Genomic DNA, 113,872 nt, shown 5'->3' with positions numbered 1-113,872 from the left:
GAAAGCTTCTTTATAGGTCTTCAGTTGTTCGGCTTCGAGGGCGGTGTACACCGTCAACTCGGTTTTCGCCGCGAAGGCGTTCAGGCTGAAAGCGGTGAGGACAGCAGCGGCCAGGGCCAGGGGCTTGAACATGATCTTTTCCTGTTTTTGAGTTGAGGGGCTTTCGGTTTTAGGAGCAGCGAATCAATGACCAGGCGCGGTCTGCCGCCAGGCCTGGGAACGACGCAACAAACCGCGCGAAGCCCAGGCCAGCAGCAGGGACACGCCCGCCGAGGTGAACAGAATCAGGGTCGACATCGCCGCTGCGCCGCCGACGTTGCCGGCGTCGTCCATGTTCAGCACCGCCACCGCCGCGAGGATGGTGTCGGGCCTGTAAAGGAAGATCGCTGCCGAGACGGTGGTCATGGCCGAGACGAACAGGTAGCGCACGATGTCCAGCAGCGCCGGCAGGCAGATCGGCACGGTGACGCGCAGGTAATGCCGATACAGCGGCGCCTTGAGCGACAGCGCGGCGGCTTCGAACTCGGCGTCGAGTTGGCGCAGTGCGGTGGTGGCGGTCATTTGCGCGGTGGTCAAATAGTGAGCAATGGTGCAAACCACCAGCAGGGTCATGGTCCCGTAGAGCACATGCAGCGGGTTGCCCGTGAGGTTGAAGAAGAAGACATAACCCAGGCCCAGCACCAGACCCGGCACCGCCATCGGTACGAAACTGAGCATGCGCAGTGTCAGATTCAGCCCTCGTTGGCCCTTGGTTTTTTCCATCAGGTAGGCGCCGGTGAAGATCAGCACGCTGCCGATCAACGCCGTGCATAAGGCCATCTTCACGCTGTTGCCATAGGCCAGCCAGCCACCGCCCGCGGTGTCGTTGAACTGGTAATGATTGAGCGACAGCGACAGGTTGTACGGCCAGAATTTCACCAGTGACGAATACACCGCCATGCCGAACACCAGCAGCAACACCGCGCAGATCAGCAGCACGATGGCCAGGTAGCAACCGTCCCGTAGTTTCGACGGCGCCGGTTGAAAGACCTGCGCCCGACCGCTCATGGAATCGCCGTGACGCCGACGCAACCAGGCATCGACACCGAAGCTGAACAGCGCCGGCAGCAGCAGGACCATGCCGATCAACGCGCCGCGACCGAATTGTTGCTGGCCAACCACGGCTTTGTAGGCTTCCAGCGCCAGCACCTGATAATCGCCACCGACCACCACGGGCACGCCGAAGTCGGTGATAGTCAACGTGAAGACGAGACAGAACGCGGCGAACACGGCCTGACGCGTCGCCGGCCAGGTAATGCTGCGGAAGGCTTTTGCCGGACTCGCGCCCATGCTGGAGGCGGCATCGAACAGTCGCGCATCCGCCAGGGACAGCGCCGACAGCAGAATCATCAGCGCGTGTGGGAAGGTGTAGATAACCTCACCCAGAACAATGCCCCAGAAGCCGTAGATATTGTCCGAAAGCAAACCGCGCAACATGCCCTGGTTGCCGAACAGATAAACCAGCGCAATGCCCGGCAACATCGACGGCGCCATCAGCGGCAACAGAGACATGCCGCGCCAGATACCTTTACCCGGAATCAATGTGCGTTGCAGCGCGTAGGCAAACAGGTAGGCCAGCGGTACGACAATCGCCGCCACGCTGAGGGAAACTTTCAGGCTATTGCCGAGCAACCAGTGGAAATTGGCACTGGTCAGCAATTCACGGGCGGCCACCAGACCGCCGCCCTGCCCGGCTTCCGAACTGAAACCGCGCCAGAAGATCGCCAGCAACGGCATCAGTACCGCGACGCCGAGCAACACCAGTAACAGGACCTTGCCGCCGACCACGAACACCCGGTCGCCGATCTCGGCACGGGAGGTCTGCCGAACCTGCTTGTGCGGGATCGGCAGCGCGAGGTTCGCGCTCATCAGGCAAACACCTGCAGGCTGCGCGGAGGCAAGGCGACCATGATCTGTTGCGCGCCAAGACGCGGCATGGCTTCCGGCGCCAGTTCCGCCAGCAATGCATGACCCGGCAGTTGATCGAGTTCGAAGCTCATGCGGCAGCGGTTGCCGAGAAAGGTGATTTCGCGAACCTTGGCCGGGAACAGGTTTTCTTCATGCACGGGCGGGTTGACGCTGATCGCTTCCGGGCGGCAAAACAGACGACCCGATGCGGCGTTGCCCGAATCGGCGGCCAGGCGCATGTTCATCCCGCCGACCTGGGCGTGGCTGTCGCTGCTGCGCTGGAAGGGCAGCCAGTTGCCCTGGCCGACGAACTCCGCCACAAACGGTGTGGCCGGGCGGTCGTAGATTTCCTGCGGCGTGGCGTATTGCTCGACCTTGCCGTTGTTCATCACGGCGATGCGGTCGGCCATCAGCATGGCTTCGTCCTGATTGTGGGTGACCATCAGGGTGGTGATGCCGAGGTTGCGCTGCAATTGGCGCAGTTCGGTGCACAGGTGCTCGCGGACCCGGGCGTCGAGGGCCGACATCGGTTCGTCCAGCAGCAGCAACGAAGGTGCCGGCGCCAATGCCCGAGCGAGTGCGACGCGCTGCTGTTGGCCGCCGGACAATTGGCCGGGGTACTTTTTCTCACTGCCGATCAGGCCGACCAGCTCCAGCATCTGACCGACACGTTTGCGCACTTCATCGCGACCACTGCCGGCGAGGCCGTAGGCGATGTTCGCTTCGACGGTGAGATTGGGGAACAGCGCGTAGGACTGAAACAGAATGCCGTAGTCCCGAGCCTGAGGCGCCAGGTGGGAAACGTCGCGATCGCCGAGGTACAACTCGCCGCTGTCCTGCTTCTCAAGACCGGCGATGCAGCGCAATAAAGTGGTTTTGCCGCAGCCCGACGGACCGAGCAGACACACCAACTCACCGGCCGCCACGTCGAGGGACACGTTATCCAGCGCGGTGAAGGCGCCGAAGCGTTTCTGCACGCCGCGCACTTTCATCGGCGCGCCGGGGTTGGTCAGGGCAGTTGCGATCGAGTGGTTCATGGACAGGCCTCATCAAGCAGATGAAGGCCATCCTAGGTTTGTAATGCGTCCGTCATGTGGCGGTGAGGCAAAAACGGCTGATAGTGGTATTCGGGGATTTTGGTTGGGGGGTTCAGGTTCTGTGTTGTTTGATCTGGCGACTTCGCGAGCAAGTCGAATCGTCGCACCGCCGCTCCCACATTTTGGAATGCGTTCCCCCTGTGGGAGCGGGCTTGCTCGCGAAGAGGCCGGCACAGTCACCGCAGGACTTAAGCCGGGGCCATTTCCTGCGCCAACCCCAGAAACGCCGCCGGCAGCCGTGCGCCTTTTCGCTCTTTGAGGCAGTACAAGTACTCGGGAATCTGCGGCGCATTCTCGATGGTCAGCACGCGCAGTTGCTGATCGTGCGGCACTTCCTGCCGGGCAATGATGCTGATGCCGATGTTGCGCAACACCGCCTCACGGATCGACTCACGGCTGCCAATCTCCAGCAGCGGCCCGAAACTCACCCCGGCGCTGGCCAGCAATTCCTCGGTCAGACGTCGAGTGGTCGACCCCGATTCGCGCATCAATAACGTATGCCCGGCCAACGCACTGAGCGGCACATGGTCGTGGACCGCCAGCGGATGATTGCGATGCACCGCCAGCACCAGCGGATCGCTGCCGAGCACCCGGCGAATCAGCCGTGCATCGTCGAGCAACTGCGACGACGCCGCGACATCCACCCGATAATCCTCCAGCGCTTCGAGTACCTGCTGGGAGTTGCCGATCTCCACTGACACTTCCACCTGCGGCAAGCGCTCGCGGAAGGTCTTCACCAGATCGAGGATGTAATACGGCGCAGTCGCGGCAATGCGCAACGTGCCTTGGACCTGACCGCTGTTACGCAGGAAAAACTCGATGTCGGCTTCCTGCTGCAACAGCACCTTGACCATCGGCAACAGCCGCGCACCTTCATCGCTGACGCTGAGGCGGCGGCCGCCACGGTAGAACAGTTCAACCGAGTACTGACTTTCCAGATTGCGAATCTGCGTGGTCACCGTGGGTTGGCTCAGGCCGAGCTTTTTCGCCGCCAGGGTAATGCTGCCCAGGCGAGCAACCATGTAAAACGCCTTCAGCTCGGCACTCAGCACACCCTTCCCCCATCGCTTATTTGCGCAACAGGCGCAAACCGTTAAACACCACCAACAGGCTCACGCCCATGTCGGCGAACACCGCCATCCACATGGTGGCGATCCCGGCGAAGGTTACCCCAAGAAAGATCGCTTTGATGACCAATGCCAAGGCAATGTTCTGTTTGAGGATGCTTGAGGTTTGCCGTGACAGCCGGATGAAGGTCGGGATCTTGCGCAGATCGTCGTCCATCAGGGCGACATCGGCGGTCTCGATGGCGGTATCGGTGCCCGCCGCCGCCATGGCAAAACCGATCTCGGCTCGCGCCAGCGCCGGAGCGTCGTTGATGCCGTCGCCGACCATGCCGACGTTATGGCCCCGCGCATAAAGGGCGTCGATGGCTTGCAGCTTGTCGGTCGGCAGCAGATCGCCCTTGGCCTCGTCGATGCCGACTTGCGCGGCAATCGCCTGAGCGGTGTGGACGTTGTCGCCGGTCAGCATCAGGGTTTTGATGCCCAGCTCGTGCAGTTGCTGGATCGCCTCGCGGCTGGACTCTTTCACGGTGTCGGCCACAGCGAACAGCGCCAATGGACCGGATTTGTCGAGCAGCAGCACCACGGACTTGCCCTGTTTCTCCAGCGCGAACAGCTTTTCCTCCAGCGCAGGCGAGCACAGGTTCAGTTCTTCCACTAAACGGTGATTACCCAAGTGGTAAACCTGACCGTTAATTTCGCCGCGCACTCCGCGACCGGCCAGTGCCTCAAAGTTATCCACAATCAGCGGTGCGAATTGTTTATCCACAGCCGCGTTGGCGATGGCCAAGGACACCGGGTGATCGGAGCGACCGGCCAGCGCCGCCGCAATCGCCGGGGCTGATGCGTCCGCGGTTGGATCAAGCGACAGGTAATCGGTCTGCACCGGTTTGCCGTGCGTGATGGTGCCGGTCTTGTCCAAGGCCAGGTAATCGAGCTTGTAACCGCCCTCCAGATAGACGCCGCCCTTCACCAGAATGCCTTTGCGCGCCGCCGCCGCAAGGCCGCTGACGATGGTCACCGGGGTGGAAATCACCAGCGCACATGGGCAGGCGACCACCAGCAACACCAGCGCTCGGTAGATCCAGTCGAACCATACGGCGCCCATGAACAGCGGCGGGATTACCGCAACGGCGAGCGCCAGGATGAACACCGCCGGGGTGTAGATTTTCGAGAAGCTGTCGACGAAACGCTGGGTCGGCGCCCGCGCGCCCTGGGCCTGTTCCACGGCGTGGATGATTCGCGCCAAGGTCGAGTTGTTGGCCGCCGCGGTTACCGAGTATTCCAGGGAGCCAGACTGGTTGATGGTGCCGGCGAAGACTTTATCGCCGATGGTCTTCTCCACCGGCAGGCTTTCACCGGTGATCGGCGCCTGATCGATGGTTGAACTGCCCGACACCACTTCACCGTCCAGACCGATCCGCTCGCCGGGACGTACCCGCACTCGTGCCCCCAACTCGATGGCTTTGACCGGCTGCAAGACCCAACTGCCGTCGGCCTGCTGCACCGTGGCCTGTTCCGGGGCCATCTGCATCAGGCCACTGATGGCATTGCGCGCCCGGTCCAAAGACTTGGCTTCGATCAACTCGGCCACGGTGAACAGGAACATCACCATCGCCGCTTCCGGCCATTGACCGATCAGGATCGCGCCGGTCACCGCGATGCTCATCAGCGCGTTGATGTTCAGGTTGAGGTTTTTAAGTGCGATCCAGCCTTTTTTATAGGTGCCGAGGCCGCCGCTGAGGATCGAGATCAGCGCGATGACCGCCACCACCCAGTTTGGCGCAGCGCTGGTGAAGTGGATAACTTCGGCGACCAACGCGCCAACACCCGACAGCGCCAAGGGCCACCAGGGCTTTTTCTCGGGCGCCGGTGCTGGCAGTTCAGCGCCCTGCTCCAGCGGCTCGGCCTGCATGCCGAGGGACTTGATCGCGTCGATGATCGGCGCAGTGCTCGGCAGGTCATGAGTGACACCCAACACGCGGTTGATCAGGTTGAATTCCAGTTGCTGCACGCCCACGAGTTTGCCGAGTTTGTTCTCGATCAGCGTCTGCTCGGTCGGGCAATCCATGGCGTCGATGCGGAAATTGCTCAGTCGCGCGCCGGCGGTTGTGGTTTCACTCAATTTGATCAGCGACGGTGCCACCACTTTGGCGGAACAGCAGGAATCCCCGTGGCCGCCATGCTCATGCTTCTGTACAGGCTGCAGCTTGTGGCTGTGATCGTGATCGTGATCGTGATCGTGATCGTGATCAGCCTCGGGTTTGTGCGTGTGAAGGGAATCGCTCATTGGGTCGCGTCCGGAAAGGTGCCTGTTGCCAAGTAAAGACCCTGTAGCCACTATAGGGTCAAGCATCCTTTTGGAGATTGTCGTCATGAAGATCGGAGAACTGGCCAAACTCACCGACTGCGCCGTGGAAACCATTCGCTACTACGAGCGCGAAAACCTGCTGCCGGAGCCGGCCCGCAGCGACGGCAACTACCGCGTCTACACCCAGGCCCACGCCGAGCGCCTGACGTTCATCCGCAACTGCCGAACCCTCGACATGACGCTGGAAGAAATCCGCAGCCTGCTGGCCCTGCGCGACAGTCCGCAGGATCAGTGTGAAAGCGTGAATGCGTTGATCGACGAACACATTCATCACGTGAAGGCGCGAATTGATGGGTTGATGGCATTGCAGACACAGCTGCTCGACCTGCGCCAACGTTGCAGCGAAGGGCCGGATATCGATCAGTGCGGGATTTTGCAGCGGTTGGAGGTCAGTGGCGGGGTTGTGGCGACGGAGGTTGAGCATTCCCATGTTGGCCGCAGTCACGGCCATTAAGCACACCACAAAACCCTGTAGGAGCCGAGCTTGCTCGCGATAGCGGTTAGTCAGACACATCAATGTTGAATGTGCTGCCGCCATCGCGAGCAAGCTCGGCTCCTACAGGGTCTGCGGTAGTTCTTTAGACCGCCATCGGCGCGGTCATTGGGGCGTGGTGCTCGTAGCCTTCCAGCGAAAAATCGCTCGGTTCGATCAACTCCAGCCACTCCGGCTGATAAACACCGGTCTTGGCAAACTCAGGTACACGGTCGCTGATCACCAGTTTCGGCATCGGGAACGGTTCGCGCTTGAGCTGTTCATTGAGCATGTCCAAATGGTTTTCATAAACGTGGGCATCACCAATGAAATAGGTGAACCAGCGCGGCGTGTAGCCGGTCAGGCGACCGATCAAGCTCAGCAGCGCGGCGCCTTCGGTGAGGTTGAACGGCGTGCCCAGGCCCAAATCATTGGAGCGGATGTACAGAGTCAAAGAAATCTCTTTGGTCTCCACATTCGGGTGGAACTGGTACAGCAAATGGCACGGCGGCAAGGCCATTTCATCAAGTTGGGCCACGTTCCAGCCGTGGAACAGGATGCGGCGGCTGCCTGGGTCTTTGATGATGGTGTCGACACACTGGCGGATCTGGTCGATCGCCTTGTACAGCACCACGTAAGCCTGGCCGTCTTCTTCGCCTTCGGCGATCTGGCGGTAGCCCTGATTCAGGGTCTGCTCGATGGCGGCCTGGTTGCTGACCGGGATCTGCTTGTATGCCGGCCATTTGCGCCATTGCACGCCGTAGATCTCGCCAAGGTCGTCTTCGCCCTGACGGAACGGATTGGCCAGCCACTGGGCGTTTTCGTTGGCGTTCTGATCCCAGACCTTGCAGCCCAGCGCACGGAACTCGGCGGCGTTGTTCACCCCGCGCAGAAAACCGCACATCTCGCCGATAGCCGATTTGAAGGCCATTTTGCGGGTGGTGATCGCCGGAAAACCTTCCTTCAGGTCATAACGCAGCATCGCGCCAGGGAAGCTGATGGTGTTCACGCCAGTGCGGTTGGCCTGTTTGGTGCCGTTCTTGATGACGTGGGCGACCAGTTCGAGATATTGCTTCATGAGTTACCTGTGTCCTTGAACCCGGGACCGTCGCCCCGGGGTTCGAATTTATACAGCCGCCGCTGGAGCCGCCGGTGCACGGTGATACGCCAGCCAGATCAGGTACAGACCGCCGACGATCATCGGTACGCACAGCACCTGACCCATGGTCAGCCAGTTCCAGGCCAGATAGCCCAGTTGCGCGTCCGGTACGCGGACGAATTCGACGATGAAACGGAAGATGCCATAGAACAGCGCGAACATCCCGGACACCGCCATGGTCGGCCGCGGCTTGCGCGAGAACAACCAGAGAATGGCGAACAGCGCCACGCCTTCGAGCGCGAACTGATAGAGCTGCGACGGGTGGCGCGCCAGTTGCGCCGGATCGGTCGGGAAGACCATCGCCCACGGCACATCGGTGGCCTTGCCCCACAACTCGGCGTTGATGAAGTTGCCGATACGTCCGGCGCCCAGACCGATCGGCACCATCGGTGCGACGAAGTCCATCAGCTGGAAGAACGACTTGCCGTTCTTTTTACCGAACCACAACGCGGCCAGCATCACACCGATGAACCCGCCGTGGAACGACATGCCGCCCTTCCACACTTCAAAGATCAACAACGGGTTGGCGATGTAAGCACTCAGATCGTAGAACAGCACATAGCCCAAGCGGCCGCCGACAATGACGCCCATCGACATCCAGAACACCATGTCGGAGAGTTTCTCTTTACTCCAGGTCGGGTCGAAGCGGTTCAACCGGCGCGACGCCAGCAGCCAGGCGCCGCCGATGCCGATCAGGTACATCAAGCCGTACCAGTGGATTTTCAGCGGACCGATGGCCAATGCCACCGGGTCGATCTGCGGGTAAGGCAGCATTGCGACTCCTCGTTAGAGTTGAAACCTTTAAAATTCCCGGGCGACGCTGTCACGCCAGGATTAAGCCAGGATTGCGCTGCGTCAGAGCAGGAAATTCAGGCCGACGCAGAACAGCAAAGCGGCGAACAGTCTTTTCAGCAACCTCGGCGACAGGCTGTGAGCCAGTCGTGCGCCGAGTCGGGCGAAGAACATGCTGGTCAGGGCAATCCCCAGCAGCGCCGGCAAATAAACAAAACCGAGACTATGGGCCGGCAACAATGGATCGTGCCAGCCCAGAATCATGAAAAATAATGCACTGGACAACGCAATCGGCAGGCCGCAGGCGGATGAAGTCGCCACGGCTTGCTGCATCGGTACGCTGCGCCAGGTCAGGAACGGCACCGTCAGCGAGCCGCCACCAATCCCGAAAATCGCCGAGGCCCAGCCAATCACACTGCCGGCCACGGTCAGACCGACTTTACCCGGTACTGTTCGACTGGCCTTGGGTTTGAAATCCAATGCCAGTTGCGCAGCGATGACCAGCGCAAAGACGCCAATGATTTTCTGCAGGTTGGGCCCGGAGATCGCTTCAGCCGTCAGCGCGCCGAAACCGGCGCCGATGAGAATACCGAGGGTCATCCAGGCAAAAATCGGCCAACGCACGGCACCGCGGCGGTGATGCTCGCGGATCGCATTGACCGAGGTAAATATGATTGTCGCCAGGGACGTGCCGACCGCCAGGTGCGTGAGGATCGACGGATCGAACCCTTGCAGCTTGAAACTGTAGACCAGCACCGGAACGATAATGATCCCGCCGCCGACCCCGAACAGCCCGGCCAGCACACCTGCACAGGCGCCGAGCGCCAGATAGAGCAGAAATTCCATGCGCATCCCCAAATGAGAGCGGCATGGTAACGGATGCATGGCCTCAAGCTCCACTGGATGGCGATGGATACCCACACGATGACTGAGTAGAGTGGGCAGAAAACACACAAGGACTGCCTTATGTGCCTGATTGTTTTCGCTTGGCGGCCGGGTCACGCCCAGCCGCTGATCGTGGCGGCCAACCGCGACGAATTCTATGCCCGGCCCAGCCTGCCGCTGGCGCAATGGCCCGAAGCACCGCACGTGCATGCTGGTCGCGACCTGGAAGCCGGAGGCACCTGGCTCGGTGTTGGCGCCCATGGACGCTTCGCCGCGCTGACCAATATCCGCGATCCGCATCAGCCGCCCGCGCGCAAATCGCGAGGTGAACTGGTCGCGCGATTCCTGGCCGGCGACATGTCGATAGATGACTACTTGACGGACGTTGTCGGACGTTCACTGGAATATGCCGGATTTAACCTGCTGGTCGGCAATGCCAACGAACTGTGGCACTTCAATGCCCGAGAGACTGAGGCGGTGATGCTGCCACCGGGGGTTTATGGGTTGTCGAACGCCGGGCTGGATACGCCGTGGCCGAAACTGCTCAAAGCGCGGGCAGCGCTGGAGGAAGTGCTGGACGATCCGCAACCCCAGGCTTTATTGGCGTTGCTGAATGATCCGCAGACGGCACCCTTTGCCGAACTGCCGGATACCGGAGTCGGGTTGGCCACCGAGACGTTGCTGTCGAGTGTGTTTATTGCCAGTCCGACTTATGGGACGCGAGCGAGTACGGCGTTGATTGTTCAGGCGGATGGGACGCGGTGGATGGTGGAGCGGAGTTTTGGGCCGTATGGCGGGCATTTAGGGGAAGTTGAGATCCGGGTTTAGCGCTGTCAGGACTGACGCCTTCGCGAGCAAGCCCGCTCCCACAGGGGATTTGCGTCGATCACAAATCCCCTGTGGGAGCGGGCTTGCTCGCGAAGGGTCCGTCAGCGTTTAGAGGGTCTTGGCCGAAGCCGGATTGATCATCCGCGCCAACCCTAGGTTCTTCAGCGCCAGTTGCAGCGAGCTGTGGATAACTTGCGGGTTGTCGATGGTCATCAATTCCGCGAGCAATTCCTTGGCCTTGCTCAGGTTGATCTGACGCAACATCCACTTCACTTTCGGCAAGTTGGTGGCGTTCATCGACAGGCTGTCGAAGCCCATCGCCATCAACAGCACTGCCGCCGCCGGGTCACCGGCCATCTCACCGCAGATACTCACTGGCTTGCCTTCGGCATGAGCGTCACGCACCACGCTCTGAAGGGCTTGCAGCACCGCTGGGTGCAGGTAGTCGTAGAGGTCGGCTACCCGCGGGTTGTTTCGGTCCACCGCCAACAGGTACTGGGTCAGGTCGTTGGAACCGACCGACAGGAAGTCCACTTGCCGCGCCAGTTCCTTGGTCTGATAAACCGCCGCCGGAATTTCGATCATCACGCCGATCGGCGGCATAGGCACGTCGCAGCCTTCGTCGCGGACTTCGCCCCAGGCCCGGTGAATCAGGTGCAGGGCTTCTTCCAGTTCGTGGGTGCCGGAGATCATCGGCAGCAGAATCCGCAGGTTGTTCAAGCCTTCGCTGGCCTTGAGCATGGCGCGGGTCTGCACCAGGAAGATTTCCGGGTGGTCGAGCGTGACGCGAATGCCGCGCCAGCCGAGGAACGGGTTGTCTTCCTTGATCGGGAAGTACGACAGCGACTTGTCGCCGCCGATGTCCAGGCTGCGCATGGTCACCGGTTGCGGGTGGAATGCAGCGAGTTGCTCGCGATAAATCGCCAGTTGCTCCTTTTCGCTTGGGAACCTCTGATTGATCATGAACGGCACTTCGGTGCGGTACAGACCGACGCCTTCAGCCCCACGCTTCTGCGCTCGCGCTACATCCGCCAGCAGGCCGGTGTTGACCCACAGCGGCATGCGGTGGCCATCGACGGTCACGCACGGCAAGTCCCGCAGTGCATCCAGCCCGAGGGCCAGTTGTTTCTCTTCCTCGACCACTTCGGCGAACTGCTTGCGCAGCACTTCGCTGGGGTTGGTGTAGACCTCGCCGTGGTAGCCGTCGACGATCATCTGGATGCCGTCGACCTTGGAATACGGCAAGTCGACCAGGCCCATCACCGTCGGGATACCCATGGCGCGCGCCAGGATCGCCACGTGGGAGTTGCCGGAACCGAGTACCGACACCAGACCGACCAGCTTGCCTTCCGGCACCTCGCCGAGCATTGCCGGCGTCAGTTCTTCGCTGATCAGAATGGTGTTGTCGGGGTAGACCAGGGTCTGTTGACGCTCTTCCTGCAAGTAAGCCAGCAAACGTCGACCGAGGTCTTTGACGTCCGAGGCGCGCTCACGCAGGTAGGCGTCGTCCATCAATTCGAAACGGTTGACGTGCTCGGCAACCACCTGACGCAACGCGCCCTGGGCCCACTGGCCAGTCTTGATCACGGTGGTGATTTCGCTGCCGAGCGAGGCATCGTCGAGCATCATCAGGTAAACATCGAACAGCGCGCGCTCTTCCGGGCGCAACTGGTTCGCCAGTTTGGCGGACAAGGCGCGCATGTCGGCGCGCACGCCTTCGATGGCAGTCTTGAACAGCGCGAGTTCGGCGGCGATGTCGGTGATGGTCTTGTCCGGCACCACGTCCAGATCGGCCGGCGGCAGCATGACCACCGCGGTACCGACCGCCGCACCCGGCGAACCCGGTACGCCGATGAACTTGGCTTCCTGGATGCCCTTGCCCTGACGGCCCAGCCCCCGAATCGAACCGGTGGCTTCGGCGTGGGCGATAACGCCGGCAAGCTGCGCGCTCATGGTCACGAGGAAGGCTTCTTCACCTTCGTCGAACTGGCGGCGTTCTTTTTGCTGAATGACCAACACGCCGACGACGCGGCGGTGGTGAATGATCGGCGCCCCGAGGAACGAGGCGTAGCGTTCTTCACCGGTCTCGGCGAAGTAACGGTAGCGCGGGTGATCCGCGGCGTTTTCGAGGTTCAGGGGTTCTTCACGCGTGCCGACCAGGCCAACCAGACCTTCGTTGGGTGCCATGCTGACTTTGCCGATCGAGCGCTTGTTCAAGCCCTCGGTGGCCATCAGCACGAAACGGTTGGTTTCAGGGTCAAGCAAGTAGACCGAGCAGACCTGGCTGCCCATGGCCTCTTTGACGCGCAACACAATAATCCCCAACGCCGCCTTGAGATCCTTGGCGGAGTTAACTTCCTGGACGATCTTGCGCAGCGTATTGAGCATGGCTCGGGGTCGAACTCCGTCGTCAGTCGCGCGATAAAAGGCGCGGGGCAAGCTCTTTGAGAGCGCGTCGATACACTTCGCGCTTGAATGTCACCACCTGGCCCAACGGATACCAATAGCTGACCCAGCGCCAGCCATCGAATTCCGGTTTACCGGTCAAATCCATCCGCACCCGCTGCTCGTTGGAGACCAGGCGCAGGAGAAACCATTTCTGTTTCTGGCCGATGCACAGCGGTTGGCTGTGCGTGCGGACCAGACGTTGCGGCAAACGATAGCGCAACCAGCCCCGGGTGCAGGCGAGAATTTCAACATCTTCGCGCTCAAGCCCCACTTCTTCGTTCAACTCGCGGTACAAGGCGTCTTCCGGCGTCTCCTGGGGGTTGATCCCGCCCTGTGGAAACTGCCAGGCATCTTGATTGATACGGCGAGCCCATAGCACCTGTCCGGCATCATTCGTGAGAATGATCCCGACATTGGGGCGGAAACCATCGGGGTCGATCACGGCAACAACCTCGCAAACGCATGTCGCCGCATTGTTCCACAAAGGTTGTGATAGCAGCAACGAGCCGGCCTACCTTATGTGCACTCTTGTGAAAAGTCCGTATTCTGAACGCCTTTCTACAGACTTTTCAGCGAGTAACTGCAATGCGGCTGGCTTTATTCGACTTGGACAACACGCTCTTGGGCGGTGACAGTGACCACGCCTGGGGCGATTACCTGTGCGAACGCGGCTTCCTCGACGCCGTCGCCTACAAGGCACGCAACGACGAGTTCTATCAGGATTACCTGGCCGGCAAACTGGATAACGATGCCTACCTGAACTTCTGCCTGGAAGTGCTCGGCCGCACCGAGATGGCCACGCTGGATCAATGGCATCTGGATTACATGCGCGATTGCATTGAGCCGATTGTGTTGCCCAAGGGTCTCGAACTGCTGGCCAAGCACCGCGAGGCGGGTGACAAGTTGGTGATCATCACCGCGACCAACCGTTTTGTTACCGGGCCGATTGCCCAGCGTCTGGGCGTCGAAACCCTGATCGCCACGGAATGTGAAATGGTTGATGGCCGCTACACCGGGCGCAGCACTGATGTCCCGTGCTTCCGGGAAGGCAAGGTCACAAGGCTGAGTCGTTGGCTGGAAGAGACCGGGCATTCGCTGGCAGACAGTTACTTCTACAGCGACTCGATGAATGATTTGGCGCTGCTTGAGCAGGTCACGAATCCGATCGCCGTCGACCCGGACCCGAATCTGCGCGCTGAAGCCGAGAAGCGTGGCTGGCCGGTAATTTCGTTGCGTGACTGATATCGCCTTCGCGAGCAAGCCCGCTCCCACAAGGTTCTGCTGTGTGACATAGATAGCATTTACAGCAGAGACCCCTGTGGGAGCGGGCTTGCCCGCGAAGGGGTCGACTCGGTCTGTAGCCTTAAACCGGCTTCGCGCCCATCAACCCCGCAATCGCGATAAAACAGACGAAGCTGAACAGTGCGATGGCGAAAGTGAGCTTGCCGCTGCCACTCGGAACAGTGCGCAGTTTGTTCAGCCGCACCAGCAACCAGAACCAGCCCAACGCCGCGACGGTGTAAAGCACACTGGAAGCCAACAACCAGATCTGCCCCAGCGGCCAGCCCACCAGATGCACCATCCACCAGCCGGTAAACGGCATGCTCAGCAGCGCCAGCCCCATCACCAGCCAGATGAACACTCGCGGCCGCTGCAATGTGCGCGCATGAGCCGTTGCGTCGCCGTTACGGCGCGTACGCCACACCCAGATCGCCAGACCCAGTGCGCTGACCAGCAGCAACACCGTCGCCACCATATGAGCGACTTTCAGGGCGGTTAACGTTTCCATTGTTCGATTTCCTTATAGCCTGGCCATCAGCGTAGCCGCTCAGCCGAGAAACAGCTGATAGGCCGGGTTGTCGCTTTCGTCCCAGTACGGGTAGCCGATTTCTTCCAGCGCTGCGGGCACCAGATGGCGTTCATCGTGAGGCACTTGCAGGCCCGCGACCACACGACCATCCGCTGCGCCATGGTTGCGGTAATGGAACATCGAGATGTTCCAGCGCCCACCGAGCTTGTTGAGGAAGTTGAACAGCGCGCCCGGACGCTCCGGGAATTCAAAGCGCAGAATCACTTCATCCACCACATGCGCCGCACGTCCGCCAACCATGTGACGGATGTGCAACTTGGCCAACTCGTTGTCGGTCAGGTCGAGCACCGGAAAACCCTGCTCCGTCAGGCTGGCAAGCAGCGCACTGCGCGGATCGTTTTCCGGGTGTGTCTGCACGCCGACAAAGATGTGCGCCTCGTTGCCGGTGTTGTAGCGGTAGTTAAATTCTGTGATCTGGCGCTTGCCGATGGCTTCGCAGAACGCCTTGAAGCTGCCCGGTTTCTCGGGAATCGTCACGGCAATGATAGCTTCGCGGCCCTCGCCCAGCTCAGCACGCTCGGCGACGTGGCGCAGGCGGTCGAAGTTGACGTTGGCGCCAGAGTCGATGGCCACGAAGGTATGCCCGGTGACGCCGCGTTGCTCGACGTACTTCTTGATCCCGGCCACGCCCAAGGCGCCGGCAGGTTCGGTGATCGAGCGGGTATCGTCGTAGATGTCCTTGATCGCCGCGCAGATTTCATCGGTACTGACGGTGATCACTTCATCGACATAGTCTTTGCAGATGTCGAACGTGTGCTGACCAATCTGCGCCACGGCGACGCCGTCGGCGAAGAGGCCCACGGTCGGCAGGATCACACGCTCGCCAGCGGCCATGGCGGCTTGCAGGCAGTTGGAGTCGTCCGGCTCGACGCCGATGATTTTGATTTCAGGCCGCAGGTACTTCACGTACGCCGCGATCCCGGCGATCAATCCGCCACCACCCACCGGGACGAAGATCGCGTCCAGACGGCCAGGGTGCTGGCGCAGGATCTCCATCGCCACCGTGCCCTGCCCGGCAATGGTGTGGGGATCGTCGTAAGGGTGGATGTAGACGTAGCCTTTTTCGTCGACCAGTTTCAGCGAGTAGGCCAGGGCTTCCGGGAACGAATCCCCGTGCAGCACCACTTTGCCGCCGCGTGAACGCACGCCTTCGACTTTGATTTCCGGGGTGGTCTTGGGCATCACGATGGTCGCTTTCACGCCCAACACTTTCGCCGCCAGGGCCAGGCCTTGGGCATGGTTGCCCGCGGAAGCAGTGACCACGCCACGAGCGCGCTCTTCATCGGAAAGCTGCGTGAGCTTGTTATAGGCGCCACGAATCTTGAACGAGAACACCGGCTGCAAGTCTTCGCGCTTGAGCCAAATACTGTTGCCCAGCCGCTCGGAGAGCTGGCGGGCAGTCTGCAATGGGGTTTCTACGGCAACGTCATAAACGCGCGAGGTGAGGATCTTTTTGACGTACTGTTCGAGCATCGGAAAGCATCACTGAGCGGGTTGGGCAGGGCCAAGGAGTCTAACCCGGCTTTCGGCTGGGCGACCACACGAATCAAGAGGTTTTAGCCTTCGCAGACACCGCAGATCCATTGTGGCGAGGGGATTTATCCCCGTTGGAGTGCGAAGCGCTCCCCAGCATTCCCCCAGATACACCGCACTCTCAGGTTTTACGACGGCTGCGCCGCCGAACGGGGATGAATCCCCTCGCCACAGGAGGTTTTAGCCCGGCATGGGGCTATAATGCCGGCCTTTCCGTTCTTCCCTTGCCCGCTTCGGAGCCCGCATGACCCAGGATCAACTCAAACAGGCAGTGGCTCAGGCCGCCGTCGACTTCATCCTCCCGAAACTCGACGACAAGAGCATCGTCGGGGTCGGCACCGGCTCCACCGCCAACTGCTTCATCGACGCACTGGCCAAGCACAAAGGCGCGTTCGACGGCGCGGTCGCCAGTTCCGAAGCCACCGCTGCCCGCCTCAAGGGCCACGGCATTCCGGTGTATGAGCTGAACACGGTCAGCGACCTGGAGTTCTACGTCGACGGCGCCGATGAAAGCGACGAGCACCTGAACCTGATCAAGGGCGGCGGCGCAGCCCTGACCCGCGAGAAGATTGTCGCGGCTGTGGCCAAGACCTTCATCTGCATCGCCGACGCCAGCAAACTGGTGCCAGTGCTCGGTGCGTTCCCGCTGCCGGTGGAAGTGATCCCGATGGCCCGCAGCCACGTGGCCCGCGAGCTGGTGAAGCTCGGCGGCGACCCGGTCTACCGCGAAGGCGTGCTGACCGACAACGGCAACATCATCCTCGACGTGTTCAACATGCAGATCACCAACCCGGTGGAGCTGGAGACGCAGATCAATGCGATCGTCGGCGTGGTCACCAACGGTTTGTTCGCGGCACGTCCGGCGGATTTGCTGCTGCTGGGTACCAGCGAAGGCGTGAAAACCCTGCGCGCCCAGTAAGCCAAACACAAAACCCTTTGTGGGAGCGGGCTTGCTCGCGAATGCGGTGTGTCAGTCAATAGAGATGTCGACTGACACACCGCATTCGCGAGCAAGCCCGCTCCCACATTGGTTTTGGGGTGTTGGTCAGGGTTGTGCTGGTTTTTTGAAGACGTAGAACAGGTTCGGCTCGCTCACCAGGTACATCGTACCGTCGTCATCCATGGCGATCCCTTCCGCTTGCGGCACCGTCTTCTGCAACCCCTGACGCCCTTTGCTCAATGACAGGGTACTCAGCGGCCGCCCGTCCACATCGAGTTCCAGAATCAGCCGCGACTCATCCGACAACGCCAACAGATGGCCGCTGCGCTCGTCGTATTGCAGGCTCGACAGGTCCGTCACGAACATCCCGGCATCGCGCTTGGGGTTGTTCACGACGTGCACCGCGTAGGATTTTTCCGGGTTGTAATGGGGAAAGCCCTGCACTTCGTAGATCAGCATCGGGTCGCGCTCCTTGGCGACAAACAACCGCTTGCCCACCGAGTCGTAAGCCAGGCCTTCGAAGCCCTTGTTGCCGCTCATGTGCACGCCAAGGGTCATCTGCTCGGCATCCGCTGCATCAAGGAACGTTGTGTCGTTCTCCAGATGAATCTTGATCAGCCGCTGCTGACGTTCGTCAGTGATCACGTACGTATCGGCGCTGATGAATTCCACGGCTTCCGGATCGCCAAACCCGATCAACGCAATGCGTCGAACAATTTGGCCGTCCAGCGACAGTTCGATCAGCTCTGAGTTTTTGTTGGTGACGGTGAACAGGCTTTTGCGCACCGGATCGAAGGTCAGCGCCGAAACATCGTTGTCCAGCCCAACAATGACTCGCGCCTCGACCGCTACCTGGTACTGATCCAGAGCGATGGACTGACCGTTCTCTGGCTGCCAAAGGGCGTGCAGGTTGAACCAGGCGCGCTCGAACAGGCGCAGGTTCTGGCCGACCGCAACCAGCGCGATCAACGCAATGACCGACAGGATCAGAATCAGGGGTTTGGGGCGGGCAAGTCGGCGCATTCGGGCAAGTTCGGAATCAGGACGGGCGGATGAAATACCACGGCAGTCTGAATTGAAGCTTAATGGCCAGTGGCCGCGGTCCCGCAGGTGTACCCCAACAGGCGACCGCGCGCCACCCTCACGGCGGGCTTATTTCTGCTTTTCGAAGCGGTAGAACAGGTTCGGCTCGCTCACCAGGTACAGCGTGCCCGCCTCGTCCATGGTCACGCCTTCAGCGCGAGGAATGGTCTTCTTCAAACCATTGAAGCCGCCCAGCAAGGTCATGAAGCTGACCTGCTCGCCCTTCTCGTCCAGCTCTAGCAACAAGTGGGAGTCGGCAGACAGCACCAGGGTGTGACCGGTGCGGCGGTCGATGGCCAGGGCCGAGAGGTTGCGGATGTCCAGTGCATCACTGGTAAGTTTTTGCTTGTCGCCGGTGAGTGTCTGGCCGTCGTTGCTTTTCCAGGAGAACAACGCCGGTGGACGCTCTTCACCCAGCAACATTTGCTGATTGCGCGAATCCCAGACAATGGCTTCGAACGCCTTGTTCTGGTCTTTCGAAGGGCCGAGGTCGTATTTCGCAAAGTTGGCGATGTTCAGCTCGCGAGTGTCGGCGTCAACCTTGACGATGGAGAGCATGTGGTCGCGCTCATCAACGATGGCCAGCAGACCGTTGCCCATCACGGTCACGCCTTCAGGATTGCTCCAGCCCACCAGCGGCATTTTGCGCAGCACGTCGCCCTGCAGTGTCAGCTCGACGAGGAACGGGTTCTTGCCCATGACCGAGAACAGGGTTTTGGTTTGAGGGTCGTACGCCAGGTCCGACGCTTCGTCCTTCTCCATGCCCGGCAGCACCTTGGCATCGATCACTGCCCGGTAATCCGGCAGCCAGATGCTCTGCTGACGTTCGGCGGGGCTTTCGAAACGCTCGCGCAACCAGAGCACGCCACGGTCATCCCAATGCATGGCAAACGCAACGCCATACGCGGCGGCGGCCACCAGCAAAAGCCAGGAATACCAACGCATGACAAAGCGCGAACGGCGGGCAGTTTTAAGCTTGGGCAGTGGTTGTTGGGTGACCATTGAGGGATGCGTTCCAGAAATTCAGGCTAAGGGTAATAGCACAATTGGGACCGGCCAAGACGCCGCAAGTCCCGGAATTATCCGGACGGAATGTGAAAAAAACGGGAAATGGCGGGATTGCCCTTCCATTGCCCATCACAGAAACCAAATGTGGGAGCGAGCCTGCTCGCGATGAGGCCAGCACATTCAACAATGATGTCGAATGACAGACCGCTATCGCGAGCAGGCTCGCTCCCACAGGGTTCAGCGGTGATCTGACTAGCGCACGCTGCTGGTGAAGCTGCTGGCGCCTGGCAATTCCAGCACCAGTTCGTCACCGACATTCAGCGGGCCGACGCCAACCGGCGTACCCGTCAGGATCACATCACCGGCCTGCAGCGAGAAGCAGCCGGCCATGTGCTGGATCATCGGCACGATCGGATTGAGCATCGCGCTGCTGTTGCCGTCCTGGCGCACTTCGCCGTTGATGGTCAGGCGGATGCCGATGTCGGTCAGATCAGCGAATGTGCTGCCGGACACGAATGGCGCAATCACCGCCGCACCGTCAAAGGACTTGGCGATTTCCCACGGCAGGCCCTTGGCTTTCAGCTCGGCCTGCTTGTCGCGCAGGGTCAGGTCCAGGGCCGGGGCGAAGCCGGAGATGGCATCGAGCACTTCTTCACGGCTCGGTTTGGTCGACAAAGGTTTGCCGATCAACACCGCGATTTCCGCTTCGTAATGCACCGAGCCACGTTCGGTCGGAATGCTGAAACCACCCTCCAGCGGCACGACGCAACTGCCCGGCTTAATGAACAGCAGCGGTTCTGTAGGCACCGGGTTGTCCAGTTCCTTGGCGTGTTCGGCGTAGTTACGGCCAATGCACACCACTTTCCCCAGTGGGAAGTGAATACGCGTACCGTCGACATACTGGTGCTGATAGCTCATTACCGACTCCTGTTTCGTGCTCTTAACGTTCGAAAATCAAACAGCGAAGATCTTGCCCGGGTTCATGATGCCGTTCGGATCGAACACCGCTTTGACCGCTTTCATGTACTCGATCTCGACCGGCGAGCGGCTGTAGGTCAAGTAATCACGCTTGGTCATGCCCACGCCGTGTTCGGCGGAAATCGAACCGTTGTACTTCTCGACGGTTTCGAACACCCACTTGTTGACGGTCGCGCACTTGGCGAAGAACTCATCCTTGCTCAGGTTTTCCGGCTTGAGGATGTTCAAGTGCAGGTTGCCGTCGCCGATGTGGCCGAACCAGACGATTTCGAAATCCGGGTAGTGTTCGCCGACGATCGCGTCGATTTCCTTCAGGAACGCCGGGACTTTCGACACAGTGACCGAAATGTCGTTCTTGTACGGCGTCCAGTGGGAAATGGTCTCGGAGATGTATTCGCGCAGCTTCCAGAGGTTCTGCAACTGGGTTTCGCTCTGGCTCATCACGCCGTCCAGCACCCAGCCCTGCTCAACGCAGTGCTCGAAGGTTTCCAGGGCGTGGTTGGCCACTTCTTCGGTGGTCGCTTCGAATTCCAGCAGCGCGTAGAACGGGCAATCTGTTTCGAAAGGCGCCGGTACGTCGCCCCGGCCCATGACCTTGGCCAACGCTTTATCGGAGAAGAATTCGAAGGCGGTCAGGTCGAGCTTGCTCTGGAACGCATGCAGCACCGGCATGATCGAGTCGAAATCGGCAGTGCCGAGGACCATGGCGGTGAGGTTTTTCGGTGCGCGGTCCAGACGCATGGTGGCTTCGACCACAAAACCGAGGGTGCCTTCAGCGCCGATGAACAGCTGGCGCAGGTCGTAACCGGTGGCGTTCTTGATCAGGTCTTTGTTCAGTTCCAGCAGATCGCCTTTGCCGGTGACCACTTTCATGCCGGCGACCCAGTTACGGGTCATGCCGTAGCGAATGACCTTGATCCCGCCGGCATTGGTGCCGATATTGCCGCCAATCTGGCTCGAACCTGCCGAAGCGAAATCCACCGGGTAGTACAGGCCTTTATCTTCGGCGACGTTCTGCAGGTGTTCGGTGACTACGCCCGGCTGGCAGACCGCGGTGCGGTCGGTCATGTTCACGTCGAGGATCTGGTTCATGTAGTCGAAGGACACAACGACTTCGCCATTGGCGGCCACGGCAGCGGCGGACAGCCCGGTGCGACCGCCCGACGGCACCAGCGCAACTTTGTGCTCATTGGCCCAACGGACAATGGCCTGGACCTGCTCGGTGGTCTTGGGGAACACGATGGCGGTCGGGGCCGGGGCGAAATGCTTGGTCCAATCCTTACCGTAAGCATTCAGGGAGTCGGCATCGGTCAGCACCTTGCCAGGCTCAACCAGGGTCTTCAGCTCTTCAATCAGGGCAGGATTGGTCATCGACAGAACTCTCGAACAATTCATGGTCATCCTGAGAACGCTTCACGTCGCAGGAATGAGTGTTTAGCGGGGTGCATATGCTAGCATACCGACCCCGCAGGATAGTGCCCAACGGCTATTCTGTGGCGACGGCTTTCCTGCCGTCCGGGTCAGCGTCTGCTGGCTATTTCCTGCCATTTTTCTCCGGGATACAGGTTTACGCAGATGAGCAAGACTTCTCTCGATAAGAGCAAGATCAAGTTCCTTCTTCTCGAAGGCGTCCACCAATCGGCTGTCGACGTCCTCAAGTCGGCGGGCTACACCAGCATCGAGTACCTCACAGGTTCTCTGCCGGAAGCCCAGCTGAAGGAAAAGATCGCTGATGCGCACTTCATCGGCATTCGCTCGCGCACTCAACTGACCGAAGAAATCTTCGATCACGCGAAGAAACTGGTCGCTGTCGGCTGTTTCTGCATCGGCACCAACCAGGTTGACCTTAATGCTGCCCGCGAACGCGGCATCGCAGTGTTCAACGCTCCGTACTCCAACACTCGCTCCGTTGCCGAGCTGGTGCTGGCCGAAGCGATCCTGTTGCTGCGCGGCATCCCAGAGAAGAACGCTTCCTGCCACCGTGGCGGCTGGATCAAGAGCGCGGCCAACTCCTTCGAGATCCGTGGCAAGAAGCTCGGCATCGTCGGTTATGGCTCGATCGGTACTCAACTGTCGGTTCTGGCGGAAGGCCTGGGCATGCAGGTGTACTTCTACGACACCGTGACCAAGCTGCCTTTGGGCAACGCCACTCAGGTCGGTAACCTGACCGAGCTGCTGGGCATGTCCGACATCGTCACCCTGCACGTTCCGGAAACCGCTGCGACCCAGTGGATGATCGGCGAGAAAGAAATCCGTGCGATCAAGAAGGGCGGCATCCTGATCAACGCGGCTCGCGGCACTGTAGTTGAACTGCAAGCGCTGGCGGACGCGATCAAGGACAAGCACCTGATCGGCGCTGCCATCGACGTCTTCCCGGTGGAGCCACGCTCCAACGAAGAAGAGTTCGAAAGCCCGCTGCGTGGCCTGGACAACGTGATCCTGACCCCGCACATCGGCGGTTCCACCGCTGAAGCGCAAGCCAACATCGGTCTGGAAGTGGCAGAAAAACTGGTCAAGTACAGCGACAACGGTACCTCGGTATCGTCGGTGAACTTCCCGGAAGTGGCCCTGCCGGCTCACCCTGGCAAGCACCGTCTGCTGCACATCCACGAGAACATTCCGGGTGTGATGAGCGAGATCAACAAGGTCTTCGCCGAAAACGGCATCAACATTTCCGGTCAGTTCCTGCAGACCAACGAGAAAGTCGGCTACGTCGTGATCGACGTCGACGCCGAGTACTCGGAAATGGCGCAAGAGAAGCTGCAGCACATCAACGGCACCATTCGTTGCCGCGTGTTGTTCTGATAGTGACTTGAGTGACAAAAAAAGGAGACCTTCGGGTCTCCTTTTTCATGGGCGCGACTAACGCTACTTAACGTTGACGGTGATTTTTTCCGACACGATCGGCGGATCGAACGGCATGTGGCCGCTATCGCCCAGTTCCAGCTGCAAGGTGTGCTTGCCCGGCGTCAGCTTGACTTCAGCCTGGGTCTGCGCCTTGCCGAAGTGCAAATGGTTGGCATCGTTGGGGATCGGCGCACCGGCGGCAGGCAGTTTGTCGACATCGATCAGCAGGTGGTGATGGCCGGTGTTCTTGGTGACATCGCCCGCTGGCGCCAGCGCAATGTTCTCGACAGCGAACTTGACGACGACGGTTTGCGGTACCGTGGCTCCGTCCGCAGGAGAAACGATGGACACTTCTGCACCTTTGGGAGCCGGTGTACCAGCCGTTGCCAGCATCGAAGCACCCATCAACAGGCCAGCCAATGCTGCTCGTGACATAAAGGTTTTCATTTTCTTCTCCAGTTTTTTCGTAAAATCCGCGTGGCCATGACAACTTCACGGCCATTCGTTGTCGAAGGCTCTCGACAACCATAGCAAAGCGAGCCTGAACAGAGCGTCGCGATAATGAATTCAAAGGAGTGACCATGCGTTTTCTGCCTGGCCTGATCTGTCTGCTACCCCTTCTGAGCCCTTTGGCTCATGCCGAACTGATTGACGATGTAAACGACCGAGGCGAATTGCGTATTGCCCTTGAGGCTAATACACCGCGCTTCAATTTCAAGGAAGACGGCCAACTCTCCGGCTTCGAAGTCGAGTTGGGGCAACTGCTGGCCAACGAACTGGATGTGCGGGCCGACTTCGTCGTTACCGATTCCGACGACCTGTTGACCGGTGTCGAAAGCGGTAAATACGACATTGCCATCAACCACATAGCAGTGACCCCGGACCTCAAGGATCGTTTCGATTTCAGCGAACCTTACATTCACACTGATGCGCAATTGATCGCGCAGAAGGAAGAGCCGCGTTCGATTCTGCTGGTGCAGTCGCTGACGGAAGAGAAGCCAAAGGTTGGCCCGGCAGTGAGCCTGGCGATTCCGTTTCAGAAAGGTAACCCGGCGTTTCATGCCAGCCTGGAAAACGCGCTGCAGCGGATCAAGGCGGATGGGCGATTGGAGGCACTGGAACAGAAGTGGTTGGGGGCGGATGCGAGTGTGGCGCCCAAACCCTGATTTCAGGGCTGACGAATAACTACTGTGGGAGCGGGCTTGCTCGCGAAAGCGGTGTGACAGTCATAGTTGATGTTGACTGACACACCGCTTTCGCGAGCAAGCCCGCTCCCACAATAGTTTTGTGTCGGTCGCTAGTCCTGCTCAGTCAATGCTGTCGCCGCTTCAACCAACTCCAGCTCACTGAAGACCTGCACACCATGGCGCTTGAGCAATGCGGCAGTCACGCCTTCGCCACTCACCTTCACCCCACTGAACGTCCCGTCATAGGTCAACAGATTCCCGCAAGACGGGCTGTTGGCCTTGAGCACGGCAATCCGGATGTCGTGCTTTTGCACCAGTTCCAGCGCCTGACAAGCCCCCGAGAGAAACTCGGCGCTGACGTCGTCGCCCTCGGTGGTGATCACTGAGGCGTGGCCATCCAGCACTTCACTACCCTGCCCGCCCGAAATCTCGGCCGCTGCCCTTGGCGTCGGCAACCCGCCGGCCACCTCCGGACACAACGGCACCACCCGACCTTCATCAAGCCACTGCTGAAGCTGATCGAACGGTCCACTGGCCCCGCCGTCATAACGTACGCGGTGCCCCAGCAGACATCGGCTAACCAGAATTTTTTGCATGATCAGAACGGCTCGTTGCCACGCCGCCGAAACCAGCCGGTCAACGACAGGCGATCGCGGTTCGCGGGCAGGACTTCGTGGGGCACTTCACCCGACAGGAACACCACCAGGCATCCGCCGGTGGGCACCACATCGTGTTCGACGCTTTCATCCAGGTACATGCGCAACTGGCCGCCGTATTCGGGTAGCCAGGCGTCATTGAGATAGACCACCGCCGACACCATGCGCCGGTCGTCGTCGCGGAAACGGTCGACATGCCTGAGGTAGAACGCGCCGGGCGGGTACAGCGCGAAATGGCTTTCGAAATCTTCCAGGCCCAGAAACAAACCGCGATTCATCGCCTCGCGCAGGCTGTCCATCAAATCCAGATAGCTGTCGCACACCAACGCCTGGCCGGGCTCGATCCATTGGATATGGTCGCCGCGAATCCCCTCGCGAATCCCGGATGTCGACCCGCGCCCTACGGCGGCCGGGGCCAATTCGCCCTCGGCAGCACGTTTACGGCACTCAGCCGCCAGTTCCCGGGTCAGACCCAGAGGAAGGAAAACATTCTGCTGCGACCAGCCATGTTCGGCCAGGTCGTCGACGATACGTAACAGCAGCGGGTGATCAGAGGGTATTCGCATGCCGCGCATAGTATTCCTGTGCCTGAAAATCCGACAGAGCCGCGCAGCGGGTTGATACGAATTCTCGACAAGGACGAATGCCACACGGAGAATAGTCGCCTGCTGACAGGAGTCCCTATGCGCCGTTTGCTTTTTTCACTGTTGATGTTCTGTGTATTGCCCGCTTGGGCAGACGGCCACGACCAGTTGTACAAGGTCGCCGGTTGGCCAGAACAACGCGCGCATTTCAACGACGCTCTCTCGGCGGCTCAGCAGCGGTACCAGAACAGCCTGCCGCCGGCAGTGTTCCAGGCGCTGGTGAATAACAGCAATCAGCGCTTTGCTCCCCAGGCCGTCGACCAACGCGCCGAAGCGCAATTGCGCAAGACCCTCGCCGATCCGAAACCTGCGCTGACATTCTTTCAGTCGCCCCTTGGCAAGAAAATCGTGGCCGCCGAATTGCTCGCGACACGTCGCGATCAGCTGGCAAAAAACGCCAAGGGTTTACCCAAGGTCCAGGCCAGCGACAGCCGCCTGCTGATCATCGGCCATCTGGCCCAGGCCTTGCCCGCTCGCGAAGCCGGCGCTGAAGTCAGCCTGGCGATTGCCGGCGTCGCGGCCGACAGCCTCAGTTCGATGATCCCCGGTCTGCTCGGCGGTGGTCAGGCGCAAGGCATGTTGAATGGTCAGCGTCAGCGCTTGATGGACCAGATCGGCAACGACCTGAACAACACGCTGTTGTATGTCTATCGCGACCTGTCGGATGAAGAACTGGAAGAGTTCGCGACCTTCGCCGAGTCCACCGAGGGCAAGGCTTATTACCAGGCAGCCCTGGCGGCGATTCGCGCGGGGTTGGCGGTGGGGCAGGACACTTCAAGTCTTCGCCAGTAATTTTTAGCGCCTGCAAGGGCCCCTTCGCGAGCAAGCCCGCTCCCACATGGGATCTGTGGCGTACACAAACCCCCTGTGGGAGCGGGCTTGCTCGCGAAGAGGCCAGCACAGACGCTAAAGATTCCGCCCCTTGATCCGCTTGGTCAAAAACCCGAAATACTCCCGCCGCAACGCCAGCGTCTCATTCGCCAGGTGATGCCGCGCCTCAGGCAACATCAGCACCTGCGGCCGATCGAACTTGCCCCGCAACACTTCAAGGTTATGCTCCCAATCCACGGTCATGTCCGCCTGCCCCTGCACAATCAGCGGTCGCCGCATGCTGTACGGTGCGGCTTCGATGTGCTTGATCCAGCGCGCCAACGCACCGACCCAGGCGGTCGGCAAACGGAGCGGCTGCAACGGGTCCGCTTGCAGGAAAGGCAGAAAATCCGGGTCGTTGGAGTTCTCGCTGAAGCGCCGGGCAATCGCTTTGACGAAAGGCTTGAGCAGGTAATAGCTGAGTTGCGACCAGCCCCAGGCCCGTGGCCTTACCAACGGCGACAGCAAGATGACCTGGCCCTGGGCCGGACTGCTGGCGCCCTGATTGAGCACATGATCGATCACGATCGCGCCGCCCGTGCTTTGCCCGCACAGGTGCCACGGCTGAGGCAGATCGAGGGATTGCGCCTCGGTGAACAACCCTTGCAGCGTGTCCTGATACTCGGTGAAATCCTTGATGCTGGCCCGTTCGCCGCTGGACAGTCCGTGCCCCGGCAGGTCGCAGGCAATCACCGCAAAATTCTGATCCAGCGCCCACTCGATCACATGCCGGTAGAGCCCGGTGTGATCGTAATAACCGTGGAACAAAAACAGCGTCGCCTTCGCCCGCTCGGGCCACCAGACCTGACTGACCACGTCATAACCATCGACCGCAAAACGCCCAAGGCCATTGCGCACGTTGCGCCCCGCAAAATCCAGCCCGTAGAAATGCTGGTAAGCCAGCGCTTCCTCCGACAGCGGCTGCCAGTCGGCCAGCGGCCGCAGGCTGGCACGCAGATGATCGGAGTCGAAAGTGGCAGACATGAGCAATTCCAGAACGCGAAACAGACTTTATGGGCCTGCGATATTCATCTGTTGGGGCAAGCATGGCAAGCTAGCGCACCTTCGAGGACTGAAATCCATGCGCTCGCCCTACCGCGCCACACTGCTTGCCAGCCTGCTCGCCCTCGTGTGTGCCGGTTTGCTGTGGGCTGCCTACGACTGGTTTGAGGGGCGCTACTTGCGAGCGTTCAGCGAGCACACCGCGGTGTTCTCCGGCGACCCGCTGCGCCTGCCCGACAACCTCGCCGGCCCCGGCGCCATCCGCCTCGTGCACTTCTGGGACCCGGCCTGCCCGTGCAACGTCGGTAACCAACAACACCTGAGCGAACTGGTTGAGCACTACGCACCGCAAGGCGTGGAGTTTTATGCGGTACAAAAACCTGGCAGCCACGGTCAGTTGCCAAGCACCTTAAGCCGCCTGAAAAGCATCGTCGTCCTGCCAGGTTCCGAACAGATCCCCGCGAGCCCGGCCGTGGCGATCTGGGATCGCAGCGGCAAACTGGCGTATTTCGGCCCGTACAGCGAAGGCCTGACCTGCAATTCGAGTAACAGCTTTATTGAGCCGATACTGCAAGCGTTGAGCGAAGGCCGCGCGGTGAATGCCACGCACACACTGGCCGTGGGTTGTTACTGCCCGTGGCCTGTCGACGCAGTGAAGCAAGGCTGACAGGAGACGCGAATCCCTCCTAAGTGCGATGGCCATGGCGGCAAGCCGTGTTAAACAGTGGCGCCAGGGAACTGCTGCCACGGATAACAACAAGGAATCACCATGAAACGTAGCCTGACCGTCCTCGCCCTGCTGATTGTTGCGCTCGCCGCAGGTGCAGGCGGGTACGTCTACAGCAAGCAACCGACACGCCAAGGCATGGTGGAACTGCAACACCTGCAAGGTTCGGTCACCGTGCGCTACGACGAACGCGGCATCCCGCACATCCGCGCCGAGAACGAAACCGACCTGTACCGCGCCCTCGGCTATGTGCACGCCCAGGATCGGCTGTTTCAGATGGAAGTCCTGCGCCGCCTCGCCCGCGGCGAGCTGGCCGAGGTACTGGGCCCAAAACTGCTCGACACCGACAAGCTGATGCGCAGCCTGCGCATTCGCGAACGCGCCGACACCTACCTGGCGAACATGGACAAACAGTCGCCGGCCTTTATCGCCATGCAAGCCTATCTGGATGGCATCAACCAGTATCAGGACGGTCATTCAAAACCTGCGGAGTTTGATGTACTGGGCATCCCCAAACGCCCCTTCACCGCCGTGGACACCATCAGCATCGCCGGTTACATGGCCTACAGTTTTGCCGCAGCGTTTCGCACCGAACCGTTGCTGACCTACGTGCGCGATCAGTTGGGCGCCAACTACCTGAACGTCTTCGATCTCGACTGGCAGCCCAAGGGCGTGCTGGCGAAACACCGCAGCGCTGCCATGCCACCCCTCGCCAGTACCGACTGGAAAGACCTCAACGCCCTCGCCCGTCTCAGCGAACAGGCACTGGCCGACAACGGCTTGCCGCAGTTCGAGGGCAGCAACGCCTGGGCCGTCTCTGGCAGTCGGACCAAAAGCGGCAAACCGCTGCTGGCCGGCGACCCGCATATCCGTTTTTCCGCGCCGTCGGTGTGGTATGAAGCGCAGCTCTCGGCGCCGGGTTTCGAGCTCTACGGCCACTATCAGGCATTGATGCCGTTCGCCTCCCTCGGGATGAACCGCGACTTCGGCTGGAGCATCACCATGTTCCAGAACGACGACCTCGATCTGATCGCCGAAAAGGTCAACCCGGACAACCCCAATCAGGTCTGGTATCGCGGCAAGTGGGTGGACATGCTGACCAGCGAACAGCAGATCGCGGTCAAGGGCCAGACGCCGGTGACACTGGTGCTGCGCCAGTCGCCCCACGGTCCGATCGTCAACGATGCGCTGGGCAGCGGCGTCGGTAAAACGCCGATCGCCATGTGGTGGGGTTTTCTCGAAAGCCAGAATCCGATCCTTGAGGGCTTCTACCAGCTCAACCGCGCCGACACCCTGGCCAAGGCGCGCAGTGCCTGCGCAAAGGTCCAGGCGCCGGGCCTGAACATCGTCTGGGCCAACGCCAAGGGCGACATCGGCTGGTGGGCAGCGGCGCAACTACCAAAACGTCCAGCGGGTGTGCGTCCGGGGTTCATCCTCGATGGCAGCACCGCCGACGCGGACAAGGAAGGTTTCTACCCGTTCAGCGCCAACCCACAGGAAGAGAACCCGACACGCGGTTACATCGTCTCGGCCAACTTCCAGCCGGTGTCGCCGACTGGCATGGAGATTCCCGGTTACTACAACCTGGCCGATCGAGGTCAGCAGCTCAATCGCCAGCTCAGCGACAAAACCATCAAGTGGGATCTGGACGCCAGCCAGAAGCTGCAACTGGGCACCACCACCGCTTACGGCCCGCGCTTGCTGGCGCCGTTGCTGCCCGTACTGCGTGAAGTGGTGAGCGATCCCGCCGAACTCAAACTGGTTGAGCAACTGGCCCAATGGCAAGGCGACTACCCGCTCGACTCCACTAGCGCCACGCTGTTCAACCAGTTCCTGTTCAACCTGGCTGACGCGACGATGCACGATGAGCTGGGCAATGACTTCTTCGAGACGTTGCTGTCGACCCGGGTGATTGATTCCGCACTGCCTCGCCTGGCCGCGGCAGCCGATTCACCGTGGTGGGACAACCGCAACACCCTCGGCAAGGAGACCCGCGCCGATACGGTCAAGGTTGCGTGGCAGGCGAGCATTGCTCATCTCAAGACCACCCTCGGCGGCGATTTCGCGCAATGGCAGTGGGGCAAGGCGCACACGCTGACCCATGGCCATCCGCTGGGGCAGCAAAAGCCGCTGGACCGGATCTTCAATGTCGGCCCGTTTGCGGCACCCGGCACCCATGAAGTACCGAACAACCTCTCAGCCAAAATCGGCCCGGCGCCTTGGCCAGTAACTTATGGTCCCTCGACGCGGCGTCTGATCGACTTCGCCGACCCGACCCACAGCCTGACCGTCAACCCGGTTGGCCAGAGTGGCGTACCGTTCGACAGCCACTATGACGATCAGGCTGAGGCGTATATCGAAGGGATTTACTACCAGGCGCATCTCAACGACGAAGAAGTCACGGCCAACACCCGCAGCACGTTGAAGCTGTTGCCGGCGCGGTCAGCTCAATAGATTTTCGGTGGCTGGGATGCCGCCTTCGCGAGCAAGCCCGCTCCCACATTGAACCGTGTCTGCCTGGGTAACTCGGTCAACTGTGGGAGCGGGCTTGCTCGCGAAGAGGCCCTGAAAGGCAACCACAATGTCAGCTCAAACCATCGCCGCAAAGTTCAGCCTGAACTGCTGCGGCGTCACGCCCAGCCTGCGGTTGAACACACTGCGCATGTGCTGGGCATCGCGAAATCCGCACTGATAAGCCACGGTCTTCAGCGGTGAGTGGGTGCTTTCAAGCAGCACCCGCGCCGCATCCACCCTGGCTCGCTCGACGAATTCCGCCGGGGTGACTTTCGCCTCTTTGGCAAACACCCGTGAAAAGTTGCGCGCACTCATGCTGGCGGCGTTGGCCAGGTCGGCAATCGCCAGGTCGCCCGTCAGATTGGCCAACACATAGAGCTGCACCAACGCCACCGCCGAAGTGGGTTCGGCGTGTGGCGTGAGGAATGGGCTGAACTGTGACTGCCCGCCGGAGCGCTGAGTGAACACCACCAGTCGCTTCGCCACACTCAATGCGACTTCCGGCCCGTGATCCCTGGCCAGCAAGTACAGCGACAGATCAATCCCGGCCGTGACACCCGCCGAGGTGTAGAGCTCGCCGTCCTCCACGTAAAGGCGATCTGCCTCGACCTGAGTCGACGGGCACAACTGCGCCAGCGCCGCGGCATCGCCCCAGTGGGTGGTGACCGTTCGCCCTTCCAGCAATCCAGCCCTGGCGAGCATGAACGCGCCGTTGCAGATCGAGCCAAAGCGTTGCGCCTGCGCGCAGGCATCGCGCAGCCAGGCATCGAATGCCGCACCAAAATCCATGAACGGCAACTGCGGCCCACCGGCCACCAGCAGCAAGTCATAGGCCTCCAGCGCTTCGCTGAAATGCCGATGGGCATTGAGTGACAAACCGTTGGAACACGCCATCATCCCGCGCTCGACACCGATCACCTCCAGTCGATAGTGATCGTGCGGTTCGAGGAAACGATTGGCTTCGCAAAACACATCCATGGGACCGGTGACGTCCAGGGACTGAACGCCGGCGAAGACCACGATGGCAACGGTTTTACTCATGGCAGGAATCGCTCTCAATGGATCAGGGCCAACACTAATCTGTGCCAAGTGCGTCTTTGTGGTGAGGGGATTTATCGAAACGTCGCACCGCCCCGCTGGGCTGCGCAGCGGCCCCAAAAAGTCTGGGAGCGCTGCGCACTCCAACGGGGCGGTGCGACGTTTCGCTAAATCCCCTCGCCACAAAAGCTTATTCCCCGAGACCAAACTTAGCCAATCCGTGCACAACAAGCGAGGTTGGCGCGATATGCATGCTCATTGGCCGGGATCGCAGCCATGGATCGATTGTCCGGTTTGGGGTGCGCGGACAGACTGACTCCATCAGCGCCGCCACGGCGTTCCCCGAGAGGACAGCACCATGAGCAGCACCATCGCCGGTATCGAAATCCCCGACAGCGCGTTGGCCAAAGCCACCACGGAATACATTCGCGACGTCGAATCAGACCTGCTGTATCACCACTCGCGCCGGGTGTTTCTGTTCGGTGCCTTGAGCGGCGAACGCAAGCAACTGACCTACAACCCCGAACTGCTGTACGTCGGCGCGATGTTCCATGACTTGGGTCTGGTGGAGGGTCATCGCACTGACGACGAGCGCTTCGAAGTCGATAGCGCCAACGCTGCCAAAGCATTCCTCAAGCCTTACGGTTTGTCCGACGATGATATCGAACAGGTCTGGTTGTCGATTGCCCTGCACACCACACCGGGCGTGCCGCAACACCTGCGACCTAATGTGGCGCTGGTCACCGCGGGCGTTGAAATGGATGTGTTGGGCATCGATTACGCAGCGTTCCCCAGCGCGCAACGCGAAGCCGTGGTGCATGCCCACCCGCGTGGCGAAGGGTTCAAGGAGTGCATCTTGTGTGCGTTTGCCAATGGCTTCAAACACAAGCCGGATACCACGTTTGGTACCGTGAACGCGGATGTGCTGGTGGATAGCGAGCCAGGCTTCAAACCGATGAACTTCGTCGAGATCATCCGCAATTCCCCTTGGGTGTCGTAAAACAACTGTGGGAGCGAGCCTGCTCGCGAAGACGGAGTGTCAGTCGACATCAATGTTGACTGACGCACCGCTTTCGCGAGCAGGCTCGCTCCCACATGGGATCTGGCGTGGCCACTTATTCGTGACCAGCCTTCAAGCCGCTTCCGGCGCCTGTGCGCGACGCACGTCCGGTTGTTTCCAGGAGTCGGCAGCGCCTTCTTCGATCGCCTGCTGGATCGCACGTTTGCGACTTTCTTCGGCACGACGGCTGAAGAACCAGACCAGGAACGTCATCAGCGATACCGCCAGCAAAATCAGACTGGCCACGGCGTTGATCTCGGGTTTCACGCCCAGACGCACCGCCGAGAACACTTCCATCGGCAGGGTCGTCGAACCCGGGCCCGATACGAAGCTCGCCAACACCAGGTCATCCAGGGACAAGGCGAACGACATCATGCCGCCGGCCCCCAACGATGGCGCGATCATCGGGATGGTGATCAGGAAGAACACCTTCCATGGCCGCGCGCCAAGGTCCATGGCCGCCTCTTCGATGGACAGGTCCAGCTCACGCAAGCGCGCCGAGACCACCACCGCCACATACGCCGCACAGAACGTGGTGTGGGCGATCCAGATGGTGATGATGCCGCGTTCCTGTGGCCAACCGATCATCTGCGCCATCGCCACGAACAGCAGCAACAGCGACAGACCGGTGATCACTTCAGGCATCACCAGCGGCGCGGTGACCAGGCCACCGAACAGCGTGCGACCCTTGAAGCGGGTGATACGGGTCAGCACAAACGCCGCCAGCGTCCCCAGCACCACCGCCGCCACCGCCGTGTAGCAGGCGATTTCCAGCGAGCGCACCACCGAGCCCATCAGTTGGGTGTTGTCCATCAGGCCGACGTACCACTTGATCGACCAGCCGCCCCACACCGTCACCAGTTTCGAGGCGTTGAACGAGTAGATCACCAGGATCAGCATCGGCGCGTAGATGAACAGCAAGCCCGCCACCAGCATGAAACTTGAGAAACGGAAGCGCTTCATTCTTTACCCTCCATTTCCTTGGCCTGACTGCGGTTGAACAGGATGATCGGCACAATCAGGATCGCCAGCATCACCACCGCCAGGGCAGACGCCACCGGCCAGTCACGGTTGTTGAAGAACTCTTGCCAGAGCACTTTACCGATCATCAGGGTTTCCGGACCGCCGAGCAGTTCCGGGATCACGAACTCGCCCACCACCGGGATGAACACCAGCATGCAGCCGGCGACGATGCCGTTCTTGGACAGTGGAATGGTTATCTTCCAGAAGCTGTTGAACGTGCTGGAACCCAGGTCAGAGGCAGCTTCCAGCAGGCTGTTGTCGTGCTTCACCAGGTTGGCGTAGAGCGGCAGGATCATGAACGGCAGGTACGAATAAACGACGCCGATGTACACCGCGAGGTTGGTATTGAGGATTTGCAGCGGTTCGTTGATCCAGCCCATGCTCATCAGGAAACCATTGAGCAGACCGTTGTTGCTGAGGATGCCCATCCACGCGTAAACGCGGATCAGGATCGCGGTCCAGGTCGGCATCATGATCAGCAGCACCAGCACCGTTTGCAGCTCTTTACGGGCACTGGCAATGGCGTAGGCCATCGGGTAGCCGATCAGCAAACAGAGGACGGTGCTGATCAGCGCCATCTTCAACGAGCCGAGGTAGGCGGCGATGTACAACTCGTCGCCGGCCAGCATCGCGTAGTTGCTCAGGTTAAGCAGCAACTGCACCTTTTGGTCGAGGTAGCTGTAGATCTCGGTGTACGGCGGAATGGCCACGTCGGCTTCGGCGAAGCTGATCTTCAGGACAATGAAGAACGGCAACATGAAGAACATGAACAGCCAAATGAACGGAACCCCGATGACCATCTGACGGCCACCGGGAATTATTCGATTGAGTCGGCGTTTGAATTTGCGCATGTTCATGAGCGAAGTACCACGCCGCTGTCGTCTTCCCAATACACGTAGACCTGGTCACCCCAGGTTGGACGCTGACCGCGGCGCTCGGCGTTGGCGACGAAAGACTGGACGATCTTGCCGCTCGGCAGTTCGACGTAGAACACCGAGTGGCCACCGAGGTAGGCGATGTCGTGCACCTTGCCGCTGGACCAGTTGTATTCGCAGGTCGGCATGGTCGGCGTCACCAGCAGTTTTTCCGGACGGATCGCGTAGGTCACGGATTTGTCCTGCACCGAGGTGCTGATGCCGTGGCCCACGTAAATCTGCCGGTCCAGGTCCTTGCAGGTAATGATTGCATGGCCTTCCGCGTCGTCGATCACTTCACCGTCGAAGATGTTGACGTTGCCGATGAACTCGCAGACCAGACGGCTGGTCGGGGTTTCATAGATGTCGATCGGACTGCCGATCTGGGCGATCCAGCCCAGGTGCATGATCGCGATGCGCTCGGCCATGGTCATGGCCTCTTCCTGGTCGTGGGTCACCATGACGCAGGTTACGCCGACCCGCTCGATGATCTCGACCAGCTCAAGTTGCATTTGCGAACGCAGCTTCTTGTCCAGAGCACCCATCGGTTCGTCGAGCAGCAACAGCTTCGGCCGCTTGGCCAGGGAACGCGCCAGGGCCACACGCTGACGCTGACCTCCGGACAACTGATGCGGCTTGCGCTTGGCGTATTGCGTCATCTGAACCAGCTTGAGCATGTCCGCGACACGGGCATCGACTTCAGCTGTGGGGATTTTGTCCTGTTTGAGGCCAAATGCGATGTTCTGCGCCACGGTCATGTGCGGGAACAAGGCGTAGGACTGGAACATCATGTTGATCGGCCGCTCGTAAGGCGGCATGTCGGTGATGTCTACGCCATCGAGGAAAATGCGCCCCTCCGTAGGCCTTTCGAAGCCTGCGAGCATGCGCAGCAACGTGGATTTGCCCGATCCCGAACCGCCGAGCAGGGCGAAAATCTCGCCTTTCTTGATTTCCAGGGACACATCGTCCACGGCAATCGTCTCGTCGAACTTCTTCGTGACCCGGTCGATTTTGACCAACACCTGTTTAGGTGATTGGTCGCCCTCGAGGGCTTTCTTATAGGCGCCGGAGGCAACTGCCATTTACGAAACTCCCAGAAAAAAAGAGTGCAGTTCGCTCAAGGTGAGCCAACCTTGGATAATTTGAGCCTTGCAGCTATTTACCCGACTTGACCTTGGTCCAGCTGCGGGTCATCAAACGTTGAATGTTTGGTGGTAACTCGATAGACACGTAGGTCTTGTCGAGGACGGCTTGCGGTGGATAAACCGACTCGTCAGTACGGATGGACTGTTCCATCAATTTGTCCGAGCCGGGGTTGGGGTTCGCATAGCCAACAGAATCGCTGACCTGTGCGATCACCTCGGGTTTCAACAAGTAATTGATGAAGGTGTGGGCTTCCTTGACGTTGGCCGCGTCCTTGGGGATCGCCAGCATGTCGAACCAGAGCGCGCCGCCCTCTTTGGGAATGGTGTAAGCGATGTTCATGCCTTTGCCGGCCTCAGTCGCCCGGGCCTTGGCTTGAAACATGTCACCGGAGAAGCCGATCGCGATGCAGATATCGCCGTTGGCAAGGTCCGCGATGTATTTGGACGAGTGGAAATAGGTCACGTAAGGCCGCACCGCCAGCAACTTGGCTTCAGCCTTTTTGTAATCTTCGGGGTTGGTGCTGTTGGCGTTCAGGCCCATGTAGTTGAGGACCGTGGGCATCATTTCATCGGCGGAGTCGAGGAACGCCACGCCACAGCTTTGCAGCTTCTTGATGTTTTCCGGTTCGAACACAGCGCTCCAGGAATCGATCTTGTCGACGCCCAATACCGCCTTGATCTTGTCGACGTTGTAACCAATGCCGTTGGTGCCCCAAAGGTACGGTACGGCGTATTGGTTACCCGGATCGTTTTGCTCCAGGCGCTTGAGCAGCACCGGGTCGAGATTGGCATAGTTGCTCAGCTTCGACTTGTCGAGCTTCTGGAAGGCGCCGGCCTTGATCTGCTTGCCAAGGAAGTGATTGGACGGCACGACCACGTCGTAACCGGTGCGCCCGGCCAGCAACTTGCCTTCCAGGGTTTCGTTAGAGTCGAAAACGTCATAAACCGGTTTGATGCCGGACTCTTTCTGGAAGTCGGCCAGGGTGGTCGAGCCGATGTAGTCGGACCAGTTATAAATATGCACGGTACTCGCGGCCTGGACGCTGACAGCCAGTGTCAGTCCGGCGCCGACCAGCACGGCATTGCGCAACAAAGAAAAAACAGGCACGTGGAGGTCCTCTAAAATTAGTTGGGCCCAAGTTGCCCCGTGCTACATGACAGCGATGGCTGCCTGGCAACAAAACCGGCGCGCAACTTACCCTCGAAAAACCGTTCCAGCAAAACTTTCTGTCATTTAATTACACCGGCTGCCGTCACCGCGCAGGTGACGACAGCAGGTGATTGCCTCAAACCGGCTTACTTACCGGATTTGATCTTGGTCCAACTGCGAGTCAGCAGGCGCTGGGTCGCGGCCGGCAAGTCGGCAATCGCGTACAGCTTGGCCTGCACTTCCGGCGACGGGTAGATGCCCGGGTCGCTGGTGATGTCTTTATCGACCAGTGCGGTGGCGGCCGCGTTACCGTTCGGGAAGCGCACGGCGTTGGTGATTGCAGCCATGACTTCCGGCTTCTGCAGGTAGGTCATGAACTTGTAGGCGCCTTCGACGTTTTCGGCATCTTTAGGGATGGCGACCATGTCGTAGAAGCTGCCCGCACCTTCTTTCGGAATGTTGTAGCTGACTTTCACCTTGTCACCGGCTTCAGCAGCACGGGACTTGGCCTGATAGACGTCACCCGAATAACCGACTGCGACGCAGATGTTGCCGTTGGCCAGGTCGGAGATGTACTTGGACGAGTGGAAGTAAGCGATCGAAGGACGGACTTTCAGCAGCAGCGCTTCAGCCTTGTCGATGTCTTCTTTCTTCTGGCTGTCGGTTGGCAGGCCCAGGTAGTGCAGCGCCGCCGGAATCATCTCGGTTGGCGAATCCAGCAGGCTGATACCGCAAGACTTCAGCTTGGCGGCGTTTTCAGGCTTGAAGATCAGGTCCCAGGAGTTGGTTGGAGCATCGGCACCCAATGCAGCCTTGACCTTCTCGGCGTTGAAGCCGATACCGATCGAACCCCACATGTAAGGGAAGGCGTGTTCGTTGCCCGGGTCGCTCACCGATACCGCTTTGAGCAGTTCAGGGTTCAGGTTCTTCCAGTTAGGCAGCTTGGACTTGTCCAGCTTCTGGTAAACGCCGGCCTTGATCTGCTTGGCCAGGAAGTTGTTCGACGGTACGACGATGTCGTAACCGGACTTGCCTGCCAGCAACTTGGCTTCCAGAGTTTCGTTGCTGTCAAAAACGTCGTACACCACCTTGATCCCGGACTCTTTTTCAAAGTTCGCGATGGTGTCCGGTGCAATATAGTCGGACCAGTTATAGACGTGCAGGACCTTGTCGTCCGCCTGCACCGCGCCCGCCATCATGCCCATCAGGGACATGGCAAGGAGAGTCTTGCCAGCAAACTTCTTTCCTAATGCCTTCATTCGTAATGCTCCAAATTTTTCTTTTTTGAACCACTTTGTTCAGCGGCCGAACCCGGACAACTGGAACCGCGACTAGTCTGGCAAGATCCGAGGCGGTCTTTCAAGGAAAGCCCGCCCTTCAAGACTGCTCTGAGCGAAAGTTTCATATGTCCGCTCAGAGCCTAGCACTTAGCCCTGCAACGCACTCAGGGTCAGGTCCAGACACTTGCGTGCCTTGGTCACCAACTCATCGATTTCAGCCGGTGTAATCACCAGTGGCGGAGCGATGATCATGGTGTCGCCGACGGCGCGCATGATCAGGCCGTTTTCGAAGCAGAACGTGCGGCAAATCATGCCGGCGCCCTTGCCTTCGTAACGCTTGCGAGTGGCTTTGTCCTTCACCAGCTCGATCGCCCCCAGCAGACCTACCCCACGCACTTCCCCCACCAACGGGTGATCGCTCAGTTCCCGTAGACGCTTTTGCAAATAGGGTGCCGTTTCTGCATGAACGCGCTCGATAATTTTTTCTTCGCGCAGGATGCGGATGTTTTCCAGTGCCACCGCAGCAGCCACCGGGTGTCCGGAATAGGTGAAACCGTGGTTGAAATCACCACCTTCGTTGAGCACCGCCACCACTTCATCGCGCACGATCAGGCCACCCATAGGGATATAGCCGGACGTCAGGCCTTTGGCGATGGTCATCATGTCGGGTTTGAGGTCGTAGAAATCGCTACCGAACCACTCACCGGTACGGCCGAAACCACAGATCACTTCGTCAGCCACGAACAGGATGTCGTACTTGGCGAGGATTTCCTTGATGCGCGGCCAGTAGGTGGCAGGCGGAATGATCACGCCGCCGGCACCCTGGATCGGCTCGGCAATAAAGGCACCGACGTTGTCCACGCCGACTTCCAGAATCTTCTCTTCCAGCTGATTGGCCGCCCAGATACCGAACTCTTCCGGTGTCATCTCGCCGCCTTCAGCGAACCAGTACGGCTGCGCGATGTGGACGATGCCAGGGATCGGCAAGTCGCCTTGTTCGTGCATGTACGTCATGCCACCCAGGCTCGCGCCGGCCACGGTGGAACCGTGATAGCCGTTTTTGCGGCTGATGATGACTTTCTTCTTCGGCTGGCCCTTGATCGCCCAGTAGTGGCGAACCATACGCAGCATGGTGTCGTTGCCTTCAGAACCGGAACCGGTGAAGAACACGTGGTTCATGCCTTGTGGCGCGATGTCGGAGATGGCCTTGGCCAGTTCCAGCACCGGCGGGTGAGCCGTCTGGAAGAACAGGTTGTAGTAAGGCAGTTCGCGCATTTGTTTGCTGGCGGCATCGGCCAGTTCATCGCGACCGTAGCCGATGGCTACGCACCACAGACCGGCCATGCCGTCGAGGATCTTGTTGCCTTCGCTGTCCCAGAGGTAAACGCCCTTGGCGTTGGTGATGATCCGCGGGCCTTTCTCTTTCAGCTGCTTGAAATCGCTGAACGGGGCCAGGTGGTGATCGTTGCTCAGGGTTTGCCATTCACGGGTTTGCGGGTTGTTGCTGGTCATGCGAATTCTCCTAAGATTTCAGTGAGAGCGCCGCCAACATCAGCGGCGCCCGGCGCATCAGACGGCGAAGAGCAGGAATTCCCGCTCCCACGAACTGATCACGCGCTTGAAGTTTTCATGCTCGGCCCGCTTGACCGCGACGTAGCCAGTGATGAATTTCTTGCCCAGGTATTTCTCGATAGTCGCGCTGTGTTCCATGCGTTCCAGCGCGTCTTCGATGGTCAGCGGCAGGCGCAGGTTGCGGCGTTCATAGCCACGGCCCACCACCGGCGCACTCGGGTTCAAGCCTTCGACCATGCCGATGTAACCGCAGAGCAGGCTCGCGGCAATCGCCAGGTACGGGTTGGCGTCGGCGCCCGGCAGGCGGTTTTCCACCCGACGGTTTTGCGGCCCGGCATCCGGAACCCGCAGGCCCACGGTACGGTTCTCTTCGCCCCACTCCACGTTCACCGGTGCCGAGGTGTCCGGCAAGAAGCGGCGGAACGAGTTGACGTTCGGCGCGAACAGCGGCAACAGCTCAGGGATCAGTTTCTGCAAACCACCGATGTGGTTCAGGAACAGCTGGCTCATGGTCCCGTCTTCATTGGAGAAGACGTTCTTGCCGGTCTCGATGTCGATGATGCTCTGGTGCAAGTGCATCGCGCTGCCCGGCTCGCCGGTCATGGGCTTGGCCATGAAGGTGGCTGCCACGTCGTGCTTGAGCGCGGCTTCGCGCATGGTGCGCTTGAACACCAGGATCTGGTCGGCCAGGGACAGGGCATCGCCGTGACGGAAGTTGATTTCCATCTGCGCCGTGCCGTCCTCGTGGATCAGCGTGTCGAGGTCCAGTTCCTGCAATTCGCACCAGTCGTAGACGTCTTCGAACAGTGGATCGAATTCGTTCGCCGCTTCAATCGAGAAGGACTGGCGACCGGTTTCCGGGCGACCGGAACGGCCAATCGGCGGTTGCAGCGGGAAGTCCGGGTCTTCGCAGCGCTTGGTCAGGTAAAACTCCATTTCTGGCGCCACGATCGGCTGCCAGCCCTTGTCGGAATAGAGTTTCAGCACCTTTTTGAGCACGTTGCGCGGCGACAGCTCGATCGGGTTGCCTTGCTTGTCGTAGGTGTCGTGGATCACCTGAGCGGTAGGCTCGATGGCCCAGGGCACAAGGAATACCGCGTTCTGGTCGGGGCGGCAGATCATGTCGATGTCGGCCGGGTCGAGCAGTTCGTAATAGATGTCGTCTTCGACATAGTCGCCGGTCACGGTCTGCAACAGAACGCTCTCGGGCAGGCGCATGCCTTTTTCGGCAATGAACTTGTTGGTCGGCGAAATCTTGCCCCGGGTGATCCCGGTCAAATCGGCGATCATGCATTCGACTTCTGTGATCTTGTGGTCTTTCAACCAATCGGTGAGCTGGTCGAGGTTGTTACTCATAAATGCCTCTTAGGCTGAGTTTCCTGACTCTAATAAGTCAGGCGTTGTTTGACGCATCGGCGTCGCGTTGTAATGCGTGCTTACGACAGGCATCGCCAAATGCCTGGAAGATCGCAAGGTAATCCGGGTTAGAGCTTACCTGCCATTCGGGATGCCATTGCACTCCCAAAGCAAAACCCTTGCCCTGCGGGACCGAGACCGCCTCAATCAACCCGTCAGGCGCCAAGGCTTCGACGCAAAGGCCCGGCGCCAGACGTTCAACGCCCTGACCATGAATCGAATTGACCTGTATCTCGCTCGCCAGGCCCAGACCTGCGAGCACACCACCCGGTTGAATGTGCACAGGGTGACTTGGCGCATACTGCCCTTCAAGCGGTAGGCTATCGTCTTCACGGTGATCCATGAATGGACCGGCTTCGTGGACTTTTTGATGCAGGCTGCCGCCGAACGCCACATTCATTTCCTGGAAGCCGCGGCAAATACCGAGCACGGGAATACCGGCCTCGACGGCGGCGCGGATCAACGGGAGGGTGGTGGCATCACGTGCAGAATCATGAGCAGTGCCCGGCGCGCTGGCTGGGCCGCTATAGTGAAACGGTTCTATATTGGAAGGAGAGCCTGTAAAGAGGATGCCATCCAGACCGTCCAGAATATCGGACGGTGCCAGCAAATCGGCCAGGGACGGAAGAATCACCGGCAGCCCCTTGGCCGCTGAGGCCACAGCGCGGACGTACTTGTCGCCACTGATGTGATAAGCATGCAGACCGATCTGCTTAGAGCAGGCGGTGACGCCGATTAACGGCAGGCGAGCCATGAAGCACCCCGGTATTATTGGTGTTATGGGTTTGAATCGAGCTTAGCCTTGTTCATTTTTTTACACAACACCCCCGTAAAAAATACAACACGGCCCGCTCCAGCCCGCAGGCGCTAAAGCGCTCAAAGGCATAAAAACGCCCCAAAGTGCCTCAAAAAAGCCCAATGGGTGCTTTTTTAGGGCAAAAAAGGCCTCGCTTGACTTCGGCATGCCGTTCGGGTTGACTGGAATCCGAAGAGATCAATGATTGATATTTTTAACAACAAAGGTGTTGCATCATGTCGGTACCCCCGCGTGCCGTTCAGCTTAACGAAGCGAACGCGTTCCTTAAGGAACATCCTGAGGTTCTGTACGTTGACCTTCTGATTGCGGATATGAATGGTGTGGTGCGCGGCAAGCGCATTGAACGCACCAGCCTCCACAAGGTTTACGAGAAAGGCATCAACCTGCCGGCCTCTCTATTTGCTCTGGATATCAATGGCTCGACGGTGGAAAGCACCGGCCTGGGCCTGGACATCGGCGATGCTGACCGAATCTGCTATCCAATCCCTGACACCCTGTGCAACGAGCCTTGGCAGAAGCGCCCTACCGCGCAACTGTTAATGACCATGCACGAACTTGAAGGTGAACCTTTCTTCGCGGATCCCCGTGAAGTTTTGCGTCAAGTTGTTGCCAAGTTCGACGAGATGGGTCTGACCATCTGCGCCGCGTTCGAACTGGAGTTCTACCTGATCGACCAGGAGAACGTGAACGGTCGCCCACAACCGCCTCGCTCGCCAATCTCCGGCAAGCGCCCGCATTCGACCCAGGTTTACCTGATCGACGACCTCGACGAATACGTCGACTGCCTCCAGGACATTCTGGAAGGTGCGAAAGAGCAAGGCATCCCTGCCGACGCGATCGTCAAGGAAAGTGCCCCGGCGCAGTTCGAAGTGAACCTGCACCACGTTGCCGACCCGATCAAGGCCTGCGACTACGCGGTCCTGCTAAAACGCCTGATCAAAAACATCGCCTACGACCATGAAATGGACACCACGTTCATGGCCAAGCCTTACCCGGGCCAGGCGGGCAACGGTCTGCATGTCCACATCTCGATTCTTGATAAAGACGGCAAAAACATTTTTGCCAGTGAGGATCCCGAGCAGAACGCCGCACTGCGTCACGCGATCGGCGGTGTGCTCGAGACCCTACCGGCGCAGATGGCTTTCCTCTGCCCGAACGTCAACTCCTACCGTCGTTTCGGCGCACAGTTCTACGTGCCGAACGCACCGTGCTGGGGTCTGGACAACCGTACTGTTGCGGTGCGTGTGCCGACCGGTTCCGCCGACGCGGTCCGTCTGGAACACCGCGTTGCCGGCGCCGATGCCAACCCGTACCTGCTGATGGCTTCGGTCCTGGCAGGCGTGCACCACGGCCTGACCAACAAGATCGAGCCGGGCGCACCCGTGGAAGGCAACTCCTACGAGCAGAACGAGCAAAGCCTGCCGAACAACCTGCGCGATGCATTGCGCGAGCTGGACGACAGCGAAGTCATGGCCAAGTACATCGACCCGAAATACATCGATATCTTCGTCGCGTGCAAAGAGAGCGAGCTGGAGGAGTTCGAACACTCCATCTCCGACCTCGAGTACAACTGGTACCTGCATACCGTGTAAGTGGTTGCAGTAAAAACAACGCCGCCGGCTTCACAGCCTGCGGCGTTTTTTTATGGCCCAACACTGACTTTGTGGCGAGGGGATTTAGCGAACGTCGCACCGCCCCGTTCGGCTGCGAAGCAGTCGCAAAACCTCTGTACGCGATACGCCTGACACACCGCAGCAGCAGGCTTTGGGGCCGCTTCGCGACCCAACGGGGATAAATCCCCTCACCACAGGGGATATGGAACATCTGCCCGCTCTGCGTACAATGCCCGCTGCCCCGCAGGAGACTTCAATGACGCGCACCGCCACCCTTCGCAAACCCCGCGCTCGCAGCCAGGCCCGGATCGACTCGATACTCGATGCGGCCCGCACGCTGCTGGCTGCCGAGGGCGTGGCCAGCCTGTCGATCTACAGCGTCGCCGAACGCGCGGAGATCCCGCCCTCCTCCGTCTACCACTTCTTTGCCAGCGTCCCGGCGCTGCTCGAAGCCCTGACGGCCGACGTCCATGCGGCGTTCCGTGCCTGCCTGCAAGCGCCCATCGACCACGAAGCCCTCAACGGCTGGCGCGATCTGTCGCGACTGGTGGAACAGCGCATGCTCGACATCTATGACGAAGACGCCGCCGCCCGCCAACTGATCCTTGCCCAGCACGGGCTGACCGAAGTCACTCAGGCTGACCGTCAGCACGACATCGAACTCGGCGACTTGATGCACAAACTCTTCGATCATCACTTCGAGCTGCCGAGACTGCCGACCGACGTTGATGTGTTTGCGTTGGCCATGGAGCTCGGCGACCGCGTCTATGCGCGCTCGGTGCAACAACACGGACAGATCACGCCGCGCATGGCTGAGGAAGGGATGCGGGTGTTCGACGCCTACCTAGGGCTATATTTGCCGCCGTATCTACCGAAGCGCACTCTTTCAGCCTGATTCTTTATTGACCGTGCAGGCCTCTTCGCGAGCAAGCCCGCTCCCACACTGGTCCCGTGAACACTGGAGATCAAATGTGGGAGCGGGCTTGCTCGCGAAGGCCGCACCGCCGATATCACTGACTCACACGCATAAAAAACCCCGAAGGGCTTAAACCGTTCGGGGTTGTTGTTTGCGCACGCGCTTACAACTTGGCGATCGACACCTCGGTGGATTTCACAAACGCGATCACTTCGCTGCCGACCACCAGTTCCAGCTCTTTCACCGAGCGAGTGGTGATCACCGAGGTGACGATGCCGGAAGCGGTCTGTACGTCGATTTCGGACAGCACGTCGCCGAGTACGATTTCCTTGATGGAGCCTTTGAACTGGTTGCGAACGTTGATGGCTTTGATCGTCATGAGGTTGATTCCTGTCGTTGGATAAGGCTTGAGTTATTGAGCCCAGCGCAATTGCGTGGGCAATGGTGAAACAGGTTCCGGTGCCGGCGGTTCGCCGGGCAACGCCAGTACGCGATTGAGGACTTCGGTTTCCAGCGCCGCCAGCCGATGGGAGCCACGAACCCGAGGGCGCGGCAGCTCAACGTGCAGGTCGAGGCCGACTTCGCCCTCTTCAATCAGGATCACCCGATCGGCAATCGCCACCGCTTCACTGACATCGTGGGTGACCAGCAACACGGTGAAACCGTGCTTCTGCCAGAGCCGCTCGATCAGTTGCTGCATTTCAATTCGGGTCAGTGCGTCCAGCGCGCCCAGCGGTTCGTCCAGCAACAGCAAACGCGGTTGGTGGATCAGCGCGCGAGCCAGGGCCACCCGTTGCTTTTGTCCGCCGGACAAGGCGGCCGGCCATTCATTGGCGCGATCCGCCAGGCCCACCGACTCCAACGCGTCCAGCGCTTGCGGACGCCAGTTGCCCTTGAGCCCGAGGCCGACGTTGTCGATGACCTTTTTCCACGGCAGCAAACGCGCTTCCTGGAACATCAATCGAGTGTCTTCCCGCGCCTTACTCAGCGGCGCGGAACCTGCGAGCAATTCACCGCCCGTGGGTTGGTCGAGACCGGCGAGCAAGCGCAGCAAGGTGCTTTTGCCGCAACCGCTACGACCGACCACGGCGACAAACTGACCGGCTGGGATGTGCAGATCGATCTCGCGCAAAACCTGGCGCGAACCAAACGTCTTCTGCAGTTTGCGCACTGCCAGCGGAATCCCGCGCAGCAGGTGTGGAGGTTGTTGAGCCGTCATGCCGCACCTCCTTTAACAACCTGATAGGCCGGGTGCCAGCGCAACCACACGCGTTCAAGTCCACGGGCCGCGAGGTCGGCGAGTTTGCCGAGCACGGCATACAAAAGAATCGCCAGTACCACCACGTCGGTCTGCAAGAACTCCCGGGCATTCATCGCCAGGTAGCCGATGCCGGAGCTGGCGGAAATGGTTTCCGCGACGATCAACGTCAGCCACATGAAGCCCAGTGCGAACCGCACGCCGACCAGAATCGAAGGCAGCGCCCCCGGCAGAATCACCTGACGGAACAGGCTGAAACCGGACAAGCCATAACTGCGGGACATTTCCACCAGCGCCGGATCAACGTTGCGGATGCCGTGATACGTGTTGAGGTAGATCGGGAACAACGTGCCCAACGCTACCAGGAAAATCTTCGCCGACTCATCGATGCCGAACCACAGGATCACCAGAGGAATCAGCGCCAGGTGCGGCACGTTGCGGATCATCTGCATCGAACTGTCGAGCAGGCGCTCCCCCCATTTCGACAAGCCAGTGATGAAGCCCAGGGTCAGACCGATGCTGCCGCCGATGGCAAAGCCCAGCGCTGCGCGCCAGCCGCTGATCGCCAGGTGCGTCCAGATTTCACCGCTGCGCACCAGGCTGACGCCGGCTTCGATGACCGCGATTGGCGCCGGCAGAATCCGCGTCGACAACCAGCCCGCCGACACCGACAACTGCCACACCGCCAGCAGCAACAACGGCAACGCCCAAGGCGCGAGGCTATGGATGATTTTCTTCATGGCGCGCCTCAGCTCTGCGACGCGGCTTTGGGGAGGATGTCATTGGCGACCATCTCACCAAACGGGCTGACGTAACCGGCGCTTTTCGGCAATTCCGGACGCTCGATATCGAGGTGCGGGAACAGCAATTCGGCGACGCGGTACGACTCTTCCAGGTGTGGATAACCGGAGAAGATGAACGTGTCGATGCCCAGATCCGCGTATTCCTTCACGCGAGCGGCCACGGTCGGACCGTCACCCACCAATGCTGTACCAGCACCGCCACGCACCAGGCCGACACCGGCCCACAGGTTGGGGCTGACTTCCAGGTTGTCACGGCTGCCGCCATGCAGCGCGGCCATGCGTTGCTGACCGACCGAGTCGAAGCGCGCCAGAGAAGTCTGGGCACGAGCGATGGTGTCGTCGTCCAGATGAGAGATCAGCCGATCCGCCGCTTGCCAGGCTTCGGCATTGGTTTCACGAACGATCACATGCAAACGAATGCCGAAGCGCACGGTGCGCCCGAGCTTCGCGGCTTTGGCGCGTACTTGTTCGATCTTCTCGGCAACCGCAGCCGGCGGCTCGCCCCAGGTCAAAACCATTTCGACCTGCTCTGCCGCGAGGTCTTGCGCCGCTTCCGAAGAACCGCCGAAGTACAGCGGCGGACGCGGTTGCTGGATCGGCGGATAGAGCAATTTGGCGCCCTTCACGCTGATGTGCTGACCGTCGTAATCGACGGTTTCGCCTTCCAGCACGCGGCGCCAGATACGGGTGAATTCCACCGAGGCTTGATAGCGCTCTTCGTGAGTCAGAAACAAACCGTCACCGGCCAATTCTTCCGGATCACCACCGGTTACCAGATTGAACAACGCACGGCCGCCGGACAGGCGATCCAGCGTCGCAGCCTGACGCGCGGCCACCGTCGGGGAAATGATCCCGGGGCGTAGCGCGACGAGGAATTTCAAACGCTGGGTTACCGGGATCAGCGACGCGGCCACCAGCCACGAATCTTCGCAAGAGCGCCCCGTAGGAATCAGCACCCCGCCGAAGCCCAGACGATCCGCCGCTTGCGCGACTTGTTGCAGATAACCGTGGTCGACGGCGCGAGCGCCTTCGGCGGTGCCAAGGTAATGGCCGTCGCCGTGGGTAGGCAGGAACCAGAAAATATTGAGGCTCATGGAGTGGTCTCCTTAGGGATTCGAATTACTGAGCGTTGGCAACGGCCGCCGGTGGCGTCCAGATCACGTCTTTGATGCTCAGCGGCTTTGGAATCAGCTTGAGCTGGTAGAAGCTGTCGGCGATTTTCTGTTGCGCGGCGACCACTTCAGGCGTGAGGAACAGCGCGCCGTAACCCTGGCGTTTCACCGAGGTCAGGGTGATGTCCGCCGGCAATCCGAGCAGTGGCGAGACTTGTTGGGTCACCTCGATGGGATTGGCCTTTGACCACTCACCGACCGCGCGCACTTCTTCCACCAGGGTCTTGATCACCTCAGGATTTTTCTGCGCATAGGGCTTGGTCGCGAGGTAGAACTGATGGTTGTCGACGATGCCTTGGCCATCACGCAGGGTGCGTGCCTGCAACTGTTGTTCGGCGGCGGCCTGGTACGGGTCCCAGATCACCCAGGCATCGACGCTGCCACGCTCGAACGCAGCGCGGGCGTCGGCCGGCGGCAGGAATACGGTCTGAATGTCGGTGTACTTGAGGCCGGCATCTTCCAGTGCGCGGACCAGCAGGTAGTGAACGTTGGAGCCTTTGTTCAGGACGACTTTCTTGCCCTTGAGGTCCTGCACCGATTTGATCGGCGAGTCTTTCGGCACCAGGATCGCTTCGCTGTGAGGCGCTGGCGGTTCGTAGGCGACATAGAGCAGATCGGCGCCGGCTGCTTGAGCGAACACCGGTGGAGTTTCACCCGTCACGCCGAAGTCGATGGAGCCGACGTTCAGGCCTTCAAGCAGTTGCGGGCCGCCGGGGAATTCAGTCCATTGCACGTCCACGCCTTGGGCGGCGAGGCGCTTTTCCAAAGTGCCTTTGGCTTTGAGCAGCACCAAAGTGCCGTATTTTTGATAGCCGATTCGTAACGTCTCGGCTTGTGCTTGAAAAATAACGCCGAAAGACACAGCCGCAGCAAACAGAGCGACCAGCCCACGACGCAAAATGACAGTGCGCATGGCGCTCTCCTTTTTGCAGTTGGGTTTTGGCTGCACCTGCTTGGCCGTTAGCGGCTGAGTAAGGTGAGTACTTCAAATTGGGGTAAGGCTTAAATGCTCCAGCGAGCACTCAACAAACGTTCATTCAACAGGTTCGGATCGATCGGCTTGGGCCGTCGGGCCATGGCGCTGAAAAACAGCTCCAGCGATTCATTCAGTCTTTCTTCCAGCTCCGGCGCCAACTGCGCCTGGACGCTGCCTTCGCCGTAAGCGATCTGGCTGTCTACGGCGAAAATCCCGTGGAGCATTTCCTGGGCTTTCAACGCCGACAGCACCGGTTTTAGCGCGTAATCCACCGCCAGCATGTGGGCGATGCTGCCGCCGGTGGCCATTGGCAAAACCACTTTGTGGGCCAGGGCGCGTTCGGGCAGCAGGTCCAGCACGGTTTTCAATGCGCCGGAGAACGATGCTTTGTAGACCGGCGTGGCGATCAGCAGGCCATCGGCGTTTTCAATCTGTTGCAGCAGGTCGATCACCTTCGGGCTGTCGAAGCGCGCATGCAGCAAGTCTTCAGCCGGGAAGTCCCGTACCTGGTAACTCACCACTTCCACACCTTGCCTCTGCAACCAGCGTTGGGAGCGCTCCAGCAGTACGCCGGAACGGGAGCGTTGGCTGGGACTGCCACCGAGTGAGACGACCAGCATTCAGAGGATTCCTTGAACGGTGTTGGCGATTCGCGGTTTGCGATCTCGCGTTGATGGAAGTGACCTTAACAGGTGATTGTTATATCCATAAATCATATTTATTCATTTAGTTATTCATTTTAGTTCTATATGAAATGGCTTTTTCCGGGCAAAAAAAGGCCGTGAAAACGGCCTGAAATCCCCTGCTTTGTGGATAGGTTCACTCTGAATTCTGCGGTGCCTGACCGGCCGTCTTCGCGAGCAAGCCCGCTCCCACAGTTGACCGCATTCCAATGTGGGAGCGGGCTTGCTCGCGAAGTCGGATTCGGCCACACCGCAATTGATGGTTTATCTGTTGGGCTGTGGCGTCAGACGCAGGTACGGCTTCACCGCGCGATAGCCCTTGGGAAAGCGTTTGTTGATTTCGTCTTCGTCCTTGAGCGACGGCACGATTACCACTTCATCACCGTCCTGCCAGTTGGCCGGGGTGGCCACTTTGTAGTTGTCGGTGAGTTGCAGCGAGTCGATCACCCGCAGAATTTCATGGAAGTTACGGCCGGTGCTCGCCGGGTAGGTGATGGTCAGCCGAACCTTTTTGTTCGGGTCGATCACGAACAGCGAACGCACGGTCAGGGTGTCGTTGGCGTTCGGGTGGATCAGGTCGTAGAGGTCCGAGACCTTGCGGTCGGCGTCGGCAAGGATCGGGAAGTTGACGAGGGTGTTCTGGGTTTCGTTGATGTCTTCGATCCACTTGTGGTGCGAGTCCACCGGGTCCACGGACAGGGCAATGGCTTTCACACCACGTTGGGCAAATTCGTCCTTGAGCCTGGCAGTGAAGCCCAACTCCGTGGTGCACACCGGGGTGAAGTCCGCCGGGTGGGAAAACAGCACGCCCCAGCTATCGCCCAGCCATTCGTGGAAACGGAGGGTGCCGGCGCTGGAATCCTGTTCAAAGTCGGGGGCAATGTCGCCCAGTCTGAGGCTCATGGTGCTGCTCCTGGTGAGTGCTTGTTGAGGCCAACTGTGCCTGCATTTTTTATTCATTAAAAAGAATAAATATCGATTTGTTTAGATCGTAAGTGAATATTAAAAATGTGTTCACTGGACCTCGGCAGCAGTCAGGACGACTATCGCCCACAAGGTTCGAGAAGGCCTTGAGTTGCTGCACAAAGAGGGAAATTTCGAGGAGGGTTTACGGGGGTGAGCCTGACTTGAAAACGCAAAAGCCCCGCCCGGCGAGATGCCGGGCGGGGCTTTTTTTTACTTCAGTTACGCGAGTGCTATTACAACAGCGGGATCGAGTAGCTGACGATCAGACGGTTTTCGTCCTGGTCGCGTTGGCCTGGGATGTCGTTGCGCCACATGGCGTTTTTCCACGTGAGGCCCAGGTTTTTCAGTGGGCCTTCCTGGACTACGTACGCCAGGGTCAGGTCGCGTTCCCACTCAGAGCGGCCGGTTGCGTTAACGCTAGTCTGAGCAGCACCCACTTTACCGGTGGTGTCGATGTTATCGCCACGCAGGTAAACGATGCCGGCAGTTGCGCCTGGCAGGCCAAGCTTGGCGAAGTCATACGAGTAGCGAGCTTGCCAGGTACGTTCGCCGGCGCGAGCGAACTTGGCAATCTGCGAGTCGGTAGTGAGGTAAGCCGACGAGCCGTCACCCTGATTCAACCAAGGGAAATCGCTGTTACCGTTGCTGACCTGGTAACCGCCACCGAAGGTGTGACCGGCAACGGAGTACAGGAACAGGCCGCTATACAGGTTGTTGTCGACTTTGCCTTTGGTGATGCCCGTACCGTAGTCACCCGTGGTGAAGTAGGCGGATTCATGGCCGTTGGCGCCATCGTCACGGCTGTTGAAGTAACGGAAGTCAGACTTCAGTACGCCCGGACCGATCGACCAGTTGTGAACCAGACCCAGGAAGTGCTGCTTGTAGAAATCTTCCAGGTTGCCGTAGTAGTACTGGGCTGTCAGGTCTTTGGTGATCTTGTAGTCGCCACCACCGTAGATGAACTTGTTGCTGTCACGGCCGGAAGCGGTGGGAGAGTTCGCACCAGCAATCGACAACTCTTCGTTGTTGCTGGAGTTACGACCCTTGGCGTGCTCGATCTGACCACCGACCAGTGTCAGGTCTTTGATTTCGTTCGAGGTGATCTGACCACCTTGAAAGGTTTGCGGCAGCAGACGGCCATCGTTGGTCACGATAACCGGCAGTTTTGGCTGCAGGGTGCCCAACTTCAGCTCAGTCTGGGAGATCTTGGCCTTGGCCGTCAGACCCAGGCTGGAGAAGTTATCAACCGCTTCACCGTTAGACTTGCTTGGGAAAACAGTGCCGCCGTAAGAAGTCGAAGTGGCGCCGTTAGTGCCGCCGCCCGAATCCAGACGCACACCCAGCAGGCCGATAGCATCGATACCGAAGCCGACGGTGCCTTGGGTGTAGCCGGAGATGAAGCGCAGGTCGAAGCCTTGACCCCATTCTTCGTTCTTGCTTTGAACGCCGTTGGCCTTGACCCTGGCGGTACCCGCGTCGGAATCACGGTTATCGGTGTTGATGTAGAAGTTACGCAGCCCCAGAGTGGCTTTGCTGTCTTCGATGAAACCGGCGGCGCCTGCCTGCTGCGCCAAAACCCCTACGGCCACAGCCAGGGCCAAGGTGGACTTGTTCATTTGTTTCGCTCCTATCGTTTCTAATTTTTAAGGTCCTGAGTCGAATGCCCTGGATCCTGAAATGCTCGGTGAGTGCCAGCCCGTGTGACTACGGCGATGGCCTGACCTCTGTGATTTTGGCCCGCATGATAAACACAAAAAGAATTATTTCATTACTTTTCATGCCATTCAGGAATATAGCTTCGTGCTATTACTCTGAGTCGGGACACAAGGTATCGGCTCATAAGCCACCCACTTTAGGCGTTCGGCATAAAAGCTAAAAAGAATAAAAAATTACTACTTAAGCTCTATTTAGAATATTAAAAAAAACACAAAAAAAACCTCGCCGGCGGGCGAGGCTTTTTTCTGACGGCTATTACAGGAAGCTGTAGGTGTAGTTGAAGATCAGACGGGTCTGGTCAACATCAGGGTTGTTGCTGACTTCACTGCCACGGTAGACGCCATTACGCAACGTCACGCCGAAACCTTTGAGGGAGCCCTGCTGGATGGTGTAGTCGATCCGCATGTCGCGTTCCCACTCGGACGCATCAGGGCCACTGCCGTTCGTTGCTTTGATGTTATCGCCGTGCAGGTAGGCGATCGAGGTTTTCAGGCCCGGTACACCCAACGCGGCGAAGTCATAGGAGTACTGACCGAAGGTGGTGTTTTCACCGGCACGGACGAAACCATTGATCATGGAATCGGTGAACAGGTAGAAGCTTGCGCCACCATTGCCTTCCGCATGGCCATTGCCATCAACCACGCTGCCCTGGTTCAGGTAGACGAAGCCGCCGTCATCGTTGACGCGCTGATGGCCCAGCAAGAAGGCATTGCCACCCAGGGTGTAGGTGAACATGGCGCTCCAGGTCTTGTTATCGACCTCGTTTTTGTTCTTGGCATAACCACCGTTGTTACTGAAGAAATAACCCGAATCGCCGTTCTTACCGTCGGAGCTGCTGTCAAAATAGCGCAGGTCTGTCTTGAAGGACTGGTTGGCGTTGATCGGGAAAACGTGAATCAAGCCAAAGAAGTCCTGTTTGTAGTAATCCTTCAAGTTCGAGTGGTAGTACTGCAAGGTAAGGTCCTTGGTGACCTTCCAGTCAGCACCGCCATAGCGGAACTGGTTGCTGTCATGAGTACCGCCAGCCACGGCCAGGCCGGTGGAGTTTGAAGACGCACGCCCTGCCGAGTGCTCCAACTGACCCGCGTTGAAGGTCACGTTGTCGATTTCCTTCGAGGTGAGGGTGCCACCGTCAAAGGTCTGTGGCAGCAGGCGGCTGTCGTTCGCTACCAAAATTGGCAAGTTAGGCTGCAGAGCGCCACCCAGATGGGCCTCGGTCTTCGAGAAGCGTGCCTTGACGTTAGCTGCTGCACGGCTCCATTCGTCCACAGCCGAACCATCGCTGTCGCTTGGGAAGAACGTGTTGTTGTTGGCTGGGTGGTGGCCTCTGCCGCCGTCCAGATGGATACCTACGAGGGCCTGGGCGTCGATACCGAAGCCGACAGTGCCTTGGGTAAAGCCGGACAGATAGTCAAATTTCAGGCCTTCAGCGGTCTCTTTCTGATCCGCTCCGCCGTCACGGTTATCGTTATTGAAATACATGGTGCGAGAGCTGACGGAAGCCTTGCTGTCTTCCAGGAAACCCGCGGCGCCTGCCTGCTGCGCCAAAACCCCTACGGCCACGGCCAGAGCCAAGGTGGACTTGTTCATTGTTTCGCTCCTATCGTTTCTAATTCTTGTATTCCTGGTCCGGGGTTAATTGCCTCGGATCCTAAGATGCACGATTAGCGCCAGACCGTGACTCACAAGTCAATCGTAACTTTGTGTGTCTACGACCATAGTCTAATCCCCAGTAAATTCGCTCCTTGCCGGGCAATGAACGCTTCATAAACCCAAAAAGAATCACCCAATTCTTTTTCATACCGTTTAGGAATTAAGCTCCGCACTAACTCTTGAGCCAGGACACGGGCACCGGCTCATAAGCTAATTCCTAAATGGTATTTGTTAGCCTTTTTTTAGATCGATTAGCTTTGATGCAATTCACGATCAATCCCTATCGATAAGGCAGCGCCATGACCACCAAACGCGCACTATCCGGCTCAATTGTTACAGTTTGTGTATCGCTAATAATATCCTTCAGCGCTCAAGCGGCAAACCTCACAATCGGTTATCAAACCGGCATCGACCCCAGCAAAGTCCCCCAGGCAGACGGACTGTACGAGAAAACCATAGGCCAGAAAATTGATTGGCGTCGTTTTAATAGCGGCCCGGAAGTGGTTACTGCCATTGCTTCTGGCGACGTGCAGATTGGCAACCTCGGCTCAAGTCCGCTGGCAGCCGCGGCTTCGCGCAATCTGCCAATCGTTGCGTTCATTGTTTCCGCCCAGATCAACGCTGCTGAAGCACTCGTGGTGCGCAACGGCAGCGGCATCGATAAACCGCAAGATCTGATCGGCAAGACCATCGCCACCCCCTTCGTATCAACCTCCCACTACAGTTTGCTGGGTGCGTTGAAGCACTGGGGCCTGGATGCCTCGAAAGTCAAAGTGGTTAATTTGCAACCGGCGGAAATCGCGGCGGCCTGGAAGCGTGGTGACATCGATGGGGCGTTTGTCTGGTCACCCGCCCTGGGGGAAATTCGCAAGACTGGCAAGACCTTGACCGACGCGGCACAGGTCGGCCAATGGGGTGCACCGACCTTCGAGGTCTGGGTCGCGCGCAAAGATTACGCCGAGAAGCACCCAGAGGTGGTGGCCAAATTCGCCAAGGTCACGCTGGACTCGTTCGCCGACTATGCCGCGCATAAGGACAGCTGGACTGCTGACTCGGTACCGGTGCAAAAAATCGCCAAACTGACCGGTGCCAATGCCGTCGATGTGCCGGAGTTGCTGGCCGGTTCCACGTTCCCGGATGCTAAAGCCCAACAGACCACCGCGCTGCTGGAAGGCGGCACGGCCAAGGCGATTGGCGAGACGGCGAAGTTCTTGAAGGAACAAGGAAAGGTCGAGACGGTGCTGCCGGATTATTCGCCGTATGTCAGTGCGAAGTTTGTGCAGGATTGATGATCGTTCCCACGCTCTGCGTGGGAATGCAGCCCGGGACGCTCCGCGTCCCATCTAGAGCCGAACGCGGAGCGTCCGTTGAGGCATTCCCACGCAGAGCGTGGGAACGATCAAGCGTGCGGTCAGAGGGCTTTTTCGAAGATCTTCGAATTACGCTGGTAGTTGTACAGCGACGCCCGCGCTGATGGCAGACGTTCAACGCTGCTCGGCACAAACCCACGCTCACGAAACCAGTGAGCGGTGCGGGTCGTCAATACGAACAAGGTTTTCAGCCCCTGCGCCCGGGCGCGGGTTTCGATGCGCTCCAGCAGCTCATCACCACGACCGCCATGGCGATACTCCGGGTTCACCGCCAGACACGCCAACTCCCCCGCATCCGAATCAGCAATCTGATACAGCGCCGCACACGCGATGATCATGCCTTCGCGTTCGACCACACTGAACTGCTCGATCTCACGCTCCAGCACCTCGCGGGAACGCCGCACCAGAATGCCCTGCTCTTCCAGCGGGCTAATCAAGTCCAGCAAACCACCGACGTCTTCGATGGCCGCTTCGCGCACCACCTCGAATTGCTCCTGGGCCACCAGCGTACCGCCGCCATCGCGGGTGAACAGTTCGGTAAGCAATGCGCCGTTTTCGACATAACTGACGATATGGCTGCGGGCGACACCGCCGCGGCAGGCCTCAGCGGCCGCATCCAGCAGCTCAGCCTGATAGTTGCTGCCCAGGCGCTGCAGATGCGCCGGCACTTGTTGCGGACGCAACTCACGAACCAGACGACCGTTTTCATCGATCAGCCCCAGGTCAGCACCGAACAACAGCAGCTTGTCCGCCCCCAGATCGATGGCCGCACGGGTGGCGACGTCTTCGCAGGCGAGGTTGAAAATCTCACCGGTAGGCGAGTAGCCCAGCGGCGACAACAGCACGATGGAACGCTCATCCAGCAGGCGATTGATGCCCTTGCGGTCGACCCGACGCACTTCGCCGGTGTGGTGATAGTCGACACCTTCCAGCACGCCAATCGGCCGCGCCGTCACCAGGTTGCCGCTGGCCACCCGCAGACGCGAGCCCTGCATCGGCGATGAAGCCATGTCCATCGACAGCCGCGCTTCGATGGCGATACGCAGCTGGCCGACCGCATCGATCACGCACTCCAGCGTTGCGGCATCGGTGATGCGCATGCCGTGGTGGTAATGCGGGGTCAGGCCGCGTGCAGCCAGGCGGGTTTCAATTTGCGGACGGGAACCGTGAACCAGCACCAGTCGCACGCCCAGGCTGTGCAACAGCACCAGGTCGTGGACGATATTGCCGAAGTTCGGGTGCTCCACGCCGTCGCCGGGCAGCATGACGACGAAGGTGCAATCGCGGTGGGCGTTGATGTAGGGCGAAGCGTGACGAAGCCAATTAACGTATTCGGGCATGAACCTGGGCCTGTAATAAATAGCAGCCAAAAAATGGGCGAAACAGAAAACGCACAGCGGGCTGATGGTTATCGTCGGAACAGGCTTGGCGACACGCGCGCTCTCCTCATGAATACGGGTTGGGACACCGGCAATTTACAAGGCTTGCCAGCCGTGACACAGCCCCTGTGGGAGTGAGCCTGCTCGCGATAGCGGAATGTCAGTCGATACTGAAGTGTCTGACACACCGCTATCGCGAGCAGGCTCACTCCCACAGGGATCTCGCTCAACCGACTGGCATTGGCGTTTTGGCCGGTGTCAGGCAGTAATGTTCAATCAGTTGACGTAATAGATGCACCGTAGGCTGCAAACGTGACATTTCGAGGTATTCCCCCGGTTGGTGCGCACAGGCGATGTCGCCAGGGCCAAGCACCAGTGTTTCGCAGCCAAGACGCTGAAGATAAGGCGCTTCGGTGCCGAACGCCACTGCTTCGGCACGATGGCCGGTGAGCTTTTCCGCAACCCGGACCAATTCTGCATCCTCGGCCTGCTCGAACGGCGGCACTTCGGGGAACAGCGGCGCGTAATCGATCTTCACCTGATGCCACTCGGCAATGGGCTTGAGCTTCTTCAGAATCTCCGCGCGCAGGGCATTGGGGTCCATGCCCGGCAACGGGCGCAGATCAAACTCCAGCGAACACTGGCCGCAAATACGGTTGGGGTTATCGCCGCCATGGATGCAGCCGAAATTCAGGGTCGGCGTCGGTACGCTGAACTGTGGATTACGGAACTCACGCTGCCACGCCAACCGCAAACCACGCAGTTCACCGATGGCATCGTGCATGGCTTCGAGGGCGCTGTGGCCCAGGCGCGGATCCGAGGAGTGGCCGCTCTGACCGAGGATGTCGATGCGCTCCATCATGATGCCTTTGTGCATGCGGATCGGCTTGAGCCCGGTCGGCTCGCCGATCACCGCCGCACGACCGAGCGGACGCCCGGCTTCGGCCAGGGCGCGAGCGCCGGACATCGAGCTTTCTTCATCGCAAGTGGCGAGGATCAACAGCGGTTGCTTGAACGGCTGATCGAGCAGCGGTATGACGGCTTCGATGGCCAGCGCGAAAAAGCCCTTCATGTCGCAACTGCCCAGCCCCACCCAGCGACCGTCGACTTCGGTCAGTTTCAGCGGATCGGTCTGCCACAGCGCGCCATCGAACGGCACCGTGTCACTGTGACCGGCCAGCACCAGGCCACCGGGGCCGGAACCGAAACTGGCCAGCAGATTGAATTTGCCGGGGCTGACCTGCTGAATGTCGCAGGTAAAACCCAGATCGCCGAGCCACGTCGCCAGCAAATCGATCACCGGACGGTTGGTTTGATCGAGGCTGGCCTGCGTACAGCTGACGGACGGTGCGGCGATCAGCGCAGCGAACTGATCTTTCATGGACGGCAAAGGCATCGCTGACTCCAACTCCCGAGTTGAACTCCATCATAGAACCATCCGGCGACAGGAATAAACCGTCGCGGCGCGTAGGTACGTTCACTCCTGTACACTGCACGACCTTGGCAGCCACACATTTCCCCCGGCTGCGCTCCCGATCCTGGATTTTCCGGCCATGCAGAAAGAAACCGAAATCAAACTCCGCGTCAGCCGAGAAACCCTCGCGGCCCTGCGCGAGCACCCGCTCCTGAAAAAACGCAACAAAAGTGGCTGGGAACGCCGTGAGTTAATGAATCAGTACTTCGACACGCCTGAGCGCGACCTGGCCCGCGCCAAGGTTGCCCTGCGCCTGCGCCGCGATGGCGAAGAAGTGATTCAGACCCTCAAGACCCGCGGCCAGAGCGTCGCCGGTTTGTCCGAGCGTAACGAATACGACTGGAACCTGCCCAAAGCCAAGCTCGACGTGAAGAAACTCGACGGCGAATGCTGGCCTGAAGAGCTGGCCGAGCTGGACAAGAAAACCCTGAAGCCGATTTTCACCACCGATTTCGTCCGCGAACGCGCGGAAATCGCCTGGGGCCGTGGCAAGACCAAAGTGGTGATCGAAGCCGCACTGGATCTGGGTCACGTGATCGTGGGCAAGCAGAAAGAAGAAATCTGCGAGCTGGAACTGGAACTGCGCGAAGGCGAGCCGGCCGCTCTGCTGGAACTGGCCGCCGAACTGGCCGCGACCCTGGCCCTGATGCCGTGTGACATCAGCAAAGCCGAGCGCGGTTATCGTTTGTACGACGCCAACAGCTATTCGTTGAGCCTGCCGGCGCCGCAGATCACCGCCGAAATGCCGCTGGACGACGCTTTCGCCGCGCTGAGCTGGCACTTGCTGAGCAGCAGCCAACGCCTGGCCGAGCAGTATCGCTTCAATGGCCACTGGCGCCTGTTGCTGGACTGGGTTGAAAACCTGGCTGAATTGCGCGCGTTGCTGAGCAGCCTGGGCCAAGCCGCACCGCGTCAGTCGACACACGATCTGCGCGTCGCGCTGGATGCCTTGCTGGAAGACTGGCGCCCGCTGGTACAGGCCGGTATCGACGACGAAGACGTGCGCAAAGCTGCGCCGGAGCAGTTCCTCGAAGAACTGCAAGATCCGCGCTGGGGCTTGTTCTCGCTGAACACTTCGCGCTGGTTGCTGGCCCGCACCTGGACCGCCGATCGCAACGTTCGTGGCAATCGCCAGGGCGCTGCGCAATTGGGCAGCTGGTTGCCGCGTCTGCTGGGTGAAGAAGCGACCTCCCTGCAACTGCAGCGTTACCAGCAACAGCCGGAAGACCTGGCCGAGCAACTGCCGCGCATCGAGCGCATCCAGGCTTGGCTGCACCACGCCCGCAGCGTGCTGGACATCCCGGAAATGGATCGCTTGTACGGTGAGCTGAAACAGCTTGCTCAATTGGCGAACGAGCCGATCACCGATGAATCGCTGGATGCGCGCAAGCAGCAGGCGATTGCGGTGTATCAGAATCGTGCCTGGAAAATGCTGCTGCGCATGTGATACCGCCTTCGCGAGCAAGCCCGCTCCCACATTTGACCGCGTCCATTCAGACAAGGCGGTCAAATGTGGGAGCGGGCTTGCTCGCGAAGAGGCCCGCAACTTCACCGCAAAACCTCAGACCGGCAAACTCGTCGTGGATTTGATCTCCGACAACGCCACGATCGAGTTCACCTCCTGGATCCCCGGCACCATCGACAGCTTCTCAAAGAAAAAGCGCTCATAAGCCTCGATGTCCGCCGTCACAATCCGCAGCAAGAAATCCACCGACCCCATCAGCACATAACACTCCAGCACTTCGGGAAAACCGCGAATCGCCTCGGTGAATTCGGTGAAGTTCGAACGCCCGTGAGCGTTGAGTTTGATTTCAGCGAAGATCTGCGTGTTAAGCCCGATTTTCTTCCGGTCAAGCAAGGTCACCTGCCCGCGAATGATCCCCTCCTCCTTCATCCGCTGAATCCGCCGCCAGCACGGCGACTGCGACAACCCCACCTGTTCCGCAATCTGCGCACTGGAAAGCGAAGCGTCCTCTTGCAGCAACGCGAGAATCTTGCGGTCGTAGCCATCCAGCTCGCTATGCATAAAAAAACCTTTGATTGATAACTTACCGAATCAAGCAATTCAAACAATCGCCAATAAGCCCAATCATAGATAAGAAATGCCCGGCACCGAATGTAAAAATTCCTCCAGTGATTTTGGAGATCGACCATGCAGCATCTAGAAGCCGTGAATACCCCGCACACCCGCGCCGATGTCTGGAACGTCAGCAACGCCCACTGCCGCGTTCACTATCAATTGCTGGCCGAGGCCGAACCGGACTTGCTGTGTCGGGCGCTCAACCTGTTCGCTTTGCAGTTTCTGACGCCACAACAGGTCAACGTGCAGCGGATGGACGATCTGTTGTCGATCGACATCGTGATAGACGGCCTGAGCTGGCACCGCGCCCAAGTGATCGCGGAAAAATTACGTAACCTGATCAGCGTCTGTTCGGTTGATCTGCAAGCGGTTGATTGCGCGTGGAATGAACCGGCTCAAGCGGCGGGCTGAAAAAACTCGACATGGCTTCGTCACGTAGTGGCCCAACGGTCTGCCGGTCCGCGACTATCCTTTGCGAACTGTTGTTCATGAGGAGCCCGCATGTCCGTTCAACTTGCCATTCAGGACCGCTGGCTGGATCTCAATGATTTGCTGCGTGAACTGGTCGCCCAAGGTTTTATCAGTCAGGATTCGGCCGAACACGCGCTCAATGCTCGACGCCGTCACGCAGCCAATGGCCAGACGCACCCGCTGGAATTCATCGCCAGCCAACTTCTGGACGACCTCAGCCGCCCCGGTAAACACCTCGACCTGGAAAGCCTGACGCTTTGGCTGTCGCAGCAGGCCGGCCAGCCTTATCTGCGTATCGATCCGCTGAAAATCAACGTGGCGGCGATTACCCCGCTGATGTCCTACGCCTTCGCCCAGCGCCACAAGATTCTTGCGGTGTCTATCGACCGCGACGCAGTGACCGTGGCCAGCGCCCAGCCCTACGTCACCGGTTGGGAAGCCGACCTGACCCATGTGCTGAAACTGCCGATCAAACGTGTCGTCGCCAACCCGGTCGACATCCAGCGCTTCAGCGTGGAGTTTTTCCGCCTGGCCAAATCGGTCACCGGCGCGACCAACGCCGATCAGCAAATGAACACCCTGGGCAATTTCGAGCAGTTGCTCAACCTCGGCGCCAGCGACCAGGAACCGGACGCCAACGATGCGCACATCGTCAATATCGTCGACTGGTTGTTCCAGTACGCGTTCCAGCAACGCGCCAGTGACATCCACATCGAACCCCGGCGCGAACAAGGCACGGTGCGCTTTCGCATCGACGGCGTGCTGCACAATGTCTATCAATTCCCGCCGCATGTGACCATGGCGATCGTCAGCCGCCTGAAAAGCCTCGGGCGGATGAACGTCGCGGAAAAACGCAAACCCCAGGACGGCCGGGTGAAAACCAAGACCCCGGACGGCGGCGAAGTCGAGTTGCGCCTGTCGACATTGCCTACCGCATTCGGCGAAAAAATGGTCATGCGGATCTTCGACCCGGAAGTACTGCTCAAGAACTTTGATCAGCTGGGCTTCTCCGCCGATGACTTGCGCCGCTGGCAGGACATGACGAGCCAGCCCAACGGCATCATCCTGGTCACCGGCCCGACCGGTTCCGGCAAGACCACCACGCTGTACACCACCCTGAAGAAACTGGCGACGCCGGAGGTCAACCTCTGCACCATCGAGGACCCGATCGAAATGGTCGAGCCGGCGTTCAACCAGATGCAGGTCCAACACAACATCGACCTGACCTTCGCCGCCGGTGTGCGCGCCCTGATGCGACAGGATCCGGACATCATCATGATCGGTGAGATCCGTGATCTGGAAACCGCTGAAATGGCGATCCAGGCTGCGCTCACGGGTCACTTGGTGCTGTCGACGCTGCACACCAACGACGCGCCGAGCGCAATCAGCCGCTTGCTGGAACTGGGCGTGCCGCATTACCTGATCAAAGCCACGGTGCTTGGCGTCATGGCCCAGCGCCTGGTCCGCACCTTGTGCCCGCATTGCAAGGCGCCGCTGACCCTGGGTGAAGAAGACTGGCAAACCCTGACCCGGCCCTGGCAGGCACCGTTGCCGAACAACGCACATCGCGCCATCGGTTGCCTTGAATGCCGCGATACCGGTTACCGCGGCCGGGCCGGGGTCTACGAAATCATGCAACTGACGGACGGCGTCAAAGCGCTGATCAACCCCGACACCGATTTGCTGGCGGTACGGCGGCAGGCCTTCAAGGAAGGCATGCGCAGTTTGAGATTGTCAGGCGCGCAAAAAGTGGCGGCGGGTTTGACGACGATTGAGGAGGTGCTGCGGGTAACACCGCAAAGCGAGCAAAAGTAGGCGCGGCCGTTACGGAACTCGATTGGGGGATTTGTAATCCAACGCCGCAGTTAACCCAGTGGAGTCACCCAATATGCGTCTCAAACTTGCTGTCGCTACCATCGCCTTGTTGTCCCTTCCTGTCGGTTCGGCGATGGCTGATAGCTTTTGGCGTAACGTCATCTCATCCGGTGCGACCACCGGTTCGACCTACCTGACCTTCAAGGATAACAAGCTGATCGTTGCCGCCCAGGACGATGCCGGCAGCTTCGTCGCCAGTGACGGCGGCATCCGCGGTCCATACCTGGAGGCCGCGATGCAGAAAGTCCGTGCCGACAACCCAGGCCTGCAGGCCACGGACATGGAACTGGCGAACGCGATCCTGGCGAAGAATGCCGTCGCTTCGAATTAAGATTTATTGCTGAACAAAAATGCCGCTCCCAATGAGCGGCATTTTTTTGAACTAGAGAAATTGCACAGCTATTTCCTACGATGGCTAACGCCAAAACTCTCACATACAGACGAGTTTTCACCGACCTACTGATGAAAGCTCTGATATGAGCGCCTGACGTGCGAACTCAAACTTTGTCGATTCGGATTACCCCCACAAGCGAATCGACTCACATGAAAAAACCAGTCTTGTCTTTACTTCTGCTGGCCGCCTACAGTCACGTTTCCCACGCGGAAGGTCTGTATGGCTCGATAAAAATCCAGAGTGTCCAGCAAGACCTTGCCGGCGCCCTGCTCACAAGTCCCAGGGTGAACAACCGTATCGTCAGTCCGGAACGCAACAAAGATGTGGGAGGCTCCGTTGCGCTCGGCTACGAGTTTATAGGGGGCTGGCGCCTGGAAAGCGAGTACACCATCAAGCAGGACTCGGAGTTCAAGAGTTACTGGGCGCCATTCAACGCCAACGTTAACAACATGCAGGTCTCATCCAAGCGCCTGATGTTCAATGCCTATAAGGACTTCCCCTTGACCCAAAGCCTATCGCTGTACGCCATGGCCGGCGCAGGCGTGGCCCATATCAATTCGGAAGGCTATCAGTCCAACCCTTCACGTCGATTTGCCAACAATGCCCAAAACAATTTCGCCTACGCCCTGGGTGTCGGTGCAGACCTCAAACTGACCCGGCAAATTACCGTCGGCACCGGCTACCGCTATGTTGATATGGGTCAGGTTGAAACCGGCTATAACACCTTCGCCAACCGCATCAATGCGCGGGACGAACAACTGAAGGGCAAACTTCGAGAGCAGAATCTTTTCGTTGAAGCGCGGATGTCGTTCTGACTCATGACTCAAAAAAATGCCGCTCTCCCTGAGCGGCATTTTTTTGCCCGAATACAAAACGGTGTCTCAGCGGTAATCGTCCACCGGCACGCAGGCACAGAACAGGTTTCTATCGCCGTAAACGTTATCCACCCGGTTCACCACCGGCCAGTACTTGTGCGCCTTGGTGTGAGCATCCGGCGTAACCGCCTGCGCGATGCTGTAGGACCGCTCCCAAACTCCGGTGATATCCGCCAGGGTATGCGGTGAACGTTTCAGCGGGTTGTCATCGGCCGGCCAGTTGCCGTTCTGCACCTCGGTGATTTCCGCGCGGATACTCAGCATCGCCCCGATAAACCGGTCCAGCTCCGCCTTCGATTCACTTTCGGTGGGTTCCACCATCAACGTTCCCGGCACCGGAAACGACATGGTCGGCGCATGGAAGCCGTAGTCCATCAGCCGCTTGGCGACGTCCTCCTCGCTGATCCCGGTCAGCGTCTTGAGTGGCCGCAGGTCAAGAATGCATTCGTGAGCCACCCGCTCGTTGCGCCCGGTGTAGAGCACCGGGAACGCCCCGGACAAGTGCTGCGCCAGGTAATTCGCGGCGAGGATCGCCACCTCACTGGCATCCGCCAATTGCGGCCCCATCATCGCGATGTACATCCAGCTGATCGGCAGGATGCTCGCGCTGCCCCAAGGCGCCGCGCTGACTGCGCCGTTCTGTGCCAGCGGTCCGTCGATCGGCACCACCGGATGGTTGGCCACGAACGGGGCCAGATGTGCGCGCACACCAATCGGCCCCATGCCCGGCCCGCCGCCACCATGGGGGATGCAGAAAGTCTTGTGCAGGTTCATGTGGGACACGTCGGCACCAATGTCCGCCGGGCGCGCCAGTCCGACCTGAGCGTTGAGGTTGGCGCCATCCATGTACACCTGGCCACCGTGACTGTGGATAACCTCACAGATTTCGCTGATGCCTTCCTCGTATACACCGTGGGTCGAAGGATACGTCGCCATCAGGCAGGCGAGTTTGTCTGCGGCCTCTGCGGCCTTGCCTTTGAGGTCATCCAGATCAACGTTGCCCGCCTCGTCGCATTCGACGATCACCACGCGCATGCCGGCCATCTGCGCCGAAGCCGGGTTGGTGCCATGGGCCGAGGACGGGATCAGGCAGATATCCCGCGCGCCCTCATGACGACTCTCGTGATATTTGCGGATGGCCAGCAACCCGGCGTACTCACCTTGGGCGCCCGAGTTGGGTTGCATGCAGATCGCGTCGAAACCGGTAATCGCGCAGAGCCAACGCTCCAGTTCTTCGATCATCAGCGAATAACCGACCGCCTGCTCTTTCGGCACGAACGGGTGCAGGTTGGCGAACTGCGGCCACGTGATCGGGATCATCTCGCTGGTGGCGTTGAGCTTCATGGTGCAGGAGCCCAGCGGGATCATCGATTGATTGAGCGCCAGGTCCTTGTTCTCCAGTTGCTTGAGGTAGCGCAGCATCTCGGTTTCGCTGTGATGGGCGCTGAACACCGGGTGACGCAGATAAGACGAGGTACGCAACAGACCTGCGGGAATGCCGGAAACAAGGGTTTCAGCGTCCAGTTCGTCGACGTTAAGCCCATGATCGGAACCGAGGAACACATCAAACAACTTCGCGACGGTGGATTCGTCAGAGGTTTCGTCGAGGCTCAACCCCAACCGCCCGCGCCCGAGAATGCGCAAATTGATCTGCGCGGCCTGGGCACTTTCGATGATTGCGGTCTGAGTACCACCGACTTCCAGCGTCAGGGTGTCGAAAAAGTGGGTGTTGAGGCGGGTGATGCCGTGGCGCTCCAGGCCAGCGGCGAGGATGCTGGTCAGCCGATGGACGCGTTGGGCAATGCGTTTGAGCCCTTCCGGACCGTGGTAGACCGCATAGAAACTGGCAATGTTGGCCAGCAGCACCTGCGCGGTGCAAATGTTCGAGTTAGCTTTCTCCCGGCGGATATGTTGCTCGCGGGTTTGCAGGGCCATGCGCAGGGCGACGTTGCCGCGAGCATCTTTCGATACGCCGATGATCCGCCCGGGAATCGCCCGTTTGTATTCATCGCGACTGGCAAAAAACGCCGCGTGAGGGCCGCCGTAACCCATGGGCACGCCGAAACGCTGGGATGAACCGAACACCACGTCGGCGCCCAACTCCCCCGGCGGCGTCAGCAACAGCAGACTCAGCAGATCGGTGGCGACACACGCCAAGGCTTGCTGCGCATGCAGATGATCGATCAAGGGACGAAGATCGCGGATCTCGCCGTGGGTGTCGGGGTATTGCAGGAGCGCGCCGAACACCTGGTGCTGTTTCAAGTTATCCACAGAGTCGATGATCAGCTCGAAGCCGAACCCTTGTGCTCGGGTCTGCACCACGGAAATGGTCTGCGGATGACAGTTTTCGTCGACGAAGAACAGATTGCTTCGGGACTTGGCGACACGCTTGGCCAGTGCCATGGCTTCCGCCGCCGCCGTGGCTTCGTCCAGCAGCGAGGCGTTGGCCAGTTCCAGGCCCGTGAGGTCGATGGTCAATTGCTGGAAGTTCAGCAGCGCTTCGAGCCGCCCTTGGGCGATCTCTGGTTGATAGGGTGTGTACGCGGTGTACCAACCGGGATTTTCCAGCACGTTGCGCACAATGACGGCCGGCGTGAGGGTGCCGTGGTAGCCCATGCCGATCAGGCTGGTCCAGACCTGGTTTTGCTCGGCGTAACCACGCAGTTTGGTCAGCGCGGCTTCTTCATCGAGGGCGGGTGGCAGGTCGAGCGGCCTGTTCAGGCGGATTCCTGGCGGCACCGTCTGCTCGATCAACTCGACCCGGCTGCCGAGGCCGAGGCTGTCGAGCATCGCCTGTTGCTCGGCGTCATCGGGCCCGAGGTGGCGGCGAAGGAAGGCATTAGGGTCGCGTAACTGGCTCAAGGACGGCAATTGGGACATGACGGGCTCTCTCTTGACTGGCGCTCAACGTCGATGCAACACGGTCAAACCAGCATAGCAGTCGATACCCGAGCGGATGGATTGGCGCCAACGATCATTGCGGATCAGAATGCTCGGCATCTGCCCAATGTCCGCTGATCAGGTGACTGTATTTATGAGCCAACTGCCTTTCCTGCCATTCTCCAAACCCACCATCGACGAAGCCACGATTGCCGCTGTGGGTGACGTATTACGCTCGGGCTGGATTACCAGCGGCCCCAAGGTTCAGGCCTTTGAACAACAACTCTCGGAGTATTTCGGTGGGCGCCCGGTGCGCACCTTCAATTCCGGCACCTGCACCATGGAGATCGCCTTGCGCATTGCCGGTATCGGGCCGGGCGATGAAGTGATCACCACGCCGATTTCCTGGGTGGCCACCGCCAACGTCATTCTGGAAGTCGGCGCTACGCCGGTGTTTGCCGACATTGACCCGATCACCCGCAACCTCGATCTGGATCAGCTGGAAGCGGCAATCACCCCGCGCACCAAAGCGATCATTCCTGTGTACCTCGCCGGTTTGCCGGTGGACATGAGCCGGTTGTATGCGATCGCCAAAAAACACGGATTGCGGATTGTCGAAGACGCCGCGCAAGCCTTGGGTTCGAGCTGGAACGGCCAGCGCATTGGCTCGACCGGCGATTTCGTGTCCTTCAGTTTCCAGGCAAACAAAAACGTCACCTCGTCAGAGGGCGGTTGCCTGGTATTGAACAATGACGAGGAAGTGCAACTGGCGCAAAAGTACCGTTTACAGGGCGTCACCCGTAGCGGCTTCGATGGTCTGGATGTCGATGTGCTGGGCGGCAAGTTCAACATGACCGACGTTGCAGCGGCCATCGGCCTTGGGCAATTTGCTCACATCGATGCAATCACAGCGCATCGCCGTGAACTGGCCAGGCACTATTTCGCTTGTTTCGGTGAGGATTTCGAAGCGTTGTATGGGGCTCAACTGCCCCCGGCGGATTTCGAGAACAGCAACTGGCATTTGTTTCAGCTGGTGCTGCCTGAGCGCAGGGATGGCCAACCGGCACGGGCTACTTTCATGGAGCAGATGCAGGCACTGGGGGTTGGTATCGGCTATCACTACCCGCCGATTCACCTGCTGAGTCTTTACCGCGAACGCGGGTTCAAGGAGGGCATGTTCCCGGTCGCCGAGCGGGTCGGTCGCCTGATCGTTTCACTGCCGATGTTCACCGCCATGACCAAAGCGGATGTTGAGCGTTCGGTGGCAGCGGTGAAGTCAGTGCTAAATCCATAGACCCTGTGGGAGCGAGCCTGCTCGCGAAGTGGGAGTGTCAGTTGGCATAACTGTTTGCTGACACACCGCTTTCGCGAGCAGGCTCGCTCCCACATAGATTTCGCAAGGCGACGATTATTCGCCGATGGCAGCCTTGTAGCCGGCGGCGTCCAGCAGCGTGTCCAGGTCAGCCGCGTTGCTTGGCTTGAGCTTGAAGATCCAGGCACCGTACGGGTCGGAGTTGAGCAGCTCAGGGTTGGCGCTCAGTTCTTCGTTGATCGCAATCACTTCACCGGCCACCGGGGAGTAGATGTCCGAAGCGGCTTTAACCGACTCCACCACACCGGACTGATCACCGGCAGCGAAGACTGTTCCGACTTCGGTCAGCTCAACGAACACCACGTCGCCCAAGGCTTCCTGAGCGTGATCGCTGATGCCCACGGTAACGCTGCCATCGGCTTCGAGACGGGCCCACTCGTGACTTTCGGCAAAACGCAGGTCGGCAGGAATATCGCTCATGTTCTGTGTCCTCAAGAGAATTGTCAGCGGTCGTTGCCCGCCAAAAAAGGTTAGATCAAGGTTTTGCCATGGCGTACGAAGGTCGGTTTGACCACTCGGACCGGGTACCACTTGCCACGGATTTCCACTTCTGCGCGGTCGGCTGTCGCCATCGGCACGCGCGCCAGTGCAATCGACTTGCTAAGCGTAGGAGAGAAACTACCACTGGTGATCTCCCCTTCGCCAACATTGGCGATGCGGACGACTTGATGAGCGCGCAAAACCCCACGCTCCTCAAGGACCAGACCGACCAGTTTGTGCTGCACGCCACCCGCCCGCTCGGCTTCAAGAGCGCTGCGCCCGATGAACTGGCGAGTGGCCGGTTCCCACGCAATGCTCCAGGCCATGTTGGAAGCCAGTGGTGAAACGTCTTGATGAATGTCCTGGCCGTAGAGGTTCATACCGGCTTCGACCCGCAGCGTATCGCGCGCCCCGAGGCCGATCGGTGAGATGCCCGCGCCCACCAGATCGTTGAAGAATCCTGGCGCTTGATTGGCTGGCAGAACGATTTCCAGGCCATCTTCGCCGGTGTAACCCGTGCGTGCGATAAACCAGTCACCGTCGGCCTGGCCTTCGAAGGGCTTGAGCATCTGAATCAGGTTGCCGCGGGACTGGGTCACCAGTTCGGAGATTTTGTGCCGGGCGTGGGGACCTTGAATGGCCAGCATCGCCAACTCGGAGCGCTCGTTGAGCTGCACCTTGAAACCCTCGAGGTGAGCCTGCATCCAGGCGAGGTCCTGATTGCGGGTGGAGGCGTTGACCACCAGCCGATAACCCTCCTCGAGACGGTAGACGATCATGTCGTCGACGATGCCGCCGCGCTCGTTGAGCATGGTGCTGTACAAGGCACGGCCAGGGCTGTGCAGACGTTCGACGTCATTGGCCAGCAAATGCTGGAGCCAGGCCTTGGCCTGAGGGCCGCTGACATCGATCACGGTCATGTGGGATACATCGAAAACCCCGCAATCGCGGCGCACCTGATGGTGTTCCTCGACCTGCGAGCCGTAATGCAAAGGCATATCCCAACCGCCAAAATCGACCATCTTCGCGCCGAGGGCGAGATGAAGGTCATACAGAGGCGTGCGCAGTCCCATGGGTTTCTCCTTCCGGGCGTGGCGAAGGTGCGGGCCGGTGCTGCACGGGGTGAAAGCCTTGAAATAGAAGGCTTTCAGCCGATTTCAGCTACCTGGTCCGTAGGACGGACCGCACCGAATGCCGCGCATTGTAGCCTCAAGGTGTAGGACTGACACCTAGGCGTTTCGATGCGCTGAACGTCGAATCAATCCGATGACCGGTAACAGCCCGACCAAAACCAGGGTCAGTGCCGGCAGCGAGGCCCTCGCCCACTCGCCTTCGCTGGTCATTTCGAAGATCCGTACCGCCAGCGTGTCCCAGCCAAACGGGCGCATCAGAAGGGTCGCGGGCATTTCCTTGAGCACATCGACGAACACCAGCAACGCGGCACTCAACGTTCCTGGCAGCAATAACGGCAGATACACTTTGAAAAACAGTCGTGGCCCACTGACGCCAAGGCTACGTGCCGCTTCGGGCAAAGATGGCCGTATTCGCGCCAGACTGCTTTCCAGCGGCCCATAAGCCACCGCGATGAAACGCACCAGATAGGCCAGCAACAACGCCGACAGGCTGCCCAGCAGCAATGGCTTGCCGGCGCCCCCCAGCCAACCCGACAACGGGATCACCAGTTCGCGGTCCAGGTAACTGAACGCCAGCATGATCGACACCGCCAGCACCGAGCCTGGCAAGGCGTAGCCGAGATTGGCCAGGCTGATGCCGGAGCGGATCGCGCGGGTCGGGGCCAGACGCCGGGCAAACGCCAGCACTAAAGCAACACTGACGGTAATCAGCGCCGCCATGCCGCCCAGGTACAACGTATGGACGATCAGCCCCGCGTAACGCTCATCCAGGTCAAAGCGCCCGCGCTGCCAGAACCACGCCACCAGTTGAAGCACTGGAATGACGAAAGCGCAGGCGAATACCAGACCGCACCAACTCATGGCCGCCAGCGCCTTGAAACCGCGCAGGTGATACAGCGCCTTGACCCGTGGTCGTTCGTTACTCGCCCGGTTGGCCCCGCGAGCACGGCGCTCGCCGTACAGCACGACCATCACCACCAGCAGCAACAGGCTGGCCAGTTGCGCGGCGGTGGAGAGGCTGAAAAATCCGTACCAGGTCTTGTAGATGGCGGTCGTGAACGTGTCGAAATTGAACACCGACACCGCACCGAAATCCGCCAGGGTTTCCATCAACGCCAGCGCCACGCCAGCGCCGATGGCCGGGCGCGCCATGGGCAGCGCGACTCGCCAGAACGCTTGCCACGGGGATTGCCCCAGGACTCGCGCCGCTTCCATCAAGCCTTTGCCCTGAGCCAGGAACGCGGTTCGCGCCAACAGGTAAACGTAGGGATAGAAGACCAGCACCAGCACCAGAATCACGCCGCCGGTGGAGCGCACGCGCGGCAACCTCAAGCCCGAGCCGAACCATTCGCGCAACAGGGTTTGCACGGGGCCGGCAAAATCCAACAGGCCGACGAAGACGAATGCCAGCACGTAGGCGGGAATGGCGAATGGCAGCATCAGCGCCCAGTCCAGCCAACGCCGACCGGGGAATTCGCAGAGGCTGGTGAGCCAGGCCAGGCTCACGCCCAAGAGTGTCACGCCGATACCGACGCCGAGTACCAGGGTCAGGGTATTGCCCAGCAGGCGCGGCATCTGGGTATCCCAGAGGTGGGACCAGATTTGATGATCGATGGTTTGCCATGACAACAGCAAAACGCTGAGGGGCAGCAGGACCAGCGCAGCGATGGCGAAGACCAGGGGGTACCAGCGGCGTTGGGCGGGGTGGGCCAAGGAGATTCTCTAGAAAATATTGGGCCGACTCTAACCTGAAGTCGGCTCCATTTTGTGGCGAGGGAGCTTGCTCCCGCTCGGGTGCGAAGCAGCCGCAGGAGGGTATCAGATCATCTCGATCCTGACCTGTCGACGCCAACGGGGCCGCTTCGCAGCCCAGCGGGAGCAAGCTCCCTCGCCACAGGTAGCCGCTCGCCACAATAACAGTGGACTCAGTTCCAGCCCGCCCGATCCATCATGCGAATCGCTTCCGCCTGACGCTTGCCGGCAATTTCCACCGGCAAGGTATCAGCCACAAACTTGCCCCAGCTCGCCACTTCTGCAGAAGGCTGAACCGCAGGGTTGGCCGGGAATTCCTGGTTCACGTCAGCAAAGATCTTCTGTGCTTCAGGTGTGGTCATCCACTCCACCAAGGCCTTGGCCGCTTCCGGGTGCGGAGCATGTTTGGTCAAGCCGATGCCCGACAGGTTCACGTGCACGCCACGGTCACCCTGGTTTGGCCAGAACAGCTTCACGGCCAGATCAGGCTTCTGCTTGTGCAGACGACCGTAGTAGTACGTGTTGACGATGCCGACGTCGCATTGACCCGCGTTGATGGCCTCCAGCACCGCGATGTCATCCGAGAACACATCGGTGGACAGGTTATTCACCCAGCCCTTGAGAATCTTCTCGGTTTTTTCGGCGCCATGGACTTCGATCATGGTGGCGGTCAGGGACTGGTTGTAGACCTTCTTCGCCGTGCGCAGGCACAGGCGGCCTTCCCAGTTCTTGTCGGCCAGACCTTCGTAGGTGGTCAACTCACCGGGTTTCACCCGATCGGTGGAGTAAGCGATGGTCCTCGCCCGCAGGCTCAGGCCAGTCCAGGCATGGGCGGATGAGCGGTATTGCAACGGGATGTTGGCGTCGATCACCTTGGACGTAAACGGTTGCAGGATGCCCATTTGCTCGGCTTGCCAGAGGTTACCGGCATCGACGGTCAGCAGCAGGTCCGCGGTGGCGTTCTCGCCCTCGGCCTTGATCCGCTGCATCAGCGGCGCTTCCTTGTCGGTGATGAACTTCACCTGCACGCCGGTTTTCGCGGTGTAGGCATCGAAGACCGGTTTGATCAGCTCGTCGATACGCGAGGAGTAAACCACCACCTCGTCAGCGGCCTGGGCAGCAGTGCTGCCAATCAGGGTCAGGGCGAGCGCGGTCAGTAGACGCTTCGGTGCCAACATGGGAGCGATCTCTCGATTGGAAAATTGAAGCCAAATGATATGGACTCACATTTAGCTTCTCAATCGAACTGTTTGTGGAGGAGTTACCAGATGTTGCACAGGCTGGAATATGTGGTGGATGTACCAGCCCTTTCGCGGGCAAGCCCGCTCCCACAGGGATCTCCAGTGTTCACACATAATGTTGTGATCACCCGAATCCTTGTGGGAGCGGGCTTGCCCGCGAAGGGGCCATCAGCCCCAACGAAAATCTCAGGCCTTGGCGAGTGCCGGCAGATCCCCGGTCAACCCCAGCGCCTCACGCACGAACAGGGCCTTGGCTTCGGGCATTTGGTCGACCATCTTCAACCCGGCATTGCGCAACCAGCGAATCGGCAACGGATCAGCCTGGAACAGGCGCTCGAAGCCTTCCATCGCCGCCATCAACGCCAGGTTGTGGGGCATGCGCCGACGTTCGTAACGGCTGAGCACTTTCACATCCGCCAGACGTTCGCCACGCGTGGCCGCTTGCAACAGCACTTCGGCCAGCACGGCGGCATCGAGAAAACCAAGGTTCACGCCCTGCCCGGCCAAGGGATGAATGGTGTGCGCCGCATCACCGATCAACGCCAAACCTTCAGCCACATAGCGCTTGGCATGACGCTGGCGCAGCGGTACGCACAGACGCGGGTCGGCGCTGAGCACCTTGCCGAGTCGACCTTCGAAGGCCCGCTCCAGCGCTTTGCAGAACCCCTCGTCATCCAGCGCCATCAGGTGTTCGGCTTCGCTCGGGGTGGTCGACCAGACGATCGAACACCAATCCTGCTGACCGTCACGCTCCAGCGGCAAAAACGCCAGCGGACCGTTGTCGGTGAAGCGCTGCCACGCGGTCAGTTGATGAGGTTTGGCGCTGCGCACGCTGGTGACAATCGCGTGGTGCAGGTAGTCCCACTCGCGCGTCGCCATGCCGGTCAGACGCCGAACGGCGGAATTGGCGCCATCCGCTGCGATCACCAAAGGTGCGCGCAAGGTGCGGCCATCGGCCAGGGTCAGCAGCCAGTCATCGCCGGAACGACGCATTTGCTCCAGGCGCGCGTTGGCCAACATGCCGAGATCGCAGTCGTGCAAGCGGTCGAGCAAGGCGTCCTGAACCACGCGGTTCTCGACGATATGCCCCAGCACGTCGGCATGCACACTGGCTGCCGAAAAATGGATTTGCCCGGTGCCGCTGCCGTCCCAGACCTGCATGTCGGTGTAGGGGCTGCTGCGCCGTTTGGCGATGCCGTCCCAGACGCCCAGACGATCAAGAATCCGCTGGCTGGCAATCGATAAGGCGCTCACTCGCGGCTCGAACGAAGCTTGAACATCGAAGGGTTTGACGCTCATGCGGCTGCCGTCCAGCAGCAGGACTTCCAGCCCGCTGTCCTGCAACGCCAGCGCCAGGGCGCTGCCGACCATTCCGGCCCCGACAATCAGCAGATCTGCGCGCATTTCCATGCTTTAAGCCTGTCTCGCTTGCGGCTTGAGCCGCCTATAAAGGGATTTAACCAAAGTGCCGGCGCCGAGGTTCGGCAGGTAGAAGCTGCCGAACGTGTTGGCCAGCCACTTAAGCATCGGGACGCGTACCCAAACCCATGGCCTGTCGCGCGAACCAGCGTTTGGCCGGCGGCAACAGGTCCAGCCCGAGCAGACCGATATTGCGGCCCAGGGAAACCAATGGTTGAGTACTGCCGAACAAACGGGTGACCTGATCGGAGAAACCCACGGTCAGGTTCTGGTCCAGACGCTGACGCTCGCGGTAGGCCTGCAAGGTCGCAAAGTCGCCGGGAGATGTTTCGCTGGCCAGCAATGCATCGGCCAGCGCTTGAGCATCACGTAAAGACAGATTGAAACCTTGCCCGGCAATCGGGTGCAGGCTGTGAGCAGCATTGCCGAGAATCGCCAGGTGCGGACGCACCTGCTCCTCGGCCTCGATCAATGTCAGCGGGTACAAATGCCGCGCGCCAACCTGCCTCAAAGTGCCGAGGCGATAACCGAACACGCCTTGCAACTCGCTGAGAAAGCTCTTTTCATCGAGGGCCGCCAGCCGTTGCGCGTCCATCCCCAATCGGGTCCAGACCAGTGCGCAGCGGTTTTCCGGCAACGGCAACAAGGCCATCGGCCCGTCATCGGTGAAACGCTCGAAGGCCATGCCGTTGTGCGCTTCACTCGGCGTGATGTTGGCGATCAACGCGCTCTGGTTATACGGGCGCTTTTTGATGCCGATCCCCAGTTGCTCGCGCAGGCCGGAACGGCCGCCATCAGCCAGCACCGCAAGCTCGCATTCCAGCGTGGTTTCGTCGTTGAGGGTCAGGCGATAGCCATCGATCAGCGGCTCCATGCGCGTGACTTCCGCCGGGCAACGCCAGCTGATCACGTCCTTGTCCAGCCCCTGCCAGAGGCATTGGCCGAGCCAGGCGTTTTCCACCACATAACCCAGCGCCGGAACGCCCTCTTCCATCGCCGACAATCGCGCGGTGGAGAAGCGTCCACGGTCGGAGACATGAATCTGTTTGATCGGCTCGGCGCGGCGGGAGATTTCCTGCCACACGCCCAGGCGTTGATAAATCTGCTTGGCACCGTAGGACAACGCCGAGGAACGGGCGTCATAGCTCGGTTGATAAGTATCGCCGGGGGCAAACGGCTCGATCAGCACGATCTTCCAGCCACGAGCCTTGGCCCCGGCCTGCAACGCCAACGCCAGGCTGGCGCCGACCAGACCACCACCGATGATTGCCAGATTGACTCGACTCATGCCGCTTGTGTCCGAGCGGCGGCCATCAAGGCCTCGATCTCGGCGACCGTTTTCGGCACGCCTTTGGTCAGGATTTCACAGCCGCTTTTGGTGACCACTACGTCGTCCTCGATGCGCACGCCAATGCCGCGCCATTTCTTCGCTACGTTCTGGTTGCCCGGGGCAATGTAGATGCCCGGTTCCACGGTCAGCGCCATGCCGACTTCCAATACACGCCATTCGCCGCCGACCTTGTATTCGCCAACGTCATGTACATCCATGCCCAGCCAGTGGCCGGCGCGGTGCATGTAGAACGCTTTATAGGCTTCGCTGGCGATCAACTCGTCGACGTCGCCCTGTAACAGGCCCAACTTCACCAGACCGGCGGTAATCACCCGAACTGTAGCTTCGTGAGCCTGATTCCAGTGTTTGTCCGGGGCGATTTCCGCAAACGCAGCTTCTTGCGACGCCAGCACCAACTCGTAGATTGCCTTCTGTTCCGCTGAATACTTGCCGTTGACCGGCCAGGTGCGGGTGATGTCGCTGGCGTAGCAGTCGATCTCGCAACCGGCATCGATCAGCACCAGATCGCCGTCCTTGAGCACCGCGTCATTCTGCTGGTAATGCAGGATGCAGCTGTTGCGCCCAGCGGCGACGATCGAACCGTAGGCCGGCATTTTCGCCCCGCCCTTGCGAAACTCGTAGTCGAGTTCGGCTTCGAGGCTGAACTCATGCAGCCCCACACGACTGGCCTGCATCGCGCGGATGTGTGCCTGTGCGGAAATCCGTGCGGCTTCGCGCATCACCTTCACTTCTGCCGCCGATTTATACAGGCGCATGTCGTGAAGCAGATGATCCAGGGCAACGAATTCGTTCGGCGGCTGGGCGCCGAGGTGCGCTTTAGAGCGGATCACGTTGATCCAGTCCATCAGGTGTCGGTCGAATTCCGGGTTGCTGCCCATGGCCGAATACACCCGGTCGCGGCCTTCGATCAGGCCCGGTAGGATGTCGTCGATGTCAGTGATGGGGAAGGCGTCGTCGGCGCCAAAGTCGCGGATCGCGCCTTCCTGCCCGGCGCGCAGGCCGTCCCACAACTCCCGTTCGGCATTGCGTTCACGGCAGAACAGTATGTATTCGCCATGCAGACGCCCCGGCATCAAAACGATGACAGCCTGAGGTTCGGGAAAACCGCTGAGGTACTGGAAGTCGCTGTCCTGACGGTAGACGTGCTCGACGTCGCGGTTGCGGATCGCAACGGCGGCGGCGGGCAGGATGGCGATGCTGTTGGGTTCCATCTGCGCCATCAGGGCCTTGCGGCGACGGCTGTATTCCGATTTCGGGATATGAATCATGGGCAGATGGCTTTCCCTTTCACGCGATTAATGCAACGACGGTTTGGCAGCAGCCGGCGCGTCCGGCTTTTTGTTTTCGGTGAACAGCAGCAGCGGCGCGACGCGCAGGTACTCCATCACTTCCATGTAATCGCTTTCGCCGTCGTCGGACTCTTCCAAGGCGTCTTGCACCTGCGAAATAGCCGCCAGGTCCTGAAGCACTTCGGTGGCCTCGGTGCTCAGCATGCTGCTGTCACGGCAGTTCAGGCCGAAACCGCTGAGGAAACCCTGGCACCATTGGCCCAGTGCGGCGGCACGGTCAGCCAGTGGCTCGTCATCGGTCGGCAGCAGCAGAACGACGGTCACGTCGTCGCCAGTGAGCTCGCCCTTGACCATCTCCTGCAAGCCGATCAAGGCGTTGCGGACATTATCCTGCGGCTCGCTTTCGAGCAGCTCGGCGGCATCGATCAGCCAGCCTTCGGCATCGAAACCGGCTCCGGCGCAACTGCGGCCGAGCAACAGGCCATGCAGTTCGGCAGGCGAGACGTTATGACCGCTGGAAGTCAGCAGTTTGGCGAAGGCTTGGTACGGGGAATTCTGAATGGGCATGGGCAGCTAGGCGCCAGACGGCGCTATGTCTAGAATGAAGGCCTGTATCCTACATCGACAGACTCGCCAAGACTATTAAAGGCTGTCCGCCAGCTACCACCCATCTGACACATTTTCAGTGGACACAATGGAAGACACCGACCTGCAAGCGCTGATGGCCAGACTCGAACTGCTAATTAGCCGCGTCGAGCAACTAAAGAGTCAAAACGGACTCCTATTAGCTCAGGAAAAGACCTGGCGCGAGGAACGCGCTCACCTCATTGAAAAGAACGAAATCGCCCGGCGTAAGGTCGAATCAATGATTTCGCGCCTCAAGGCCCTGGAGCAAGACTCATGAGTTCAAGCAATAGCGTTACCGTGCAGATCCTCGATAAAGAATATTCGATCATCTGCCCCCAGGAAGAGCGCAGCAACCTGGTGAGCGCCGCCCGTTACCTGGACGGCAAGATGCGCGAAATCCGCAGCAGCGGCAAAGTCATCGGCGCCGATCGCATCGCCGTGATGGCCGCCCTGAACATCACCCACGATCTCCTGCACAAGGAAGAACGCCCGGATGTACAGGCCAGCGGCTCGACCCGTGAGCAGGTTCGCGACCTGCTGGATCGCGTCGATCTGGTGCTCGCAACCGATCCGGACGTCACCAAGGGCTGAAACGCGAAACCGCTTGGGGTATACTCGCATCACTCCCTGGGGTGCTTGCCAGTTGACCACGTCCCTGAGCCGATTCGCACTACCCTGGAAGTTGCACGTTGGGCTGGTGTGCATGTCCGCTAGACGGAAAGCCTTAAAGCCTACTGCATCTTCCACCTTGAACTTTCGGGTTCAAGGGCTAAGTCAGCAGCGGTTCATCCGGGGAGCCTGATTCCAGTCCGATGCCGGTTTAAATACCGGCATCGGCTTTTTTACGGGTACGCTTTATGTACTTACCCTTCTGAAGCCCGAATCCATGACCGAACCTGCGCTGCTGCCCCGCCCGCAACTTCGACGCATGCTGCGCAAGGCCCGCCGCGCACTGACGCCCAGTCAGCAACGCCAGGCCGCTCGCGGGCTGTACAAGCAATTGGCCCAGCAACCGCTGTTTCGCCGCGCAAAACATATTTCCCTGTATCTGCCCACCGACGGTGAAATCGACCCGCGTGTTTTGCTGCGTGCCGCTCAACGCCGGGGCAAGGCGACTTATCTGCCGGTGCTCAGCGCCTGGCCACGAACCAAAATGGTGTTCCAGCGAATTCGCCCCGGCGAGAAGCTGAAACCCAACCGGTTTCGTATTCTCGAACCCATGCACAACCTCGCCCGGCAACGCAAAGTCTGGGCGCTGGATCTGGTGTTGCTGCCGCTGGTGGGGTTTGACGATGTCGGCGGACGTCTTGGGATGGGCGGTGGTTTCTACGACCGGAGCCTGGCGTACCTGGCGCGGCGCAAAAACTGGCGCAAGCCGACGCTATTGGGGCTGGCCCATGAATGTCAGAAGGTCGAACGATTGGCTCAAGCGAGCTGGGATGTGCCGTTACAGGGAACGGTGACAGACAAGGCGTGGTATTTCGCCGGCTAGACGCCACTGGAATCAGCGGCGTCCGAAGACAGTTTCAGCGTTTGAAGGCCGATGGCTGTTGTTGCTGCGCGATTTCGATCGGAGCGTCGGTCTTGTTGCTCCACAGGCTTTGGGCATAGCCAGTGGTCACGACGCCGAGGCCGAACAAAATAACCAAAATCCATAGTAAATCCGGTTTGCGTTTCATCGATTGCCCCCCAAAGGCACATCAACACGATGACAGCAGCGGTTTCCGTTGTAGGTGTAGGCCGTGCAGCAGCGTCAAGCTTAGAAGGCCGGCATTTTGCGACAACGTGAACCGACACGCAAACGCTGGCGTCAACCGACCGTCGGTTTGTCATAAAATTCCCCGACAACTTGCCCACCCACTTCGCAAGGAGCAAAAACCATGGCTTATTGGCTAATGAAATCCGAGCCCGACGAACTCTCGATCAAGGGCCTGGAGACGCTTGGCAAGGCGCGCTGGGACGGGGTTCGCAACTATCAGGCACGTAATTTTCTGCGGGCCATGGCGGTGGGCGACGAGTTTTTCTTCTATCACTCCAGCTGCCCCGAACCGGGGATCGCCGGGATCGGGAAGATCGTCGAAGCCGCGTATCCGGACCCGACAGCGCTGGAGCCGGAGAGCCCTTACTACGATCCCAAGGCCACGGCAGAGAAAAACGCCTGGAGCGCGATCGATGTGGCCCACGTCGAAACGTTCACGAAAGTCCTGAAACTCGATTACCTGAAACAACAAACAGCGCTGGCCGAGATGCCGCTGGTGCAGAAAGGCTCGCGACTGTCGGTGATGCCGGTGACGGCCGAGCAATGGGCGGCGGTGCTCGATTTACGTTAAATACAGCAGAACCACCCGGTCACCCTCTTTTCTGCGCCGAACAGGGTTAGGCTTGGCCCACAGTTGACTGGTATCAACGCGCCTCGGCGCTCGATCAACCAGACTAGGACGCAACAGCCGCAGGATGCCCGCATGTCTACGCACAGTCGCTCTTCGATTTTTTTCGCCAGCGCTTTAATGGTACTGCTGCTGGCCGCCGGTGGTTTTGGCTACTGGAAGTCGATGCATGACCGGTTGCCCGAAGGTTTGTATGTCGGCAACGGCCGTCTCGAAGCCACCGAAGTGCAGATCGCCAGCAAGACATCGGGGCGACTGGCAGAGGTGCTTGTCGATGAAGGCGACAAGGTCACCAAGGGCCAATTGCTGGCCCGCATGGACACCCGCACCCTTGAAGCCCAACGCAACCAGGCTGAAGCTGAAGTGTTGCGCGCCCGGGAAAACCTCAACGCAGCACAAGCCAACGTGCAATTGCGCCAGAGCGAGCAACTGCTGGCCCAGCAGGAACTCAAGCGCTCTCAGGAACTGTTCAAACACGGTTTCGTCAGTGGCCAGATTATCGATCAACAGCAGGCGCGCCTCGACACCGGCGTCGCTGCGGTCGCCGCGTCTCGGGCCCAGGTATCGGCCGTTGGCGCCGCGATTGGTGCGGCACAAGCCCAGGTCGCGATGTTGACCAGCGAAATCGACGACAGCAGTTTGCGAGCCCCTATCGACGGAGTGATCCAGCTGCGCATGGCCGAACCCGGCGAAGTGTTGGGTGCTGGCGGACGCGTATTACTGCTGATCGACCCGAACGATCAATACATGAACCTCTACCTCCCGGCCTCCGTGACTGGACGCCTGGCGGTGGGCGATGAAGCGCGGATTTTGCTCGATGCCCTGCCCGACCGCCCACTGCCGGCGAAAATCAGCTTTGTGGCAGCCAAGTCGCAATTCACCCCCAAAGAAGTCGAGACCCGCGATGAGCGGCAAAAACTGGTGTTCCGCGTCAAGTTACGCCTGACGGATCCCAGTGCCATGCCGCAGGCCAAACCCGGCATGCCCGGTGCCGGCTATGTACGCACCACTTCCGTTGGTTGGCCGGCCAATCTGCAATGACCGGCCAGGCGGTTCAAGCGACCGGCATCAATCATCGCTACGGCAAACAACAGGCGCTGAGTGACATCACGTTCAGCCTGCCCGCTGGAACCCGTTGCGGGTTGATCGGCCCCGATGGCGCCGGAAAATCGAGCCTGCTGGGGCTGATCGCCGGGGTGAAAACGCTGCAGCAAGGCCAGTTGGAGGTGCTCGGCGGCTCGATCCAGGATCGCCGCCATCGCAACACCCTCTACGCGCGCATCGCTTTCATGCCCCAAGGCCTGGGGGGCAACCTTTACCCCGAGTTGTCGATCAGCGAGAACATCCACTTTTTCTCCACCCTGTTCGGCCTGTCAAAAGCTGAATGCGATCAGCGCATGCACAATCTGTTACTGGCTACCGACCTGTTGCGCTTTGCCGACCGTCCGGCCGGCAAACTGTCCGGCGGCATGAAACAGAAGCTGGGCCTGTGTTGTGCATTGATCCATGAGCCGGATCTGCTGATCCTCGATGAACCGACAACCGGCGTCGATCCCCTGTCCCGTCGGCATTTCTGGGAACTGATTGACGATGTGCGGCGCCAGCGTCCACAACTGACACTGCTGGTTGCCACCGCGTATATGGAGGAGGCCGAGCAGTTCGAGCATTGCCTGATGCTCGATGGCGGCAAGCTGATTGCCACCGGGTTAAGCAAGGAATTACGGGCAGTCACAACCAGCGGCAAACTCGACGAAGCCTTCACCCACTATCAGGGTGACAGCAGCCACGACAATCAGCCTCTGATGATCCCGCCTCGAACCGGCACCACCACCGATATCGCTATCGAAGCCCACGATCTGACCCTGCGCTTCGGCGACTTCACTGCTGTAGACAAGGTCAGTTTTGCCATCGGGCGTGGCGAAATCTTTGGCTTCCTCGGTTCCAACGGCTGCGGCAAAACCACCACGATGAAAGTGCTCACTGGGCTGATACCCGCCAGTGAAGGCAGTGCCACGCTGCTGGGTAACCCGGTGAATGCCAAGGACCTGGCCACCCGCAAACGGGTCGGGTTCATGTCCCAGAGCTTTTCGCTGTATGGCGAACTCAGCGTGCGGCAGAACCTGGATTTGCACGCGCGCCTGTTCGATTTGCCCACCACCCAAAGCACACAACGCATCGATGAGCTGATCCAGCGCTTCAATCTGGGCAGCGTTAGCGATCAGCAGTCCGGGGCGCTGCCTTTGGGCTTGCGCCAACGCCTGTCCCTGGCGGTGGCGGTGTTGCATCGCCCGGAAGTATTGATCCTCGACGAACCGACTTCCGGCGTCGACCCGGCGGCGCGGGACGACTTTTGGCGACTGCTGATCGAGTTGTCCCGTGAACAAGGTGTGACCATCTTCCTCTCCACCCATTTCATGAACGAAGCCCAACGTTGCGATCGCATCTCGTTGATGCACGCCGGTAAGGTACTGGCTTGCGATACACCGCCAGCACTGCAACAACAGTTCAAGGGCGAAACACTGGAAGCTGCATTTGTCACTTGCCTGGAGCAAGCCCAGGACACCGCTGAACCGCCGAAACCTCCAGAGCCTGCGAATGCGCCCGTCATGCCGGCCATGCCCAAGAAAGATCGCGGCTTCAGTCTCGGCCGCCTGATGGCGGTGGCGAATCGTGAGGGCAAGGAACTGCTGCGCGACAAAGTGCGGATGGCCTTTGCCCTGCTCGGGGCAATTTTCATGATGGTGATCTTCGGCTACGGCATTTCCCTGGACGTAGAGAAACTCGCCTTCGCTGTCTACGATCAGGATCAGACGCCGCAGAGCCGCGCGTATCTGGAAGCCTTTCGCGGTTCTCGGTACTTCGACGAACAACCCTCTATCCGCGATGCCAAGGAACTGCATCGCCGCCTTCAGCGCTCTGAAATCAAACTGGCACTTGAGATTGCGCCGGGTTTTGGCCGGGACTTGTACGCCGGGCGTCAACCGGCCGTGGCTGCCTGGCTCGATGGTGGCATGCCGTTTCGCGCCGAGACCAGCCGCAACTACGTCGAGGCCGTGCACCTGGCCAATATTGAACAACTGGCCGAACAGAGCAGCCCCGCGCTGAACCGCCAAGCAGCCGCCCGACTGGAAACCCGCTTCCGCTACAACCAGGACGTTATCAGCGTCAACGCCATCGGCCCCGGCGTCATGGCGCTGATCCTGGCGTTCATCCCGGCAATGCTGACAGCGCTGGGCATCGTACGGGAGAAAGAACTGGGTTCGATCACCAACTTCTACGCCACGCCGCTGACCCGACTCGAATTCCTGCTGGGCAAACAGGCACCGTATCTGGCAATCAGCCTGATCAACCTCGCGGTGCTGGCCGCGATGAACCGATGGCTGTTCGGTGTGCCGTTCAAGGGCAGCTTCCTGACCCTGACCTTTGGTGGACTGCTTTATGTGCTGGCAACGACCAGCATGGGCCTGCTGATCTCGGCGTTCACCCGAACCCAGATCGCTGCCATCCTCGGCACCATGATCATCACCAGCTTGCCGACCATCCAGTTTTCCGGGCTGATCGTGCCGCGCTCGTCCCTGGAGGGTGCGGCATCCGTGATGGGCATGCTGTTCCCCGCGGGTCACTTTCTCGATATCGCGGTAGGCACTTTCACCAAGGCCCTGGATATACGGCAGCTTTGGCCACAATGTCTGGCGCTGTTCGGGTTCTTTCTCGGGTTCACCGGGCTCAGCCTGGTCATGCTGAAAAAGCAGGAGGCCTGATGCACAAGCTCGCGCACATCCTGCGCCTGGGTCTCAAGGAACTCACCAGCCTGCGGCATGACAGCGTCCTGCTGCTGTTCCTTTTCTACGCATTCACGGTGGCGATCTATATGCCGGCTGCCGGCTCTGTGATTGGCGTGCATAACGCCAGCGTGGCTATCGTGGACGAAGATCACAGCCTAGTGTCGCGACAACTGGCGCAGGCGCTGCAACCGCCGGAGTTTCAACGCCCGGTCTTGCTGCCTTATGGGCAACTCGATCAGGTCATGGACAGCGGCCAGTACACGTTTGTGATCAACGTGCCGGCGAACTTTCAGACGGATTTGTTGGCCGGTCGCCAGCCAGCCGTGCAAGTGAATGTCGACGCCACGGCCATGAGCCAGGCGTTCATGGGTGCGGGTTACATAGGGCGGATTTTCCAGCGCGAATTGTTGAATTACAGCGGCCAGAGCGATGTGGCGAGTAAAGCGCCAGTCCTGCTGACCACCCGCTCGCTGTTCAATACGAATCTGGAGGGCGGCTGGTTTCTGGCCGTCATTCAGATCGTCAACAACATCACCATCCTCGCCATCATCCTGACCGGCACCGCGCTGCTGCGCGAGCGCGAACACGGCACCCTCGACCATTTGCTGGTGCTGCCGCTGACGGCGCTGGAAATCATGCTGGCGAAAATCTGGAGCAACATGCTGGTGGTGGTGCTGTGCACTTGGCTGTCGCTGGAAGTGATCGTCAAAGGCGCGCTCGGCGTGCCACTGGCCGGCTCGATGACCTTATTTTTGCTGGTGACTGCGGTTTATCTGTTCGCCAGCACAGCCCTGGGAATATTCCTCGCGACCCTCGCCCGTTCGACACCGCAGTTCGGCTTGTTGGCGATTCCGGTAATTATCCCGATGTTGCTGCTCTCTGGCGGCAGTACGCCACTCGACAGCATGCCGCAATGGCTGCAATGGGTCATGCAGGGGTCGCCATCGACGCACTTCGTCAGCCTCAGCGCCGCGATATTGTTTCGCGACGCCGGGCTGAGCGTGGTCTGGCCGGACTTACTGGCGCTCACGGTCATTGGGCTGCTGTTCTTTGCGATTGCGCTGATGCGGTTTCGCAAGAGTCTGGCGTCCTGAATGCAGGAGCACGGCTTGCCGGCGATGGCGGTCCTTGTGGGGGGCGCTATCGCGAGCAAGCTTTGCTCCTACGGATCCAGCATTACTGGATGATCAGGTTGTTGAACAACAGATCCTCGACCACCGGGCTGCCGGTTTCGTCGTTCATGATTTGCTGGGTCTGCTTGAGGGCTTCCTGACGCAGCTTTTCCTTGGCCTCGACGTTGTTCATCGCTTCAGTGGTCTGCTGGGCAAACAACGCCACCAGTTGATTACGAATCAACGGCTCATTGGCTTTCACCAGTTTGGTCGCCTCATCACCGGTTACTCGCAACGCCACATCGGCCTTGTAGACCTTGAGCTTCGGCGTCCCGTCCAGCCCGTAGTTGCCCACGAACGGCGGGCTCAGGGTGATGTAATTGACCTTCGGCGCTGCACCTTCTTTGGCTTCTTCGGCCATCGCTGCCACAGGCAGAGACAGGGCCAGTAACAACATGATCCACGCTTTCACAATTCGCTCCTTATCCGGTTTGCGGCCTAGCATAACGACCCGCCGCTCAAGCACAAGCTTATGGCTGACTATCAGGGCCGGGCATGCTCGTTGACCCATCGACTCACACACCTACACTTATCGGCCATCACTCCCAAAGGAATAGCCCTGATGAAAGCCGTGCTGTGCAAAGCCTTCGGCCCTGCCGAATCGCTGGTGCTGGAAGACGTCGCCAGTCCTGTCGCGAAGAAGAATGAAATCCTGCTGGACGTGCACGCCGCCGGGGTGAATTTCCCGGACACGCTGATCATCGAGGGCAAATATCAGTTCAAGCCGCCCTTCCCGTTTTCCCCGGGCGGCGAAGCGGCTGGCGTGGTCAGCGAAGTAGGCGAAAAGGTCAGCCACCTCAAGGTCGGCGACCGGGTCATGGCGCTGACCGGCTGGGGCAGTTTCGCCGAACAGGTCGCGGTGCCGGGCTACAACGTGCTGCCCATCCCGCCATCGATGGATTTCAACACCGCCGCCGCGTTCAGCATGACTTACGGCACTTCGATGCACGCGCTCAAGCAACGGGGCAACCTGCAACCGGGTGAAACCTTGCTGGTACTCGGCGCTTCGGGTGGTGTCGGTCTGGCCGCTGTAGAAATCGGCAAAGCCATGGGTGCCCGGGTGATCGCCGCCGCCAGCAGCGCCGAAAAACTCGCAGTGGCCAAAGCCGCCGGTGCCGATGAGTTGATCAACTACAGCGAAACCAGTCTCAAGGACGAAATCAAGCGCCTGACCGATGGCCAGGGCGCCGATGTGATCTACGACCCGGTTGGCGGCGATCTGTTCGACCAGGCCATCCGCGCCATCGCGTGGAACGGCCGTCTCCTGGTAGTCGGCTTCGCCAGCGGACGCATCCCCGAACTCCCTGTGAACCTCGCACTGCTCAAAGGTGCAGCGGTGGTGGGCGTGTTCTGGGGCTCGTTCGCCCAGCGCCAGCCTCAAGACAACGCGGCGAACTTCCAGCAATTGTTTGGCTGGTTTGCCGAGGGCAAGTTGAAACCGCTGGTGTCGCAGGTGTATCCACTGAGCAATGCGGCACAGGCAATCAATGATCTTGGCCAGCGCAAAGCGGTTGGGAAAGTGGTGGTTCAGGTTCGCTGAGCCCAATGAAGCGGTCTGGACTTCAACATCAAGTTGTCAGGCCGCTTACTTCCCATCCAATCGAAGGACATTTCCCAAAGCCTCGTCCTACCCTGGAGCGAAATGCGGCATGAAGACCTGCAAGTAACGCTTCCTACAACGCCCTACAGTTATACCTGAGCGACATGTTCATAAAAGAACATGCAATCTCCAACATTTCCGCTATTTGACCAATGCGAACCGGTGCTATTTTCGGTAACGAAACTGTAACATTCGCATCCGCAGTCAAAACAAGAAATCTGGAGCTCTTGAATGTTTGCTTTCTTTCGTCCTGCCGCACATCAGGCTCCATTGCCTGAAGAAAAAATAGACAACACCTACCGGCGCCTTCGCTGGCAGATCTTCGCCGGTATTTTTATCGGCTACGCCGGCTATTACCTGCTGCGCAAAAACTTCTCCCTGGCCATGCCCTATCTGATCGAAGAGGGTTATACCCGCGGCGAACTGGGCTTGGCGCTGTCGGCCATCGCCATTGCCTACGGCCTGTCCAAGTTCCTGATGGGCATCGTGTCCGACCGCTCCAATCCGCGCTTCTTCCTGCCCTTCGGCCTGTTGGTATCGGCCGGTGTGATGTTCATTTTCGGTTTCGCGCCCTGGGCGACGTCCAGCGTGACCATCATGTTCATCCTGCTCTTTATCAATGGCTGGGCTCAGGGCATGGGCTGGCCGCCGAGTGGGCGGACGATGGTGCACTGGTGGTCGCAGAAGGAACGCGGTGGCGTAGTGTCCTTGTGGAACGTGGCGCATAACGTGGGTGGCGGCCTGATCGGTCCGCTGTTCCTGCTCGGCATGGGCCTGTTCAATGACTGGCATGCAGCGTTTTACGTGCCGGCGGCGGTCGCCATGGCGGTAGCGGTGTTTGCCTTCGTCACCCTGCGTGACACCCCGCAATCGGTGGGCCTGCCGCCCATCGAAAAGTACAAGAACGACTACCCGGAAGGCTACGACGCCAGCCACGAAGAAGAATTCAGCGCCAAGGAAATCTTCGTCAAATACGTGCTGCGCAACAAAATGCTCTGGTACATCGCCCTGGCCAACGTCTTCGTCTACCTATTGCGCTACGGCGTGCTGGACTGGGCACCGACCTACCTCAAGGAAGCCAAGGGCTTCACCGTGGATAAAACCTCGTGGGCCTACTTCTTCTACGAATGGGCTGGTATTCCGGGCACGCTGCTCTGTGGCTGGATGTCGGACAAGATCTTCCGTGGCAACCGTGGCCTGACCGGCATGGTGTTCATGGCGTTGGTGACTGTTGCGACCCTGGTGTACTGGCTCAACCCGGCCGGCAACCCGACAGTCGACATGATCGCGCTCATCTCGATCGGCTTCCTGATCTACGGCCCGGTGATGCTGATCGGCCTGCAAGCGCTGGAATTGGCACCGAAGAAAGCCGCCGGTACGGCAGCGGGCTTCACGGGTCTGTTCGGTTATCTGGGTGGTTCGGTCGCGGCCAGTGCAGCGATGGGCTACACCGTGGACCACTTCGGCTGGGATGGCGGTTTCATCTTGCTGATCGGCGCGTGCCTGCTGGCGATGGCCTTCCTGGCGCCGACGCTGTGGCACAAACAAGTCGCCAGTCAGAGCCGCGAAGCAATCGCCTGATCGGCCGTTGATTTGCAGCGCTTGAGCCGCGCCTCCAGATTCCGGTCTGGCATGGCGTGGCTACGCAGGGCGTGGGCGGTCTGCTCGACATAATCGCGAGTGGTGCCGTAACGCCCGCAAGCGTTTTCGAACACGTGGCTCAGCACGTGATCCGGCAAGTTGCCCGCATAGCTGGGCAGATGCCGCTCCAATACAAACCCCAACGCCTGAACCTGACTTCCGTCTTCAAGACGGCAGTTGAGCCAGTGTGGGCGATAGGACGGGAATGGCATTTCGCGCTGCCAAAGTGCGTAAAGAGAGGCTTCAAGTTGTTCTTCAGGCAAGCGATAGGCGAAGCCGCTGCAAGAACCACCGCGATCCAGGCCGAACACCAGCCCAGGCACTTCGGGTGTGCCGCGATGTTCGTGGGACCACAAATACAAACCGCGATGGTAGCCATGCACACGACCCCGCACTCGCTCCACCGCTGCACATTCAGGACGCCAGATCAGCGAGCCGTAAGCGAACAGCCACACCGGCCCGCCCTTGTGGCGCGCCATCGTCGACTGCATTGAGCTGAGCAATTGTTCGTGCGTGAGCTGCGGCCCCAGATCGAGCTGCGGAGGGTAAGCCAGATTCAAAAAAGCAGATTCAATGGCGCTCATGGCGATTAGCGTTCAGCTCCCCGCGGGTGAAGAATTACTTAATAGAACGCACCGCTGTAACAATAAGGCACATATGTTTTAAGGCAATTTAAGTGCCATGGCACAGTTCATAACTATTTGCCTGGATGACATATAACCTACCGGTATTTATATAAATCTATAAATACCGATCGGCTATATAGGGAGTTATAACGAATAAGAGCGAGGATCAAAATCGCGAATCAAAATCGCGGATCAAAATCGCGGATCAAGATCGAGGCGCGTACGCAAATACATCCGCGCGCATTTGATGAGCATCCATCCCGGCTTCGACCAAAGCATCCAGCGTGCCGTAGACCATGGCCGGAGAGCCGCTGGCGTAGACATGCAAGGGTTTCAGATCAGGGAAGTCCTCGCACACCGCCTCATGCAACATGCCGCAGCGCCCCTGCCAGCCGCATTGATCGCTGACGACTTTATGCAGGAACAGATTGGGCAGTTTCAGCCATTCATCCCAATGTTCGATGGCATAAAAATCTTCAGGACGACGCACGCCCCAATACAGATGCACCGGATGTTTGAAGCCCGTGGCGCGGCAATGTTCGATCAGGCTATGGATCTGGCCCATGCCGGTGCCCGCAGCAATCAGCACCAGTGGACCGTCCGGCAGTTCCGCCAGGTGGGTGTCGCCGAATGGCATTTCGATCCGCACCATCAGGTTGCGTTGCAACTGGTCGATCAGGCTCAGCGCACTGCTTTCGCGCGCCAGCACATGAATTTCCAGATCACGCCCGCCATGCGGAGCCGAGGCCAGGGAGAACGCGGATTTCTCACCGTTCTCGCGCTCGATCATCAAGTACTGACCGGCGTGATAACGCGGCGGCTTGCCGGCCGGCGCTCGCAGTCGCACACGCCAGGTATCGCCGCCGACGTCCCTGCATTCAATGACCTGACACGACAAGCTGCGCACCGGCAATTCTCCCAGCGCGAGCACGCCATCCCACAGCACGATGCAGTCTTCCAGCGGCTCTGCAATGCAAGTGTAGAACTCGCCATGGTCGCGCACACCGCCTTCCTGTTCGACGCGCCCTTCCACCAGCAGTGCGGCGCACACGTGGCAATTGCCGTTTCGACAGCTTTGCGGGCATTCATAGCCCAGACGCCGTGCGCCATCGAGAATCCGCTCGCCGGGCAGAATCTGTAGCACTGCTCCGGAGGGCTGCAAGGTTACACGCATCAATCTATTCCTAACTGATTCCAGATGGCATCGATCCGCTGGGTAACGGCTTCGTCCTTGACGATCACCCGGCCCCACTCGCGAGTGGTTTCGCCCGGCCATTTGTTCGTGGCATCGAGCCCCATCTTCGAACCCAGGCCGGAAACCGGCGAGGCGAAGTCCAGGTAATCGATCGGCGTGTTGTCGATCATCACCGTGTCGCGCTTGGGGTCCATGCGCGTGGTGATGGCCCAGATCACGTCGTTCCAGTCGCGTGCGTTGATGTCGTCATCACAGACGATAACGAACTTGGTGTACATGAACTGTCGCAAAAACGACCAGACACCGAGCATTACCCGCTTGGCGTGGCCCGGATACGACTTCTTCATGGTCACGATGGCCATGCGGTACGAGCAGCCTTCGGGCGGCAGGTAGAAGTCGGTGATCTCGGGGAACTGCTTCTGCAGGATTGGCACGAACACTTCGTTCAGCGCCACGCCGAGAATTGCTGGCTCATCCGGCGGACGGCCGGTGTAGGTGCTGTGGTAGATCGGTTTGATGCGGTGGGTGATGCGCTCGACGGTGAACACCGGGAAGCTGTCGACTTCGTTGTAGTAACCGGTGTGGTCGCCGTATGGGCCTTCATCGGCCATTTCGCCCGGATGGATCACGCCCTCGAGGATGATCTCGGCGGTGGCCGGCACTTGCAGGTCGTTGCCACGGCACTTCACCAGCTCGGTGCGGTTGCCGCGCAACAAGCCAGCGAAAGCGTATTCGGAAAGGCTGTCCGGCACCGGTGTGACGGCACCGAGAATGGTCGCCGGGTCGGCGCCCAGCGCCACGGACACCGGGAATGGCTGGCCAGGATGCTTCTCGCACCACTCACGGTAATCCAGCGCGCCGCCACGGTGACTGAGCCAGCGCATGATGACCTTGTTGCGGCCGATCACTTGTTGACGGTAGATGCCGAGGTTCTGGCGATCCTTGTTCGGACCTTTGGTGACGGTCAGGCCCCAGGTGATCAGCGGGCCGACGTCGCCCGGCCAGCAGGTCTGCACCGGCAGCATCGCGAGGTCGACGTCGTCGCCTTCGATGACCACTTCCTGGCACACCGCGTCTTTGACTACCTTCGGTGCCATGGCGATGATCTTGCGGAAGATCGGCAGCTTGGACCAGGCATCTTTCAGGCCTTTCGGCGGCTCGGGTTCCTTGAGGAACGCCAGCAGCTTGCCGATCTCGCGCAATTCGCTGACCGCTTCCGCGCCCATGCCCAGCGCCACGCGCTCGGGGGTGCCAAACAGGTTGCCGAGCACCGGGATGTCATAACCCGTGGGCTTTTCGAAAAGCAGGGCCGGACCTTTGGCACGCAGGGTGCGGTCGCAGACCTCGGTCATTTCGAGCACTGGGGACACCGGAACCTGGATGCGCTTGAGTTCGCCGCGCTTTTCCAGACCGCTGATAAAGTCGCGCAAGTCGCGATACTGCATGCGTGAGCCTCGTGTTGGCCGTGCCGTTCGGGGGTGGCAGTTTAGCGCCGAACCCCTCTGTTCAGAACCACGAACTGGCAATTGATCAAAAATCAGATAGCAAAAAGCCGGGTTTCCCCGGCTTCTTGGCCTTATCGACTTACTTGCGTTTCATCGACAGGAAGAACTCATCATTGGTCTTGGTCGTTTTCAGCTTGTCGACCAGGAACTCGATGGCAGCGATTTCGTCCATCGGGTGCAGCAGCTTGCGAAGGATCCACATGCGCTGCAACTCGTCGTCGGCGGTCAGCAACTCTTCGCGGCGGGTACCGGAACGGTTGATGTTGATGGCCGGGAAGACGCGTTTTTCGGCGATGCGACGATCCAGCGGCAGTTCCATGTTGCCCGTGCCTTTGAATTCTTCGTAGATCACTTCGTCCATCTTCGAGCCGGTTTCAACCAGCGCGGTGGCGATGATGGTCAGCGAACCGCCTTCTTCGATGTTCCGCGCGGCGCCGAAGAAACGTTTCGGTTTCTCCAGGGCGTGGGCATCGACACCACCGGTGAGTACTTTGCCGGAGCTCGGGATCACGGTGTTGTAGGCGCGAGCCAGACGAGTGATGGAGTCGAGCAGGATCACCACGTCCTTCTTGTGTTCGACCAGGCGCTTGGCCTTCTCGATCACCATTTCGGCAACCTGCACGTGGCGGGTTGGCGGCTCATCGAACGTCGAGGCAACCACTTCGCCGCGCACGGTGCGCTGCATTTCGGTCACTTCTTCCGGACGTTCGTCGATCAGCAATACGATCAGATGAACTTCAGGATTATTACGCGCGATGTTGGCTGCGATGTTCTGCAGCATGATGGTTTTACCGGCTTTCGGCGGTGCAACGATCAGACCGCGCTGGCCTTTGCCGATCGGGGCGCACAGGTCGATGACACGACCGGTCAAGTCTTCGGTGGAACCGTTGCCGGCTTCCATCTTCATGCGCACGGTCGGGAACAGCGGGGTCAGGTTCTCGAAGAGAATCTTGTTTTTCGCGTTCTCGGGACGATCGTAGTTGATCGTGTCGACCTTGAGCAGCGCGAAATAACGCTCGCCTTCCTTTGGAGGACGGATCTTGCCAACGATGGTGTCACCGGTGCGCAAGTTGAAGCGACGGATCTGGCTCGGCGAGACGTAGATATCGTCTGGGCCGGCGAGATAGGAAGCGTCAGCGGAGCGAAGGAAGCCGAAGCCGTCCTGGAGAATCTCCAGCACGCCATCACCGGAGATTTCCTCGCCGCTTTTAGCGTGCTTTTTGAGCAGGGAGAAAATCACGTCCTGCTTGCGCGAACGGGCCATATTTTCTATGCCCATCTGTTCGGCCAATTCGAGCAGTTCGGTAATCGGCTTTTGCTTGAGTTCAGTCAGATTCATATAGGAATGACGTAATCATTTATGGAGGGGGGGAAATTAAGCTTTTGGCTTAATGAGGCCGCGCCGCAGAGAAGGCGACAGGATCGCGTACTTATTCGAAAAGGAGTGCGTCGGCGACGGCTAGCAGGGGGCAGTGGAGAAACCAGTGCGGGGCCGAATGTACCACCTGAGTTTCGGAGCGTCTAGCCCTCAATAACGAAAAGGCCCCGCGATGTGCGGGGCCTTTTTGATGACGCTTTAAACGACGCTTAGATGTTGGCGTCGAGGAAAGCAGCCAGTTGCGACTTCGACAGCGCGCCAACCTTGGTCGCTTCAACGTTGCCGTTCTTGAACAGCATCAGAGTCGGGATACCACGCACGCCATGCTTGGCCGGAGTTTCCTGGTTTTCGTCGATGTTCAGTTTGGCAACGGTCAGCTTGCCTTTGTAGGTTTCAGCAATTTCGTCCAGAACAGGAGCGATCATTTTGCAAGGGCCGCACCATTCAGCCCAGTAGTCGACCAGTACAGCGCCTTCGGCCTTGAGGACGTCGACGTCGAAGCTAGCGTCGGTGACGTGTTTAATAAGATCGCTGCTCATGGAAGTCTCCAGGTTGTAAGCAAAAAAACGTGGCCCATCATAGCTGCCCTTCCCTCGTTCAGGAAGGTGCAGATGATTGAGTCTCGCTATGGTGCCGCATGAGTTTGGGTATAGCTCAAGTCACGAGGTGGCGGGAGCGACGAAGGCAATTCCAGTGCGCAGTGCCGCGTTACGCACATGTTCGTGCATGGCCTTCTGTGCTGCGCCGGACGCCCGCCGGGCCAGTGCGCGGAGGATTTTGCGGTGCTCCTGCCAGGTTTCCATGGCCCGCTCGGCCCGGATGAACGGTAGCTTTTGGCTCTCTAGAAAGATGTCGGCGCTGGCCGTCAGGATGCTCAGCATCGCCTGATTGCCGCTCGCCAGCAGGATGCGCCGGTGAAACTCGAAATCCAGTCGCGCCGCGGCCTCGAAGTCGCCGGCCTTCAATTCGACGCGCATGGCGGCGACGTTATCTTCCAGTGCATCGAGCTCGTGAGTACTCAGGGTCACCGCCGCCAAACCGGCGGCAAAACCTTCCAGGGCGTAGCGCAACTGGAAGATGTCCAGCGGCGAGGCCTGGGCCGCGAACGGCCAACTCAGCCCCGCATCACCTCGCGGCAAATCAACCGGTGACTGCACGAACACGCCTTTGCCCGGCTGGATGCTGATCACCCCCAACGCACTCAATGACGACAACGCTTCGCGCAGCGACGCGCGGCTGACCCCCAATTGCACCGCCAGATCCCGTTGCGAGGGCAAGGCATCGCCCGGGCCGAAACCTTGCTCGGCGATCAGTTTACGGATGGCTTGCAGCGCCACTTCAGGTACGGCGCGGGAGATCGAGTTCATGGTTTTTCAGACGAACCAGGCCAATGAGCGGTTAGTTGTAAAGCTATTCGCGACGCCCGGCAAGTCGTGCCCCATGGGGGTTCGGAGATTTTCATGGATGCGCTATCGGGGTGCGAAACCATGCATGACTGTTCAGACCAGTAAGACCGAAAGACTCCAGCAAAACCGTGGCCTTGCGCCCCAAAAACCCGATATTGGCACGGCCCATGCTCTGTCGATCCGCAGAATTCACTTCTCGCCGATTCGGAGATTTGCCATGACCCAGCGTTACAGCGCCCTCCTCGCAGCCCTGTTTGCCAGCCTGATGCTGAGCCAGGCGCCCGCCCACGCCGACGGTCTGGAGGATGTGGTCAAGCGCGGCGTCCTCAAGGTGGCCGTGCCCCAGGACTTCCCGCCCTTCGGTTCGGTCGGCCCGGACATGAAACCGCGCGGCCTTGATATCGACACCGCCAAGCTGCTGGCCGACCAACTCAAGGTCAAACTCGAGCTGACGCCGGTCAATAGCACCAACCGCATTCCGTTCCTGACCACCGGTAAGGTCGATCTGGTGATCTCAAGCCTCGGCAAGAACCCCGAGCGCGAGAAAGTCATCGACTTCTCCCGCGCCTACGCGCCGTTCTACCTCGCCGTATTCGGTCCGCCAGACGCCAGCATCAAAAGCCTGGACGACCTCAAGGGCAAAACCATCAGCGTCACCCGTGGCGCCATCGAAGACATCGAGCTGACCAAAGTCGCGCCCGAAGGCGTGACCATCAAGCGCTTCGAAGACAACAACTCGACCATCGCCGCCTACCTCGCAGGGCAAGTTGACCTGATCGCCAGCGGCAACGTGGTGATGGTGACCATCAGCGAGCGCAACCCGAAACGCATTCCGGCGCTGAAAGTGAAGCTCAAGGATTCGCCGGTCTATGTCGGCGTGAACAAAAACGAGCCCGCGTTGCTGGACAAGGTCAACCAGATCCTCGCCACCGCCAAGACCGACGGCGCGCTGGAGAAGAACTCCCGGACCTGGCTCAAAGAGCCGCTGCCGGCTGATCTCTGATCGTCGTTGCGGAGACTGAACATGGCTTATCAGTTCGACTTTCTACCGGTGGTGCACAACACCGACCTGCTGCTTCGCGGTGCGCTGTTCACCCTTGAACTGACGGCCATCGGCGCGGTGCTCGGGGTGAGTCTGGGCATCGTCGGGGCGCTGGTGCGAGCGTGGAACATCCGTCCGTTCGCCGGCATTTTTGGGGTCTACGTCGAGTTGATCCGCAACACGCCGTTTCTGGTGCAGTTGTTTTTCATCTTCTTCGGCCTGCCGTCACTGGGGGTGCAGATTTCGGAATGGCAGGCGGCAGTGCTGGCGATGGTGATCAACCTGGGCGCCTATTCCACCGAGATCATCCGCGCCGGCATCCAAGCGATCCCTCGAGGACAGCTGGAAGCTGCCGCCGCGTTGGCGATGACCCGTTTCGAAGCGTTCCGCCACGTGGTGCTGCTGCCGGCACTGGGCAAGGTTTGGCCGGCATTGAGCAGCCAGATCATCATCGTCATGCTGGGTTCAGCCGTCTGCTCGCAAATCGCCACCGAAGAACTGAGCTTCGCCGCCAACTTCATTCAGTCGCGCAACTTCCGCGCCTTTGAGACCTATGCCCTGACCACACTGCTCTACCTGTGCATGGCGCTGCTGATCCGCCAGTTGCTGAACTGGATTGGTCGCCGTTTTATCGCAAGGAGCAGCAACCAATGAGCGATTTCACCTTCTGGGACGTCGTACGCAACCTGCTCACGGGCCTGCAATGGACCCTGGCGCTATCGCTGGTGGCATTTATCGGTGGCGGACTGATCGGCTTGCTGGTCATGGTCATGCGCATCTCGAAAAAATCCCTGCCGCGTAACTTCGCCCGCACCTACATCGAACTGTTCCAGGGCACGCCGCTGTTGATGCAGCTGTTTCTGGTGTTCTTCGGCGTGGCGTTGGCGGGGATAGAGATTTCGCCATGGATGGCGGCGGCGATAGCCCTGACGCTGTTCACCAGCGCCTACCTGGCAGAGATCTGGCGTGGTTGCGTCGAGTCGATCCCCAACGGCCAGTGGGAAGCCTCGTCGAGCCTGGCGTTGAACCCGTTGGAGCAACTGCGCTACGTGATCCTGCCGCAAGCGCTGCGGATTGCCGTGGCGCCGACCGTGGGCTTCTCGGTGCAGGTGGTCAAAGGCACCGCCGTCACCTCGATCATCGGCTTCACCGAACTGACCAAGACCGGCGGCATGCTCGCCAACGCGACCTTCGAACCGTTCATGGTCTACGGCCTCGTGGCCCTCGGTTACTTCCTGCTCTGCTACCCCTTGTCCCTCAGTGCGCGCTATCTGGAAAGGAGACTGCATGCCTCTGCTTAGAATCTCGGCCCTGCATAAATATTACGGCGACCACCATGTGCTCAAAGGCATCGACCTCAGCGTCGAGGAAGGCCAGGTGGTGGCGATCATCGGCCGCAGCGGCTCGGGAAAATCCACCTTGTTGCGCACCCTCAATGGCCTGGAATCGATCAACGACGGCGTGATTGAAGTCGACGGCGAATACCTCGACGCCGCCCGTGCCGACCTGCGCAGCTTGCGACAGAAAGTCGGAATGGTGTTTCAGCAGTTCAACCTGTTCCCGCACCTGACGGTCGGCGAGAACGTGATGCTCGCACCGCAAGTGGTACAGAAAGTGCCGAAAGCCAAAGCGGCCGACCTTGCGCGAGAGATGCTGGAACGGGTCGGGCTGGGGGAAAAATTCGATGCCTTCCCGGATCGGTTGTCTGGCGGGCAGCAACAGCGGGTGGCGATTGCCCGGGCGCTGGCGATGTCGCCGAAGGTCTTGCTGTGCGATGAAATTACCTCGGCGCTGGACCCGGAATTGGTCAATGAAGTGCTGAGCGTGGTCCGGCAACTGGCCAAGGAAGGGATGACGTTGATTATGGTCACCCACGAGATGCGTTTTGCCCGGGAGGTTGGGGATAAGTTGGTGTTCATGCATCAGGGCAAGGTGCATGAGGTGGGGGATCCGAAAATTCTATTCGCCAACCCGCAGACCACGGAGTTGGCGAATTTCATTGGCACTGTTGAAGCGACAGCCTGAAAGAGCCTCAGTGTCTTTAATGCCCTCATCGCTAGCAGGCTAGCTCCCACAGGGGTACGCATTCCAATGTGGGAGCTAGCCTGCTAGCGATTGACCGCGCAGCGGTCACCGACTTTCCTGCGTCGGATCAAGGCTTTGAACACTGCGCGTTGGCGGCAGCGTTTGATCGTGGCACGATGTCGAGGTTATCGACCGAGACCCCCTGACCATGCCGCAATCCCAAGCCAAGAATCTGTCCCTGATCGCCGCAATCGACCTGGGCTCCAACAGCTTTCACATGGTCGTGGCCAAGGCCCAGAACGGCGAAATCCGTATTCTCGAACGACTCGGGGAGAAGGTTCAGCTGGCCGCCGGCATCGACGATGAGCGTCAGCTCAGTGAAGAATCCATGCAACGCGGGCTCGATTGCCTGAAGCGTTTTGCCCAACTGATCAACGGTATGCCGCCCGGCGCCGTGCGGATCGTCGGCACCAACGCCCTGCGTGAAGCCCGTAACCGTGGCGAATTTATCCGCCGCGCTGAAGAAATCCTTGGCCACCCGGTGGAAGTCATCTCCGGCCGTGAAGAAGCACGCCTGATTTACCTCGGAGTTTCCCACACCCTCGCCGACACCCCGGGCAAACGCCTGGTGGCCGACATCGGCGGCGGCAGTACCGAATTCATCATCGGCCAGCGCTTTGAACCACTGCTGCGCGAAAGCCTGCAAATGGGCTGCGTCAGCTACACCCAGCGCTATTTCAAGGATGGCAAGATCACCCCGGCCCGCTACGCCCAGGCGTACACGGCGGCGCGGCTGGAGATCATGAGCATCGAACACGCCCTGCACCGGCTGACCTGGGATGAAGCCATCGGCTCCTCGGGCACCATTCGTGCGATTGGCCTGGCGTTGAAGGCTGGCGGTCATGGCACGGGCGAGGTTAATGCCCAAGGCCTGGCCTGGCTCAAGCGCAAGCTGATCAAGCTCGGCGACGTCGAGAAGATCGACTTCGAAGGCATCAAGCCTGACCGCCGGGCGATCTTCCCGGCGGGCCTGGCGATTCTCGAAGCGATCTTCGATGCCCTCGAACTGCAACGCATGGACCACTGTGAAGGCGCCCTGCGCGAAGGCGTGCTCTATGATCTGCTAGGCCGCCATCATCACGAAGACGTCCGTGAGCGCACCCTTAGCTCGCTGATGGAGCGTTATCACGTCGATCTGGAACAAGCGGCGCGGGTTGAGCGCAAGGCGTTGCATGCTTTCGATCAAGTGGCTGAGGATTGGGAGCTGGATGACGGGGTCTGGCGTGAATTGCTCGGCTGGGCGGCCAAGGTCCATGAAGTGGGCCTGGACATCGCTCACTATCAGTATCACAAACACGGCTCCTACCTGATTGAGCACTCGGACCTGGCCGGGTTCTCCCGCGAAGACCAGCTGATGCTCGCGCTGCTGGTGCGCGGCCACCGCCGCAATATTCCCCGGGACAGGTTTGCCGATTTCGGCGATGACGGCATCAAGCTGATTCGCCTGTGCGTGCTGCTGCGCTTTGCGATCCTGTTCCATCACATCCGTGGCACCCAGGAAATGCCCCAGGTCGTGCTGCACGCCAACCGCGACAGCCTTGATGTGCAGTTCCCGGAAAACTGGCTGGACGAAAACCAGCTGACCCAGGCCGACTTCGCCCTTGAAGCGGAGTGGCTGACCCGCGTCGGCTTTGTGCTTAACGTTCGCTGAAAATGAAAAAGGCCTTCTTCGGAAGGCCTTTTTTTGTGTCCGCAATTCAGCAAACAACACATTGCCCCCTGTGGGAGCGGGCTTGCTCGCGAATGCAGTGTGTCAGTCAATATTGATGTCGACTGACACACTGCATTCGCGAGCAAGCCCGCTCCCACAAGGGTACGTGTGTTAACGAACGGCGAGGATCGGGCTGCCCAAACGCTCCAGCAAAGTCGCCTGCGCGCTGCGCGGGTTCTGGTTGCCGGTCGGCGTGTTGCGGATGTAACGACCGTCCGCCTGCAGGCTCCAGCTGTGAGTGTTATCGGTGAGATACAGCTCCAGCTCTTTCTTGACCCGCATGATCAGCTTCTTGCCCTCGACCGGGAAGCAAGTCTCGACGCGCTTGTCGAGGTTGCGCTCCATCCAGTCGGCGCTGGACAGGAACATCTGCTCTTCGCCGCCATTGAGGAAGTAGAAGACCCGGGTGTGCTCCAGGAAACGCCCGATGATCGAGCGCACGTGGATGTTGTGCGAAACCCCGGCAATGCCCGGACGCAGGCAGCACATGCCGCGCACCACCAGATCGATACGCACCCCGGACTGGCTGGCCTTGTACAGCGCGCGGATGATCTTCGGATCGGTCAGCGAGTTGAACTTGGCGATGATGTGCGCCGGTTTGCCGTCGAGGGCGAACTGGGTCTCCCGGGCAATCATGTCGAGCATGCCCTTCTTCAACGTGAACGGCGCGTGCAGCAGCTTCTTCATGCGCAGGGTTTTACCCATGCCGATCAGCTGGCTGAACAGTTTGCCGACGTCTTCGCACAAGGCGTCATCCGAGGTCAGCAAACTGTAGTCGGTGTACAGACGGGCGTTGGCCGCGTGGTAGTTGCCGGTCCCCAAGTGGGCGTAACGGACAATCTCGCCCGCCTCGCGACGCAAGATCAGCATCATTTTGGCGTGGGTCTTGAAGCCGACCACGCCGTAAATCACCACCGCACCGGCCGCTTGCAGACGGCTGGCCAGTTGCAGGTTGGACTCTTCGTCGAACCGCGCACGCAATTCGATCACCGCAGTGACTTCCTTACCGTTACGCGCTGCATCGACCAACGCATCAACGATTTCCGAGTTGGCGCCGGAGCGGTACAGGGTCTGACGAACCGCCAATACATGCGGGTCCTTGGCCGCCTGGCGCAGCAGGTCGACCACCGGGGTGAAGGACTCGAACGGGTGCAGCAGCAGAATGTCCTGCTTGCTGATCACGCTGAAGATGTTCTCGCTGTTTTGCAGCAGTTTCGGGATCTGCGGGGTGAACGGCGTGTATTGCAGCGCTCGCTGACTGTCCAGACCAGTAATGCTGAACAGGCGGGTCAGGTTGACCGGACCGTTGACCTGGTACAGCTCGGTCTCGTGCAGGTTGAACTGCTTGAGCAAGTAGTCGGACAGGTGTTTCGGGCACGTGTCGGCGACTTCCAGACGCACCGCGTCACCGTAGCGACGGGAGAACAACTCGCCGCGCAGGGCGCGGGCCAGGTCTTCCACATCTTCGGTGTCGACGGCGAGGTCGGCGTTTCGGGTCAGGCGGAACTGGTAGCAGCCCTTGACCTTCATGCCCTGGAACAGGTCATCGGCGTGCGCATGGATCATCGACGACAGGAACACGTAATTGTCGCCAGCGCCGCCCACTTCTTCCGGCAACTTGATGACGCGCGGCAGCAAACGTGGCGCCGGGATGATCGCCAGACCGGAATCGCGGCCGAAGGCGTCGATACCTTCGAGCTCGACGATGAAATTCAGGCTCTTGTTCACCAACAATGGGAACGGGTGCGTCGGGTCGAGGCCGATCGGGGTAATGATCGGCGCGATCTCGTCGCGGAAATAGCGGCGCACCCAGGTTTTGATCTTGGTGGTCCAGTGACGCCGGCGGATGAAGCGGACCTGATGTTTCTCCAGTTCCGGCAACAGAATGTCGTTGAGGATCGCGTACTGGCGGTCGACGTGACCGTGTACCAATTCGCTGATGCGGGCCAGGGCCTGATGCGGTTGCAGGCCATCGGCGCCGGCCTGTTCGCGGGCGAAGGTGATCTGTTTCTTCAGGCCGGCCACCCGAATCTCGAAGAACTCGTCCAGGTTGCTGGAGAAGATCAGCAGAAACTTCAGCCGCTCCAGCAACGGATAGGACTCATCCAGCGCCTGCTCCAGCACGCGGATGTTGAACTGCAGTTGCGAGAGCTCGCGATGGATGTACAGGCTGCTGTCATCCAGGCCGGGAATGGCAATCGCTGGCGCCGCTATTACGGGCTCGGCCACCACCGCAGGTGGAGCAGGCTCCAGTTCCGGCGGGGTTTCGGCGATTTGCTCCATCACAGGTTGAGCATCTTTTACGGCAACTTCAGTGAGCACTTCGGTATTCATCGAATGTTCCTGGGAGGGCTATTTTTGCTCTCGTAACAATTGAGCAGCACGGACGGCAAAGTAAGTCAGGATGCCATCAGCGCCTGCACGTTTAAAAGCGGTCAGGGATTCGAGGATAACCCCTTCGCTCAACCAGCCATTCTGGATCGCCGCCATGTGCATGGCATATTCACCGCTGACCTGATAAACAAAGGTCGGCACTTTAAATTCTTCTTTGACCCGGTAAAGGATGTCCAGATACGGCATGCCTGGCTTGACCATGACCATGTCCGCGCCTTCTGACAAGTCCGCCGCCACTTCGTGCAAGGCTTCGTTGCTGTTGGCCGGGTCCATTTGATAGGAAGCCTTGTTGGCCTTGCCCAGGTTCAGCGCCGAACCGACCGCATCGCGGAACGGGCCGTAATAGGCGCTGGCGTACTTCGCCGAGTAGGCCATGATCCGCACGTTGACGTGATCGGCCAGCTCCAGCGCTTCGCGGATCGCCTGGATGCGACCGTCCATCATGTCCGACGGGGCCACCACCTGAGCGCCGGCTTCGGCGTGGGACAGCGCCTGCTTGACCAGTGCGTCGACGGTGATGTCGTTCTGCACGTAGCCTTCTTCGTCGAGGATACCGTCCTGGCCATGAGTGGTGAACGGGTCCAGGGCGACGTCAGTGATCACACCCAACTCCGGGAACCGGTCACGCAGGGCGCGGGTGGCGCGCTGGGCAATGCCGTTGGGGTTCCAGGCTTCGGCGGCGTCCAGAGACTTGAGCTGCGGCGGCGTCACCGGGAACAGCGCCAATGCCGGAATCCCCAGCTCGACCCACTTGGCCGCTTCTTCAAGCAACAGATCAATGGTCAGGCGCTCGACGCCCGGCATCGACGCCACCGCTTCGCGACGGTTTTCACCGTCCAGCACGAACACCGGCAGGATCAGATCGTCGACGGTCAGAATGTTTTCACGGACCAGTCGACGCGAAAAATCATCACGACGATTGCGACGCAGGCGGGTTGCTGGGAACAGACGGTTGGCGGGGGTAAAGCTCACGGCAGACTCCTGAGCCCGCGTTGGCGGGCGAGCGTGACAGTTATAAGCGGCCATTATGACGAAGACATGACAGTTGTGCTTAGCCCTGTGACACGTAGCCGCATTCCATTGTCCTTGTAGGAAATGTTCACGTCGAGACACATTTGGACACTTTCATGAATGATCACGAAGGGTTAGGCTGCGCGTTCATTTCGCCAGCATCCAGACAATGCTCCAACAATTTCTTCAGGAATTCGGCTACTTCGCCCTCTTTCTCGGCACGTTTTTCGAAGGCGAAACCATTCTGGTGCTCGCAGGCTTCCTCGCGTTCCGCGGATACATGGACCTCAAAGTGGTCATGATCGTGGCGTTCCTCGGCAGTTATGCCGGCGATCAGCTGTGGTATTTCCTTGGACGCAAGCACGGCCGCAAGTTGCTGGCGCGCAAACCGCGCTGGCAATTGATGGGTGATCGGGCGCTGGAACACATCCGCAGGCACCCGGACATCTGGGTACTGAGCTTCCGCTTTGTCTATGGCCTGCGCACGGTGATGCCGGTGGCGATCGGCCTGTCGGGCTATCCGCCAGGACGTTATCTGCTGCTCAACGGGATTGGGGCCGCGATCTGGGCCGCGGCGCTGGCTGCCGCCGCCTACCACTTCGGTGCAGTACTCGAAGGCATGCTCGGCAGCGTCAAGAAGTACGAGCTGTGGGTGCTCGGCGCCCTGCTGATACTGGGCTTTTGCCTGTGGCTGCGCCGACGCTTCAAGAACGCCCGTCTGGCGAAAAAGATCTACGCCGACGAGCAGGCCTTGAAAGCTGAACAAGCCAAAACCAACGAACCTACGACGCCAGTCGAGTGAAACGGTTTCTGCAACAGTAGAGACCAATACCACTGAGCAGGCTGTAACTCAGCAGGCCGACCCAGCCTGCCGCGCTGGCCGGCCACAGCCCAACGACCGGTGCCAGCCACACCAGCGGCACATTCGACGCCAGGCGCAGCAGCTCAAGCTTCAGCGCCCACGGGCGATTCTCCAGGGCCACGCCCAACGTAAACAAACCCAGCGCCACGGCACTCCAGCCGAGCACCAGCGCGGCGGTTGGCAAATCCTGCTCCAGGTTCATCAAGTAGCTGCCCAGGGCGATGTAGACGCAGAACTGCAACACGACGTAAAGCTGCTGACGCCCGTCCAGCGGCACCTCGAATTTACGGAACTGACTCAGGTCGGGCTTGTTCATCGGGTACCTGGCCGCCACATCCGCCGGCCGCCAACCGGTGCGCATGAACCAGATGCGCAGCTTGTCCCATTTGCTTTGCGCACGCCGCGCGTCATCCCACAGCTGCGCGTAGAACTGCACGTTCGCCCACAACGGATTCCAGCTCGCGAGCGGCGTGGTCACGCCGAAAATCACCGGTTCGTTATCGTCCTCTTCCTGGAACGAGCCAAATAGACGGTCCCAAATAATGAACACCCCGCCGTAGTTGCGATCCATGTAGAGAGCGTTCTGTGCATGGTGGGCCCGATGATTGGACGGCGTGACAAAGAACCACTCGAACCAGCCGAGCTTGGGAATGTGCTTGGTATGCACCCAGAATTGGTACAGCAAGTTCAGCGAGGCGACGCTGATGAACACCAGCAACGGCACGCCGAGCACGGCCATCGGCAGATAGAAAATCCAGCTCAACAGGAAGCCGGTACTGGTCTGGCGCAGCGCCGTGGACAGGTTGTAGTCCTCACTCTGGTGATGCACCGAATGCGCCGCCCAGAGGATGTTCCGTTCGTGGCCCATGCGATGCAGCCAGTAGTAGCAGAAGTCGTAGAGGACGAAGGCGAATACCCAGACCCAGACGCTGTCAGCCGAGAGTTCGACCAGCGTCAGGTGCTTGAGGGCAAACGCATACGTCACCAGGCCGACGCCTTTGGTCAACAGGCCGGTGGTGGTCGACAGCACGCCGGTGCTCATGCTGTTGATCGCGTCCGCCACGCGATAATTGCTCACCCCGCGCCAACGGTCGGCCAGCAGTTCGACGGCAATCAGCACAAAGAAAAACGGCACCGCATACAGAATGAAGTCCATGACGCGTCCTGATCGGAATCTTGAGGACAGATCCTAGGTGTAGCCGCGATTTAACCCTATGGCAACGAGTGACAAATTAGTGGACATTTAACGCCATGAATCTGGAGAAAAGCCCATGAGCAAAAAAATTGCAGTGATCCTGTCCGGCTGTGGCGTGTACGACGGCGCCGAGATCCACGAAAGCGTGATCACCCTGCTGCGTCTGGACCAGCGGGGAGCTCAGGTGCAGTGTTTCGCACCGAACATCACGCAGTTGCATGTGATCAATCACCTGACCGGCGAAGAAATGCCCGAGTCGCGCAACGTGTTGGTGGAATCGGCGCGGATCGCCCGGGGCAACATCAAGGATATCCGCGAAGCGGACGTGGAAGACTTTGATGCGCTGATCGTTCCCGGCGGATTTGGATCGGCCAAGAACCTGTCGAACTTTGCCGTCGAAGGCGCCGGATGCAGCGTTCAACCTGACGTCCTGGCGTTGACCGAAGCGTTCGCCGAGGCCGGCAAGCCGGTCGGGCTGATCTGCATCTCGCCGGCACTCGCGGCGAAGATCTATGGACCGGGCGTGACCTGCACCATCGGCAACGATGCCGATACTGCCGCCGCCATGAACAAGATGGGCGCTACCCACGCCGACTGCGCGGTAACTGACATCGTTGAAGACAAGGCGCGCAAACTGGTCAGCACCCCGGCGTACATGCTGGCGCAATCGATCAGCGAGGCAGCGTCAGGCATCAACAAACTGGTAGACCGCGTGCTCGAACTAACCCACGAAGACGACGCCTGACACCGTTCAGTGTGGGAGTGAGCCTGCTCGCGATAGCGGCCTAACCGTCGACATCAATGTTGAATGTGCCGACCCCATCGCGAGCAGGCTCGCTCCCACAGGGACCGCCGTCATGCTTAAGACTTGCGCGATAACCGCGTGAGTATCCGGTCCAGCGCATTGGCAAACGCCTGCTTCTCGCGCTCACCAAATGGCGCTGGCCCGCCGCTCATCTGCCCCTGCTCACGTAGATCGGTAAACAGGTTACGCACTGCCAACCGATCGCCCATGTTCTGCGCATCGAACTCTTTACCCCGTGGATCCAGCGCCGCAACGCCCTTTTTCACCAGACGGTCGGCCAGCGGCACATCGCTGCAGATCACCAATTCTCCGGGGACCGCGTGTTCCACCAGATAGTCGTCGGCGGCATCTGGACCGCTTGGCACCACGATCAGCTTCACCAGGGCCAAGCCCGGTTTGATCTGCGGCTGGCCGGCCACCAGCACCACTTCGAACTGGCGCTTGAGGGCGAACTTCACCACCAGATCCTTGGCCGCCCGCGGGCAGGCGTCGGCATCGATCCACACACGCATAGTTTTTTCCTCCGTTAAAAGCATCGCGAGCAGGCTCGCTCCCACAGGTTGTACGCAATTCCTGTGGGAGCGAGCCTGCTCGCGATTGTGAGCGCAGCGAATGCTGTTAAGAAACCTGCACCCGCCGCTTCTCAGCTATCCAGCTACGGCTGTACAACACGACGATCGCAATGATCGCCACCGCCTGCGCACTCAGCGAATACGCATCAGCGTGGATCCCCAGCCAGTCGAATTCAAAGAACGGCACCGGCCGAGTGCCGAAAATCCCGGCTTCCTGCAACGCCTTCACGCCATGCCCGGCAAACACCACCGACAACGCGCACAACAGACCGGCGTTGATACTGAAGAACAACGACAGCGGCAATTTCGCCGAACCGCGCAGGATCACCCAGGCCAGACCCACCAACAATACCAACGCCGTCGCACCACCCGCCAGTACCGCGTTATGGCCCGCTGGACCTGCCTGCAACCACAGGGTCTCGTAGAACAGAATCACTTCAAACAGTTCGCGATACACCGAAAAGAACGCCAGCGTCGCAAACCCGAAACGCCCACCGCCGCCTACCAGGCTGCTCTTGATGTAATCCTGCCAGGCCGCCGCGTGACGACGATCATGCATCCACACACCGAGCCAAAGCACCATGACCGCAGCGAACAACGCCGTCGCACCTTCCAGCAATTCCCGTTGCGAGCCGCTGACATCGATCACATACGCTGCCAGCGCCCAGGTCCCCAGACCGGCCAGCAGCGCCAAGCCCCAACCGACGTTGACGCTGCGCACCGCCGATTCCTGGCCGGTATTGCGCAGGAACGCGAGGATTGCCGCCAACACCAGAATCGCTTCCAGGCCTTCGCGCAACAGAATCAACAAACCGGAGAGGTAGCTCAGGGACCAACTCAAGCCGTCGCTGCCCAGCAGGCCGGCGGATTCCTTCAATTTGGCCTTGGCCGCGTCCAGACGCTGCTGGACCTGAGCCACCGGCAAACCGTCCTGCAACGACTGCCGGTAAGCCATCAGCGATTTCTCAGTGTCTTTGCGCACGTTGGCATCGACGTTATCCAGAGAACTTTCGACCAGTTCGAAGCCCTCAAGATAAGCCGCCACCGACAGGTCATAGGCCTGATCGTGATCACCCGCACGATAGGCCGCGACGCTCTTGTCCAGGGTCGCGGCGGTGTAGTCGAGCAACTGTGCCGGACCACGCTTGACCTGCGGCGGTTGCGCTCGCTGCGCACGGAAGGTCGCCGCCGCTTGCGGCCCCTCGGCGATTTGCACTTCTGCGGGAGTCTGACGGGCCAGGTCGGCGATGTTGTAGGTCTTCTCGGCTTTTGCAGCAGCCGGATCGGCGCTGAAACTGGCGATGTAGGTTGCCAGGTCCCAACGCTGACGATCGTCCAACTGATCGGCGAAGGCCGGCATGTCGGTGCCTTCGACACCGAGGCCCAGAGTGCTGTAGATCGCGTAGAGGCTCAGGTGATCCAGGCGCGCCGCATCACGCAGATTGGCTGGCGGCGGCGCCATGCCGACGCCCGCCGGGCCATCACCTGCGCCCGCGTCGCCGTGGCACACCGAGCATTGCTGTGCGTACAGCGGCGCACCACGACTCGGGTCGGGGGTAATCACTGGAGCCTGACTGACTTCATAAGCCACCGCCAGCTTCGCCCCAAGTTGCCGCGCCTGACGGGCGACGTCCGCACCGTCTTTGCGCGCAGAGATTGCACTGCGCAAGTCGCTGACGCCCTGCTCCAGCTCCGCGCGTTCGGGCCTGGCCGGCAATCCGCTGATCAGGTCTTGCAGAACCCCGAGAAACTCCAATTGTTCGCGGTATTCCGACTCATCAATGACCTTGCCGGCCTGGACCGTTACCGGGTAATCGGCGCCAATGTAATCGAGCAAATGCAGCGCCTTTGGCGCGCCTTCCGCCGTTTCGGCCAGCGCGTTGAAGCTGCAAAACGCAATAACAGGCAGCACTAGCCATGCCAGAAAGCGGGAGGAGGCAATCATGAACGAATCTCAAATGGAAATACGAAGTAACACATTGTTCACTCCCAATGCGTTTCACTCAAGCTTTGTTGGTATTTCCTGCACGACAGCGTGCAAAGTCAGCGTGTCTAGCCCTGAAAAACAGATCAGAAGGTGTAAACCTTGTTCAGGACGGGACAGCGACAAATAAAAAAGGCGACCTGAAAAGGTCGCCTTTTTTGTGCCTGGCGGTTTTACACCACTGCTTTGCGAAGGGTCGCCATGAATGCCGCCGCACCAATGAACAGCCCGGCAAACGTGCGGTTCATGCGTCTCTGCTGCTTGGGCGTGCGCAACATCCGCAGCACCTTCGATGCCAGTCCGGTGTAACCGGCCATGACGATCAGGTCGACGCAGATCATGGTCACACCGAGGATCAGGTACTGCGCCACCAGCGGCGCATGTGGATCAATGAATTGCGGCAGCACCGCGAGCATGAACACCAACGCCTTGGGGTTGCTGACGTTCACCAGGAAACCCCGGAACACCAGCGCCAGCGGCTTGCCGATTTGCCGGACGGCCGCGTCGTCGCTCATGTCATGGGGCAGCGCACGCCATTGCTTGACTGCCAGGTAAACCAGATAGGCCACGCCAAACCATTTGATCGCGTAGAAAGCGCTGGCCGACGCCGCGAGGATTGCACCGACACCGGCGGCGACAATCGCAATCTGTAACGCCAGACCCAGTTGCAGGCCCAGGGCGTTCCAATAACCGCGCCAGAAACCGTATCGCAGACCGCTGGACATCGACGCAATGGCGCCGGCACCGGGAGACAGGCTGATCACCCAGCAGGCGGCAAAAAACGCCAGCCATGTTTGAAGCACCATCGCACACCTCGACTCAGACTCGTGACAGACGTCTAAGCTAATGCGGCTTTGGGCCGATGACTACCGATTTTTTTTCAGGACAGAGTGGACTGCCGACCAGCGTTTATGGCTTGAGGCCCCCTTCGCGAGCAAGCCCGCTCCCACATTTGATTTGTGTTCGCCGCAGATCCCCTGTGGGAGCGGGCTTGCTCGCGAAAGCGGTATGTCAGGCAACAGAAGGCTTACTTTTCAAAACCGTTGGAAGGGAATACATCGCTGCCGCGCCAGCGTCGAACCGAGCGCTGGAAGAACAGGCTATTGGGCACTTGCACCATGGCACTGCCGGTGCCAAGTTCTTCCGCTTCAATCAGCGTGGTGTAGAGCAGATTAATCGCAACAACCCGGCCTTTGACGCCGGGCTTGTCGGTGGTGTCCACCAACTCGACCACATCACCGATCCGAAATGGGCCGACGGTGAAGATCAGGATGGCGCACAACAGATTCGAGAGCACGCTCCACATGGCGAAGAACGCCACTGCCGCTACCGCGACAAACCCGGACAACGCGGTCCAGAGCACCGTAGCCGAAACGCCGAGGCGTTCCAGGACGAAGATCAGCGCGCTGCCCATGATCAGCCAGCGCAAACCACCACGCAGCGGCATCAGCAACTGCGGCGGTAACGGATAGCGCTCGCCCAGACGCGTCAGGCACTTGGCCACGAAGCGCTGAGCGATGTAGCCCGCCAACAAGATCAGCAGGATTTGCCCAAAGAGCCACAGAGGCTCAATCCACACGGCAGCCAATGGCAGCTTGAACGCTTCCATCAAGACAGAGCCTCCAGCTCCGCCTGCATGCTTTCCAGCAACTCCAGCGCTTCCATCCAGGCTTCTTCCAGCTCGGCTTCACGGACCTTCAGCTTGGCCTGCTCGGCCAGCAGATCACGCAAATCGTTTTTGCGCGCCGGCTCGTAAATGTCGCTGTCGCCGAGGCTGGTATCGATCTTCGCCAGTTTCTCGTGCAGCTTGCCCAGTTCGGCTTCGAGCTTGTCAGCCTCGCGCTTGTGCGGTGCCAGTTGCTGACGCAACGCGGCCGCCGCCTGGCGCTGGGCCTTCTTGTCGGTCTTGTCCGGATTGACCGGCGTATTGCTGACCGGGGCATTGCGCTGACGGTAGTCCACCAGCCAACGGGTGTAGTCTTCCAGGTCGCCGTCGAACTCCTCGACCTTGCCGTCCGCCACCAGATAGAAATTGTCGGTGGTGCTTTTGAGCAAATGGCGATCATGGGAGACCACCAGTACCGCGCCACTGAATTCCTGCAGGGCCATGGTCAGCGCCAGGCGCATTTCCAGGTCCAGGTGGTTGGTCGGTTCGTCGAGCAGCAACAGGTTCGGTCGGCCCCAGGCGATCAATGCCAGCGCCAGACGGGCCTTTTCGCCACCGGAGAAGTTCAGCACCGGCTCATCGATACGCGCACCGCGGAAGTCGAATCCACCGAGGAAATCGCGCAGCGTCTGCTCGCGCTCGGTCGGCGCCAGGCGCTGCATGTGCAGCAGCGGGCTGGCCTTGGAGTCGAGTGAGTCCAGCTGATGCTGGGCGAAGTAGCCAACGACGGTGTTCTCGCCACGGGTCAGTCGGCCGGACAACGGTTCGAGTTCACCGGCAAGGTTTTTGATCAGGGTCGATTTACCGGCACCGTTCGGGCCAAGCAAACCGATCCGCGCACCGGGGGTCAGTTGCAGCTTGACCTTCTCCAGCACGGCTCGCTCGCCGTAACCCAGTCGGGCGTCGGAGAGATCAATCAACGGGCTGGAGATTTTCACTGATTCGCGGAAAACGAAATCGAATGGCGAATCGACGTGGGCGGCGGACAGTTCTTCCATCCGCTCCAGCGCCTTGATCCGGCTCTGGGCCTGACGGGCCTTGGTGGCCTGGGCCTTGAAGCGGGCGATGTAGCTTTCCATGTGCGCACGTTGCGCCTGTTGCTTCTCGTAGGCCTGCTGTTGCTGGGCCAGACGTTCGGCGCGAGCGCGTTCGAAGGCGCTGTAACCACCGCGATACAGGGTGATCTTGCGCTGATCGACGTGGGCCACGTGATCGACCACGGCATCGAGGAAGTCCCGGTCGTGGGAAATCAGCATCAAGGTGCCAGGATAGCTTTTGAGCCATTCTTCGAGCCAGATGATGGCGTCGAGGTCCAAGTGGTTGGTCGGTTCGTCGAGCAACAACAAGTCCGAGGGGCACATCAAAGCCTGCGCCAGGTTCAGACGCATCCGCCAACCACCAGAGAAATCTCCTACCTGGCGATCCATCTGCTCATTGGTGAACCCAAGGCCGGCCAGCAGTTTTCGGGCCCGGGCATCGGCGGTGTAACCGTCGGCGCTGTCGAGTTCCGAGTGCAGGCGGGCCTGAGCGGTACCGTCATGGGCCGCTTCGGCTGCCGCGAGGTCGCGTTGCACCTCACGCAGGCGCAGGTCGCCATCGAGCACATAGTCGACCGCCACCCGATCGAGGGTGTCGATCTCCTGGCGCATGTGGGCGATGCGCCAGTCCGCCGGCAAGAAGCAATCACCCGAATCCGGGTGCAGGTCACCCAGAAGCAAGGCGAACAGGCTCGATTTGCCGGCACCGTTGGCACCGATGAGGCCGGCTTTGTGGCCGGCGTGCAGGGTCAGCTCGGCGTCTTCTAGCAGACGTTGCGGGCCACGCTGTAAAGTCAGGTTCTGAAGTCGAATCATAATGGCGGCGGAGTCTACCAGCTTCGCTCGCAACTGGCGCGAGTAGCACTATGTCCTCTGACCTGTGGAGCTTTTCCCTTAGTACTTACGCCCGTCCCGGCGTTGAACCCGCGTGCCTGCAATTGCAGTCGGCGGGTATCAATGTGTGCTTGCTGCTCTGCGGGCTGTGGCTGGGAGAACGTGGCGTCGCCTGTAACGAACACCGATTGCAGCAACTGCGTAGCGTGGCCGAGCCGTGGGACGCAGACGTGGTGCAACCGCTGCGAGCCTTGCGGGTGAATTGGAAAGTCGTCGCCGCCGTCGATGGCGAACTGAATGCCTTGCGCGAGCGAGTGAAGGCACTCGAACTGGAAGCCGAGCGACATCTGTTGTTGCGACTGGAGAGAACGGCGCAAAGTTGGCCGCAGGGTGACGCGGTCGATCTAGCGGCCTGGCTGGCAGGTGTGACGGCAGGCGCCGTCCACCTGGACCGCGACGCGCTGCATCAGCTGCGCGTCGCGGCAACCGGCACTTAGGAAGCGCTGGTTGGGGTGGTTGCTGCGATCGATGCGGCGGCCGGCGTTGGCGCTGGCGGCGTTGTCGAGGTAGCTGCTGCTAAAGCAGACGTTGCCGCCGGAACCGGGTTGGCTGGCTTGACAACTGGCGCGGTGGCCGGCTTGGCGGCAACAGGTTTTTTCACCGCGGGTTTTGCAGCAGGCTTGGCCGCGACTGGCTTGGCAGCAGGTTTAGCCGCAGCAGGTTTTGCTGCTGGCTTAGCGGCTGGTTTGGCAGCAGCTTTTACCGCCGGTTTTGCAGCTGGTTTTGCAGCAGCTTTAGCCGCAACAGGTTTGGCAGCCGGCTTGGCCGCAGGTTTCGCCGCCGCAGTTTTGGCTGCAGGTTTAGCGGCCGTTTTTGCTGCTGGTTTGGCTGCGGCAGTTTTCGCCACGGCTGGTTTTGCAGCAGCCGTTTTTGCAGTGGCTGGCTTGGCGGCGGCAGGCTTGGCAGCCGTCGTTCTAGCAGCCGGTTTCGCAGCGCTGGCAGCGACTGGTTTTCTCGCCGCAGGTTTCGCTGCTGGTTTTGCTGCTGGTTTTGCTGCGGCTTTCACCGGTGCTTTGGCAGTCGGTTTGGCGGCAGGCTTGGCCGGTGCTTTTGCAGCAGCCGGTTTGGCAGCGGCTTTCTTGGCAGGAGCCGCAGCAGGCTTGGCCGAACGCAGGGACAACGCCTTGCCGACAGCCTCTTGTACACGACCGACACCCTGGGCCAGTTTCAGGCTTTCTTGAGCATCGCGCTTGAGTTGCAGAATGTAGCTGCGAGTTTCGGATTGACGATCCTTGAGGGCATCGAGCAAGTCCTCAAGCTCCTTCACCGCGCCCTTGGCTTTGGCTTGTGCCTTGGCCTTGCCGGCCGCCGCAGCGTCCTGCAATTTGGTACGGGACTTGTGCAGTTTTTCTTGTGCTTTTCCGCGTTGCTTTTCCAGTTTGGCGAGCAGTTTTTCAGCATCAGCCAAGGCTTGGGAGCAAGCGTTTTCCAGATGCTCGAGCAAGCTGCCCGAGAGTTGTTGGAGTAAGTGCAACGGAGTATTTACAGGCTTCTTGGTGGCCGACATGGTTTACCTCCTGGCTGACGTGGGTGCGGCTCATACTAGACCTCTGCTGCTACCGCCGCTAGGGCATCTTGACAGTATCCAAAGCGCGACGTTGCAACGGATTGAAATTCTTCTGCGCTTGCGCAAAACCAGTTCACCGTCGAGCGCATTCACACTGGCATAATCCCCCGCACCTCAGGTCGGAGAGTGCCCATGTCGCGCTACCTTTTTTTATCACTGTGCGTGTTTTTTTCCGTGGCCCAGGCCGCCGAAAAAACCAAAGAAAATGACACTCATGATCTCTCTTACAGCCTGGGCGCAAGTCTCGGCGAACGCCTGCGCCAGGAGGTTCCCGATCTGCAACTTCAGGCGCTGATCCAAGGCTTGCAACAAGCCTATCAAGGCAAACCCCTGGCGCTGAAAGATGAGCAGATAGAACAGATTCTTGCCGAGCACGAAGCCCAGGTCGCCTTGCAACCGAGCACGCCGCAAAGCGAAATCGCACTCGAAAAAGAGCAGGCTTTTCTCGCCGAGGAAAAAGCCAGACCGGGCGTTCGTGAGCTGGCCGATGGAATATTGCTAACGGAGTTGGCGCCAGGCACGGGTGCCAAAGCTGGCCCCAACGGCAAAGTCCAGGTGCTGTATATCGGTCGCCTTCCCGACGGCACGGTGTTCGATCAGAACAGTCAGCCGCAGTGGTTCAGTCTCGACAGCGTGATCAGCGGCTGGCGCAGCGCGTTGCAGCAAATGCCGGTCGGTGCGAAATGGCGCCTGGTGATTCCATCGGCCCAAGCCTATGGCGCCGAGGGTGCCGGCGACCTGATTGCGCCCTTCACACCGCTGGTATTCGAAGTCGAACTGCGCGGTGCCACAGGCTG

At 59.8% G+C, this 113,872-nt stretch carries 104 protein-coding genes and 1 other RNA gene (2 of these 105 only partly in view); 38 read left to right on the top strand and 67 right to left on the bottom strand.

The window, feature by feature from the left end:
* The 5 genes from KW848_RS09730 to KW848_RS09710 form a co-directional block, all read right to left on the bottom strand.
* Positions 1 to 132: the beginning of a putative 2-aminoethylphosphonate ABC transporter substrate-binding protein gene (locus tag KW848_RS09730; RefSeq protein WP_150659029.1), read on the bottom strand. The gene continues 894 nt to the left of window position 1, outside the view; 132 of the gene's 1,026 nt are visible here — the first part of the coding sequence; it begins with the start codon at positions 130 to 132; its stop codon lies beyond the left edge, outside the window.
* 51 nt (positions 133 to 183) lie between these two features.
* Positions 184 to 1,908: a putative 2-aminoethylphosphonate ABC transporter permease subunit gene (locus tag KW848_RS09725; protein ID WP_218536670.1), complete on the bottom strand. Its 1,725-nt coding sequence runs from the start codon at positions 1,906 to 1,908 to the stop codon at positions 184 to 186.
* Complete coding sequence (locus KW848_RS09720) at positions 1,908 to 2,984, bottom strand: putative 2-aminoethylphosphonate ABC transporter ATP-binding protein (RefSeq protein WP_218536669.1); 1,077 nt, start codon at positions 2,982 to 2,984, stop codon at positions 1,908 to 1,910. Before KW848_RS09720 ends, KW848_RS09725 begins: the two co-directional genes overlap by 1 nt.
* Positions 2,985 to 3,232: 248 nt before the next feature.
* Positions 3,233 to 4,096 (bottom strand): LysR family transcriptional regulator, encoded by an 864-nt coding sequence (locus tag KW848_RS09715; RefSeq protein ID WP_218536668.1) that lies wholly within the window; start codon positions 4,094 to 4,096, stop codon positions 3,233 to 3,235.
* A 16-nt stretch (positions 4,097 to 4,112) separates the two neighbouring features.
* Positions 4,113 to 6,398 (bottom strand): heavy metal translocating P-type ATPase, encoded by a 2,286-nt coding sequence (locus tag KW848_RS09710; protein WP_218536667.1) that lies wholly within the window; start codon positions 6,396 to 6,398, stop codon positions 4,113 to 4,115.
* A gap of 85 nt (positions 6,399 to 6,483) precedes the next feature.
* Here KW848_RS09710 and cadR point away from each other — a divergent pair, with 85 nt between their 5' ends.
* Entirely contained in the window at positions 6,484 to 6,933 is a 450-nt protein-coding gene (gene cadR / locus KW848_RS09705; protein ID WP_056738877.1) for a Cd(II)/Pb(II)-responsive transcriptional regulator, read from the top strand.
* 124 nt (positions 6,934 to 7,057) lie between these two features.
* On the opposite strand, the gene KW848_RS09700 is transcribed toward cadR, so the two are convergent.
* From KW848_RS09700 to KW848_RS09690, 3 genes are all read right to left on the bottom strand, one after another.
* On the bottom strand, positions 7,058 to 8,029 hold the full coding sequence (locus tag KW848_RS09700; RefSeq protein ID WP_111448410.1) for a thymidylate synthase: 972 nt from the start codon (positions 8,027 to 8,029) through the stop codon (positions 7,058 to 7,060).
* Between the two features lie 48 nt (positions 8,030 to 8,077).
* Positions 8,078 to 8,884 (bottom strand): prolipoprotein diacylglyceryl transferase, encoded by an 807-nt coding sequence (gene lgt / locus KW848_RS09695; protein ID WP_111448409.1) that lies wholly within the window; start codon positions 8,882 to 8,884, stop codon positions 8,078 to 8,080.
* 81 nt (positions 8,885 to 8,965) lie between these two features.
* Positions 8,966 to 9,748, bottom strand: coding sequence for a sulfite exporter TauE/SafE family protein (locus KW848_RS09690; protein ID WP_033053392.1), 783 nt, complete (start codon positions 9,746 to 9,748; stop codon positions 8,966 to 8,968).
* A gap of 120 nt (positions 9,749 to 9,868) precedes the next feature.
* Between KW848_RS09690 and KW848_RS09685 the strand changes: the two genes are divergently transcribed.
* Positions 9,869 to 10,615: an NRDE family protein gene (locus tag KW848_RS09685; RefSeq protein ID WP_218536666.1), complete on the top strand. Its 747-nt coding sequence runs from the start codon at positions 9,869 to 9,871 to the stop codon at positions 10,613 to 10,615.
* A gap of 108 nt (positions 10,616 to 10,723) precedes the next feature.
* On the opposite strand, the gene ptsP is transcribed toward KW848_RS09685, so the two are convergent.
* Positions 10,724 to 13,003 carry a phosphoenolpyruvate--protein phosphotransferase gene (ptsP, locus tag KW848_RS09680; RefSeq protein ID WP_111448407.1) on the bottom strand — a complete coding sequence of 760 codons (2,280 nt, stop codon included), beginning with the start codon at positions 13,001 to 13,003 and terminating at the stop codon, positions 10,724 to 10,726.
* Positions 13,004 to 13,025: 22 nt separating this feature from the next.
* Complete coding sequence (locus KW848_RS09675; protein ID WP_008150514.1) at positions 13,026 to 13,505, bottom strand: RNA pyrophosphohydrolase; 480 nt, start codon at positions 13,503 to 13,505, stop codon at positions 13,026 to 13,028.
* 143 nt (positions 13,506 to 13,648) lie between these two features.
* On the opposite strand from KW848_RS09675, the gene KW848_RS09670 reads away from it, so the two are divergent.
* Positions 13,649 to 14,305, top strand: coding sequence for an HAD family phosphatase (locus KW848_RS09670; protein WP_218536665.1), 657 nt, complete (start codon positions 13,649 to 13,651; stop codon positions 14,303 to 14,305).
* 121 nt (positions 14,306 to 14,426) lie between these two features.
* Here KW848_RS09670 and KW848_RS09665 read toward each other — a convergent pair whose 3' ends face one another.
* Positions 14,427 to 14,852, bottom strand: coding sequence for a DUF2269 domain-containing protein (locus KW848_RS09665; RefSeq protein ID WP_192409070.1), 426 nt, complete (start codon positions 14,850 to 14,852; stop codon positions 14,427 to 14,429).
* 39 nt (positions 14,853 to 14,891) lie between these two features.
* Positions 14,892 to 16,406: a threonine ammonia-lyase, biosynthetic gene (gene ilvA, locus KW848_RS09660; protein ID WP_192409068.1), complete on the bottom strand. Its 1,515-nt coding sequence runs from the start codon at positions 16,404 to 16,406 to the stop codon at positions 14,892 to 14,894.
* A gap of 304 nt (positions 16,407 to 16,710) precedes the next feature.
* Between ilvA and rpiA the strand changes: the two genes are divergently transcribed.
* Positions 16,711 to 17,385 carry a ribose-5-phosphate isomerase RpiA gene (rpiA, locus tag KW848_RS09655; protein ID WP_111448403.1) on the top strand — a complete coding sequence of 225 codons (675 nt, stop codon included), beginning with the start codon at positions 16,711 to 16,713 and terminating at the stop codon, positions 17,383 to 17,385.
* Between the two features lie 126 nt (positions 17,386 to 17,511).
* Here rpiA and KW848_RS09650 read toward each other — a convergent pair whose 3' ends face one another.
* The 4 genes from KW848_RS09650 to KW848_RS09635 form a co-directional block, all read right to left on the bottom strand.
* A complete protein-coding gene (locus KW848_RS09650; RefSeq protein ID WP_218536664.1) occupies positions 17,512 to 18,429 on the bottom strand; it encodes an SdiA-regulated domain-containing protein in 918 nt (305 codons plus the stop codon).
* Between the two features lie 129 nt (positions 18,430 to 18,558).
* Positions 18,559 to 19,491, bottom strand: coding sequence for an SdiA-regulated domain-containing protein (locus KW848_RS09645; RefSeq protein WP_218536663.1), 933 nt, complete (start codon positions 19,489 to 19,491; stop codon positions 18,559 to 18,561).
* Between the two features lie 258 nt (positions 19,492 to 19,749).
* Positions 19,750 to 20,415, bottom strand: coding sequence for a fumarylacetoacetate hydrolase family protein (locus tag KW848_RS09640; RefSeq protein ID WP_046045170.1), 666 nt, complete (start codon positions 20,413 to 20,415; stop codon positions 19,750 to 19,752).
* A gap of 36 nt (positions 20,416 to 20,451) precedes the next feature.
* Complete coding sequence (locus tag KW848_RS09635; RefSeq protein WP_033053391.1) at positions 20,452 to 21,846, bottom strand: FAD-binding oxidoreductase; 1,395 nt, start codon at positions 21,844 to 21,846, stop codon at positions 20,452 to 20,454.
* Positions 21,847 to 22,050: 204 nt separating this feature from the next.
* On the opposite strand from KW848_RS09635, the gene serA reads away from it, so the two are divergent.
* The gene (gene serA / locus KW848_RS09630) at positions 22,051 to 23,280 is read left to right on the top strand and encodes a phosphoglycerate dehydrogenase (protein ID WP_008150498.1); all 1,230 of its coding nucleotides are present in this window, start codon (positions 22,051 to 22,053) and stop codon (positions 23,278 to 23,280) included.
* A gap of 63 nt (positions 23,281 to 23,343) precedes the next feature.
* On the opposite strand, the gene KW848_RS09625 is transcribed toward serA, so the two are convergent.
* Positions 23,344 to 23,769, bottom strand: a complete 426-nt coding sequence (locus KW848_RS09625) for a DUF4399 domain-containing protein (RefSeq protein WP_218536662.1) — start codon at positions 23,767 to 23,769, stop codon at positions 23,344 to 23,346.
* Positions 23,770 to 23,903: 134 nt separating this feature from the next.
* Between KW848_RS09625 and KW848_RS09620 the strand changes: the two genes are divergently transcribed.
* A complete protein-coding gene (locus KW848_RS09620) occupies positions 23,904 to 24,488 on the top strand; it encodes a transporter substrate-binding domain-containing protein (RefSeq protein WP_218536661.1) in 585 nt (194 codons plus the stop codon).
* Positions 24,489 to 24,619: 131 nt separating this feature from the next.
* Here KW848_RS09620 and KW848_RS09615 read toward each other — a convergent pair whose 3' ends face one another.
* On the bottom strand, positions 24,620 to 25,105 hold the full coding sequence (locus tag KW848_RS09615) for a DUF523 domain-containing protein (RefSeq protein ID WP_218536660.1): 486 nt from the start codon (positions 25,103 to 25,105) through the stop codon (positions 24,620 to 24,622).
* Between the two features lie 2 nt (positions 25,106 to 25,107).
* Complete coding sequence (locus KW848_RS09610) at positions 25,108 to 25,740, bottom strand: 2OG-Fe(II) oxygenase (protein WP_111448396.1); 633 nt, start codon at positions 25,738 to 25,740, stop codon at positions 25,108 to 25,110.
* A 108-nt stretch (positions 25,741 to 25,848) separates the two neighbouring features.
* Here KW848_RS09610 and KW848_RS09605 point away from each other — a divergent pair, with 108 nt between their 5' ends.
* Complete coding sequence (locus tag KW848_RS09605) at positions 25,849 to 26,601, top strand: DUF2059 domain-containing protein (protein WP_111448395.1); 753 nt, start codon at positions 25,849 to 25,851, stop codon at positions 26,599 to 26,601.
* Between the two features lie 114 nt (positions 26,602 to 26,715).
* On the opposite strand, the gene KW848_RS09600 is transcribed toward KW848_RS09605, so the two are convergent.
* Positions 26,716 to 27,663 carry an alpha/beta hydrolase gene (locus KW848_RS09600; RefSeq protein WP_218536659.1) on the bottom strand — a complete coding sequence of 316 codons (948 nt, stop codon included), beginning with the start codon at positions 27,661 to 27,663 and terminating at the stop codon, positions 26,716 to 26,718.
* 97 nt (positions 27,664 to 27,760) lie between these two features.
* On the opposite strand from KW848_RS09600, the gene KW848_RS09595 reads away from it, so the two are divergent.
* Both KW848_RS09595 and KW848_RS09590 read left to right on the top strand, forming a co-directional pair.
* Positions 27,761 to 28,348, top strand: a complete 588-nt coding sequence (locus tag KW848_RS09595; RefSeq protein WP_192409054.1) for a DUF6436 domain-containing protein — start codon at positions 27,761 to 27,763, stop codon at positions 28,346 to 28,348.
* A gap of 102 nt (positions 28,349 to 28,450) precedes the next feature.
* Positions 28,451 to 30,862, top strand: coding sequence for a penicillin acylase family protein (locus tag KW848_RS09590; RefSeq protein ID WP_218536658.1), 2,412 nt, complete (start codon positions 28,451 to 28,453; stop codon positions 30,860 to 30,862).
* 135 nt (positions 30,863 to 30,997) lie between these two features.
* Here the strand turns inward: KW848_RS09590 and KW848_RS09585 are convergent, their stop codons facing one another.
* Complete coding sequence (locus KW848_RS09585) at positions 30,998 to 31,963, bottom strand: GlxA family transcriptional regulator (protein WP_218536657.1); 966 nt, start codon at positions 31,961 to 31,963, stop codon at positions 30,998 to 31,000.
* Between the two features lie 355 nt (positions 31,964 to 32,318).
* Here KW848_RS09585 and KW848_RS09580 point away from each other — a divergent pair, with 355 nt between their 5' ends.
* A complete protein-coding gene (locus KW848_RS09580; protein WP_218536656.1) occupies positions 32,319 to 32,960 on the top strand; it encodes an HD domain-containing protein in 642 nt (213 codons plus the stop codon).
* A 132-nt stretch (positions 32,961 to 33,092) separates the two neighbouring features.
* Here KW848_RS09580 and KW848_RS09575 read toward each other — a convergent pair whose 3' ends face one another.
* The 8 genes from KW848_RS09575 to KW848_RS09540 all read right to left on the bottom strand — a co-directional run bounded on the left by KW848_RS09575 (position 33,093) and on the right by KW848_RS09540 (position 42,274).
* Positions 33,093 to 33,983, bottom strand: coding sequence for an ABC transporter permease subunit (locus tag KW848_RS09575; RefSeq protein WP_111448389.1), 891 nt, complete (start codon positions 33,981 to 33,983; stop codon positions 33,093 to 33,095).
* Positions 33,980 to 34,861, bottom strand: coding sequence for an ABC transporter permease subunit (locus KW848_RS09570; protein WP_193560115.1), 882 nt, complete (start codon positions 34,859 to 34,861; stop codon positions 33,980 to 33,982). Before KW848_RS09570 ends, KW848_RS09575 begins: the two co-directional genes overlap by 4 nt.
* Before the next feature lie 35 nt (positions 34,862 to 34,896).
* On the bottom strand, positions 34,897 to 36,039 hold the full coding sequence (locus tag KW848_RS09565) for an ABC transporter ATP-binding protein (RefSeq protein WP_218536655.1): 1,143 nt from the start codon (positions 36,037 to 36,039) through the stop codon (positions 34,897 to 34,899).
* Positions 36,040 to 36,112: 73 nt separating this feature from the next.
* Entirely contained in the window at positions 36,113 to 37,210 is a 1,098-nt protein-coding gene (locus tag KW848_RS09560; protein WP_218536654.1) for a polyamine ABC transporter substrate-binding protein, read from the bottom strand.
* 188 nt (positions 37,211 to 37,398) lie between these two features.
* Positions 37,399 to 38,511, bottom strand: a complete 1,113-nt coding sequence (locus KW848_RS09555) for a polyamine ABC transporter substrate-binding protein (protein WP_192409044.1) — start codon at positions 38,509 to 38,511, stop codon at positions 37,399 to 37,401.
* A 168-nt stretch (positions 38,512 to 38,679) separates the two neighbouring features.
* Complete coding sequence (locus KW848_RS09550; RefSeq protein WP_192409042.1) at positions 38,680 to 40,044, bottom strand: aspartate aminotransferase family protein; 1,365 nt, start codon at positions 40,042 to 40,044, stop codon at positions 38,680 to 38,682.
* Positions 40,045 to 40,101: 57 nt separating this feature from the next.
* On the bottom strand, positions 40,102 to 41,460 hold the full coding sequence (locus KW848_RS09545; protein ID WP_056738830.1) for a glutamine synthetase family protein: 1,359 nt from the start codon (positions 41,458 to 41,460) through the stop codon (positions 40,102 to 40,104).
* 37 nt (positions 41,461 to 41,497) lie between these two features.
* Complete coding sequence (locus KW848_RS09540; protein WP_192409040.1) at positions 41,498 to 42,274, bottom strand: gamma-glutamyl-gamma-aminobutyrate hydrolase family protein; 777 nt, start codon at positions 42,272 to 42,274, stop codon at positions 41,498 to 41,500.
* Between the two features lie 278 nt (positions 42,275 to 42,552).
* On the opposite strand from KW848_RS09540, the gene KW848_RS09535 reads away from it, so the two are divergent.
* A complete protein-coding gene (locus KW848_RS09535) occupies positions 42,553 to 43,929 on the top strand; it encodes a glutamine synthetase family protein (RefSeq protein ID WP_008150449.1) in 1,377 nt (458 codons plus the stop codon).
* A gap of 277 nt (positions 43,930 to 44,206) precedes the next feature.
* Complete coding sequence (locus KW848_RS09530) at positions 44,207 to 44,845, top strand: TetR/AcrR family transcriptional regulator (RefSeq protein WP_218536653.1); 639 nt, start codon at positions 44,207 to 44,209, stop codon at positions 44,843 to 44,845.
* A 184-nt stretch (positions 44,846 to 45,029) separates the two neighbouring features.
* Here KW848_RS09530 and KW848_RS09525 read toward each other — a convergent pair whose 3' ends face one another.
* From KW848_RS09525 to KW848_RS09485, 9 genes are all read right to left on the bottom strand, one after another.
* The gene (locus tag KW848_RS09525) at positions 45,030 to 45,245 is read right to left on the bottom strand and encodes a molybdopterin-binding protein (protein WP_003229256.1); all 216 of its coding nucleotides are present in this window, start codon (positions 45,243 to 45,245) and stop codon (positions 45,030 to 45,032) included.
* A gap of 33 nt (positions 45,246 to 45,278) precedes the next feature.
* Positions 45,279 to 46,085 carry an aliphatic sulfonates ABC transporter ATP-binding protein gene (gene ssuB, locus KW848_RS09520; RefSeq protein WP_218536652.1) on the bottom strand — a complete coding sequence of 269 codons (807 nt, stop codon included), beginning with the start codon at positions 46,083 to 46,085 and terminating at the stop codon, positions 45,279 to 45,281.
* Positions 46,082 to 46,864, bottom strand: a complete 783-nt coding sequence (gene ssuC / locus KW848_RS09515; RefSeq protein WP_192409035.1) for an aliphatic sulfonate ABC transporter permease SsuC — start codon at positions 46,862 to 46,864, stop codon at positions 46,082 to 46,084. Before ssuC ends, ssuB begins: the two co-directional genes overlap by 4 nt.
* Positions 46,865 to 46,872: 8 nt before the next feature.
* Positions 46,873 to 48,021 (bottom strand): FMNH2-dependent alkanesulfonate monooxygenase, encoded by a 1,149-nt coding sequence (gene ssuD / locus KW848_RS09510; RefSeq protein WP_192409033.1) that lies wholly within the window; start codon positions 48,019 to 48,021, stop codon positions 46,873 to 46,875.
* A gap of 25 nt (positions 48,022 to 48,046) precedes the next feature.
* Complete coding sequence (locus KW848_RS09505) at positions 48,047 to 49,012, bottom strand: sulfonate ABC transporter substrate-binding protein (RefSeq protein WP_218536651.1); 966 nt, start codon at positions 49,010 to 49,012, stop codon at positions 48,047 to 48,049.
* 89 nt (positions 49,013 to 49,101) lie between these two features.
* Positions 49,102 to 49,695, bottom strand: a complete 594-nt coding sequence (gene ssuE, locus KW848_RS09500) for an NADPH-dependent FMN reductase (protein ID WP_218536650.1) — start codon at positions 49,693 to 49,695, stop codon at positions 49,102 to 49,104.
* 327 nt (positions 49,696 to 50,022) lie between these two features.
* Positions 50,023 to 50,661 (bottom strand): peroxiredoxin, encoded by a 639-nt coding sequence (locus KW848_RS09495; RefSeq protein ID WP_218536649.1) that lies wholly within the window; start codon positions 50,659 to 50,661, stop codon positions 50,023 to 50,025.
* 296 nt (positions 50,662 to 50,957) lie between these two features.
* Entirely contained in the window at positions 50,958 to 52,340 is a 1,383-nt protein-coding gene (locus KW848_RS09490; protein WP_192409027.1) for an OprD family porin, read from the bottom strand.
* Between the two features lie 355 nt (positions 52,341 to 52,695).
* Complete coding sequence (locus tag KW848_RS09485; RefSeq protein WP_218536648.1) at positions 52,696 to 54,030, bottom strand: OprD family porin; 1,335 nt, start codon at positions 54,028 to 54,030, stop codon at positions 52,696 to 52,698.
* 362 nt (positions 54,031 to 54,392) lie between these two features.
* Here KW848_RS09485 and tauA point away from each other — a divergent pair, with 362 nt between their 5' ends.
* Complete coding sequence (tauA, locus tag KW848_RS09480) at positions 54,393 to 55,382, top strand: taurine ABC transporter substrate-binding protein (RefSeq protein ID WP_218536647.1); 990 nt, start codon at positions 54,393 to 54,395, stop codon at positions 55,380 to 55,382.
* A gap of 122 nt (positions 55,383 to 55,504) precedes the next feature.
* Here tauA and argA read toward each other — a convergent pair whose 3' ends face one another.
* On the bottom strand, positions 55,505 to 56,803 hold the full coding sequence (argA, locus tag KW848_RS09475; protein ID WP_218536646.1) for an amino-acid N-acetyltransferase: 1,299 nt from the start codon (positions 56,801 to 56,803) through the stop codon (positions 55,505 to 55,507).
* 265 nt (positions 56,804 to 57,068) lie between these two features.
* A complete protein-coding gene (gene argE / locus KW848_RS09470; RefSeq protein WP_192409019.1) occupies positions 57,069 to 58,238 on the bottom strand; it encodes an acetylornithine deacetylase in 1,170 nt (389 codons plus the stop codon).
* 157 nt (positions 58,239 to 58,395) lie between these two features.
* On the opposite strand from argE, the gene KW848_RS09465 reads away from it, so the two are divergent.
* Positions 58,396 to 59,763, top strand: a complete 1,368-nt coding sequence (locus KW848_RS09465; RefSeq protein WP_111448372.1) for an inorganic triphosphatase — start codon at positions 58,396 to 58,398, stop codon at positions 59,761 to 59,763.
* A gap of 114 nt (positions 59,764 to 59,877) precedes the next feature.
* Here KW848_RS09465 and KW848_RS09460 read toward each other — a convergent pair whose 3' ends face one another.
* Positions 59,878 to 60,342, bottom strand: coding sequence for an Lrp/AsnC family transcriptional regulator (locus tag KW848_RS09460; RefSeq protein WP_046045137.1), 465 nt, complete (start codon positions 60,340 to 60,342; stop codon positions 59,878 to 59,880).
* 126 nt (positions 60,343 to 60,468) lie between these two features.
* Here KW848_RS09460 and KW848_RS09455 point away from each other — a divergent pair, with 126 nt between their 5' ends.
* From KW848_RS09455 to KW848_RS09440, 4 genes are all read left to right on the top strand, one after another.
* Positions 60,469 to 60,807: a hypothetical protein gene (locus tag KW848_RS09455; RefSeq protein ID WP_218536645.1), complete on the top strand. Its 339-nt coding sequence runs from the start codon at positions 60,469 to 60,471 to the stop codon at positions 60,805 to 60,807.
* Positions 60,808 to 60,897: 90 nt separating this feature from the next.
* Positions 60,898 to 62,682, top strand: coding sequence for a GspE/PulE family protein (locus KW848_RS09450; RefSeq protein ID WP_218536644.1), 1,785 nt, complete (start codon positions 60,898 to 60,900; stop codon positions 62,680 to 62,682).
* A gap of 73 nt (positions 62,683 to 62,755) precedes the next feature.
* Positions 62,756 to 63,073, top strand: coding sequence for a DUF2388 domain-containing protein (locus KW848_RS09445; RefSeq protein WP_111448368.1), 318 nt, complete (start codon positions 62,756 to 62,758; stop codon positions 63,071 to 63,073).
* Between the two features lie 212 nt (positions 63,074 to 63,285).
* Positions 63,286 to 63,951 (top strand): outer membrane protein, encoded by a 666-nt coding sequence (locus KW848_RS09440; protein ID WP_218536643.1) that lies wholly within the window; start codon positions 63,286 to 63,288, stop codon positions 63,949 to 63,951.
* Positions 63,952 to 64,017: 66 nt separating this feature from the next.
* On the opposite strand, the gene gcvP is transcribed toward KW848_RS09440, so the two are convergent.
* Positions 64,018 to 66,891 carry an aminomethyl-transferring glycine dehydrogenase gene (gene gcvP / locus KW848_RS09435; RefSeq protein WP_218536642.1) on the bottom strand — a complete coding sequence of 958 codons (2,874 nt, stop codon included), beginning with the start codon at positions 66,889 to 66,891 and terminating at the stop codon, positions 64,018 to 64,020.
* 154 nt (positions 66,892 to 67,045) lie between these two features.
* On the opposite strand from gcvP, the gene KW848_RS09430 reads away from it, so the two are divergent.
* A complete protein-coding gene (locus KW848_RS09430; protein WP_218536641.1) occupies positions 67,046 to 68,185 on the top strand; it encodes a DegT/DnrJ/EryC1/StrS aminotransferase family protein in 1,140 nt (379 codons plus the stop codon).
* Between the two features lie 114 nt (positions 68,186 to 68,299).
* On the opposite strand, the gene gcvH is transcribed toward KW848_RS09430, so the two are convergent.
* The 8 genes from gcvH to KW848_RS09390 all read right to left on the bottom strand — a co-directional run bounded on the left by gcvH (position 68,300) and on the right by KW848_RS09390 (position 77,495).
* Entirely contained in the window at positions 68,300 to 68,683 is a 384-nt protein-coding gene (gene gcvH / locus KW848_RS09425; protein WP_008150389.1) for a glycine cleavage system protein GcvH, read from the bottom strand.
* Between the two features lie 50 nt (positions 68,684 to 68,733).
* Positions 68,734 to 69,816 carry a glycine cleavage system aminomethyltransferase GcvT gene (gcvT, locus tag KW848_RS09420; protein ID WP_192409011.1) on the bottom strand — a complete coding sequence of 361 codons (1,083 nt, stop codon included), beginning with the start codon at positions 69,814 to 69,816 and terminating at the stop codon, positions 68,734 to 68,736.
* Between the two features lie 156 nt (positions 69,817 to 69,972).
* Positions 69,973 to 71,589, bottom strand: a complete 1,617-nt coding sequence (locus KW848_RS09415) for an iron ABC transporter permease (protein ID WP_218536640.1) — start codon at positions 71,587 to 71,589, stop codon at positions 69,973 to 69,975.
* 212 nt (positions 71,590 to 71,801) lie between these two features.
* On the bottom strand, positions 71,802 to 72,806 hold the full coding sequence (locus KW848_RS09410; protein WP_192409007.1) for an extracellular solute-binding protein: 1,005 nt from the start codon (positions 72,804 to 72,806) through the stop codon (positions 71,802 to 71,804).
* A 249-nt stretch (positions 72,807 to 73,055) separates the two neighbouring features.
* Positions 73,056 to 74,273, bottom strand: coding sequence for a 2-octaprenyl-3-methyl-6-methoxy-1,4-benzoquinol hydroxylase (locus tag KW848_RS09405; RefSeq protein WP_218536747.1), 1,218 nt, complete (start codon positions 74,271 to 74,273; stop codon positions 73,056 to 73,058).
* Positions 74,274 to 74,388: 115 nt separating this feature from the next.
* On the bottom strand, positions 74,389 to 75,576 hold the full coding sequence (gene ubiH, locus KW848_RS09400) for a 2-octaprenyl-6-methoxyphenyl hydroxylase (protein ID WP_218536639.1): 1,188 nt from the start codon (positions 75,574 to 75,576) through the stop codon (positions 74,389 to 74,391).
* On the bottom strand, positions 75,573 to 76,907 hold the full coding sequence (pepP, locus tag KW848_RS09395) for a Xaa-Pro aminopeptidase (RefSeq protein WP_008150372.1): 1,335 nt from the start codon (positions 76,905 to 76,907) through the stop codon (positions 75,573 to 75,575). Before pepP ends, ubiH begins: the two co-directional genes overlap by 4 nt.
* Positions 76,908 to 76,934: 27 nt before the next feature.
* Positions 76,935 to 77,495, bottom strand: a complete 561-nt coding sequence (locus KW848_RS09390) for a YecA family protein (protein ID WP_008150369.1) — start codon at positions 77,493 to 77,495, stop codon at positions 76,935 to 76,937.
* A gap of 127 nt (positions 77,496 to 77,622) precedes the next feature.
* Here KW848_RS09390 and KW848_RS09385 point away from each other — a divergent pair, with 127 nt between their 5' ends.
* From KW848_RS09385 to KW848_RS09370, 4 genes are all read left to right on the top strand, one after another.
* Positions 77,623 to 77,832, top strand: a complete 210-nt coding sequence (locus tag KW848_RS09385; protein ID WP_007942437.1) for a TIGR02449 family protein — start codon at positions 77,623 to 77,625, stop codon at positions 77,830 to 77,832.
* Positions 77,829 to 78,146 carry a cell division protein ZapA gene (locus KW848_RS09380; RefSeq protein ID WP_007942435.1) on the top strand — a complete coding sequence of 106 codons (318 nt, stop codon included), beginning with the start codon at positions 77,829 to 77,831 and terminating at the stop codon, positions 78,144 to 78,146. The genes KW848_RS09385 and KW848_RS09380 overlap by 4 nt, the downstream gene beginning before the upstream one ends.
* Before the next feature lie 30 nt (positions 78,147 to 78,176).
* Positions 78,177 to 78,355, top strand: a non-coding RNA gene (gene ssrS / locus KW848_RS09375) — 6S RNA.
* An 86-nt stretch (positions 78,356 to 78,441) separates the two neighbouring features.
* Positions 78,442 to 79,047 carry a 5-formyltetrahydrofolate cyclo-ligase gene (locus KW848_RS09370; RefSeq protein WP_111448358.1) on the top strand — a complete coding sequence of 202 codons (606 nt, stop codon included), beginning with the start codon at positions 78,442 to 78,444 and terminating at the stop codon, positions 79,045 to 79,047.
* A 34-nt stretch (positions 79,048 to 79,081) separates the two neighbouring features.
* Here KW848_RS09370 and KW848_RS09365 read toward each other — a convergent pair whose 3' ends face one another.
* Complete coding sequence (locus KW848_RS09365; protein WP_008024268.1) at positions 79,082 to 79,234, bottom strand: hypothetical protein; 153 nt, start codon at positions 79,232 to 79,234, stop codon at positions 79,082 to 79,084.
* Positions 79,235 to 79,435: 201 nt separating this feature from the next.
* Here KW848_RS09365 and KW848_RS09360 point away from each other — a divergent pair, with 201 nt between their 5' ends.
* The 4 genes from KW848_RS09360 to KW848_RS09345 all read left to right on the top strand — a co-directional run bounded on the left by KW848_RS09360 (position 79,436) and on the right by KW848_RS09345 (position 84,821).
* Entirely contained in the window at positions 79,436 to 79,885 is a 450-nt protein-coding gene (locus KW848_RS09360; protein ID WP_218536638.1) for an EVE domain-containing protein, read from the top strand.
* A 132-nt stretch (positions 79,886 to 80,017) separates the two neighbouring features.
* On the top strand, positions 80,018 to 80,983 hold the full coding sequence (locus KW848_RS09355; protein ID WP_218536637.1) for an HlyD family secretion protein: 966 nt from the start codon (positions 80,018 to 80,020) through the stop codon (positions 80,981 to 80,983).
* Positions 80,980 to 83,703 carry a ribosome-associated ATPase/putative transporter RbbA gene (gene rbbA / locus KW848_RS09350; RefSeq protein WP_218536636.1) on the top strand — a complete coding sequence of 908 codons (2,724 nt, stop codon included), beginning with the start codon at positions 80,980 to 80,982 and terminating at the stop codon, positions 83,701 to 83,703. Before KW848_RS09355 ends, rbbA begins: the two co-directional genes overlap by 4 nt.
* Complete coding sequence (locus tag KW848_RS09345) at positions 83,703 to 84,821, top strand: ABC transporter permease (protein WP_076029350.1); 1,119 nt, start codon at positions 83,703 to 83,705, stop codon at positions 84,819 to 84,821. The genes rbbA and KW848_RS09345 overlap by 1 nt, the downstream gene beginning before the upstream one ends.
* An 82-nt stretch (positions 84,822 to 84,903) precedes the next feature.
* Here KW848_RS09345 and KW848_RS09340 read toward each other — a convergent pair whose 3' ends face one another.
* Entirely contained in the window at positions 84,904 to 85,311 is a 408-nt protein-coding gene (locus tag KW848_RS09340; RefSeq protein ID WP_111448353.1) for a flagellar basal body-associated protein FliL, read from the bottom strand.
* 150 nt (positions 85,312 to 85,461) lie between these two features.
* Between KW848_RS09340 and KW848_RS09335 the strand changes: the two genes are divergently transcribed.
* On the top strand, positions 85,462 to 86,439 hold the full coding sequence (locus KW848_RS09335) for an NADPH:quinone oxidoreductase family protein (protein ID WP_008150352.1): 978 nt from the start codon (positions 85,462 to 85,464) through the stop codon (positions 86,437 to 86,439).
* Positions 86,440 to 86,730: 291 nt separating this feature from the next.
* On the top strand, positions 86,731 to 88,080 hold the full coding sequence (gene glpT / locus KW848_RS09330; protein ID WP_192408995.1) for a glycerol-3-phosphate transporter: 1,350 nt from the start codon (positions 86,731 to 86,733) through the stop codon (positions 88,078 to 88,080).
* On the opposite strand, the gene KW848_RS09325 is transcribed toward glpT, so the two are convergent.
* From KW848_RS09325 to KW848_RS09300, 6 genes are all read right to left on the bottom strand, one after another.
* The gene (locus KW848_RS09325) at positions 88,056 to 88,724 is read right to left on the bottom strand and encodes a gamma-glutamylcyclotransferase (protein WP_111448350.1); all 669 of its coding nucleotides are present in this window, start codon (positions 88,722 to 88,724) and stop codon (positions 88,056 to 88,058) included. The genes glpT and KW848_RS09325 overlap by 25 nt on opposite strands.
* 247 nt (positions 88,725 to 88,971) lie before the next feature.
* Positions 88,972 to 89,940: a CDP-6-deoxy-delta-3,4-glucoseen reductase gene (locus KW848_RS09320; RefSeq protein WP_192408993.1), complete on the bottom strand. Its 969-nt coding sequence runs from the start codon at positions 89,938 to 89,940 to the stop codon at positions 88,972 to 88,974.
* A complete protein-coding gene (gene ubiD, locus KW848_RS09315) occupies positions 89,940 to 91,406 on the bottom strand; it encodes a 4-hydroxy-3-polyprenylbenzoate decarboxylase (RefSeq protein WP_008150342.1) in 1,467 nt (488 codons plus the stop codon). The genes KW848_RS09320 and ubiD overlap by 1 nt, the downstream gene beginning before the upstream one ends.
* A gap of 139 nt (positions 91,407 to 91,545) precedes the next feature.
* Entirely contained in the window at positions 91,546 to 92,805 is a 1,260-nt protein-coding gene (gene rho, locus KW848_RS09310; protein ID WP_007942421.1) for a transcription termination factor Rho, read from the bottom strand.
* 248 nt (positions 92,806 to 93,053) lie between these two features.
* Entirely contained in the window at positions 93,054 to 93,383 is a 330-nt protein-coding gene (gene trxA / locus KW848_RS09305; RefSeq protein ID WP_008150340.1) for a thioredoxin TrxA, read from the bottom strand.
* A gap of 120 nt (positions 93,384 to 93,503) precedes the next feature.
* Positions 93,504 to 94,211: a FadR/GntR family transcriptional regulator gene (locus KW848_RS09300; RefSeq protein WP_218536635.1), complete on the bottom strand. Its 708-nt coding sequence runs from the start codon at positions 94,209 to 94,211 to the stop codon at positions 93,504 to 93,506.
* Between the two features lie 256 nt (positions 94,212 to 94,467).
* Here KW848_RS09300 and KW848_RS09295 point away from each other — a divergent pair, with 256 nt between their 5' ends.
* From KW848_RS09295 to ppx, 5 genes are all read left to right on the top strand, one after another.
* Positions 94,468 to 95,253, top strand: coding sequence for a transporter substrate-binding domain-containing protein (locus KW848_RS09295; RefSeq protein ID WP_033060641.1), 786 nt, complete (start codon positions 94,468 to 94,470; stop codon positions 95,251 to 95,253).
* Positions 95,254 to 95,274: 21 nt separating this feature from the next.
* Positions 95,275 to 95,946, top strand: a complete 672-nt coding sequence (locus KW848_RS09290; RefSeq protein WP_111448347.1) for an amino acid ABC transporter permease — start codon at positions 95,275 to 95,277, stop codon at positions 95,944 to 95,946.
* The gene (locus KW848_RS09285) at positions 95,943 to 96,593 is read left to right on the top strand and encodes an amino acid ABC transporter permease (RefSeq protein ID WP_192408991.1); all 651 of its coding nucleotides are present in this window, start codon (positions 95,943 to 95,945) and stop codon (positions 96,591 to 96,593) included. Before KW848_RS09290 ends, KW848_RS09285 begins: the two co-directional genes overlap by 4 nt.
* On the top strand, positions 96,580 to 97,317 hold the full coding sequence (locus KW848_RS09280; RefSeq protein WP_192408989.1) for an amino acid ABC transporter ATP-binding protein: 738 nt from the start codon (positions 96,580 to 96,582) through the stop codon (positions 97,315 to 97,317). Before KW848_RS09285 ends, KW848_RS09280 begins: the two co-directional genes overlap by 14 nt.
* Before the next feature lie 208 nt (positions 97,318 to 97,525).
* Complete coding sequence (gene ppx / locus KW848_RS09275; protein ID WP_111448344.1) at positions 97,526 to 99,028, top strand: exopolyphosphatase; 1,503 nt, start codon at positions 97,526 to 97,528, stop codon at positions 99,026 to 99,028.
* Positions 99,029 to 99,199: 171 nt separating this feature from the next.
* On the opposite strand, the gene ppk1 is transcribed toward ppx, so the two are convergent.
* A complete protein-coding gene (gene ppk1, locus KW848_RS09270) occupies positions 99,200 to 101,422 on the bottom strand; it encodes a polyphosphate kinase 1 (protein ID WP_111448343.1) in 2,223 nt (740 codons plus the stop codon).
* 18 nt (positions 101,423 to 101,440) lie between these two features.
* Positions 101,441 to 102,454 (bottom strand): porphobilinogen synthase, encoded by a 1,014-nt coding sequence (hemB, locus tag KW848_RS09265; RefSeq protein ID WP_111448342.1) that lies wholly within the window; start codon positions 102,452 to 102,454, stop codon positions 101,441 to 101,443.
* 208 nt (positions 102,455 to 102,662) lie between these two features.
* On the opposite strand from hemB, the gene KW848_RS09260 reads away from it, so the two are divergent.
* The gene (locus KW848_RS09260; protein ID WP_111448341.1) at positions 102,663 to 103,295 is read left to right on the top strand and encodes a DedA family protein; all 633 of its coding nucleotides are present in this window, start codon (positions 102,663 to 102,665) and stop codon (positions 103,293 to 103,295) included.
* Here KW848_RS09260 and KW848_RS09255 read toward each other — a convergent pair.
* A complete protein-coding gene (locus tag KW848_RS09255; protein ID WP_218536634.1) occupies positions 103,276 to 104,511 on the bottom strand; it encodes a sterol desaturase family protein in 1,236 nt (411 codons plus the stop codon). The genes KW848_RS09260 and KW848_RS09255 overlap by 20 nt on opposite strands.
* 115 nt (positions 104,512 to 104,626) lie before the next feature.
* Between KW848_RS09255 and elbB the strand changes: the two genes are divergently transcribed.
* A complete protein-coding gene (gene elbB, locus KW848_RS09250; RefSeq protein WP_192408981.1) occupies positions 104,627 to 105,295 on the top strand; it encodes an isoprenoid biosynthesis glyoxalase ElbB in 669 nt (222 codons plus the stop codon).
* A 116-nt stretch (positions 105,296 to 105,411) separates the two neighbouring features.
* Here elbB and KW848_RS09245 read toward each other — a convergent pair whose 3' ends face one another.
* The 5 genes from KW848_RS09245 to KW848_RS09225 all read right to left on the bottom strand — a co-directional run bounded on the left by KW848_RS09245 (position 105,412) and on the right by KW848_RS09225 (position 111,430).
* Positions 105,412 to 105,867, bottom strand: a complete 456-nt coding sequence (locus tag KW848_RS09245; RefSeq protein ID WP_008076086.1) for a YaiI/YqxD family protein — start codon at positions 105,865 to 105,867, stop codon at positions 105,412 to 105,414.
* Positions 105,868 to 105,973: 106 nt separating this feature from the next.
* On the bottom strand, positions 105,974 to 107,872 hold the full coding sequence (locus KW848_RS09240; protein ID WP_218536633.1) for an FTR1 family protein: 1,899 nt from the start codon (positions 107,870 to 107,872) through the stop codon (positions 105,974 to 105,976).
* Between the two features lie 212 nt (positions 107,873 to 108,084).
* A complete protein-coding gene (locus tag KW848_RS09235) occupies positions 108,085 to 108,717 on the bottom strand; it encodes a LysE family transporter (RefSeq protein WP_218536632.1) in 633 nt (210 codons plus the stop codon).
* A 221-nt stretch (positions 108,718 to 108,938) separates the two neighbouring features.
* Positions 108,939 to 109,520, bottom strand: a complete 582-nt coding sequence (locus KW848_RS09230) for a mechanosensitive ion channel family protein (protein ID WP_218536631.1) — start codon at positions 109,518 to 109,520, stop codon at positions 108,939 to 108,941.
* Positions 109,520 to 111,430, bottom strand: coding sequence for an ATP-binding cassette domain-containing protein (locus tag KW848_RS09225; protein WP_046045102.1), 1,911 nt, complete (start codon positions 111,428 to 111,430; stop codon positions 109,520 to 109,522). The genes KW848_RS09230 and KW848_RS09225 overlap by 1 nt, the downstream gene beginning before the upstream one ends.
* Before the next feature lie 50 nt (positions 111,431 to 111,480).
* Between KW848_RS09225 and KW848_RS09220 the strand changes: the two genes are divergently transcribed.
* On the top strand, positions 111,481 to 111,945 hold the full coding sequence (locus KW848_RS09220) for a TIGR02444 family protein (protein WP_218536630.1): 465 nt from the start codon (positions 111,481 to 111,483) through the stop codon (positions 111,943 to 111,945).
* On the opposite strand, the gene KW848_RS09215 is transcribed toward KW848_RS09220, so the two are convergent.
* Positions 111,942 to 113,015 carry an AlgP family protein gene (locus KW848_RS09215; protein WP_218536629.1) on the bottom strand — a complete coding sequence of 358 codons (1,074 nt, stop codon included), beginning with the start codon at positions 113,013 to 113,015 and terminating at the stop codon, positions 111,942 to 111,944. The genes KW848_RS09220 and KW848_RS09215 overlap by 4 nt on opposite strands.
* Before the next feature lie 192 nt (positions 113,016 to 113,207).
* Here KW848_RS09215 and KW848_RS09210 point away from each other — a divergent pair, with 192 nt between their 5' ends.
* Positions 113,208 to 113,872: the 5' portion of an FKBP-type peptidyl-prolyl cis-trans isomerase gene (locus KW848_RS09210; RefSeq protein ID WP_218536628.1), read on the top strand. Its footprint extends 1 nt past the window's final position; the window shows 665 of its 666 coding nt (coding positions 1–665); the start codon lies at positions 113,208 to 113,210; the stop codon is cut by the window's right edge — 2 of its three bases fall inside, at positions 113,871 to 113,872.

This window comes from Pseudomonas sp. PDM25, assembly GCF_019219045.1.
GTDB lineage: Bacteria > Pseudomonadota > Gammaproteobacteria > Pseudomonadales > Pseudomonadaceae > Aquipseudomonas.
The sequence above is the reverse complement of the archived record's forward strand: the minus strand, read 5'-3'. Positions and strand labels throughout refer to the sequence as shown.

Excerpts from the sequence above, each read along its gene's own strand:
- KW848_RS09460 (WP_046045137.1), bottom strand. The coding sequence starts at position 60,342 with ATGCATAGCGAGCTGGATGGCTACGACCGCAAGATTCTCGCGTTGCTG.
- cadR (WP_056738877.1), top strand. The coding sequence starts at position 6,484 with ATGAAGATCGGAGAACTGGCCAAACTCACCGACTGCGCCGTGGAAACC.
- KW848_RS09405 (WP_218536747.1), bottom strand. The coding sequence starts at position 74,273 with ATGCGCGCAGATCTGCTGATTGTCGGGGCCGGAATGGTCGGCAGCGCC.
- ptsP (WP_111448407.1), bottom strand. The coding sequence starts at position 13,003 with ATGCTCAATACGCTGCGCAAGATCGTCCAGGAAGTTAACTCCGCCAAG.
- KW848_RS09215 (WP_218536629.1), bottom strand. The coding sequence starts at position 113,015 with ATGTCGGCCACCAAGAAGCCTGTAAATACTCCGTTGCACTTACTCCAA.
- KW848_RS09605 (WP_111448395.1), top strand. The coding sequence starts at position 25,849 with ATGCGCCGTTTGCTTTTTTCACTGTTGATGTTCTGTGTATTGCCCGCT.
- KW848_RS09710 (WP_218536667.1), bottom strand. The coding sequence starts at position 6,398 with ATGAGCGATTCCCTTCACACGCACAAACCCGAGGCTGATCACGATCAC.
- KW848_RS09285 (WP_192408991.1), top strand. The coding sequence starts at position 95,943 with ATGAGCGATTTCACCTTCTGGGACGTCGTACGCAACCTGCTCACGGGC.
- KW848_RS09430 (WP_218536641.1), top strand. The coding sequence starts at position 67,046 with ATGAGCCAACTGCCTTTCCTGCCATTCTCCAAACCCACCATCGACGAA.
- KW848_RS09445 (WP_111448368.1), top strand. The coding sequence starts at position 62,756 with ATGCGTCTCAAACTTGCTGTCGCTACCATCGCCTTGTTGTCCCTTCCT.
- KW848_RS09540 (WP_192409040.1), bottom strand. The coding sequence starts at position 42,274 with ATGGCTCGCCTGCCGTTAATCGGCGTCACCGCCTGCTCTAAGCAGATC.
- KW848_RS09505 (WP_218536651.1), bottom strand. The coding sequence starts at position 49,012 with ATGCGCACTGTCATTTTGCGTCGTGGGCTGGTCGCTCTGTTTGCTGCG.
- tauA (WP_218536647.1), top strand. The coding sequence starts at position 54,393 with ATGACCACCAAACGCGCACTATCCGGCTCAATTGTTACAGTTTGTGTA.
- KW848_RS09440 (WP_218536643.1), top strand. The coding sequence starts at position 63,286 with ATGAAAAAACCAGTCTTGTCTTTACTTCTGCTGGCCGCCTACAGTCAC.
- KW848_RS09240 (WP_218536633.1), bottom strand. The coding sequence starts at position 107,872 with ATGATTGCCTCCTCCCGCTTTCTGGCATGGCTAGTGCTGCCTGTTATT.
- argE (WP_192409019.1), bottom strand. The coding sequence starts at position 58,238 with ATGCCTTTGCCGTCCATGAAAGATCAGTTCGCTGCGCTGATCGCCGCA.
- KW848_RS09555 (WP_192409044.1), bottom strand. The coding sequence starts at position 38,511 with ATGAAGGCATTAGGAAAGAAGTTTGCTGGCAAGACTCTCCTTGCCATG.
- KW848_RS09670 (WP_218536665.1), top strand. The coding sequence starts at position 13,649 with ATGCGGCTGGCTTTATTCGACTTGGACAACACGCTCTTGGGCGGTGAC.
- KW848_RS09665 (WP_192409070.1), bottom strand. The coding sequence starts at position 14,852 with ATGGAAACGTTAACCGCCCTGAAAGTCGCTCATATGGTGGCGACGGTG.
- KW848_RS09360 (WP_218536638.1), top strand. The coding sequence starts at position 79,436 with ATGGCTTATTGGCTAATGAAATCCGAGCCCGACGAACTCTCGATCAAG.
- KW848_RS09390 (WP_008150369.1), bottom strand. The coding sequence starts at position 77,495 with ATGCCCATTCAGAATTCCCCGTACCAAGCCTTCGCCAAACTGCTGACT.
- KW848_RS09580 (WP_218536656.1), top strand. The coding sequence starts at position 32,319 with ATGAGCAGCACCATCGCCGGTATCGAAATCCCCGACAGCGCGTTGGCC.
- KW848_RS09300 (WP_218536635.1), bottom strand. The coding sequence starts at position 94,211 with ATGAACTCGATCTCCCGCGCCGTACCTGAAGTGGCGCTGCAAGCCATC.
- KW848_RS09610 (WP_111448396.1), bottom strand. The coding sequence starts at position 25,740 with ATGCGCGGCATGCGAATACCCTCTGATCACCCGCTGCTGTTACGTATC.
- ilvA (WP_192409068.1), bottom strand. The coding sequence starts at position 16,406 with ATGCTCGAACAGTACGTCAAAAAGATCCTCACCTCGCGCGTTTATGAC.
- KW848_RS09335 (WP_008150352.1), top strand. The coding sequence starts at position 85,462 with ATGAAAGCCGTGCTGTGCAAAGCCTTCGGCCCTGCCGAATCGCTGGTG.
- KW848_RS09465 (WP_111448372.1), top strand. The coding sequence starts at position 58,396 with ATGCAGAAAGAAACCGAAATCAAACTCCGCGTCAGCCGAGAAACCCTC.
- KW848_RS09595 (WP_192409054.1), top strand. The coding sequence starts at position 27,761 with ATGCGCTCGCCCTACCGCGCCACACTGCTTGCCAGCCTGCTCGCCCTC.
- ubiD (WP_008150342.1), bottom strand. The coding sequence starts at position 91,406 with ATGCAGTATCGCGACTTGCGCGACTTTATCAGCGGTCTGGAAAAGCGC.
- KW848_RS09550 (WP_192409042.1), bottom strand. The coding sequence starts at position 40,044 with ATGACCAGCAACAACCCGCAAACCCGTGAATGGCAAACCCTGAGCAAC.
- KW848_RS09600 (WP_218536659.1), bottom strand. The coding sequence starts at position 27,663 with ATGTCTGCCACTTTCGACTCCGATCATCTGCGTGCCAGCCTGCGGCCG.
- KW848_RS09490 (WP_192409027.1), bottom strand. The coding sequence starts at position 52,340 with ATGAACAAGTCCACCTTGGCCCTGGCTGTGGCCGTAGGGGTTTTGGCG.
- KW848_RS09720 (WP_218536669.1), bottom strand. The coding sequence starts at position 2,984 with ATGAACCACTCGATCGCAACTGCCCTGACCAACCCCGGCGCGCCGATG.
- KW848_RS09295 (WP_033060641.1), top strand. The coding sequence starts at position 94,468 with ATGACCCAGCGTTACAGCGCCCTCCTCGCAGCCCTGTTTGCCAGCCTG.
- KW848_RS09620 (WP_218536661.1), top strand. The coding sequence starts at position 23,904 with ATGCGTTTTCTGCCTGGCCTGATCTGTCTGCTACCCCTTCTGAGCCCT.
- KW848_RS09590 (WP_218536658.1), top strand. The coding sequence starts at position 28,451 with ATGAAACGTAGCCTGACCGTCCTCGCCCTGCTGATTGTTGCGCTCGCC.
- KW848_RS09290 (WP_111448347.1), top strand. The coding sequence starts at position 95,275 with ATGGCTTATCAGTTCGACTTTCTACCGGTGGTGCACAACACCGACCTG.
- KW848_RS09220 (WP_218536630.1), top strand. The coding sequence starts at position 111,481 with ATGTCCTCTGACCTGTGGAGCTTTTCCCTTAGTACTTACGCCCGTCCC.
- KW848_RS09365 (WP_008024268.1), bottom strand. The coding sequence starts at position 79,234 with ATGAAACGCAAACCGGATTTACTATGGATTTTGGTTATTTTGTTCGGC.
- KW848_RS09700 (WP_111448410.1), bottom strand. The coding sequence starts at position 8,029 with ATGAAGCAATATCTCGAACTGGTCGCCCACGTCATCAAGAACGGCACC.
- glpT (WP_192408995.1), top strand. The coding sequence starts at position 86,731 with ATGTTTGCTTTCTTTCGTCCTGCCGCACATCAGGCTCCATTGCCTGAA.
- elbB (WP_192408981.1), top strand. The coding sequence starts at position 104,627 with ATGAGCAAAAAAATTGCAGTGATCCTGTCCGGCTGTGGCGTGTACGAC.
- KW848_RS09645 (WP_218536663.1), bottom strand. The coding sequence starts at position 19,491 with ATGGTCACCCAACAACCACTGCCCAAGCTTAAAACTGCCCGCCGTTCG.
- KW848_RS09455 (WP_218536645.1), top strand. The coding sequence starts at position 60,469 with ATGCAGCATCTAGAAGCCGTGAATACCCCGCACACCCGCGCCGATGTC.
- KW848_RS09650 (WP_218536664.1), bottom strand. The coding sequence starts at position 18,429 with ATGCGCCGACTTGCCCGCCCCAAACCCCTGATTCTGATCCTGTCGGTC.
- KW848_RS09370 (WP_111448358.1), top strand. The coding sequence starts at position 78,442 with ATGACCGAACCTGCGCTGCTGCCCCGCCCGCAACTTCGACGCATGCTG.
- rpiA (WP_111448403.1), top strand. The coding sequence starts at position 16,711 with ATGACCCAGGATCAACTCAAACAGGCAGTGGCTCAGGCCGCCGTCGAC.
- KW848_RS09545 (WP_056738830.1), bottom strand. The coding sequence starts at position 41,460 with ATGAGTAACAACCTCGACCAGCTCACCGATTGGTTGAAAGACCACAAG.
- KW848_RS09535 (WP_008150449.1), top strand. The coding sequence starts at position 42,553 with ATGTCGGTACCCCCGCGTGCCGTTCAGCTTAACGAAGCGAACGCGTTC.
- rbbA (WP_218536636.1), top strand. The coding sequence starts at position 80,980 with ATGACCGGCCAGGCGGTTCAAGCGACCGGCATCAATCATCGCTACGGC.
- KW848_RS09380 (WP_007942435.1), top strand. The coding sequence starts at position 77,829 with ATGAGTTCAAGCAATAGCGTTACCGTGCAGATCCTCGATAAAGAATAT.
- KW848_RS09355 (WP_218536637.1), top strand. The coding sequence starts at position 80,018 with ATGTCTACGCACAGTCGCTCTTCGATTTTTTTCGCCAGCGCTTTAATG.
- KW848_RS09255 (WP_218536634.1), bottom strand. The coding sequence starts at position 104,511 with ATGGACTTCATTCTGTATGCGGTGCCGTTTTTCTTTGTGCTGATTGCC.
- KW848_RS09635 (WP_033053391.1), bottom strand. The coding sequence starts at position 21,846 with ATGACCAATCCTGCCCTGATTGAAGAGCTGAAGACCCTGGTTGAGCCT.
- KW848_RS09325 (WP_111448350.1), bottom strand. The coding sequence starts at position 88,724 with ATGAGCGCCATTGAATCTGCTTTTTTGAATCTGGCTTACCCTCCGCAG.
- ubiH (WP_218536639.1), bottom strand. The coding sequence starts at position 75,576 with ATGAGTCGAGTCAATCTGGCAATCATCGGTGGTGGTCTGGTCGGCGCC.
- KW848_RS09280 (WP_192408989.1), top strand. The coding sequence starts at position 96,580 with ATGCCTCTGCTTAGAATCTCGGCCCTGCATAAATATTACGGCGACCAC.
- ssuD (WP_192409033.1), bottom strand. The coding sequence starts at position 48,021 with ATGAGCCTCAATATTTTCTGGTTCCTGCCTACCCACGGCGACGGCCAT.
- gcvT (WP_192409011.1), bottom strand. The coding sequence starts at position 69,816 with ATGGGACTGCGCACGCCTCTGTATGACCTTCATCTCGCCCTCGGCGCG.
- KW848_RS09495 (WP_218536649.1), bottom strand. The coding sequence starts at position 50,661 with ATGAGCCTCAGACTGGGCGACATTGCCCCCGACTTTGAACAGGATTCC.
- KW848_RS09320 (WP_192408993.1), bottom strand. The coding sequence starts at position 89,940 with ATGCGTGTAACCTTGCAGCCCTCCGGAGCAGTGCTACAGATTCTGCCC.
- KW848_RS09615 (WP_218536660.1), bottom strand. The coding sequence starts at position 25,105 with ATGCAAAAAATTCTGGTTAGCCGATGTCTGCTGGGGCACCGCGTACGT.
- KW848_RS09585 (WP_218536657.1), bottom strand. The coding sequence starts at position 31,963 with ATGAGTAAAACCGTTGCCATCGTGGTCTTCGCCGGCGTTCAGTCCCTG.
- KW848_RS09485 (WP_218536648.1), bottom strand. The coding sequence starts at position 54,030 with ATGAACAAGTCCACCTTGGCTCTGGCCGTGGCCGTAGGGGTTTTGGCG.
- KW848_RS09450 (WP_218536644.1), top strand. The coding sequence starts at position 60,898 with ATGTCCGTTCAACTTGCCATTCAGGACCGCTGGCTGGATCTCAATGAT.
- KW848_RS09410 (WP_192409007.1), bottom strand. The coding sequence starts at position 72,806 with ATGTTGGCACCGAAGCGTCTACTGACCGCGCTCGCCCTGACCCTGATT.
- argA (WP_218536646.1), bottom strand. The coding sequence starts at position 56,803 with ATGCCCGAATACGTTAATTGGCTTCGTCACGCTTCGCCCTACATCAAC.
- KW848_RS09685 (WP_218536666.1), top strand. The coding sequence starts at position 9,869 with ATGTGCCTGATTGTTTTCGCTTGGCGGCCGGGTCACGCCCAGCCGCTG.
- ppx (WP_111448344.1), top strand. The coding sequence starts at position 97,526 with ATGCCGCAATCCCAAGCCAAGAATCTGTCCCTGATCGCCGCAATCGAC.
- KW848_RS09625 (WP_218536662.1), bottom strand. The coding sequence starts at position 23,769 with ATGAAAACCTTTATGTCACGAGCAGCATTGGCTGGCCTGTTGATGGGT.
- KW848_RS09245 (WP_008076086.1), bottom strand. The coding sequence starts at position 105,867 with ATGCGTGTGTGGATCGATGCCGACGCCTGCCCGCGGGCGGCCAAGGAT.
- KW848_RS09235 (WP_218536632.1), bottom strand. The coding sequence starts at position 108,717 with ATGGTGCTTCAAACATGGCTGGCGTTTTTTGCCGCCTGCTGGGTGATC.
- KW848_RS09225 (WP_046045102.1), bottom strand. The coding sequence starts at position 111,430 with ATGATTCGACTTCAGAACCTGACTTTACAGCGTGGCCCGCAACGTCTG.
- KW848_RS09260 (WP_111448341.1), top strand. The coding sequence starts at position 102,663 with ATGCTCCAACAATTTCTTCAGGAATTCGGCTACTTCGCCCTCTTTCTC.
- KW848_RS09725 (WP_218536670.1), bottom strand. The coding sequence starts at position 1,908 with ATGAGCGCGAACCTCGCGCTGCCGATCCCGCACAAGCAGGTTCGGCAG.
- serA (WP_008150498.1), top strand. The coding sequence starts at position 22,051 with ATGAGCAAGACTTCTCTCGATAAGAGCAAGATCAAGTTCCTTCTTCTC.
- trxA (WP_008150340.1), bottom strand. The coding sequence starts at position 93,383 with ATGAGCAGCGATCTTATTAAACACGTCACCGACGCTAGCTTCGACGTC.
- KW848_RS09385 (WP_007942437.1), top strand. The coding sequence starts at position 77,623 with ATGGAAGACACCGACCTGCAAGCGCTGATGGCCAGACTCGAACTGCTA.
- KW848_RS09640 (WP_046045170.1), bottom strand. The coding sequence starts at position 20,415 with ATGAGCTATCAGCACCAGTATGTCGACGGTACGCGTATTCACTTCCCA.
- pepP (WP_008150372.1), bottom strand. The coding sequence starts at position 76,907 with ATGATTCATATCCCGAAATCGGAATACAGCCGTCGCCGCAAGGCCCTG.
- rho (WP_007942421.1), bottom strand. The coding sequence starts at position 92,805 with ATGAATCTGACTGAACTCAAGCAAAAGCCGATTACCGAACTGCTCGAA.
- lgt (WP_111448409.1), bottom strand. The coding sequence starts at position 8,884 with ATGCTGCCTTACCCGCAGATCGACCCGGTGGCATTGGCCATCGGTCCG.
- KW848_RS09565 (WP_218536655.1), bottom strand. The coding sequence starts at position 36,039 with ATGGCAGTTGCCTCCGGCGCCTATAAGAAAGCCCTCGAGGGCGACCAA.
- KW848_RS09530 (WP_218536653.1), top strand. The coding sequence starts at position 44,207 with ATGACGCGCACCGCCACCCTTCGCAAACCCCGCGCTCGCAGCCAGGCC.
- ssuE (WP_218536650.1), bottom strand. The coding sequence starts at position 49,695 with ATGCTGGTCGTCTCACTCGGTGGCAGTCCCAGCCAACGCTCCCGTTCC.
- KW848_RS09525 (WP_003229256.1), bottom strand. The coding sequence starts at position 45,245 with ATGACGATCAAAGCCATCAACGTTCGCAACCAGTTCAAAGGCTCCATC.
- KW848_RS09575 (WP_111448389.1), bottom strand. The coding sequence starts at position 33,983 with ATGAAGCGCTTCCGTTTCTCAAGTTTCATGCTGGTGGCGGGCTTGCTG.
- ssuB (WP_218536652.1), bottom strand. The coding sequence starts at position 46,085 with ATGACGGCTCAACAACCTCCACACCTGCTGCGCGGGATTCCGCTGGCA.
- KW848_RS09345 (WP_076029350.1), top strand. The coding sequence starts at position 83,703 with ATGCACAAGCTCGCGCACATCCTGCGCCTGGGTCTCAAGGAACTCACC.
- KW848_RS09230 (WP_218536631.1), bottom strand. The coding sequence starts at position 109,520 with ATGGAAGCGTTCAAGCTGCCATTGGCTGCCGTGTGGATTGAGCCTCTG.
- ppk1 (WP_111448343.1), bottom strand. The coding sequence starts at position 101,422 with ATGAATACCGAAGTGCTCACTGAAGTTGCCGTAAAAGATGCTCAACCT.
- gcvH (WP_008150389.1), bottom strand. The coding sequence starts at position 68,683 with ATGAGCGATATTCCTGCCGACCTGCGTTTTGCCGAAAGTCACGAGTGG.
- KW848_RS09690 (WP_033053392.1), bottom strand. The coding sequence starts at position 9,748 with ATGGAATTTCTGCTCTATCTGGCGCTCGGCGCCTGTGCAGGTGTGCTG.
- ssuC (WP_192409035.1), bottom strand. The coding sequence starts at position 46,864 with ATGAAGAAAATCATCCATAGCCTCGCGCCTTGGGCGTTGCCGTTGTTG.
- gcvP (WP_218536642.1), bottom strand. The coding sequence starts at position 66,891 with ATGTCCCAATTGCCGTCCTTGAGCCAGTTACGCGACCCTAATGCCTTC.